Here is a 113,134-nt window from a genome sequence, read left to right on the forward strand (position 1 = left end):
GAACCGATCAGCAATACCTCCGCCGTCCGGGGAAAAAGCGCACGCTGGCGATCCACTTCACTACCGATCATGACACCCGAGAGGAAACTGCCGACCTGTTCGTCGGCCAGCCCCGCGTAGAGGTTTCGGCTACGCGCCTCGAACAGCGCATGCAACAGACCGGCAGGATGCCGTGCTGCCCGGAGCCCCTGCTCGAACCCCTCGGCATCGAAGGCGTCCGAGGCACGGGCAGGCTCACCGGGCAGGGTATGAAAACGCACTGCATGGTAGAGCTCGCCGGTCATCATGGTGGTGAAATCCACCAGGTACCCGGCCTCCAGGCTGGCCCACTTGCTGTGGGTGCCCGGCAGGCAACAGAGCGCCGTGTCGCTCTCGGCGGCGGCGAGCGCGCCGAAGGCCTGGATCTCCTCGCCGCGCATCACATCCACCCGGGCGGGTTCGACCACCTTGACGCCGGGGACGAGCCAGGCATTGTCGAGGCCCGGCGCCGCCACGACATGGCGCGCCAGATCGCTCGCGGCCACCGGAAGATCGAGCTGGGGTGCCTCGCTCCAGCCCCGCGCCGAACCGACCATGCCGGCCAGATAGACGGGCACCCGGCCGCCATCACGCCACTCGTTCACCTGAGCGGCGCAGTAATGGGGAAACTCGTCACCGCGCAACGCCCGCAGTCCGGCGTCGGAGCGACGGCTGTCCAGGCACTCGCCACTGTCGGCATCGACGAGGAAGGCGCGAAAGTTGCTGGTGCCCCAATCGATGGCGACCAGGTGACGCGGCGCCTGGCTCATGCATCCGCCTCACGCTCGAAGTACTCCGCCTGGATCAGGCTCTCCTTGACCCGTCGCCACTCGGCGATCAGTTCCCGAGCATGTTGCGCCACCTCGTCGGCGGACCAGCCAGGACGGTAGAGGCTGCCGCCGAGCCCGAAACCATCGATACCGGCGCTCATCCAGTCGCCGATATTGCTCTTGTCGATGCCACCCACGGCAAAGACTGGAACAGCGTCGGGAAGCACGGCCTTCACATCCTTGAAGTAACCGATGCCCAGACGCGCTGCCGGGAAGAGCTTGAGCGTGGTGGCGCCGGCCGCGACCGCCGCCAGGGCCTCCGAAGGCGTCATGCAGCCGATCATCGGCACCAGCCCCTGGGCCACCGCCTCGCCGATCACCGCGCTGTCGGTATTGGGGGTGATGACCAGGGGGGCGTCCAGGTCGGCCAGCCGCGTGCACGCCTGGGGGTCGAGCACCGTGCCGGCGCCGATCACCACGTCATCGGGGCAACGTCGGGCCAGGCGTTCGAGGCTCTCCCAGGGGTGGGGCGAGTTGAGCGGGATCTCGATCAGCTTGAAGCCCGCACCGACCAGGGCATCGAAGATCGCATCCACCTCCTCGGGCCTGACCCCGCGCAGGATGGCGACCAGTGGCAGCTTCTCCATGGCCGCATCCAGCGCAGCCCGACGTGTCTCGTTCATGACAAGCTCCTGCAAAAAATACCTTTGGCACACCCAGAAAACCGTTCGCGAGCGAAGATGAGACAAGGCGAAATTCACTGAATAAACGCAGTTCACTTAACGTAAATGCGTCCTATGAAGTCAATTTCAGCGATGTATCATCAAGTGTAGTAGCTCGTGTGCAGATTTTTTTAGACCAGCCACATTGCCAGGTTAGGCCATACCAGCAGGGCGAACAGCACGCACAACTGGATCGCGATGAACGGCAACAGCGACACGAAGATGTCCTTGAGGCTGATGTTGGGTGGTGCCACGCCCTTCAGGTAGAAGGCGGCCGGACCGAACGGCGGCGACAGGAACGATACCTGCATGTTCACCGCGAACAATATTCCGAACCAGATCGGGCTATAGCCCAGCTGCTCGACGATGGGCACGAAGATCGGCAGGGTCAGCATCGCCACACCGATCCAGTCGAGGAACATGCCCAGCACCAGCAGGATGCCCATCATCACCAGGATGATCATGATCGGCTCGACGTTAAGCCCCAGGATCATCTGCGAGATGAAGCGATTGCCCCCCATCAGGTTGTAGACCCCGACCAGGGCTGCCGCGCCAATGCCGATCCAGATGATCATGCCGCAGGTGATCATGGTCTGGCCCAGGCTCTCGTGCAGGGTCTTGAGGGAGAACTCGCCGCGCAGGAGCACCGCCAGCAGCACACCGAACACCCCCATGGCGGCCGCCTCGGTGACCGAGGCCACCCCACCGTAGATCGACCCCAGCACCATGAAGGCGATCAGTCCCGGCACGATGATCGCCTTGAGCGCCTGACCACGATTGGCGAAGGTGCTCCGTCGATCGGCCTCGGTCATGGGCGGGCCGAGCTGGGGATTCCTCAGACAGCGCACCAGGATATAGGCGATGTAGCTTCCCATCAGGATCACCGCCGGGGTGATCGCCGCGGTGAACAGGTCGGCGATGGACTCGCTGGCGATCAGACCATAGATGATCAGGACGATGGAGGGCGGCATCATGGTGCCCAGTGAGCCGCCGGCGCATACCACGCCGATGGAGAGGTGCTTGTCGTAGCCCAGGCGCAGCATCTGCGGCAGGGCGAGAATCCCCAGCAGCACGATCTCGCCACCGATGATGCCCGACAGCGCCGCCAGGAAGAAGGCCACCACCACGGTCTGGATGGCCACCCCGCCGGGCAGGCGACCGGCGAAGACCCGCATGGCATTGAACAGGTCCTTGGCGATGCCCGATCGGTCCAGCAGCGAGGCCATCAGCACGAACATCGGCACCGCCACCAGGGAGTATTCGGTCACGAAGCCGTAGACACGGCTGGTCACCAGCGGCAAGGCATTGGTCCCGAACCAGCCGAAGGTGAAGGCCAGGGCCACCAGGCCGGTCACGAAGGCCAAGGGCAGGCCGGTGACCAGCAGCGCGAAGATCGCCCCGACCAGCAGCAGTGTTCCGTCTGCAATATCCATCAATGCGCCCCCCCTGCATCTTCGGCACGATCATCGGCCCGCGCCCGCAACGATTGAATGAGATGGATCGCGGCCTGAATGGTCATGATGATCAGCGCCAGCATGATCATGCCCTTGACCAGGGCCGGAAAGGGTGGATTCCAGGACGTGCCCGAACGCTCCAGCTGCCATTCCCCGAGCGGGTTGTGGGAGGCGTCCCAGAACATGACAAAGGCGGCATAGCTCATCCCCAGGCAGAAGCTCAATGTCACCAGGTCATTGAAGCGGTCGAGCCACAGCTTGAGGCGTGGGCCGGCACTGTCGTAGAGCACCCGCACCCGGATATGGCGGTTGCTGGCCAGGGCAGCTGGACCGCCAAGGGCAAAGCTCACCGCCACCAGCATGACCACCGACTCGTGGACCCAGGAAGTGGGCGAATCGAAGCCGTAGCGCATGATCACCTCGAAGACACTGATCGCCATGGCGATGAACACCAGCCAGGCGGCACCACGCCCGCACCACACCACACCACGGTCGAAGCCATTTCTCACCGGGTCGGGCTGGGTGGTGGTCTCGCCCGCGGTGGGAGCGGCAAGCTCGTCTTCGTGAGGCTCCTGGGTATCGTCGCTGCGACGAGAGTCTGGAGACATGACCTTTCCTCTGATTAAAAGAACGGAAGGAATCCCGACGGATTCCTTCCGTGAATGACGGCGAACCCTCTACGAGCCTGGGATGCCGAGGTGCTGCCATCGAGCAGGTCCCGGCATCCAGTGGCTTACATCAGGTTGTTTTCCTTCAGGTACGCCACTGCGGCATCGTAGACCTTCTGGGTCATCTCGTTCTTCTCGGCCCAGATGGCCCACTCCTCCTTGGCGATGTTACGGAACTTGGCACGCTCCTCATCGGACATGTCGATGATTTCGATGTCCGGGTCCTGGCGCACCTCCTCCACCGCCTCCTGATCGAGCTCCTTGAGCTTGGCGACCATCTCGTCGGCCATGTCATCGACGGTGCTCTCGAGCATGCTCTTCAGGTCGTCCGGAAGGCTGTCCCAGATATCCTTGTTGAGGGACACCGCGACCATCGGCAGCGAGTGGAAGCCCGGATAGTTGGGGTACGGGGCGAATTCGTAGAGGCCCTGTTCGTAGTTGGTGGCAAAGACCGTGTAGTCCGCGGCATCGATGACGCCTTTCTCGAGAGCGGTATAGACCTCGGAGCCCGGCAGGTTCACCGGCGTGGCACCGGCCTTCTCGAAGATGTTGTAGACCATGCCCTCCGGAGCACGCAGCTTCAGTCCCTTGAGATCATCGACGGTACGGATGGGTCGCTTGGACGGCAGGGCCTCCAGGCCGGTGGCCGCGGCACCGATCAGGTGCAGGCCATAGGGCTCGACGAGCTCGTTGTAGAGCTCCTCGCCGCCGCCCTCTCTCATGAAGCCGAGAAATTCGTTGGGGTCGCCCCAGGCGCCGACCAGGTTACCCAGCATGCCGAACGCCGGGTTCTGCCCGGTGAAGTAGCTCGGATCCGTCAGATGCCCCTGCAGAATGCCCGACCTGACGGCCTGGAGCGTCTGGTTGGCCTGCACCACCGCGTTGACCGGCAGGATCTCGATCTGGATGCGGCCATCGGACTTTTCCTCGACCTCGTCGGCCCAGGCCTTCTTGATCTCGAACTGCGGCTCACCGGAGGTTTCCGAGGTCTGGAAGGTCCACTCGTATTCGGCGGCCTGGGCGTTGAGCGCCATGGCGCCGAGGACGGCAGCGGTAAGCGTCTTGAGAGCAATGCGTGACATAGTTAGCGTTTCCTTATCCATGTGTTGTTTGGACTTCGAGGTGTGGCTCCTGGGCGTCGAGGGTCGGCAGAATCCGGGTAAGACCTTCGAGCCCCAGGTCCTGGCCGGTACGATCCAGAACCGCCAGGGCCGCCTGAGCGGCCTTGTCGGGCTGACGCAGGCGAATGGCTTCCATGACGCGGCGATGGCGTTCCATGCTGTCGTGGAGTTCATCGGCACTCTGGTTGGATTTCTCCACGAGCAGTGCGATGGCGGGCTTCAGTACATGACTGATCTGTGCCCAGACAAGATTGTGCGAAGCCGTGAAGATCGCCTCATGGAAGGCGACATCGTATTCGTTGTGAGAACGTCCTTCCCAGCGTAGATCATCCTGCTCCAGGGCAAGGATCATCCCTTGATAGGCGGTTTCGATCTCGAGCAGGTCGGCAGCGGTGGCATGTTCGGCCGCCAGGCGTGCGACGAAGGGCTCGACGGCAACGCGAAAGGCGAAGATCTCGCGCTGGATACCGGGATTGGGTTGGGCGAAGCGTGCCAGCCAGCCGCTCACTCGCGGATCGAGCAGATGCCAGTCGGCCAGCGCGCGCACCCGGGTACCCTGACCGGAGATGCGCGTCAGCAGCCCGGCACCCACCAGCAGTTGCACGGCGCTGCGCACCGTGCTGCGACTGACGCCGAACTGTTCGCAGAGGTCCACCTCCCGGGGCACGTAATCGCCCGGCCCGTAACGGCCACTGAAGATGGCCTCGGCCAGGTACTCGGCGATGTCGGGGCGCGCCGGGCGGCCCGAGGAGTTGGCGTGACGCATGTCAGAATATTGCTCGATCTTGTAGGACAAGAAGTTGTCTATGTCCGACATAGCTTCGACCAATAACGATCTTCATGCCTTTAAACTTTAGTCCAACAAAGGCATCGAAAAGGTGCGAGGAGAGTGAAAGCCTAGCCGTCGTCGAAGCGCACTAGCCCCACCTTGACGCCCTCGCCCGCCGCCTCGCGTACCGCACTCAACCCTTTCTCGCCGAAGCCCGAACTGAGCTCGATCGATGTCACGCCCTGGGAAGAGAGTTCCCGGGCAAGGCGCTGGGCGGCCTCGATGCTGCCCAGGGTGGCAAGGCTCAGGGTATGGCCATTGCTGCTCTGGCTGCTCAGGGAGGTGTTACCGGGCTCGGGGACGAGAATGAAGAATGCCAGGTGCTTTGAAGAGGCCATGGTGAAACTCCAGCGACGCGGTGGGGAAGGATTCATCATCCGTAACAGAATGAATCCTAGCGCGTCGCCGGAGATACCGAAATACGAATCTCAGGCCATTCCGTAGGCGGCCAGATCGTTGTCGGTTTGGACACCCAGGACAGGTGCCTCGGCGGGCATGACAGCCGACTCGGAAGCGGCGTGATCCTCGCTTGCCCACTGCAGGCTATCACGCTGGTCGGTGGCGTAGATCTCCTCGAAGGGAATGCGCTCGCCACGTTCGGCGATCATCAACGCGTCCTCGGGATCGAGCTCGGAAAAGCTGCCATCGGCCATGGATTCGATGACGCCGAGCATGCTCAGCAGCCCCTCGGTGGCAATGGCGCTGGCCAGGGCACTGTAGTCGGTGTCGAGCCCCTGGGCGACCTGGTCCATCTCCTGCAGGCCGCGCTGCTCGACCAGCAGCGTCGGCGTGCCTTCCAGGGCCAACCCGTTGCGGGCGATGGCCGGGTTGTCGCTCCCCGGGAAAAGGGAGAGCTCGGCATGATCGAAATCTTCGAGCTGATTGGCGATCGCCACGGCGGCCCGCTGGCCGGTCTCGGAAACCTGGGGCGCCACCTCGGGGTTGGTCGCCCACTGGATCGACATGGTGTCCAGCTCGCCGTCCTCGCCGAGGTAATTGTTCTGGTGGTGATAGTCGAGGAACAGATCCGGCTCGTACTCGTCGACCACGTCGAGCACCGCCAGCGCCTCGGGAATGGTCTCCGGGTCGGGGCGATTGTCGGCGTCATAGCTGCGGTTGAGGTCCATGTTCGCGGAGTTGCGCCGCGGGTCGAGCACGTCCTGCTCGCCGGCGACCTGCTGCTCCCAGCGCGCGAACCCGTCCGGATTGACCCGAGGCATCGCCACCACGGTCACCTCCTCGCGCAGGGCCCGCGCATACTCGGTGTCCGCGCTGAGCGTATCGAGCAGCGTCACCAGCGCCTCGGTGCCCAGGGGCTCGTCGCCGTGCTGCTGGGACACGATCATGAGGGTCTTGTCACCCTCGCCCACCTCGGCGCGATAGAGCGGCCGCCCCTCCAGGGATTCGCCGACCACCTCCAGGTCGAGGGTGTCGTACTCATCGTCGAGGGCTTCCAGATCGGCGTAGAGCTCCTCGTTGGAGCGCAGATCGTCCAGGGTCAGTTGCTGGTCCTTGTCGAACTCCCGTTGGGAAACGTTGCTGGCGTAGTAATCGGCGACGGAGAACTTGGCGAAGCTCGCCTCCTGATCGGTGGGCCTGGCGCCTTGCAGCATGGCCGGCACGACCTCGCCACGCCTGAGCTCGCCGCTGTCGAGCTGAGCGGTCCAGAACGCCACTTCGTCGTCCTCGGGCTTGCGCTCGAACAGCGCGTCGTAGAAGTTCGTGATCAGCTCATCGTCGTCGAGCTTCCTGGACGTGGACCTGAATTCGCGCGAGTAGGCGAAGAACGGCGCGACATCGTCGATGTCGGCATCGAACCTGTCCAGTGCGAAGGACCAGAAACGCTGGCCGAAGGGATCGGCCGGTCGACCCAGATAGGCCTCGTAGAGGGCTTGCACCTGCTGCTCGGTATACTTCTCTTCCATGTCACCAACGCTCCTGTCGTATCGTTGCGCAGGCCATTGGCACAGTGCCGGGGCCCGCTTCCAGATTAGCCCAGTAAAGCGTAAGCGTCATGCCCGTACGAGCATTTTATGTTAGATAAGTAGTAATAAATCTATCTTCCGTAGGCATCCTCGAAACGCAGGATGTCGTCCTCGCTTAGATAGCTGCCGGTCTGCACCTCGATCAGCCGCAACGGGATGAGCCCGGGGTTCTCGAGCCGGTGCACGGTACCGCGCGAAATGTAGGTGGACTCCTCCTCGGAGAGCAGGAAGCTGTCCAGTGCCTGAGCCTCGCCCCTGCGCTCTCCTCGGGTGACCCGGGCGGTCCCCTGGACCACCACCCAATGTTCCGCGCGATGATGATGCATCTGCAGCGACAAGGCGTGGCCGGACTTGACGACGATCTCCTTGACCTGAAAGCCAGCGCTCTCGACAAGGGTGCGGTAATGCCCCCAGGGCCGATAGACGCTTCGGTGGGACAGGTACTCGCTACGCGCCTCGTCTTGTAGCCTCGCGACGATGTTCCTGATGGCCTGGGCATGGCCGCGGTCGGCGACGAGCACCGCGTCCTCGGTCTCGACGACGATCAGGTTGTCGACCCCCACCGTCGCCACGAGACGCGATTCGCTGCGCACGAGGCTTCCTCGGGTACCCTCGAGAAGCACATCGCCCTGGACGACATTGCCCCGTTCGTCGGACTCGCCCGCCTTGAGGTCGAAAAGGGCATCCCAGCTGCCGATGTCGCTCCATCCCGGGTCCATGGGAATCACGGCGGCGTCTCGGGTATTTTCCAGGATGGCGTAGTCGATGGAGTCGCTGCGGCATCCCAGGAAGGCGTCGCGACCGACCCGCAGGAAGTCGAGGTCCTCCTGTCGTTCGCGGTAGGCAGCTTCGCAGCAGTCGAGAATGTCTCCGGCCTGCTGGCGCAGTTCATCGAGATACTGGCGCGCCCGAAACAGGAAGATGCCGCTGTTCCACAGGTGGTCGCCACTCGCCAAGTACTGGCGAGCACGCTCGGGATCCGGCTTCTCGACGAAGTCGTCGACGCGATGCCCAGCGCCTTCCGCGGGACCTACCCGGATGTAGCCGTACCCGGTATGGGGTGAATGGGGGACGATGCCGAAGGTGACCAGTCGGCCTGCCTCGACCAGGGCCAGGCCTTGTTCAACGGCGGCAACAAACAGATCGGTGTGGCGAATGGCATGATCCGCGGGCATGACCAGCAGGCAGGGATCCTCGTCGAGTTCCAGGCTCGCCAGCGCCGCCAATGCCAGGGCGGGGGCGGTATTGCGTCCGGCGGGTTCCAGCAGGATGCGCGACGCCGACATGCTCATGCCTCGCAACTGCTCGGCGACCAGGAAGCGATGCTGTTCGTGACAGACCAGGAGGGGCGCCAGACACCCCGGGAGCCCCTCGACGCGTCGCAGCGTTTCCTGCAACAGGGTCAACGAGCCGGAATTGAGCACGAGAAACTGCTTGGGATAGGACTCCCGGGATACCGGCCACAGACGCGAACCGGTACCGCCGGAAAGGATGACAGGCAGGATCATGAGGCCCCCGGTTCCTGGCATGACGTGTTCGATCGGTCATGCCAGTATCCTGCGATCGCGCCTTGGTGACCAGCACCGCCGATAGACCAGGTTTTGCCTGGAAAGTCGGCGAGCGCAGTCAGCTTTCTGGCAACACCTAGCCCGATATACGCGCCAGCAGCGCATTTACCTCGGCCAGGTCCTCGGTGCCCAGGTCCCCCACCGCCGCCTCGAGGCTCAGCGTGTCGAGCAGGTACTGACGCACGACCTCGACGAACTGGATGCGCAGGTCGTAAAGCTCGGCGCGAGCATCGAGCACGTCCACCAGGTCCCGCAGGCCCAGCTGCTCGCCCTTCTCCGCTGCTTCCAGGAAGAGCTGGCTGGACTCGATGGAGCGCTTGAGGGCCTCGATCTGTCGCGCGTCCCCTCTCAGACTGCGCAGACGCTTGCGCACTTCCTGACGGGCCAGGTTGAGACTGTTCGTGTAGGCCGCCTCGCTGGCCAGCACGTTCAGCTCGCCCTGGCGAACGCTGGCGGTCGTGAAACCACCGCGATAGATGGGGACGTTGAGCTCCAGGTTCGCCGAGGCGCTCTCGCTGTCCCGAAAGGGGTCGTTGGACTCGCGATCCACGTAGCCCAGGTTGAGGTTCACTTCCGGGTAGTGGCCGGCACGCCGCACCCCGGTATCCTCCCGGGCGACCCGCTGCTGCTGCCTGGCCAGCCGCACCTCGACATTGCCCGGGGTGCGCTCGAGCCAGGCCTCCACCTCGCCCCAGTCGCTCTCGATGTCGAGCGACTCCAGGTCTTTCAGGGCCACCCCCGAGAACTCGGGCAGCCGACCGGTGAGACGCTGCAGATCGCTGAGGGCGTTCTCGAGTTCGTTCTCGGCACGCACCTGATCGGCGACGGCTTGGTCACGCCGGGACTCGGACTCCAGCAGGTTGATGCGATCGCCGATGCCCAGATCGAACGCGCGCTGCGCCTGGTTGACCTGCAGGGCCAGCGCTTCGCGCTTGGAGTCGAGCAGACCGAGCTTGCGCGAGGCGAGATAGGCGTCCAGATAGGCCTCCGACACCATCAGGGCCAGATCGCGCTCGGCCACCGCCACCTGGAGCTCGGCGGCATCGCGCTGCGCCTCGGCCTTGTCGACCTGGCGCCAGCGTTCGAGGCTGAACAACGGCTGGGTCAGCTGCACCTGCCAGGTGGTGTCCTGGCTTTGCCCTTCGAAGCGCGTCTCGTTGTCGAGGTCGATGAATTCGTTGCCGGGATCGAAATCGGGGTTACCGGTGTAGTAGTTGTCCGTGTCCTGGTAGAGATAGCCTGCGCTGGCATCGATCTGGGGACGCAGCCCGGCCCGGGCCTGGGGGACCTGCTGGGCGGTAGCCTGCATGTCGTAGCGCTGGCGGGCGAGCTCGGCGTCGTGTTCCAGCGCCTGGCCGAACAGGGCGGGCAGCGACGGTAGCGTGGCATCGACCTCGCCCCCGCCGAAGGCGTCAGCGCCCGAGGTGGTGGCCGAGCCTGGGACACCCTCTCCGGACTGCGCAACCGCCAGCGGTGACAACAGAAGCCCCAGCACAAGACCGGGGCGGGTTAGCGAAGCTCTCATCTTGCGTACTGACACGTCTTGTCACTCCTCACGCATGGCCCGTGCCAGCATGTCGGTGATGGGTTTGGCCACGTAGCTGGCAAAGGTGCGCTCGTCGGTGCGGATCATGACTTCCGCAGGCATGCCGGCCAGCAGCTGCATGTTCTCGGTCATCTTCTGCATGCCCCGCTCGGTGACCTTGATGCGCGCCTTGTAATAATGGGTGCCGGTGGCCTCGTCCTTGAAGGTATCGGCACTCACGTGAATGACTTTACCCTCGACCACGTTGCTCAGGCGCTGATTGAAGGCACTGAAGCGTATCTCGGCCTCCTGGCCTCGGAAGACGTTGTCGACATCCCGGTCGGGAATGCGTGCCTCGACGACGAAGCCATCATTGGAGGGCACCACTTCCAATAGCGGATCGCCCGGCTGGACCACCGCCCCGAGGGTGTGCACCTGGAGCCCGACCACGGTGCCCGAGACCGGGGCCATGACGGTGGTACGCTCGACCTGGTCGCTCAAGGCCGTCACGCGCTCCTCGGCATCGGCGACGCTGGCCTGGGTCTCGCGCAGCTGTTCTCCGATCTCCTGCTGATACTCCTGGCGCTTGAGCTGCTTCTGGACCGCGTTTTCGCTGATCCGGGACTTGAGCCGGGCGATTTCGGAACGATGCTGGGCAATCTCGCCCTCGTACTGCAGAATCTCGCGCTCGAGCTCGCGCAGGCGCTGGTTGTTGCCGAGCCCTTCCTTGAACAGCGAACGATAGTCAGCGGCCTCGTCCTGCAACGACCTCATGCGCGAGCGACTGTTGCGGATCATTGCCTCTAACCCCTCGATCTGCTCGCGCATCTGCACGACCTGCTCGTCGAGGGCCTCCAGAGTTCCTTGCAGGGCATCCCGACGTGCCGTAAACAGCGCGCGCTGCACCGCCAGCACCTCGTTGACCCGAGACGAGTCGCTCTCGAGCAGTGCCTCGGGAAAGCTCAGGGACTCGGCGCCCTTCTGCTCGGCCAGCAGACGCACCTCGGCGGCGCGGTTGATCAGGTACTGGGAGCGGGCAATCTGCAACTGGGAGAGCGCCTGGGTGTCGCTCAGCACGATCAGCGGATCCCCGGCCTCCACATGATCGCCATCCTCGACGAGGATCTTCTTGACGATACCGCCCTCCAGGTGCTGCACCGTTTTCTTGAAGGATTCGACGGACACCGATCCCGGCGCCACCACGGCCACCGCCAGGTCGGCGGTGACCGCCCAGCCACCGAAGCCGCCGAAGGCGAGCATCAGGATCCCGAAACCCAGGCGGCGATAGCGCCGGTCGCCGGTCGGCAGCCTGCTGGCCTGGGACGTGGGGGAGGCAGCGGTCACCGTCTGACCGGGCATGGCATCGGGGCCGTGTCGATCGTGATCGTTTGCCATCGGTCTACTCCTCGGATTGCGGACCTGGGTTGGTCTGGCCGCCGCGAATGGCCGCCAGGCGAGTGTTCTTGCCCCCCGCAGCCTGGCTCTTGTCCTTGGCGAGTCCCTGCCGAGCGAACTGGGCCAGGACCTGGTCGCGGGGGCCGTACAGGCTGACCTGCCCATCCTTGAGGACCAGCAGGTTGTCCATGCTCTTCAGGATGCTGGTGCGATGGCTGATCACGAAGAGCGTGACGCCTTCCGCCTTGAGGGTGCGCAAGGCCGCGGCCAGGGCGCGCTCGCCGCGGTCGTCGAGATTGGAGTTGGGCTCGTCCAGCACCACCAGTACCGGATTGCCGTAGAGGGCCCGAGCGAGCCCGACGCGCTGACGCTGGCCGCCGGAAAGCGCCCCGCTCGAGGCGCGAATGTGGGTGTCGTAACCGTTGGGAAGCTGCAGGATCATCTCGTGCACGCCGGCCTTCCTGGCCGCCTCGACGACCTTCTGGGCATCGACCTCCCCGAAGCGGGCGATGTTCTCGCTGATGGTGCCATCGAACAGCTCGATGTCCTGGGGCAGATAACCGATGTGAGGTCCCAGTTCGTCGCGATTCCACTGGGTGATGTCGGCGCCGTCCAGGCGCACCGTGCCCACCTGGGGAGGCCAGACGCCCAGCAGCACGCGGGCCAGGGTCGTCTTGCCCGCGGCGCTGGGCCCGATGATGCCGACGTGCTCCCCCCGGGATACGTTGAAGTTGACGCCACGCAGGGTCGCCATGCGCACCCCGGGCGGCGCCGCGGCCACGGATTCGATGGCCACGTCGCCCCTGGGCGCCGGCAGCGACATGCGTCGATCGTCCTGGGGAATCTGCTCGAGCAGTTCGTTCAGGCGATGATAGGCGCTACGCGATCCGACGAACCCCTTCCAGCTGCCGATCATCTGGTCGATGGGCGCCAGGGCCCGGCCCATCAGGATCGAACCGGCGATCATCATGCCCGGCGTCATGCTGCCCTGCAGCACCAGAAAGGCCCCCAATCCCAGGATCAGGGACTGGAACAGGATACGCAGCACCTTGGAGGCGTTGGTCAGGGCGCTGGCCCGATCGCTGGCCTGGGACTGCTTGGCGAGAAACTCGTGGTGCCTGCCCGCCCAGCGCCCCATGATGCCTGGCAGCATGCCCATGGCATGCAGCACCTCGGAATTGCGCAGGTTGCTGTTGGCCAGGTCCTGGGCCTGGATCTGCTCGCTGTTGGCCTCGGCCAGCAAGGTCTTGGTGGCCTTCTCGTTGGCGACGGCCAAGGCCAGCAGGATGACGCCCGCGGCCGTGGCGAACAGGCCGAGCCACGGGTGAAAGAGAAACAGCACCGCCAGGTAGACCGGTACCCAGGGGGCATCGAAGAAGGCGAACAGGCCATTGCCGGTCAGGAACTGGCGCAGGTTGGTCAGGTCGCTCAACGGTTGCGCCGATTGCTGCCCCTGGACCAGCACGCTACGCCGGAACATCGCCGTGTAGAGGCGTCGGTTGATCGTCGTGTCGAGTCGATTGCCGACCCGGATGAGGATTCGCGAACGTACTAGCTCCAGGCCACCCATGACGATGAGCAGAAAGACCGCCACCAGGGTGAGCATGAACAGGGTTTCTTCGCTGCGGGTCGTGATGACGCGATCATACACCTGCAGCATATAAAGAGGCGGCACCAGCATGAGCAGATTGATGAACATGCTGAAGAACCCCACCGTCATGAAGGAGCCCTTGCAGGCTTTCAGGGCACGTTGCAGGTCGGTGGCTTCTTTGCGGGTAGCCATGGGCGCTGCTCGCTGTTAACGGATAAATAGGAGTGTTCGGCTTCGTCTGATAAGTCAGCGATTGAAGCCCAGGGCGTAGCGCTTCCTTGCCCGGCCCAGCGGGCCCAAAGGGTACCAGATTCCTTGCGCGAAAATGAGACAAGAAAGAGACTGCAAGGCGCTAGAATTAATCTAAACGCCTTACAGACCTGATCTTGGTAGCGAGAGAAGGGTTGAACCGGATTGCCCGCCAGGACCCTCTCAGCGATAGACCGGATAGCGGGCGCAGATGGCCTCGACCTGGCTTTTCACCTCGCCTTCCGCGGCGCTGGAGTCGCCCTTGGCCAGGGCATCGAGAATATCGCAGATCCAGCCGGTCAGTTCCTTGCACTCATCCTCGCCGAACCCCCGGGTCGTCACGGCAGGGGTACCGATGCGCAGGCCGGAGGTGACGAAGGGGCTCTGGGGATCGCCCGGCACGGCGTTCTTGTTGACCGTGATGTGAGCGCGCCCCAGGGCGGCATCCGCGTCCTTGCCGGTGATGCCCTGCCTGATCAGCGACACCAGGAAGAGGTGATCCTCGGTGCCACCGGAAACGATGTCGTAGCCGCGATCGATGAACACGCCGGCCATGGCCTGGGCATTCTTGACCACCTGCTGCTGGTAGCTCTTGAACGCCGGCTCCATGGCCTCCTTGAAGCACACCGCCTTGGCGGCAATGACATGCATCAGGGGGCCGCCCTGGCTGCCGGGGAAGACCGCCGACTGCAGCTTCTTCTCCACGCCCGCATCGCCCTCGGAGGAGAGGATCAGGCCACCCCGGGGGCCGCGCAGGGTCTTGTGGGTAGTGGTGGTGACCACATGGGCATGAGGCAGCGGGCTCGGGTAGACGCCGGCGGCGACCAGGCCGGCGATATGCGCCATGTCGACCAGCAGGTAGGCACCCACCTCGTCGGCGATCTCGCGGAAGCGTTGCCAGTCGATGATCTGGGAGTAGGCCGAGAAGCCGGCGATGATCATCTTCGGCTGGTGTTCCCGGGCCAGGGTCGCCACCTGGTCGTAGTCGATGCGGCCGCTGTCGTCGAGACCGTACTGGATGGCGTGGTAGTGCTTGCCGGAGAAGTTCGGCCTGGCACCGTGGGTCAGGTGGCCGCCGGCATCCAGGCTCATGCCGAGGATGGTGTCGCCGGGCTTGATCAGGGCCTGAAAGACGGCACTGTTGGCCTGGGACCCGGAATGCGGCTGCACGTTGGCGTAGGTGGCATCGAACAGCTGCTTGGCATAGTCGATGGCCAACTGTTCGACCACATCGACATGTTCGCAGCCGCCGTAGTAACGCTTGCCGGGATAACCCTCTGCATACTTGTTGGTCAGTTGCGTGCCCTGGGCCTGCATGACCCGAGGGCTGGCGTAGTTCTCGGAGGCGATCAGCTCGATGTGGGCTTCCTGACGCGCGACCTCCTTCTCCATCGCATCGAACAGGGCATCATCGAAACCGGCAATCTGCATGTCACGGGTGAACATCGGCGAGCATCCTCGAGTCGGAAAAACCAGGGGCCAACATGATACCCCAGCTCCTGCGCCCTTTCATATGAAAGGGCCTCGAGGCTACCCCGAGAAATTCTAAACCCCAGTTAACCTTCCCAGCACCCGAAATGTTCACAAAAGCGCATGCGCACTTTCTCGAAAACACTCTTCTGCAAACTACCGAATCGTCCGACCATGATGGATTCATTGAGCGTGTAAATCTTCCCATACCTGACCCAGCTCGGCTTGGGGAGCTTGCCATCGATGAAGCTCTCCTCATGCAGAGGCACCGATTGCTGGTGCTGAGGACTGGAGGTGACAGCCAGACATGCCACGTCGCCATGGTGGTCGGCGCAGTGAAGCACCAGCACGGGCCTCTTCTTCACTGTTTCCAGATCGGAAAACGGAAAGGGTACCAGAACGACATCACCGGGTTGGTACATCGTTCCATACCTCGTCATCCTCGTTGTTCCACTCATTATCGAGACTCGATTCCTGGGCATGGGCCAGGCCCTCAAGCTCGCTCCTTTCGGCTTGCTGCGATCTTGTCTTCAGAAAGTGAGCAAAATCCAGCACTTCACGCTGAAGCGCTTCTGGTAGCTGACTGATCTCGTCGGCAATCTGCTCTGGGGTGCTCATGCTCTACTCCTCTGGCCGGCCGGAGTATGGTTGGGCCTCGATGGCAAGATAACAGACCGCATGGCAAGATTCCTCACCACTTGAAACCCTGCAATAAACTCACGCCTCGCCCAGCAAGCCCAGGCTGGCCATCGGCGTCTGGCGACGTACGCCCCGGGACAGCGCATGACCGATGAGCCCGATGAGCAGCGCCCCGCCGAGCGGCAGGACCAGCCACATCGGCCAGTGGATGCGGGGCGCCAGGTCCAGCCAGCCGATATAGACGCCGGCGGCGGCCAGTTCGGCCAGCAATGCGCCCATCAGGCCGCTGGTGAAGCCCAGCAGCGCGAATTCAACGCCCTGGATGCGCGATATCAGTCGACCGCCGGCGCCGAAGACTCGCAGCAGGCCGCTCTCGTGGGTGCGCAGGGTGTGGCTGGCGGTCAGCGCGGCGTAGAGCACGCTCACCCCGGCCAGCAGGACGAAGGCCAGCACGAATTCCACCGCCCGGGTGACCTGGGACAGCAGTTCGCGCACCCGGCCCAGGATCGCCTCGACGTTGATCAGCGACACGCCGGGATAGGCCGACACCAGCTTGCCCGGCACATCGCTGCCATCCTCGACGTGGAAGGCGGTGATGTAGCTGTGGCCGAAACGCTCGAGCACCTCGGGTGGAAAGACGATATAGAAGTTGGGCCGGAAGCTGTCCCAATCGAGATTTCGCAGGCTGGTGATCTCGCCGGTGATGTCCGCGCCGCCGATGGAAAACGTCAGGGTATCGCCGAGATCGACCCCGAAGCGCTCGGCCAGGCCATCTTCCATCGAGATCGGCACGGTGCCGTCCGCGGGCGATGCGGCGGCATCCGAGGCGAACCAGCTGCCCTTCACCACCCGGTTGCCGGTGGGCACCTCTTCCTTCCAGGTCAGGTTGAGTTCGCGACGCAAGGCGTTGTCGCCACGGCTCTCCGGCGGCACGACGTCTTCCGGCGACTGATCGTTGATCGCCACGATGCGCCCGCGCACCATGGGATACAGGGCGCTGCGACTGGCATCGCCGGCGTTGAGGATGTCCGTGAAGCCGTCGCGCTCGTCGGGCTGGATGTTGATGGCAAAGTAGTTGGGGGTGTCCTCGGGCAACTGCGCCTGCCAGGTGGTCAGCAGGTCGCCGCGCACCAGGGTGATGATCGCCATGGCAGCGAAGGTCACCGCGAAGGCCAGCAGCTGGCCGAGGCTCGCCTGGCGCCGCCGCGCCAGCTGCCGCGCTCCCAGCCTGAGGGCCTGGGCAGCGCCACCCGCGCCGTTGCCGAATCGTCCCGCCAGACGCAGCACCGCCCCCAGCAGCAGCCAGCCCAGTGTCCACAGCACCACCAGCGCCGCCAACCCTCCCAGCAGCAGGCCAAGGGAGAGCATGAAATCGCCGGAATAGAGCCACAGCAGCCCGCCGAACACCAGGCTCGCCACGCCCACCACCAGCCAGGCCGAGGCCGGCAGCGGATCGAGTTCGCGACGCAGCACCTTGAGCGCGCTGACCTGCTTGAGACGCAGTAGGGTCGGACCGGCAAAGCCCACCAGCACCGCCAGGGCGGTCAATATGCCCAGCAGCAGCGGCAGGATGCCCGGAGGCGGCAACTCCAGCGGCAGAAAGCGCGTCAGCAGTGCCAGCAGCCCCGCCTGTCCCGCCAGACCGAGCAGCGCGCCGATAATCGAGGCGGAGAGCGCCAGCCACAAGAGCTGCAATGCGAACAGCTGGGTCAATTGACGCTGGGATGCCCCGAAACAGCGCAGCAAGGCGGCGGTATCCAGATGACGGTCGACGTAGCGTCGGGTCGCCATGGCCACCGCGACACCGGCGAGCAGCACCGCCGCGAGCCCCGCCAGGCTGAGATATTTCTCGGCCCGCTCCAGGGCGTTGCCGAGCTGGGGGCGGTCCTCGCGCACGTCCTCGATCTCGACCCCTTGCCGTTCGAGCCGGGCCAGCAGATCCTCGACCCGGGCCACCGCCTGGGGCGGCCCCTTGGCCAGCAGTTCGTATTCGACCCGGGAGCCGGGGCGCACCAGCCCGGTGGCCTCGAGATCGTCGAGGTGCATCATCAGGCGGGGATTGAAGCTGCCGAAGCCGGCGGACTGGTCGGGTTCGCGCTCGATCAGCCCGGACACCGGGAACCGGGATTGACCGACCTGAACGCTCTCGCCGATCCCGACATCGAGCAATTGGGCCAGACGCGGCGCGATCCAGATGCTGCCGGGCGACGGCCCGTGAGCCACCTCCTCGATACCGCCGCCCAGGTCGACGCGCACCTTGCCATAGAGCGGATAGGCCCCGTCGACCACCTTGAGGCTCGCCGGCTGGAACGAAGCGTCACGACTGGCCATGGAGACCAAGTCGACCTGATCGGCCAGGGTCAGCCCCGCCTCCTCGAGCTGCCGACGCAGGTCGGAATCGAAGGGCTTGCCCTGTTCCAGCTTGATGTCGCCACCCACCAGCTGGCCGGCCTGGCGCGTCAGGCCGCGGTCGAGACGATCCAGGAAGAAACCGATCATCGTCGAGGCCGCCACCGCCAGGGCCAGGGCCACGAACAGGGCGCGCACGTCGCTGGCCCGCAGGTCGCGGCGCAACCCCTTCAGGGACAGCCGAAGCAGGCCGCCCCCGCCTCTTGCACCATGACTCATGCTTCCACCTCGTCCCGGTCGAGAGCCGCCAGGCGCCCGGCGTCGAGCCCGAGGCAGCGGTCACAGCGCCGTGCCAGATGATGATCGTGAGTGACCAGCACCAGGGTGGTGCCCGCCTCGCGGTTGAGCTCGAACAGCAGATCGATGACCTTTCCGCCGGTGCCGCGATCGAGATTGCCGGTGGGTTCGTCGGCGAACACCAGCTCGGGGCGCGTGACGAACGCCCGCGCCACCGCCACGCGCTGCTGTTCGCCGCCGGAGAGCTGCTTGGGCAGATGGTTCATGCGCTCTCCCAGCCCCACCCGGGTCAGCCACTCCCGGGCCTTCGCCTGATGATCGTCGCCCGGCAGCAGTTCCAGGGGCAGCAGCGTATTCTCCAGGGCGGTCAGGGTGGGCAGCAGTTGAAAGTTCTGGAACACGAAACCGACCCGCCCGGCCCGCAGCCCGGCACGCCCATCCTCGTCGAGAGAGGGCAGCGACTGGCCGAACAAGGTGAGTTCTCCCCGGGTCGGCGTGTCGAGGCCGGCCAGCAGCCCCAGCAGGGTCGACTTGCCGGCGCCGGAACTCCCCAGGATCGCCACGCTCTCACCGGGAAACACCTCGAGGTCGAGATTGCTTAGAATATCCAGACGGCGTTCGCCGCTGACGACCTGCTTGCCCAGCCCCCGGGCATGTAGAATCGGGCTCATTTCACGCGCTTGGGAGTTGGACATGGTGCACGCTTTCCCTGTGGTTGTACGGTTCCTGAAAAAAGGCTGGCTGGTGGCGCTGCTGCTAGTCTGGGCCAGCGCGGCGAATGCCGCCTCCACGACGCTGCTGGTCCTGGGCGACAGCCTGAGTGCCGCCTACGGAATCGAGCGCGAGGCCGGCTGGGTCAATCTACTACGCCAGCGCCTCGGCGACGACGTCAAGGTCGTCAATGCCAGCATCAGCGGCGAAACCACCGCCGGTGGCGAGACACGCCTGCCGGAATTACTCCGACAGCACGCGCCGGACATCGTTCTGATCGAGCTGGGCGGCAACGACGGCCTGCGGGGCCTGTCGCCCCAGCAGATGCGCGGCAATCTCTCGAGCATGATCGAGGCCAGCCAACGGGCCGAGGCCAAGGTGCTGCTGGTGGGCATCGAGATACCGCCCAACTACGGTCAGGCCTACACCCGGGCCTTCAGGTCAGTCTACCGTGGCCTGGCCGAGAAGTACGGGGTGCCGCTGGTGCCCTTTCTGCTCGACGGTATCGCCCTCGATGACGGTCTGATGCAGGACGACGGCATCCACCCCACCGCCGAGGCCCAGCCACGCATGCTCGAGAATGTCTGGCCCAAGCTCGAACCCCTGCTGCCGAAGCAGGCACGAGAACGGGTGGCGAGTCATTGAGCGGTTCGCCAATGGTCCATTCATGGTCCATAATCGAACCAATCGGCAAAGGAGCTCACCCATGCGTACCGAAACCATCAGTTACCTGAAGCAGAACGCCGCCACCCTCGACGTCCAGGAGCCCTTGGTCATCACCCAGAACGGCAAGCCCACCTACGTGGTGGAATCCTATGCCGCTCACGAACGCCGGGAACAGGCCATCGCCCTGCTCAAGCTGCTGAGCCTGGGCGAACGCAGCCGCGAGGCCGGCATGACCATGAGCGCCGAGGAGTTCATGGCAAAGCTCAAGGCCGACCACGCAGCCGAGCGAGGTGAGCCCACCTGATGCCTTCAAGCGCGGTCACTTTCGAAGATACGGCACTGCAATCCCTTCGTCATTGTCGGCATTTTCTTATCGATAATCTTGAAATGCCGATAGACCAGGCTCATGCCTATACCTGGGGCTTGGCCGATAAGGCGGCTGCCCGCCTAGCGGATCACGCCGCCACCTATGCGATCTGCCGCCAGACGACAACCCTTGGCGTCAATCATTACCGCGAACTGCCGATCGACCACTATCGCGTCGTCTATCGCCTGTGGCCGGAAACCCGGACCGTTTCCATCTATCTCTTTGCCCACCAGCGCCAGGATTTCAAGCAGCTGCTGTTCCACTACCAGCTATTCAGGTGACGCCATCGCTCGCTGAAGCGAGCTCCCACGGGGGATCGGAGCCATCAGGATGACCGGGCGATGGCCATGACCTTCACGCCCGGGCCGGCGCCGGCGTCTTCTGCAACTGCTGCAATCCCAGGCCGCCCAGGATCAATACCAGGCCGATCAGCGTCGAGGCGAGGATCGGCTCGCCGACGACCAGGTGCAACAGCAACAGCGACACCGGTGGCGACAGGAAGATCAGGTTGGAGACCTTGGCGGTACGCGAGATCTGCTGGACCGCCATCTGCCAGAGCACGAAGGCGATGCCCATCTCGAACAGCCCCACGTAGACCCCCGCCCCCAGGCTGCCCCAGCCATGCCAGGTGAAGCCGGGACCGAAGGCAACGATGACGGTCAACACCGGCAGGCCGACGCTGAAATTCTGCCACTGGGCGACCAGCGGCTCCCGAGGGTCCTTGGCATTGAGCAGCCAGTAGAGCGCCCAGAGCAGCGTCGAGGCCAGGGCAAGGCCAACCCCCACGGGATCGGCAAAGGCCACATCGAACACCGCGCCCCGGGTGGCAATGACCCACACCCCCGCATAGGCGACCAGCCCCGCGAACACATCCATGCGGGTCAGGCGCTGCCCCAGGATCGGCACGGCGAGAAAGGCCATGGCCAGGGCCCAGGTGTAGTTGAGGGCCATGGCCTCCTGGCCCGGCAACCGATCATAGGCGGCGAACAGCACCAGGTAGTAGGCCACGGGATTCATCATTCCCGCCCACAGTGCCGTACGCCAGCCGCTGCGCAACGCTCGGCCGAGCTGGCCGCGCCGGATCACCAGAGCGCCGATCAGAAACCAGGAGACCAGTGCGGCGATCCAGATCAGCTCGACCGGCGTCATGCTCGCCAGCGCCAGCTTGAAGGCCGTGGCCACGGTGGACCATAGCGCCACCGCGCCGACGCCGCAGAGCATCGCTCGACGATCCTGGGTCATGCCCGCTCCCTGTCTGTTCCGTGTTTACGCTAAAGTAGCCAGCCTAAGGAATCACTGCATGAATGCCTACACGAACGAATTGCTGCGTTGCACTTCATTTCGTTCGGCGATTTATTCGGCAATTCCCTAACCACCTTGCCTCTCCCAAGGCGAGGATGGCGATCACCTGACACTGGCTTTGAGGAATGCTTTCATGGCGGCATCCAGCGATACCCTGCCGATGGCGGCGCCCGATACGCCGCCCGCCCGGACCAGCGCCTTCGTCACCGCCTACTGCCTGGACGGCACCGGCGGCGGAACCCTGCTCGATGCCGATCAGCTCCACCGGCTCTGGAACAGCAATGAGCCTTCCCTGTGGCTGCATCTGGATTTTCGCCACGACGACGTCATGACCTACCTGCACTCCCTGGCGGGCCTCGACGAGGCGGTCATCGAGGCCTTGCTCGAAGAGGACACTCGCCCTCGGGTCGCCCGCTTCGGGCGTGGTGTCGTCACCACCTTGCGCGGCATCAACTTCAACCCTGGCGCGGCTCGGGACGACCTGATCTCGCTGCGGGTATGGATGACACCCAAGCGGCTGATCACGCTGCGCCGCCACCCCCTGCACGCGGTCAGCGTGGTCAGGGAGCGCATCGACGGCGGCGATGGCGCCCTCACGATACCGGACCTGGTGGCCTGGCTGACCGAAACCCTGGTCGACCAGGTAGGGGATGTCACCCACCAGCTCGACGAGAATCTGGCCAGGATGGAGGAAGCCCAGCTGACCGATCAGGCGGAGATCGACGCCGACGACCTGGCCAGGATACGCCGCCCCCTGATCAACTTGCGCCGCTTCATGGGGCCGCAGCGCGATTGTTTGTCACAGCTGGCCCAGGGCCCACTGTGGCTCGACGAGGAGACCAAGGTGTCGCTTCGCGAGAGCGCCAACCAGCTCTCGCGCTATGTCGAGGACTTCAATGCCATGCAGGAACGGGCGCTGATCCTTCAGGAGCAGCTCTGGAGCGAGCACAACGAACGGCTCAATCAGCGCATGTACATGCTGGCCATCATCACCACGGTCTTCCTGCCGCTGAGCTTTCTCACCGGGTTGCTGGGCATCAACGTCGGCGGCATCCCCGGCGCCGAGAGCCCCTACGGCTTCACGGTGTTCATCGGCATCACCCTGGTGATCGGCGTACTGGTGATGCTGCTGCTCAAGCGCAAACACTGGTGGTAAGGCATTCATTCGGTGCTTCTTCAGAGCCTTTAAGGCTCTCAGCGATCGATATGCCCCAGATCGCGCCCCGGATCAAGCCGGTCGCGCACCCGACGCTTGAGCTCCTTGATGTCGGGAAACCCGCCGTCGCGCTTGCGCTCCCAGATCACCTCCTCGTCGCACAGTACCTCGAAGTGGCCCCCATGACTGGGCGCCAGCGCGACCTGTTCGAGATCCTCGCCGAAGGTGGAAAGCAATTCCTGGGCATACCACCCGGCCCTGAGAAGCCACTGGCATTGCGTGCAATAATGGATGCGTATTCGAGCCATCGTCGTTCTCTTCAAAGCGTGTCGATGGCTCATCATAACAAGGCGCTGGCGCTTTCAAGAGCCCATCAAGGAGGATACTCATGGCCGATACTCCCATAAGCCAGTCGCGTCTCTACGAGTGGCTGACCGGCGATGAAGACAGCCGCATGTGCAAGGACATCTCCGACGAGGCGTGCCATGAGCAACCCGGCAATTTCTTTCGTCACCTGCTCGCCTCGCTGGGCAACAAGCTGGCCGACGAACTCTCCAGCGCACGCCTGGTGCTGCCCTGGTTGCTGGGGGCGATCGGCGCCCCGGTGTGGATGGTGGGCCTGCTGGTGCCGATCCGCGAGGCCGGGGCCCTGCTGCCCCAGGTCTTCATCGCCGGCTTCATACGCCATATGCCGCAACGCAAGTGGGTGTGGGTCGTTGGCGGTGTCCTGCAGTCATTGTGCGCCGCGCTACTGGCTGTGCTGGCATTGGCGAGCAGCGGTGGGCTAGGCGGCGCCCTGGTGCTGGCCGTGCTCGTCGCCTTGTCCCTCGCAAGGGGGCTCTCTTCCATTGCCACCAAGGACGTGCTGGGCAAGACCATCGCCAAGCAGCGTCGCGGCAACCTGATGGGCTGGAGCGGTAGCGTGGCCGGAGGCATCACCCTTCTCGCCGGCGCGGTGCTCATGCTGTTCGAGGATCGGCCTGGCGAGATCGCCCTGGCGATACTACTGGCCATCGCTGCACTGGGCTGGGCGATCAATGCAGCCTGTGCCGCCGCCATCCGAGAGGATCGCGGTGCCGAGGAAGGCGGCGAGAATGCCTGGAACAGCGTTCGACGCGGCCTGCATCTCATGCGCGAGGATCGAACCTTCCTGCATTTCAATGTATCCCGCGCCCTGCTGCTCTCCAGCGCGCTCGCGCTGCCCTACATCGCCCTGCTCGGCCAGCAGCAGAGTGGCGAGGATCTCGGCGGTCTCGGCGTGCTCATCGTGGTCTCCGGGCTGGCTGGCATGCTGGCAAGCCCGGTGTGGGGCAAGCGCGCCGACACCTCCAGCCGCCGCGTCATGCGCGATGCGGGCCTGATCGCGGCACTGTGCTGCCTGGCGGCGGCGGGAGTCGCCTGGGCGCCCGGCGGCTGGAGCGAGACGGTATGGCCCTATGCCGTCGTCTATGGTGTGCTGGTCATCGCCCATGCCGGAGTGCGCCTGGGACGCAAGACCTACATCGTGGACATGGCCACCCGCGACCAGCGCGCCCTCTACGTCGCCTTGTCGAACACGCTGACCGGCATTCTGATGTTGATCGTCGGTGGCATCATCGGGGCGCTGGCGCAGTGGCTGGGCAGCGACGGCCTGCTGCTGGTGCTGGCCCTGTGTGCCCTGGCGGCGGCGGCCACCGCCCAACGCCTCCCCGAGGTCGAATAGGGGCGACAAAGCGTTGAAAACCCTGCCCAGTCTGGCCATGATAGGCATAATGGGTTGCGCTTAGGGCGATCGCGCCAACGACCTGTCACAGGACTGCGAGACGTATGAAAAGACCCACCATGATCGACGCGGAGTTGCTGGAGCGTATCGTCGATGCCTCGGCGGATGGCATCGTCGTGGCCGAGCAGGAAGGCGACGACACCATCCTGATCTACGTTAATCAGGGATTCGAGCGCCTGACCGGCTACAGCACCGACGAAATCCTCTATCGCGACTGCCGTTTCCTGCAGAAGAACGATCGCGACCAGCCTGGGCTGGACAACATACGTCAGGCGATCGCCGAGCAACGCCCCTGTCGTGAGGTGCTGCGCAACTACCGCAAGGATGGCAGCCTGTTCTGGAACGAACTGTCGATCACGCCGGTGTTCGACGAGCAGGATCAGCTCACTTACTTCATCGGTGTGCAGAAGGATGTCACCGACCGCGTCGAGGCGCTTCAGGAGCTCGAGGCGCTCAAGGCCAAGCACGGCGCTTGATTCCCCACGTTTTTTCCGCAAAAACGCTTGTCCTCGATCACGACCGGCGCTATATAGCGAGCATGGCACCTGGATTCGCCCGAAAGCCTTGGAAGCACGGGTCGATGAGGCTGCCATGTCGCCAACATAGGGTCATCGGAGGGTCGAGCATGAGCCATGACACGCTTAGTGACGAACAACTCGACGAGCAGGATGTCTTCGAAACCGACAGTGACAGCGATACGCAATACCATCGCTCCCGAAGCAGTCGTGCCGACACCTTGCGGCTGCGCCGCCAGGTCGAGGCGCTGCTGGAGGAGCGCAGGCTGAAGCGGGCGATAGAAGACGACTGGGCGCTGGAAGAAGAAGAATAATGCCGAGTCGCGAGCAGGGCTGACCATTCACCCATCCCAGCCTGCATGCCGCGGGCCGGCTCTGGCCACGGACTGGCCTTTCCTCGGTGCGACCACTATCATCTAGGCCACCGCAACCCCCAACACGAATGGATTTCCATGGCGCAATACGTCTACACCATGAACCGGGTGGGCAAGGTCGTGCCCCCGAAGCGCGAGATATTGAAGGACATCTCGCTCTCATTCTTCCCTGGCGCCAAGATCGGCGTGCTGGGACTCAACGGCGCCGGCAAGTCGACCCTGCTGCGCATCATGGCCGGCGTCGATACCGAGTACAACGGCGAGGCCCGCCCCATGCCGGGCCTCAACATCGGTTACCTGCCCCAGGAGCCGGAACTCGACGACAGCAAGAGCGTGCGCGAGACCGTCGAGGAAGCCGTCGGCGAGATCAAGAAGGCCCAGGAGCAGCTCGACGCCGTCTACGCCGCCTACGCCGAACCCGATGCAGATTTCGACGCCCTGGCCGCCGAGCAGGCGCGTCTGGAGAACCTGATCGAGGCTTCCGACGCGCACAACCTGGAGCGCAAGCTGGAGGTGGCCGCCGAGGCGCTGCGCCTGCCCGCCTGGGAAGCCAACGTCGGCGTGCTCTCCGGCGGCGAACGCCGCCGCGTGGCGCTGTGCCGGCTGCTGCTCTCCAACCCGGACATGCTGCTGCTCGACGAACCCACCAACCACCTGGACGCGGAATCCGTGGCCTGGCTCGAGCGCTTCCTGCACGATTACTCGGGTACCGTGGTGGCCATCACCCACGACCGCTACTTCCTGGACAACGTCGCCGGCTGGATCCTCGAACTCGACCGCGGCCAGGGCATTCCCTTCGAGGGCAACTACTCCGACTGGCTCGAAGCCAAGGAGAAGCGACTGGCTCAGGAAGCCAAGCAGGAGGCCTCGCGCCAGAAGGCCATCAAGGAAGAACTGGACTGGGTCCGGCAGAATCCCAAGGGCCGCCAGGCCAAGAGCAAGGCGCGCCTCAACCGCTTCGAGGAGATGCAGTCCGGCGACTTCCAGAAGCGCAACGAGACCAACGAGATCTACATTCCGCCCGGCCCGCGCCTGGGCGACAAGGTGATCGAGCTGCACGACGTCAGCAAGCGCTACGGCGACAAGCTGCTCTTCGAGCATCTGTCGTTCCAGGTGCCCAAGGGGGCCATCGTCGGCATCATCGGTGGCAACGGCGCCGGCAAGTCGTCGCTGTTCCGCATGATCAACGGCACCGAACAGCCCGACGAAGGCGAAATCGTCATCGGTGAAACCGTCGAGATCGCCTACGTCGAGCAGCTGCGCGATGCCCTCGACAACAAGCAGACCGTCTGGGAGGCCGTCTCCGAAGGCCAGGACATCCTCAACATCAACGGCTACGAGGTGTCGTCCCGGGCCTATGTGGGGCGTTTCAACTTCAAGGGCAACGACCAGCAGAAACGGCTCTCGGAACTCTCCGGCGGCGAGCGCGGACGCCTGCAACTGGCCCAGACCCTGAAGCAGGGCGCCAACGTGCTGCTGCTCGACGAGCCCTCCAACGACCTGGATATCGAGACCCTGCGCGCCCTGGAAGAGGCCCTGCTGGCCTTCCCCGGCTGCGTCCTGGTGATCTCTCACGACCGCTGGTTCCTCGATCGCATCGCCACGCACATCCTCGCCTACGAAGGGGATTCCCAGGTGGTGTTCTTCGAGGGCAACTACACCGATTACGAAGCGGATCACAAGAAGCGCGTCGGCAACGACACGCCGCACCGCATGAAGTACAAGCGTATCGATGCCTGACCGTTGCTAGCGCATGAGCGTTGCGACCAAGGGCTTCTTCCCGACCGGGAAGGAGCCCTTTTCGTGTGGTGACATGACGGTGGCCACGACCATGGGCGACACCGTCGCGAGGACCCTCGGATGAGCTCCGTATTGACCTGGCCCTTTCGGGCAGTGAAGACGTTTCGCCACAGCATCGCCTTTCTGCCCAGCCAGCTGGCCCTGGCCTATCTGCTGCTGGGCCTGGCGGTGGTGGTGCCCTCCCTGGACGCCGCCACGCTGCCGGACTTCCTCGGCTGGCTGAAGTTCAAGGATCAGGATACCGCCCGCACCCTGCTCGCGACCTTGATCGCCGCCATGATCTCGCTGATGGTGTTCAGCTTCTCGATGGTCATGACGGTGCTCTCCCAGGCCGGGGGCAACTTCTCGCACAAGCTGGTGTTCGGCCTGATCACCGAACGCCACCACCAGTGGGTGCTGGGCCACTATCTAGGCACCATTCTCTTCATTCTCATCCTGCTGATCGTGCCATTGAATGGCGAGGCACCAAGCCTGTGGCGCTCGATGGGCATCTACCTGGGTGTCGTCATGGTGATTCACTGCCTGGGCCTGTTCGTGTACTTCATCCACAACGCTTCTCAATCGGTACAGATCAATGCCATCACCGCGGGGCTGCACCGCGAGACCCGCCTGGCTCTCGAACGCCTGGAATCCCAGCAGCGCGATGCGCGCTGGCGCCATCGGGAAACACCCCCGGAGCCCGGCGGGACCTGGCACACGATCCACTCCCGACGCAGCGGTTATATCCAGAACGTGAAGCTCGAGGCCCTGGCCGACCTGGCGGAATCCATCGATGCGGTGATCCACCTCAACTTCAGCCTCGGCGACTTCACCGTCGAGGAGTTTCCGCTGTTCAAGGTCGAGGCCTCCCGGCCGCCCGAGGAAAGCTGGTGCCGGGATGTGCTGGCGCAACTGGCCTACGTCCAGGGCGAGACCGTCGAGGACCTCTACATCAACGGCCTCACCCAGCTCATGGAAATCGCCGTCAAGGCCCTGTCGCCGGGCATCAACGACCCGGGTACCGCACGCCTGTGCATCCACCAGCTCACCGAGCTGCTGATCCGGCGACTCAAGCTCGTGCCCAGCAACGCCCTGACCGACGAGCAGGGCCACATCCGCGTGACCTGGCCGATACGCCCCTTCGAAACCCTGCTCTATCGCCTTTTCATCCCCATACTCCACTATGGCAAGGACGACGTGAGTATCGACCTGGCGCTGCTCAAGGCGCTCAAGACGCTTTCGCTCTATGCCAAGCATCGGGAACTCGAGGTGATTCAGGCCCACGCGGATCGGGTCATCGCGACACTGCGCCAGCTCGCTCGGGACGGCCTGGACCATCGGTTCATCGATGAACGCCTGAACAGCGGCGAACATCGCCTGCAACTGCCCGGGACCCTGGCCGCCACGCCGCCCCCTTGAAAAGCCGCCCTCCCGGCCGCATATCGAGAAGATTAACGAAAAGCAGCGACGCATGGAGGCATGCATGAGCAACGAGCAGAACGACAGGATTCAAGGCAAGGTCGTCGTCATCACCGGTGCGAGCAGCGGTCTCGGGGCCGAGACGGCCCGTCATCTCGCCCGGCGCGGCGCCAGGCTGGTGCTCGCGGCACGGCGCCAGGAGCGTCTCGACGAACTGGCCAGGGAGCTCAAGGACCTCGGCGCCGAGGCAACGGTCAAGGCCACCGACGTGACTGACCGAGGCCAGGTCGAGGCGTTGGTGAAGCATGCCACGGACACCTACGGGCGTCTCGACGTGATGGTCAACAACGCCGGCCTGATGCCGCTGTCACCCCTGGCCGAAGGCCGGGTCGACGAGTGGGAGCAGATGATCGACGTCAACGTGAAGGGCGTGATGTATGGCATCCACGCCGCCCTGCCGGTGATGAACCAGCAACAGAGCGGCCACTTCATCAATCTCTCCTCCGTGGCCGGTCACGTGGTCTTCCCGGGCAGTGCCGTCTACAGTGCCTCGAAGTTCGCCGTCTGGGCCCTCTCGGAAGGCCTGCGCAAGGAGGCCGGACCCAACATCCGCACCACCACCCTGTCGCCCGGGGCCGTGCAAAGCGAGCTGCCCCAGAGCGTGGGCCACGACGAGACCGCCAAGCAGGTCAACGACCTCTACGAGATGGCGATTCCCGCCGACAGTGTGGCGCGAGCCATCGTCTACGCCATCGAGCAGCCGGCGGACGTGGACATCAACGAGATCATCCTGCGCCCCACCGCTCAGGAAATGTAAGGGGCCAGTTCAAGCTTGGATCATTGGCAGGAGCTCGCTTAAGCGAGCGATGGTGGTCTTGAAATCGCCCGGTAAACCGGGCTCCCACCAACCCTTTCAACCGATGACTACCCTTGCCTCGTTCCGAGGCAAGGGTTTTTCATGAATCCCTCGTGTCTCGCCGCGACATGCAGCGCAGGCGTCAATAGACGCCTGGCTCACCCGACGGGCGGGTCTTGAAGCGTCGGTGCAGCCACAGGTACTGCTCGGGATGACGGCGGATCGCCGCCTCGATCACCGCATTGATCCGGGCGGCATCGCTTACCTCGTCGCCACTGGGAAAATGCTCCAGGGCGGGCAGGTATTCCAGCGTATAGGTACGATCGTCGGAATTGCGGTGGAAGATCAAAGGCATGACCGGGGCCCCGGTCATGCGGGCGATCTTGGCGGTGAGCTTGATGGTGGCCGCTTCCACGCCGAAGAACGGTGCAAAGACACTGGCCTCGCGTCCGAAATCCTGATCCGGCGAATACCAGACCGCATGGCCGGCCTTGATGCGCCGCACGACACCGCGCAGATCGTAACGGTCGATGGCCTGGCCGAAGATGCGCGAACGCGCGCGGGTCATGAAGCGCTCGAACAGCGGGTTGTCGTGGGGGCGATAGACCACATCGGCCGGAAAGAACAGCGAGTGCAGCGCGCCTCCCAGATCCAGGGTCGAGAAATGGATACCGATGATCAAGGCGCCCTTGCCCTGGGCCATGGCACGCTGCATGTGCTGTTCGCCCTTGAAGGTCACGCGATGGCGCAGGTGCTCGGGGTCGCGGCACCAGCCGGTGGCCGTTTCCAGGATGCCGATGCCGTTGGCGATGAAGGTATCGCGCACCAGTTGCGCTTGCCGCTCCTCGTCGAGCTCGGGAAAGACCAGGCGCAGGTTGGTTTCGGTGATATGTCGCCGGCGCCTGGCGAAACGCCAGGCCAGCAGGCCGATCGCCTTGCCGACCCCCAGCTTGAGCCGCCAGGGCAGCCAGGCACCGAGGCGCATCAGGGCGATGGCCAGCCAGGTCGGCCAGAAGCGCGGGTGTAGAAAAGCGGTCTTTGAAGCCGTGTCTGCCATGCGCCGGTTCACTTGTCCTCGAAGCCTGTCCGGAAGCCGACCATTGTAGCCGGCACCGCGGGAGTCGTCAGGTATCAGCTCATACTACCGTGGTAACGACGCGGTACTCGCGGCAGTATGCCGGTCAGCAGCGTGTAGCTGATGGTGTCGCAATGACGGGCCACCTCGTCCACCGACAGCACCTCCCCACCCGGGTCCCGCCCCCACAGCGTGACGCGACTGCCGATAGCCGCCTCGGGAAGGTCGGTGATATCGACGGTCAGCATGTCCATGGAGACCTTGCCGGCGAGCACCGTGCGCCGGCCGTCGACCAGGACCGGCGTGCCGTCGACGGCGTGGCGATCGTAACCGTCGCCATAGCCTGCCGCGACGACACCGATACGCGAAGGGCGCGGCGCGATCCATCGCCCGCCGTAGCCTACCGGTTCGCCGGCATCGAGCTCCTGCACGGCGATGATCTCGGAGTGCAAGGTCATCACCGGCCTGAGTGCGCGACTGGCGTCGTTGGCCCCTTCCAGGGGATCACTGCCGTAGAGCATCACACCGGGACGGTTCCAGGCACCATGGGCTTGGGGCCAGGCCAGGGTCGCCGGCGAGTTGGCCAGGCAGGTGGGCGCGTCCAGGCGTGTCGCCAGTTCGTTCAGCAAGGCCAGCTGGCGGCGGAAGTAGCGCGTCTCGAGGGCATCCGCGGTGGCGAAATGGCTCATCAGATGCAGATCGCAAGCGTACCCTGGTGCGCCGGCCAGGCGCTGCCATATCTCGGGCAGGCGCTCCGGGGAAAACCCCAGGCGATGCATCCCCGAGTCGACCTTGACCCACACCGGGATCGGATGCCGAGGCCGGTAGTCCAGCAGGGCATCGACCTGCCATTCGCTGTGCACCGCCATCCATAGCCCCAGCGACTCGACGCGCGGGAGTTCGTCGCCGTGGAAGATGCCCTCCAGCAGCACGATCGGCTTGTCGATGCCGCCGTCGCGCAGCGCCTGGGCCTCCTCGATGCAGGCCACGGCAAAGGCCGGCGCCAGGTCATCCAACGCCCGGGCGCAGGCGAGGGCGCCGTGGCCATAGGCGTCGGCCTTGAGGACCGCCAGCGCCTGACTGTGGGGAGCAAGCTCGCGGGCCAGGCAGTAGTTGTGGCGAAGGGCGTCGAGATCGATCTCGGCGATGAGGGGACGACCCATGAAACATGGCTCCTGACGGCAGGTCTATCGGGACTGGGGCGGTGTCGGCGGCTCGCCGATGTCCATGACGGCATCGTAGTTCTCGTCTTCGGGAAGCTCGAGATGCACTTCGCTCTCCTCCCTGAGCCACTCATTGAGAGCACGGATGTCCCGAACATCCAGGATGCCCGACTCGCGACGCAATGCCAGGATGTCGATGACGTAGGTGTATCTCGCCTCGGCGTAATCTGCCAAGGCATTGTAGAGGCTCTGCTCGGCGTCGAGCACGTCGACGATGTTGCGCGTGCCCACCTCGTAGCCGGAACGGGTCGCCTCCAGGGCGCTGCGATTGGAGACGATGGCCTGCCGGCGCGCCTCGACGGCGGCCACGTCGTTCTTGACCTGGGTCAGCAGCGAGCGCACCTGGCGCACGGTTTCACGACGCTGGGATTCGAAGTCGTACTGGCTGGACTCGAGGAGATAGGTTGCCTGATCGACCTGGGCACTGGTCCTGCCGCCGGTGAAGAGAGGCCAGTTGGCCGTCAGCCCGACCTGGCTCGCAGAGTTGTTGCCATCCAGATAATCGACATCGGAATAATCGTAGCGAGCGAAGGCGTCGAGGGTGGGCAGATGGCCCGACTGGGCGATGTCCACGTCGCGGTTCGCCACGTCGATGGCCGCCTGGGTGGCCAGCAGGGTCGGGTTGTTCTCCATGGCCAGGGAGACCCAGGCACTGCGCGAGCTGGGTATGGGCGACTCGATGGGAAGCTCGTCGGCGAGACCCTCGATGCTCTCGTAGCGCTTGCCGGTCAGCCTTTCCAGCGCCTCGAAACTGACCTGGAGATCGCTCTGGGCGGCGATGCGCTCGGCCCGGGCCAGATCCGCGGCGGCTCTGGCCTCCTGCACGTCGGTGATGGCGATCAGCCCTACCTCGAACTGCTCGCGGGCCTGCTCGAGCTGGCGCCCGATGGCACGCTCCTGGGCGATACGAGCCTCCAGCACGTCGTAAGCGCGCAGTATCTCGAAATAGGCCTCGGAAACATCGAACAGCAGTTGCTGCCGGGTGGCTTCCAGGGAGAAGGCCTGTTGGTCGATCTCCTCCTCGGCACGCTGCAGCTCGAACCAGTTGGTGGCATCGAAGAGGGCCTGGGTGGCCTCCAACCCCACGCTGGTCGTGTTGTAGTTGTCCTCGCCGACCCCTGCGGAGGTCGACCCTCCCCCGCTGGTGCTCTGAACCGAACTCTCGGTGCCGATGTCCCCCGCAAAGGTGCTTTGCTCGTAGGTGCGATTGTGGGCAAGGCTGGCCGTGGCACCGACCTGCGGCAGCAGATCGCCCCGCTGCACGTTGCGTCCTTCCTCGACGCTGGCGAAGACCGAGCGTGACGAGGCCAGCTCGGCACTGTTGTCGAGGGCATCCCGGGTAATGGTCAAAAGATCGGCTGCCTGGACCGGGGCGGCCAGCGCTGCCGCCACCAGCAGTGGTAGCAGCTTGCGATCCCATGCACCGGGTACGGGCCGAGGGCGCGAGGAAGAACCTTGTGACGGCATCGACGTTATCCTTTTTTCGACGTGCGCTTCGAAGCGCGCACAATTTTACATACGATGACGCATGTTTGCTTGTCAGGCAATGCGCCAGCGCACTCTCGAGCGACTCGAGAAAGGTCCGGGACCATAACGACGAACGCGAGCCGGGGCTCGCGTTCGTCGACTGCTCGCTTGTCGCCTTGCCCGCTACTCGAAGATGGCTTCCAGGGAAAGGTTCTGTTTTTCCAGCACCCGACGCAGCTTCTTGAGCGCCTCGACCTGAATCTGGCGCACCCGCTCCCGGGTCAGCCCGATCTCCTCACCCACTTCTTCCAGGGTCGAGGCCTCATGGCCATGCAGACCGAAGCGGCGTACCACGACCTCCATCTGCTTGTCGGTCAGTTCGACCAACCAGGCATCCACGTGCTGCTTGACATCGACACTGACCAGGGACGATTCCGGACCGCTCTCGTTCTCGTCGGCCAGCGTCTCGATCAATGGCTTGTCGCTCTCGCCACCCAGCGGATAGTCCACCGAGGAGATCCGCTCGTTGAGCCCGAGCATCTTCTTGACCGTGCCCACCGGCTTGTCGAGGAACTCGGCGATCTCCTCGGCCGTCGCCTCGTGATCGAGCTTCTGGGTCAGTTCCCGGGCGGCGCGCAGGTAGATGTTGAGTTCCTTGACCACATGGATGGGCAGACGGATGGTACGGGTCTGATTCATCAGGGCCCGCTCGATGGTCTGGCGAATCCACCAGGTGGCGTAGGTCGAAAAACGAAAGCCGCGTTCCGGGTCGAATTTCTCCACGGCGCGGATCAGGCCGAGATTGCCTTCCTCGATGAGATCGAGCAACGACAGCCCGCGGTTGAGATAGCGTCTGGCGATCTTGACCACCAGGCGCAGGTTGGATTCGATCATGCGTTGCCGCCCAGCCGGGTCACCGCTCTGGGCCAGGCGCCCGAAATGAACCTCCTCCTCGGGGGTCAGCAGGGGGGAAAAACCAATTTCGTTGAGATAGATCTGAGTAGCATCAAGACTCTGATGGTAGTTGTTTTCCTCGCGGCTCAGCGCCTTTTCGAACGCAGCCTCTTCCTTGGCATCCACTTCATCGACGATGACCTCGACTTCGTCATCGACATCATTGAGATCGACTTCCTGAAGATTCCTTTCAAGCATGCTCATGTCGCTACCCCGTTGTCTGCGTGGAAAAGCAGTCATTGACCGGCTCTGTTGTTCTTATGACCCGTCCTGGTGCGATTGCCGAACTTCGGGGCCCGGCAACCGTCCTTTTCCTGCGATGAGACCTCCCCTCTAGCGTTGCGGCAAAAACTCGAGGGGGTCTCGAGGCTGGCCATCCTGGCGCACCTCGAAATGCAGCTTGACGCTCTCGGCATCGGTATCACCCATGGTGGCGATTACCTCGCCGGCGTCGACAACGTCGTTTTCTCGAACCCTGAGGCTATCATTATGTGCGTAAGCGCTCAGATAGCTGTCGTTGTGCTTGAGAAGAATCAGGTTGCCGTAGCCCCTCACGCCGTCGCCTGCGTAGACCACGATTCCGGGGCCCGCTGCCTTGACAGGTTGCCCCTTTTGTCCGGCGATATCAATGCCGGCGGTGATACTTGAGCCGTCGCCGAAACGCCCCACCAGCTGCCCCTCGGCAGGCCATTGCCAGGGCACCTCTTCGACGGGCGTGTAGCTGCGCTGCTGCGCCGACGGCGCATCCGCCCCGCCGGCGACCGCCGTGCCGGCGTCGGCAGCACTGCTGCCCGTATTACCCTGAGGAGACGTGTTGGTCGCTGCGGTATTGCGGTTCTGACTGGCCGCCTGATCGCTCTGCTGCGAAGCGGACGCTTGGGTGCGCTGCTGACTGGCCGCCTGATTGCTCTGCTGCGAAGCGGACGCTTGGGTGCGCTGCTGATTGGTCGCCTGATCGCTCTGCTGCGAAGCGGACGCTTGAGTATTGCTTGCGCCAGGGGCCTGCGGTGGGCCTTGCGATGCGCGTTGCGCCTCCGCCTGTTCTGCTGCCGCCCGCTGGCGCGCGAGCTCTTCGCGTTCGGCACGATCCTGGGCACTCAGTTGCCCATCGGCCCCGGGGCTGTCGTAGTTGTAGATCGGCCCCTGACCGCTCGCCCCTCCCGCCTGGCCGGCGGCAGCCATCGCCTGATCGTTCGGCCGGGTGGAAGACGGGGAAGCCGAAGGGGTCGAGGAGGAAGACGCAGCCGGCGAGGATTCCAGTGGGCGGCTGGTCAGACGCCGATTGCGCTCGATGGCCTCGGTATCCGGCGCCAGCCAATCCGGGGCCTGGGTGCCGGACACCCCGGCAGCCCCGGCGGCACCCGCCGTCATGTCGTCCTGGCCACCGGCATTGCCGGCCTGCGCCGCTGATGCCCGGCCGTCTTGACTCAGACGCAGCGTCTGGCCAGGTTGCAGTCGGTAAGGCGGGCTGATGTCGTTGATCTGGGCCAATGTCCGGAAATCCATGTTCTGCCGCCAGGCGATCCCGTAGAGGGTGTCGCCTTCCTCGACGGTCACGCTCCCGTTGCCCCGGGAGTCACGTGCCATGGAAAGATCACGAACGTCGGGGCCGGGGCTGCTGCTGGGAGCGGCACAGCCGGCAGCACCGAGCGCCAGTGCGGTTACAAGGAGAGCCTTGCGCATAGGGGATCAATCCTCTTCAGGAGATAACGAATGTCGTTCGCCCACGGCGAGTACCAGCAGCAGCCCCGCGGCCATCAGTACGAGCACCGGCAGCAACTGGGCGGAATCACCCGTGAGCCGAGCGTAATCGCTGGGCAGCAGATAGCGATAGTCCAGGGGGATCATCTGCTGATCCGGCCCGAGACGATAACTGACCATCTCGCGCCAGGGCCAGAGCAGCGGCAGTGAACCGATGATGAAACCGATCAGCAACTGGAGCGTGGCGGCGTGACAGTGGCGAAACAGCCAGGAGAGCAGGCGCGAAAAGAAGAACAGGCCAATGGCGCAGCCCAGGCCGAACTGCAGGATCAGACCGACATCGACACTCTTGATGCCTTCCATGACCGTGCCGTAAAGCCCCATGGTCAGCAGCAGAAAGCTGCCCGAGACCCCCGGCAGCAGCATGGCACTGATGGCGATGGCACCGCCGGCGATCAGGATCAGATCGCCGAAGCCGGCCATCATCGGCATCAGCCCCGGCAATACCTTGGCCAGCAGCAGTCCGACAACCAGGGGGACCAGATACCACCATCGCCAGCCCGGGACCTCGCGCCTGACCACCAGCGCGGAGGCCGCCACCAGCCCGAAGAAGAAGGCATTGAGCAATATCGGCTGGGTCTCCAGCAGGTAGGTGACCAGATGGGCCACGCTGACCAGGCTGGCCAGGATGCCCGCCACCAGGGGCAGCAGAAACGCCAGGTTGAGATGTTCGATCAATCCGGCCAGGCCATGACGGCGCCAGGCGCCGAAGGCCTCGGGGCCGAAGCGGCGGATGGTGTGGATCAGCTCTTCGTAGATGCCGGTGACGAAGGCGATGGTCCCCCCGGAGACACCGGGCACGGCGTCGGCGGCGCCCATCCCGGCCCCTCTGAGAAACAGCGCGAGGGCTCGTTTCAACGTATGACTCCTTCCAGAAGCGGTACGAAGCGTACCTGTTCGAGCCGCTGATGCTCGTAGCCGTTACCGCGACGCTGCACCCGGGTCAGCCACTGTGTGCCGTCGCTGTCCTCCAGCGGCGTGATCAAGGTACCCGTGTCACTCAATTGAGCCAGGAGCGCCGCAGGAAGTTCACTGGCGCAGGCAGTCAGCAGGATCACATCGAAGGGCGCGGCTTCGGGCCAGCCATGGGCGCCGTCCGTCAGGCGCAGACGCACGTTATAGGCCCCCAGCCTCGCCAGCCGGGTCCGCGCACGAGCGTGATGGGCCCGTATGCGTTCCAGCGACCAGACCTTGTCGACCAGCCGCGAGAGAATCAATGTCTGGTAGCCGGACCCGGTGCCGATCTCCAGCACGCTCGCCGGCTGTTCCGCCAGCACCAGCTCGCTCATGCGTGCCACCATCCACGGCTGCGACAGGGTCTGGCCGTGCCCGATGGGCAGCGAGGTATCCTCGTAGGCACGATGGGACAAGGCTTCGTCGAGGAACAGGTGGCGCGGTTCCCGAGCCATGACATCCCTCACTCGCTGATCCCGGATGCCGGCATCGGCCAGGCGCATCACCATGCGATCCCGGGTACGCTGCGAGGTCATGCCAATGCCGCTGAGCTCACCGGGTCCGCAACGCATCCAGCCATCCTTGCACGTCTTCCAGCGCCGTATGCCGGGTCAGGTCGGTGTGTAGCGGCGTGATCGACACATAGCCGGCGTCGATGGCGGCGAAGTCGGTGTCCGGGCCGTCGTCGGCATTCTCGCCGGCGGCGGCGATCCAGTAACGCATGCGACCGCGGGGGTCGCGGACCTCCAGGGGCTGAGTCGCCGGCCCTCGATAGCCCATGCGGGTGACGCGAAATCCCTGAAGCTCGTCCCAGGGTACGTCCGGCACGTTGACGTTGAGCAGGCTACGCGGCGGCAACGACAATGAATCCGCCGCGCCCACCAGACTCGCGGCGACTCGGCCCGCCGTGTCGAAGTGACGCGACCCGACCAGGGACATGGCAATGGCCGGCATGCCCAGATTGCGGCCCTCCATGGCGGCGGCGACGGTACCCGAATAGAGCACGTCATCGCCCAGGTTGCTGCCGTGATTGATTCCCGAGATCACCAGGTCGGGCTTCTCGTCCCAGACACCGTTCACCCCCAGGTAGACGCAGTCCGCCGGCGTGCCGTCGACGCTGTAGAACCCGTTATCCAGCGCCGTCAGGGCGAGAGGCCGGGACAGGGTCAGCGAGTTGCTGGCGCCGCTCTTGTCGCGGTCCGGGGCGACCACCCGTAGCCGCGCGTGAGCATCCAGCGCCTCGTAAAGGGCGCGTAGCCCCGGGGCATGCACCCCGTCGTCATTGGACAGCAACAGCTTGCGCATCGCTCCTCCTTCGCTTGCCGCGGCCACCTGCCGCCGCAATGGTTTTCGTCGAATTCAATTCAATGTCGGGTGTGCGATCAGCTCACGCAGCACCGCGGTGGCAAAGGCACCCCGCGGCAGTTCGAACCGCAGTGTCAGCCCCTGTTCGTCTCGGGTTAATGCCGGCACGCCCAGCACCACCCGCAACGCACGCCGTGCCAGACGCACCCCGGCTCGTTCGAGCCCTTCGCACAAGGCCGCCTGCTCGTCCTCGAGACGCTGCTCGTAACGCGCGGCTTCCCCCCGGGCCAGGGAGCGCCCCGTGCCCCACAGTACCCCGGTGGGGTGCAGATCGAGTCGCCCGGCACGCTCGACGAGCGTCTCGTCGCGCTGATCCGCGACGAACTGGCTGGCACTGCCCTCCAGCATCAGGACATCGCCCTCCAGCGGCGTCGCCCAGTCCCCGGCGGCGAGGCGCATGGCCAGCAGCTCGTTGAACAGATAGCTGCGCGCGGCGGAGAGCATCATGCCTTCCCGATCGTCGCGCTTGCGCCAGCCACGCGCCAGCATGTCACGTGCGCGCAGCAGGTTGCGCCCGTCCGGGCCGAAGCGCTGTGGTCCGAAATAGTTGGGTACGCCGCGCTCGCAGAGTATCTGCCAGCGCTGGTCGAAGTCGGAATGATCGACGATCGCGCCTCTCAAGCGAAGCACGAAACGATTGGCCCGGTGCACCCCGCGCTTGAGCTTGCGCGGGTGACGATGCCGCTCGAGCAGCCGCACCGGCGTGTCGCCCAGACGCGCGACGATGTCCTCCGGGGCCTCGCGGCCGGGAAGATGCACCGACAGCCACTGACGTGTCACCGCCACGCGATCCTTCATTCCCGAGAACCCCACTTCCCGGTGGGTCACGCCACACACCCTGGCCAATCGGCGGGCCAGCTCCAGGGTGGTCAGGTCGCGCTTCTCGATCCACAGCCAGAGATGCTCGCCATGGCCTTCCGGGGCGAAGTCGAGACGCTCCTCGACGACGAACTCCTCCGGCGTCGCCCGGTATTCGCCGGCCGCCAGCGGCCCGCCATGGGCACACGGCCAGCGGGGCGGCCAGGGAGCATCAATCGCCTTGTCCACTGGCCCTCCCCCTGGTCCCGGCGTCTCGATCCTGCGCGAGGAGCACGACGACGGCTTGGGCCGCGATGCCTTCGCCACGGCCGGTGAACCCCAGTCGCTCGCTGGTGGTTGCCTTCACGTTCACGGTGTCAAGAGATGCCTCGAGATCCGCGGCCAGGGTCGCGTTCATGGCACCGACATGCGGCGCCAGCCTGGGCGCCTGGGCGATGATGGTGGCATCCAGGTTGCCCAGCCGATAGCCGGCATCGCCGATCAGGCCCGACACATGGCGCAGCAGGACGCGGCTGTCGGCACCGGCCCAATGCGGGTCGGTATCGGGAAAATGCCGGCCGATATCGCCCAGGGCGCAGGCCCCCAGCAATGCGTCGCATACCGCATGCAGCAGCACATCGCCATCGGAGTGGGCGATGAACCCCCGCTCGTAGGGAATGCGCACCCCGCCGATCATCAGGTGATCGCCCTCACCAAAGGCATGCACGTCGAACCCGTGGCCGATACGTATCATGGTATTGTCTCCGCCCCCGGGACCTTGCCCTCCTCGGCCTGGACCGCGAAGATGCGCGCCGCCAGGGACAGGTCCTCGGGGTGAGTGATCTTGAGATTGTCACGCCGTGCCGGCACCAGGCGCGGCGCCAGTCCCAGGGCCTCGATCGCCGACGCCTCGTCGGTCACCCGGACCCCGCGCTCGCGAGCACCATGCAGGGCATCGCGCAGCAAGCCATAGCGGAAGGCCTGGGGCGTCAGTGCATGCCATAGCCCCTCGCGAGACTCGGTGGCCGTTACCCGGCCCCGCGCATCGGCACGCTTCATGGTGTCCGCCACCGGCATCGCCAGAAGCCCCCCGACCGGTTCCTCGGCAAGCACCTCGAGAAGGCGCTGCAGATCGTCGGGGTGCACGCAGGGACGCGCCACGTCGTGCACCAGCACCCAATCATCGGCAGCGGCCCGGTTGGCCAGCTCCTCGAGGGCATTGAGCACCGAGTCGGCACGCTCGCTGCCACCAGCAATACGCTGCCAGCGCTCGAACGGCACCCAGGCCGGATCGAACCAGGGATCGTCGGGCGCCAGGCACAGTCGCAGTGACGCCCGCGGATAGGCACGATGCAGGCGCTCCAGGGTATGGACGAGAACAGGCCGCCCCGCCAGGGACAGATACTGCTTGGGGCGATCGCCCCCCATGCGCCGGCCCTGCCCTGCCGCGGGCACGATCAGCCACAGCGCTTCGGGAATCACCGGGCACCTCCCGACGACGCTTCCGGGACGTCCACATCCGGCACCCAGAAGAACTGCTCGTCCTCGCGCACCATGCCGATGTCGCTGCGCGCCCGCTCCTCGATGGCATCGAGCCCGTTCTTGAGATCGACGACCTCGGCGGCGAGACGCTGGTTATTGGCTCGGGATGCCGCGTTCTCGGCCGCCAGCGCATCGGCCCGGGCGCGAATGTGCGCCAATTCCCGCAGGCCGCCCTCGCCGAACCACAGGCTGTACTGCAGCAAGGCGAACAGGCCGATCAGCACGATAGCGAGCCACTTGAGCATCTAAGTATCCTGTTCTTTCGGAGTCGTATCCCGTTCATTGCGAAAGTGAGTCGTCGTCGATGGTTTGCCTGAAATATCGGCGGCCATTATGCCATCATCGCTGAAGCCGCGCAGGCCAATCAGCCATCGGAAACGATCGCAATTCCCTCTCGCAGGGTGCCATAAACGACTGGAGTCACTCTCATGTACAAACTGGCCTTCTTCGTCCCCCTCGATGCTGCCGAAGCCGTCAAGGAAGCGGTCTTCGCCAGTGGCGCCGGGCGCATCGGCGATTATGAAGCCTGCTGCTTCCAGACCCGGGGCACCGGGCAATTTCGGCCACTCGAGGGGGCCGACCCGCATATCGGCAACGTTGGCGAACTGGAGCATGTGGAGGAACTCAAGGTGGAACTGGTGTGCAGCGACACCCTGATCCACGAGGCGGTCGCCAGGCTCAAGGCTGCCCATCCCTATGAAGAACCCGCCTATGAGGTGTGGAAGCTGGAAGACGTCTAGTCATTTCATGAGAACCGCCTCCCGAAGGAGGCGGCAAGACAACGGCAATGAAACCGGGATGACGGACTATTCGGGCATCAGCACGCCGTCGATGACATGGATGACCCCGTTACTCGCTTCGATATCCGCCTGGACCACCGTGGCGTCGTTTATCATCACCGAATCGCCTTCCGTGGAGATATTCAGATCCTGGCCCTGGACGGTCGTCGCGGAGGCGGCCTGCATGGCATCCGCCGCCATGATCTTTCCAGATACCACATGATAGGTGAGTATCGACTGAAGCTGCTCCTTGTTCTCGGGCTTGAGAAGTTCATCCACCGTGCCTTCCGGTAGTGCGGCGAAGGCCTCGTCGGTGGGTGCAAACACGGTGAAAGGCCCTTCACCCTTGAGTGTCTCGACGAGTTCGGCCGCCTTGACCGCCGCGACCAGCGTCTCGAATTGCCCCGCCTCCACCGCCGTATCGACGATATCCTTCTGACCGCCACCATGGTTATCGGCCATTGTCGCGCCGGAGAGCATCAATCCTGCCAAACCTGCACCAAGCCACCGGGTTGCCACACGCACATGAGCATTCATTTTCGGTTCTCCTCGAGAGTCGAAACCTCGACATTGCGCGATGAAGGGTTCATCCGCGCTGCGCTGCGTTGTGCAGCTCTTGTACAATATAGTCTACTTGTACAAATACAGCACAGCTTTTAAGCGCCACTCGGTGAATCCGTCGCCCCGTTTCAGGCACTGCCGAAGTAGCGCTCGCGATCGTCGCGACCGATATCGCTGATATGCAACGGAAAGATCGCCTCGTGGCGATCGCCGAAGTAGTGATGCAGGGTACGCTCGATGGTGGGAAAGGCCAGTTCGTCCCAGGGAATCTCATCCTCGGCGAACATCGCCACCTCCAGGCTCTCGGGGCCCGGAGCGAAATCGCCGATCAGATCGGCGCGAAAGATCATGTAGACCTGATTGATGTGGGGCAGATTGATCAGAGTATAGAGATCGTGAATCCTAACCTCTGCACAGGCCTCTTCCAGGGTCTCGCGCTCCGCGGCCTCGAGGGTGGTCTCGGCGTTCTCCATGTAACCCGCCGGTAGCGTCCAGTAGCCCTTGCGCGGGGCGATGGCCCGCCGACACAGCAGCACGCAACCATCGCGGATCGGCAACGTCCCGGCAACGATGCGCGGATTCTGGTAGTGAATGGCACCGCAGGCGTCGCACAGATAGCGCGGTCGATCATCGCCTTCGGGAATGGCGAAACGGACACCTTGCCCGCAGTGACTGCAGAAGTTCATGAATACCTCATGCGCATGCTTGACGCTGTCCGGAGGGCTGGGTACAAGTAATGAAACCCGATGGAAGCTCCATGTTAGAGAAACTCCACGAGCGCCTGCAAGCGCACGCGCCACGTCGACTGGGTTTGTCCCTGCCCCAGGCTGCCGTCCTGATCCCCATCGTGGCCCGCCCCGAACCGACGCTGCTGTTCACCCGGCGCGCCGCGCACCTGAAGCAGCATGGCGGTCAGGTGGCGTTCCCCGGGGGCAAGCGGGAGCCCGACGACCCCGACCTGCTGACCACCGCCCTGCGCGAGGCCCAGGAGGAGATCGCCCTGCCCCCACGGCGGGTGCGCCTGCTCGGCCGGCTGGGCGATCTGATCTCGCTGCACGGCATCCGGGTGACGCCCTTCGTCGGACTGATCCCCGCGGACCTGCCGCTTCGCCCCGAACTCGGCGAGCTGGACAGCATCTTCGAGGTGCCTCTCACGGTGTTTCTCGACGACCAGCGCAGCCACACCGACGTGATCACCGTGAACGGACGCCCCCTCTACGTGCCCAGCTATCAGGCTGGCGAGCATGTGATATGGGGACTCTCCTCGATGATGCTGGTGGAGCTGCTGGCCGTCGGTTTCGAGCGTCCCATCAGCCTCGATCGTGCACCGGACGACAGCCGCCTGCATTATCGCCCCGAAGCCCGTCAGCCCGTGTTCGACGACTCTTCGGATGCCTGACATGCCGCACCACCGCCCCGCCACGCCACCGGCACTGAATGAGGATGCCCTGACCCGTCTCGTCGACGCTCTCGTCGAGAAGGGTTGGTTCGTGGGCGAGCGCTTCATCGACGCGGAACTCTGCCAGGCATTGCGGGATGAGTTGTGGACGCTCTCGGCCAACCAGGCGCTGACCGAGGCCGGCATCGGTCGCGGCGCACGGTATCGATTGCGGCGCGACGTTCGCGGCGATGCCATTCACTGGCTGGACCGGGAAAGCCAGGCCCAGCGCCGCTACCTGGCAGTGATGGAGACCCTGCAACAGCAGATCAATCGGGCGCTCTATCTCGGCCTGTTCGAGTTCGAGGCCCACTTCGCCCACTACCCGCCGGGAGCCTTCTACAAGACGCATCTCGACAGCTTCCAGGGTCGTGCCAACCGAATCGTCTCCACGGTGCTCTATCTCAATCCCGACTGGCCGGCGGACGGCGGGGGCGAAATGGCCATCTACGCCAGCGACGACGCGGATCGCGAACTGGCCCGGGTGCTGCCCGAAGCCGGCACCTTCGTCTGCTTCCTTTCCGACCGCGTGCCCCATGCGGTGCTGCCGACCCGCCACCCCCGCGCCAGCATCGCCGGCTGGTTTCGGCGCAATGCCTCGCTCGCCGGGCTAGTTGATCCGGCTCGCTAAGGAAGCGCTGAATAAAACGGCGAGCGCTCTCAAGCACAAGGCGCACGGAGCGCAGGAACCGCAGCATATGGGGGATATGTGAGGATTGCGAGCACCGCGCAACGCAGTGATTGGAGTGCGCAGACATTTATTCAGTGTTTCCCTAACCCCGTGGCGCGTCGGGCAGATACGCGCCGGTGACCCGAGTATAGGCCGCAGAAGTGCGCCCGCCGGGCACGCCGTCCACCTTGAGGAAGATGCCCGGGTAGGTGTTGAGCCAGCGCTGCAACTCCTTCACCCGAGCTTCCAGGTGTTTGTCGTGCGGTCGTTGCCTGGCATACCTTGGCACCAGGGGCGAGTCCTCCTCGGCCGGCGGAGGCCGATCGGCAAAGGCAACGAGGCCATTTTCCGCCATGCGCCTCAGCAGCACCGCCGCGCCGCATTGCCGCGAAACCGCCGAGTCCGACCAGGTGCCGTCCGCCACGTACTTGCCGCTGGTGTAATGGGTCGAGAAGCTCCACAGGTAGGGCGACAGCACCTCGGGGTGGTAGAGGCGATAGCCCCAGCCGTTGTAGCGCTCGAGCTGGTAGAGGGTGCCGGCGAGACTCCAGTCGGTCCTGGTGCCCAGGCGCTTCATGGCCAGCGCGTCCTGGGCACTCTCCTCCCAGCGGAAGGGCGGCGACCCGCTGCGCGGCCGGCCCGCGGGCACCTGCACGGTGCGAGCATCCAGCGGGTCGCCGTTGTGCAGATGCCGCGAGAAGTCGGCGCTCGCTTCCATGTTGTGGATCACCGCCAGGAACCCCCAGGGTACCCCTTGCGCCTCGCCGACCTGCTGGTAACGCGAACGATTTTCCTGCATGCCCTCGATCAGCCGATCGACGGCCTGCCTGCGCGCCGGGCGAATGACACAGTCTTCGAAGAGCCGTTCGTATTCGCGGCGCAGGGGTTGGGTCAACGAGACGCTGGGCATGTTCTCTCCTCGGACTGACGGTTCTCAACTCCAGGGGCGGGCCTCGATGCACAGGCGCCCATGCAGGCCGGGGCGGGCCGTCTGCTCGATGGGAATGTCGAAGGCCAGGCCCCGGGCCTCGCCCTCGATGCCGCGGGTCTGGGCCAATATGCCCGGTTTTCCCGGGTTCATCTCCTGGAAGCCATACTTGATGCGACACCCCGCCTGGGAGTTCGCGTCTGGAAACACCTCGATCAGGATCAGTCGACGCAGGATGAACCCCCCTTCGAAGTGTCGCTTCAGGAACATGACCCCATCCACCTCGTAGTCGGGCACCAGCACCTTGAGGTCGACGGCAAAGCTCACCGATTTGGAGGATCGCCGCTTGAGACTCTTGTCCCAGTCGAGAAACACGGAAAAAAGATGCGGGCGCCGCGAATGTCCGGTGGTGACACCGGAGCCTGCCCGTCCCGGAAACAGATCCGCGAAGGTGCGAAAGATTGCCGAATTCTCGCGAACCTCGCGTCGCGTCATCTGCCACTGGCAGCCGCGCACACTGGCCGAGACCTCGAACTGGTAGGAGGCGCGGATCGGCTTGCCCGCCTCCTTGGCCTTCTGCACTTCCAGGGGCAGGGTGATGTCGTCGATATCCAGCATGCCATCCACCCGCAGTTCGCCGAACAGGAAGCGGGTCAGGTTCTGATAGCCTTCTTCCGAGTTGACGATACCGTAGTGGCCGGAATGGCTGCGGTGCACGAAGGCCCGGGGCGAGGTCACCTCCTTGCCCTGGCTGTCCGGCCCGTGGGTCGTGGCGTTCCTGATGCACACCAGCCCGTCGCTGGCCTCCCCCACGGCCCAGGAGGACAACCCGCCGGCCGCGGTGTAATCCCGCGGGTTGGTGCCCACCAGGTTGAAGATGCGCTCTGCCGGGAACCCCTTCACCACCGAGACATCGTCGCCCCGGGGCACATCGAGGTACTCCGCCATCCGCTCGCGATTGAAGTTGTTGATGTCACCGAAGGAGAGCCAGCCGGGCACGTTTCGCACGACACGCATGTCGATGCCGTTGTGGGGCGTGGCGTAGGTGAACAGCTTGTCGACCGCCCGGCGCGCCTCGTCCGAACCGAGCCTGGGATTCTGCAGGAAGGCGCGACACACCAGCCCGCCCATGGAGTGGGCTACCAGGTGCACGCGGCACGCCTCGGGGTCGATGTCGTTGGCCTTGTTCGCACAGACCTTGTCCCGCAGACGCAGGATCAGGTTGCCGAGTCCCTTGGCAAAATGTTCGATGGGGGGCGTCTCGCCATCGCCGAAATCGTTCGAGGCTTCATCGTAGTAGCGATAGATGACGATACAGCGATAGGGAACGGGCCGGTCGTGGTGCTCGGCGGCCACCAGGTCGTCGCCCTCCACGAAGACGTCCTTGTAGCCATGATCGCTCATCAACCGCACCAGCGGCGACTCGAAGAAGAAGCGCCGCACATCACCGGTCCAGGCGACCCGCGTCTTGGTCGAGCCGATGTTGAAGCCCATGTAGGGATCGGCCACCGTGTCTTCTATCTCACCCTGGGTGGCGGCGAATCCACGCACGTAGATGATCGGATGGTAGGGATGCAGTGCGCTGCGCATCGCGAGCTCTCCGAATGACGTTCTTGGCCAGCCGACCGCTCGGGTCAGCCCGAGGTGACGTCGAGGTATTCCCAGCGCGCCTCGAAGGAGGCCATCGCCTTGTAGTCGCAGGCGGTCACCCCGATCGCGGTTGCCGCCCCCGGGTCGTTCAGGTTCGCCAGTACCGCTGCGGGCAACGACTCGGCGCTGGCGGTGACGAATCCCGGTGTCGTGGTGGCGCGCAGGCCACCGATGACGGCATCACTGCCATCGAGCAGGGTCACCTCCGGCGTGACGACGCCCGACGCCTTGTCGATCACCAGGGCCATTTCCACTGCCGCGACGTCGTTCAGCCCCAGGCCCGCACTGGAGAATAGCGTATCGAGTGGGTAGATCGTGTCGATGCCGCCGCCGTCTGGATTCGACCAGAGTTGCACGGCGTTGCCGTTGTTGCCGCCGAATACCAGCTTGACCAACTCGTTCTTGCCCTGGGTACCGAGGCCGAAGAGGATGCCCTGCTGGGCGTAGTTGGGAACGGTTCCTGCCGTCAGCCCCTGGGCGGTCAAGGCGGCCGGGAAGGGATTGGGAATGCGGGTGGCGATGCGGATCGTGCTCAATGCCGGGTCGCTGAGATCCGCGTGCTTGATGAAGTCGTTGGCACTCTGGCCCTTCGAGATATCGCCGTCCGAGGTGTCGATCACCAGGGCGCCCCCGGTCACCGTGGCGGCTTTCGTGCCGTCGACGATCCCGCCCAGGGTGTCGTCGAAACCGCCCTCGACCAGCGGTGTACCGTCGGTCGCGAAGTCCAGGGAGAAGAGCCCGCCGGTCGTCACGGCGAGGCTGAACGGCGCCTCGAATGCCGCTACCCCGTTGCCGGCGTTGTCCAGGTAGCTGTCGGCCGCGACACCGATGGTAAAGGTGCCACTCGGCCAGGCGTTGGTCGCCGCCGGCGGCGTCAACTGGTAGGTGATGGCCACGCTCTTGCCACCATTGCTGGTCACGATGGCGCCGCCTCCCGATGCCAAGGACGCCGTGGCCGGAGCGATGCCGGTGAAGATCAGCTCGTCCCCGGTGATGGAGGCCAGGTCGACGCCGAGATTGTCCGTCACCACCACGGTGGCGTGTATCGGGCTGTCGTTGTCGGTCGGCGTTTCCACCGTGATCGACTCGACCACCGGCGCCTCGCTGTCCGGCGGCGGTCCGATCTCGACGATCTCGATGGCGTTGACCTTGGGGTTCTCGTCGATATGGTTGAAGGCCAGGTTCAGGGTGCTATCGGCGGCAATCAGCGTATGGCTGCGCGACAGCGCGACACCCAAGAGCGCGTCCTGACTGGCCCCGGGGCCGAGCAGGTCGCTGGCTTCCTGGAGCGGATTGATGCCGGCGAACACCGTGGGCACGCTGCCCTCGACCTCCACGTCGAAGAGGCGATCGCCGCTGTAACCGAAGATGCCGTCCCAGTTCTCGGTGTAGTAGAGCGTGACGCGATAGGTCTTGCCCGCCGTCACGGGGAAGCCGTATTCGAGCTTGGGCGCCGCCGCACTGCCGTCATAGCGTTCGCTGGCGAACAGCTGCCAGGGCACCGGCGCGCCAGGGAGATGGGACAGATCGATTTCACTTTCCTGATTGGTCGCACTGCCGCTGAAGGTATCGGCGGTATTGCCGAACAGATAAGGGAAGCCTGGATCGGTATCGCCCAGCCAATCCGGACCGCTATCGATGGCGGCGATGGTGCCGCCCCCGGCATTGACCCGGTAGACCACGGTTTCGACGGCATTCGGATCGCCCAGGGCCTCGATTTCCAGGAAATGAAAGTCGATGGCGGAGAGCCCGTCCGCAATCGCCGCATCCGCCGGCGTGGTTTCGGCGAGGAAGCCGAAGGCCGCTCCGGAGGGCAGCGTGGTAGCGCCATCACTGATGGTATGCGCACCGGTCAGCACGTCCTGAAGGACGCCGCTGGGCAGGCCATAGCCACCCAGATCGAGTTCGACGAAGTCGGCGGCGTTGCTCAGCTTGTAGGCGGCCTTGACGGCGAAACTCGCCGCGATGTCGATTTCCAGGCGCAAGTCCAGGGTCGTCACGGCAACGTCGGCGAGGGCGGGTACCGCCACCTGGGCCAGGGGCGTGTAGTTGGTGTCTCCGATCTCGACGCCCACCTCGAACCCGGCGCTCGTCGAGCCGCCATCGGGCACGGCGCCGAACATCAGACGCAGGAAGTTGAACTGGGTGCCGTCACCGAACATCAGCCCGGTGAGTTGCCCTGTCTTGAGGCCGCCGACCACGGAGGGGATCCAGTTCTTGACCCGTGTGGTCGCCACCAGCGTCTGCACACTGACTCCCGGTCGTACCCCCACGTGCATGGCGTCCCGGGCGGTGTTGGCACTGCCCACCACGGTGCCGCCGGCCACCTTCTTGATCTGGAAGATCGGCGCATTGCCGCCGGGGATCACGTTGCCGCCCAGATCATAGAGCCCATCGCGCTGCTGATCCGGGGCAAAGCCTTCCTCGGCGGTTCGAGCGTCCTGGTTGGGGGTGACGCCGTCCAGCGCCGCCCCCATCAGGCCGGTATCGAGAATCGTGCCCGGATAGGGGCTCTGGGTGGGATCGAATTCCAGCAGAATCTGACCGCCGGCCTCGATCGGGAACCCGTTCTCGGCGCTGAACTCGAAGGGGTCGTGGAGGTAGTCGATGCCGTCCAGGTCCTGATCCGTGGGGTCCGTCACCTCGCTGCCGGCCAGGGGCACCGTACCGTTGTTCGGCTGATAGATCTCGATGAAAGGCCCGTTCTGCTTGAAGATCGCCGCCCACACCGAGCCCTGGAACGCCGTCTGACCGCCGAAGGCGCTGATGTCATCGCCGATGGCCGCCAACCCCAGGGGGGCGCCGCCGGCAGACAGGGTGGTGCGATCCGCCGCCAGGGTCTGGCCGCTGGTGCCGGGGGTGGTCTGCACGATACCGTCGGCGTCGCGACCGATCACGATCAGCGTGCCCTGGTTGAGACTGGCGGCGAACAGTGCCCCGGACATCTTCACGCCGCTGCCGGTATCGTCGAGCAGGGTCGAGGTATATTCCGCCAGGCCATTGATGGAGCCCTTGCCGGCATCCACCGCGCCATCGGTGTAGCCGCCTTCGAGATAATTGCCCTCGACGGGCACGAGCTCGGCCACGACATCGTCGATATCCGCCGGCAAGCCGCATTGGCCGAGCACGGTCTCACCCGACGGCGACCCGCCGCTCACCGGAAAGGCCCCGCCGGCCTGGGTGATGAAGTAGAGCTCTCCCGGGGTGACCCCGATCACCCGGCTGGTCAAATCCCCCGGCCCGACCGAGGCGTAATCCGCCTCGACGTCGGCAAGGAATGCCGTCACCGCATCGAAGTCGCTGCTGCCGGGGCCGCTCTCCTCGACGTCGGAGACCAGCAGGAAGGCATCCTCCACCCCATTCTTGGGGGTATAGAGAATGCCCGAGCGGGCGCCGCTGGCCCGAGTCGGATTGGGGTGCCCGCCATAGACCAGGGTCAGGAGCTGGCTGGTTTGCGGATCTTGCCACTGGTAGGTCGTCGCGCCCCCCTGCCCCGCGGACAGCGAGCGTCCGGCGAGATCGTCGGAACGGGTGATCTCGTGCAGATGGTCGAAGTTCTTCGGATTCCAGCTCTCCAGGTTGATGGTATCGCCGCTGTTGCCATCGCCGTTGTTGAGGTTGGTGGCGATATAGCCGGTCGGCAGCGGGTTGTCCACGCTGCCTCCATCGTCACCCGGCTCGCCGATGGGCCGACCGCCCCAGCTGTTGTTGGCGCCGTTGTCGTAGGTCCAGACCCGGCCGTCTTCGGTCACCTTGACGTCGTAGGCGTTACGATAGCCCGGCGAATAGAGGCGTACCGGTCCATTGGCCACGAGCTTGCCGCCGTTGAAGGCGTCGTTGCCCCCGAACGGATCGTTGCTGTCGGGATTGCCGACGCGGGTCGGGTCGTTCAAGGTGGGAATATCGTAGATATAGGCGCGCCCCGAGTTCCCGTCGACCTGCACCGGCATCGTCTTGAGCTGATCGAGATCGACCTCGAGAATCGCTCCGCTGTAGGCGGTTTCCTGCTGGCCGGCGAAGTTGTTGGAAGGTGCGCCGCAATTGGTGTTACCCCCATTGGCCACGATCATCCGCTCGCGGGTCAGCAAACCGCCGACATCGACACTCTGGATGATTTCCAGGCCATTGAGGGAGTGATTCTCCTCGGAGCGCGCCAGCCCACGCACCAGATCGATGGCCGTCCAGCCGGTGGCGGTCTGGTCGATGCGAGTGATGATCCCGGAATTGGTGTCCAGGCCGATGTCGCTGCCGTCGCCCCCGGCGCCGATGCGGCTATCGCTGGAGGTCACGTAGACGCTCACCGCCGGCTTGCCGTCGATGCTCAGTGCATTGCCGGCGCCGTCGAACTGCTGCACCGCGGTAATGCCGGTGACCTGGCGTTCGAGCCCGGCGGCGGGGGTACCGTCGTCGTTGAAGTTGGGAATGGTCTTGACGTGATCGAGGGTCTCGGCGGCGGTGACGTAGAAGACGCTGGTGGCATCGCCGTCGTCCGGTGTCGGATCGCCGAAGTCCACCGTCAATACCTTGACGCTGCCGCTGACCTCGGTAACGTAGAGTCGCCCGTCCGGCCCCCAGTCCAGTGCCGTGGGCTGACTCAGCGTCACCAGGCCGTTGAGGTCGAGACTGCTGCTGGCGAAATTGTTGGTGACCATGCTCAGCCCCCGCCAGGCTGTAGGAAACATAACCCCGGTTAATTTCAGCCTAGCCGCTTTACAGCTTCTTACAAGCAAAAAACGTTATGTTAACACCAGGAATTTGCCTCTTACTGGCTCGTCGGAACTCTCATGGACAGTGATATCGCAATCGCCCTGGCGGTTTCCGCCGCCGCCGGCCTGATGCGAGGCTTCGCCGGCGTCGGCTCGGGGATGCTCATGGCGCCGTTCTTCATTCGGCTCTTCGGCCCGATAGAAACGGTGGCCATCATCATCATGATGGAAAGCGTCGTCACGGCGCAGCTGATCCGCGACGTTTATCGCCACATCAACTGGCGGGTGATTCTGCCCATGGGAATCGCTGCCATCCTGACGATGCCGATCGGCAATCATCTGCTGGTGTCACTGGACGCCGAGACGATCGGACGCGGCGTGGCATTGCTGGTCATGCTGTTCGCCCTGGTGCTCATGACCGGATGGCGCTACACGGGTCATAAGCCCTGGCCGGCAACCCTTGGCGTCGGGGGCCTGTCGGGGGTGCTGATGGCCCTGACCAGCCTCGGCAACCCGCCGGTCATGCTGTATCTGCTGTCCAGCCGGGACTCGGCGGCCACCAACCGGGCAAACTTCACCGGTTACTTCGCCATCACTCTTGCCGCGCTGCTGGGGGTCATGCTCTACCAGGGGCAGATCGGCCAAGGCGCCCTGGTCAAGACTGGCCTGCTGCTGCCCGTTTTCATGCTGTCTGCCTGGGTGGGGTCTCGCCTGTTTCGTCAGGCGAACGAGGGTCTGTATCGTCGAATCGCGTTCGGCATCCTGTTCTGCGCGGGTCTTTATGGTTTGCTTGCCTAGATACCATCCCCTCGGGCCTAGCCTCCCAGGGTACGATCCTGTTGCTTGAACCAGGTCAGGGCCTGGTCGAGATGTTCCGGTCTGAAGTCCGGCCAGTAGTCGTCGACGACATAGAAATCGGCATACACCGATTGCACCGGCAGGAAGCCGCTCAGCCGCCTTCCGCCCCCCCAACGCACGATCAGATCCAATTGCGACACCTCCCGAGAACGAATCTCGCCCTCGGCGAGTCCGGCCAAGTCCCACTCCCAATGATAGTTCGCCAGGAAGTTCACCTTGATGCCCTCTCCCTGGCGCGTCTGGAAGGCCCGCAACTCGTCGGGCAACTGGGAGGAGCCGTACTTGCCGACCACCAGCAGGGCCGCGCCGCGGCGGGCAATTTCCAGGGCGAACTCCACGCAGGCGGCGCGAAACGCTTGAATCTGCGGTGAGGCCCGCTTGGTGTTGTCCTGGGTGAAGCCGTACACGGAGACTTCGGGAATCCCCAGTTTCTTGCAGAGCTCGAACAGGGCAAGTCCCGGCTCGATGCCGAACCGATACCCTTCCTCCTTGGGCAGCCCCCGATGGGCGGCCCAGCGTCGATTGCCATCCGGGATGAACCCTATGTGCTGGGGCAAGGCGCGTCTTGTCATTATTCTCGATCCATCAAGCGTTACGTTGCACGAAAGCCTCTCGCGAGGAGGCCGGCCTTGCCCGGATGGGGAACGCCCGCCTCAGAAGTTCGGCTTGCGCTTCTCGACGAAGGCGCCCATGCCTTCGCGTTGCTCTTCGCTGGCGAATTCCTGGGCGAACAGGCTGGTTTCCAGCGCCAGGGCGCTGTCCAGGTCCTGTTTCATGCCGTCGTGGATGGCGCGCTTGGCATCACGGATGGCCTGGCGGCCATTCATGACGAACTGCTGGGTGAGTTCCGCGGCGGCGACTTCTAGCTTGCCGACCGGTACCACACGATTGACCAGGCCGATGCGCAGGGCCTCGGCGGCATCGATCTTGCGTCCGGTGATGATCAGGTCCAGGGCCATGGCCGGGCCGACCCGGCGCGGCAGGCGCTGGGTGCCACCGAAACCGGGGATCACCCCCAGGTTCACTTCCGGCTGACCAAAAATGGCGTTGTCGCTGGCAATGGCCCAATCGCAGGCGAGCGCCAGCTCGCAACCGCCGCCCAGGCAGTAGCCATTGACCATCGCCACCACCGGTACCGGAAGCTGTTCGAGTCGCTTGACCGTGGCCAGCGCCTGACCGGCGAAGGCGCGGGCTTCATCCGGGGTCTTGTCGCGCATCTCGCTGATGTCGGCCCCGGCGACGAAGGACTTCTTGCCGGCGCCGGTGATCAGCACGGCGCGCAGGTTCTTGCGGCCCTCGAGGTCGATGAGCACCTCGTTGAGCTCCTTGAGCAGCGCGGAGTTCAGCGCATTGAGCGCCTCGGGCCGATTCAGGGTCAGGCGAACCACCCCCGTATTTTCGGTCACTTGGACAAGCTTGTCGCTCATAACGATTCTTCCTATTGATAGACGTGAAAACCGCGACCGCTCTTGCGGCCAAGGTAACCCGCAGCCACCATGCGCCTGAGCAGGGGGCACGGGCGGTACTTGGGATCGCCGAAGCCTTCCTGAAGCACTTCCATGATGGAGAGGCAAACGTCCAGGCCAATCAGGTCGGCCAGCGCCAGGGGGCCCATGGGATGAGCGGCGCCCAGCTTCATGGCCTGATCGATGGCTTCCGGCGTCGCGGCATTCTCCTGCACCAGGAAAGCGGCTTCGTTGATCATCGGCACCAGCAGGCGATTGACGGCAAAGCCCGGCGAATCGGCAATGGGCACCGCGGTCTTGCCCATTTGCTCGGCAAGCTGCTCGACCTTCCCGACGGTCTCGTCGCTGGTCTGCTCGGCACGAATCACCTCGACCAGCTTGAGCACCGGCACCGGGTTGAAGAAGTGCATGCCCACCACCCGCTCGGGGCGCTCGCAGACCGAGGCCAATCGGGTCAACGACAGCGAGGAGGTATTGGAAGCCAGAATGGCATCCCGGCTCAGTTGACCGAGGTCACGGAACAACCGTTCCTTGATTTCCGCACTCTCCGGGGCCGCCTCGATGATGATGTCGCAGTCGCCCAGGGCCTCGAACTTCGAGGTGGTGTCGAGTCGCTCCAGGGCCTCGTCGCGCTCGCCTCCCGAGAGACGCTCCTTGGCCACCAGCTTGTCCAGCCCCTGGCCGATGTGCTCCCGGGCCCGGGAGAGCTGACCGTCGGCCACGTCGTAGAGTCGAACTTCGAGGCCACTGGTGGCCACTACCTGGGCGATTCCCTGCCCCATGGTACCGGCGCCGACGACACCGATTCGGGAATGACTCATCCATGCATCTCCTCTGGATCTGGAAGTATCACTGCTTGCGCGCTTCATCGCGCAGCACGAATTTCTGGATCTTGCCGGTGGAGGTCTTGGGCAACTCGCTGAAGATCACGTAACGCGGCACCTTGAAATGGGCCAGATGCTCCCGGCAATGGGCAATGATCTCCTCGGCGGTGGTCTCTTCACGGCCCGGCTTGAGCTTGACGAAGGCGCAGGGCGTCTCGCCCCATTTCTCGTCCGGCCGCGCCACCACGGCGGCCTCTTCCACCGCCGGGTGGGTGTAGATGGCGTCTTCCACCTCGATGGTGGAGATGTTCTCGCCGCCGGAGATGATGATGTCCTTCAAGCGATCCTTGATCTCGATGTAGCCGTCCGGATGCCACACGGCGAGATCACCGGTATGGTACCAGCCGCCGGCGAGCGCCGCCTGGGTCGCCTGCTCATCCTTCAGGTAGCCTTTCATGACGTTGTTGCCGCGCATCAGGATCTCGCCGATGGTCCGACCGTCTCTGGGAACCGGCTCGAGGGTCTCGGCATCGACCACGCACAGCGCCTCGAGCATGTGGCCGCGCACCCCCTGGCGCGCCTTGATCCTGGCCCGTTCTTCCAAGGGTAGTTCGTCCCAGGCCTCGCGCCAGGCGCATACGGTGACCGGACCGTAGACCTCGGTCAAACCGTAGACGTGGGTCACCTCGATGCCCAGGGTCTCGATGCCGGCGATCACCGAGGCCGGGGGTGCGGCGCCGGCCACGGTGACCTTGACCGGGTGTTCCAGGGTACGCTTGTCCGGGTCGGGCAGGTTGACCAGGCCGTTCAGCACGATCGGCGCCCCGCTGAAGTGGGTGACCCGCTCGTCGACCAGCAGTGTCATGACCTTCTGCGCCTCGACCTTGCGCAGGCAGACGCTGGTCCCCGCTGCCGCCGCGATGGTCCAGGGAAAGCACCAGCCGTTGCAGTGAAACATCGGCAGGGTCCAAAGATAGACCGGATGGTGAGGCATGGCCCACTCGAGGATGTTGCTGACCGCGTTCAGGTGCGCGCCGCGGTGATGATAGACCACGCCCTTGGGCTTGCCGGTGGTACCGGAGGTGTAGTTCAGCGAGATGGCCTGCCACTCGTCCTCGGGCAGCCGATACGGCGCATCCGGGTCGCCCTCCGCCAGCAGCTCCTCGTACTCGATATCGCCGATTCGTCGGGCCTCCCCCTCGAACAGCGCATCCATCACGTCGATGATCAACGGCTTGCGATCGAGTCTGGCCACCGCCGCCTCGATCACCGTAGCGAACTCCGGATCGACCAGGACCGCCTTGGCCTCGCCGTGAGCCAGCATGTAGGCGATGGCCTCGGCGTCCAGGCGAATGTTCAGGGTATTGAGCACGGCGCCCGCCAGGGGCACGCCGAAATGGGCCTCGAACATCGCCGGCACGTTGGGCAGCATGGCGGCCACGGTCTCGCCCGGCCGGATACCGCGAGCCTCGAGGGCCGAGGCCAGGCGACGGCAGCGCTGCCAGGTGGTGAGCCAGTCGCGGCGCAGTTCGCCGTACACTATTGCCGGATAGTCCGGATAGATCTGTGCGGTACGTTCGATGAAGGTCAGGGGCGACAACGCCACGTGGTTGGCCGGTGTCCGGGGCAGGCCCTGCTCGAAGATGCTTGACATGCGGATGTCTCCTCTCAATGGCCGGTCGGCGTGAAGTCGAGCAGCGTCGTAGTACCTGCCTCGATCACGGCCCGCTGGGCGCGGCCCACCGGCAGCCAGTGGCGCAGGGCAAAATCGGCACCGGCCAGCTTGGCGCGATAGAAGGCTGCGTCGCCCTGGCCCGCCTCGAGGGCTGCTTGCGCCACCAGGGCGGCCCGTCCCATCTGCCAGGCGCACAGCACGTGCCCGGCCAGGGACAAGAACGGCGTGGCATAGGCCTGGACGGCGTCCGGTCCGGTGTCCGCGTCGCCGCCCTCCTCCAGCACGATCGCCATGGCGGCGCGCAGGTCCGTCGCGCCTGCCGCCAGATTGTCGCCCAGCACGTTCAACGACGCATCGTCGGATAATGCCGCGGCCGTCGCCTCGACTTCGTCGATCAGGGCGCACAGGGCCGCGCCGCCATCGCGCTGCAGCTTGCGCCCCGCCAGGTCGAGCGCCTGGATGCCGTTGGTGCCCTCGTAGATGGGGGCGATGCGCGCATCGCGCAGCAACTGGGCGGCACCGGTCTCCTCGATGAACCCCATGCCCCCATGCACCTGGATGCCCAGGGAGGCGATATCCACGGCCTGATCGGTGGAGAAGGCCTTGACCACCGGAATCAGTATATCCACCCGCCCCTGGGCCCGGCGGCGCGTCTCGTCGTCGGCGGCATGACGCGCCTGATCCATCTGGGCGGCACAGAACAGCGCCAGTGTCCGCAGGGCGTCGGTGCGCGCACGCATGGAGAGCAGCATGCGACGCACGTCGAGATGATCCGCGATGGTGCAGGCGTCACCACCTCGCGCCTTCGAGCTGCGCCCCTGGACCCGCTCCCGGGCATAGGCCAGCGCCTGCTGGCAGGCGCGCTCGGCCACGCCGATACCCTCCACGCCCACCTTGTGACGCGCCTCGTTCATCATCGTGAACATGTGATTCAGGCCGCGACCGAGTTCGCCGACCAGGTAGCCGATGGCGCCTTCCTTCTCGCCGAAGCTCAGGGTGCAGGTAGGCGAGGCATGGATGCCCAGCTTGTGTTCGATGGAGGCGCAGACCACGTCGTTGCGCTCGCCGAGGCTGCCATCGTCGTTGACCAGGAACTTGGGCACCAGGAACAGCGAAATGCCCTTGTTGCCCTGGGGCGCGTCCGGGGTGCGGGCCAGCACGAAGTGCACGATGTTCTCGGCCATGTCGTGCTCGCCCCAGGTGATGTAGATCTTCTGGCCGGTGAGACGATAGTAATCGCCTTCGGACGCCTCGCAGGGGACCGCGCGGGTGCGCACCTGGGACAGATCCGAGCCCGCCTGGGGTTCGGTCAGGTTCATGGTGCCGGTCCATTCGCCACTCACCAGCCGGGCCAGGTAGAGCGCCTTGAGCTTGTCGCAGCCGTGCTGGGACAACGCCTCGATGGCCCCGGCGGTCAGCATCGGACACAGGCCGAGGGCCATGTTGGCGCCGTGCAGCATCTCCTGCACGGCGCTGGCCACCACTTCGGGCAAGCCCTGACCGCCCCATTCTTCGGAAACCCCGATGCCGTTCCAGCCCCCTTCGGTATAGGCATGATAGGCCTCGACGAACCCCGCCGGCGTAGTCACCCGGCCCGCCTGCAGTGTCACCCCCTCCCGATCGCCGGAGTGATTGAGGGGCGCCCAGACCTCGCCGGCCAGGCGGGCTGCCTCTTCCAGTATCGCCTCGATCAGCTCGGGGCCGATCTCGTCGAAACAGGGAAGAGTCAGGGAGCCATGGTCGAGCAGTTCCTCGAGGACGAAGCGAAAATCACGAACGGGGGGAGCATACGGGGTCATGAAAGGCACCTGGGGTTGAAGAATATCGCCGATGGTAGATTCCCTGTCGTCCATTAGCCATTAACCAAACGCCTTACCCCAGGATGAAGGCGAGGGAACGCAAGGCACCCGGCGAGTCGGTTCCGCACGCCGGGTGTCTCGTTGCCGTCACCATCGACGATCAGGAAGGTGTCCGATCATGGCGTTCGGCCCCGGGCATCGCGCCCGCCTCGGCATCGACATCGAAGTAGGTGATCGGGGCATCCTCTTCCCGGGGCGGCCCGACCAGCGGCTCGGCGACCTCGACCTCGGGCACGACCCGGGAAAGATCCTCGTGATGCTCGTGCTCGATGGCACCCTGGAGCAGTTCCTCGGTGACGTTGAGCTCGGCGCCGATCACCGTCATCGGTGCATTGGCGGTAAACGGTGCCGCCGGGATCGGTGCCGGGCGCACGCTGCGTCGCCAGATAAAGAACAGCACCAGGAAGACCCCCAGGCCGCCCAGGGACCAGAACAGCCCTTCGTCGCCGAGCACGCTCATCACCGGCGTGATCAGCGGCGGGCTGATCGCCGAGCCCAGGGCGTTGATCAGGAGCAGCCCCTGACTCATGCGCACCAGGGCGCCGGCCGGCGCGCGGTCCGCGGCGTGACTGACCGCCACGGGGTAGAGGGCAAAGACGCCCCCGCCCAGCAGGAACAGCAGTCCGGCCAGCAACCACTGCCCGCTCGGCAGCAGGAGCATGCCTAGGGAGATCAGCGCAAAGAAGGCGCCGATGAGGATCAGCACCAGCTGGCGATCGTGACGATCCGACCAGCGACCGATGGGGTACTGCAGCAGCATGGCACCCAGCACCATCACCGCCATCATCTGGCCGATTTGCTGCACCGTCAGGCCGAGGCTATGCAGATAGAGCGGCAACAACGCGTAGACCGCCGCCACGGCCAACCCCGAACCGAAACTCGCCATCACCCCGGTCGGGGTCATGGTGATCAGCCGATGCGGCGGCAAGGGTTCGGCGTGTTCGATCAGCGGCGACACCCGCGGGATCATCGCCATGGGCAACACCGACAGCGAGGCCAGCATGCCTACCAGCATGAACGGCGCCGTGGGGCTCATGGCATCGGTCACTCCCAGCAGCAACTGACCGATGACGCCAGCCGCGTACAGCGAGATCATATACAGTGCCAGCAGACGCCCGCGTACCTTCTGGTCCCCGGAGGTCAGCAGCCAGCTTTCGATGACCAGATAGACCCCCACGGTCGCCCAGCCCCCCACCAGGCGCAGCACGAACCAGGCCTGGGGGTTCAGCCACAGGCCTTGCAGCAGTACGGTCACCGCCACCAGGGAGGCGAAGCTGCCGTAGGCACGGATATGACCGATACGCAGCAGCATGCGATCGTTGAACACCGCCCCAAAGGCCAGGCCGATGAAGTAGGCCGAGGAGATCCAGCCGATCGTCACGGCGGATTCGCCGGCAGCATCGAGCCTCAGGGTGATCAGCGTGGCGAGAAATCCGTTGCCGATCGCCAGAATGAACAGGCCCAGCAACGGGGCAAGCGCCATGGCCAACAGCTGCCGCGACATGGATAGGAAGACCTCGGGATCAGTGCATCTGGAATACGTGCCCTCGCCGGTTCGACGCTGGCGGGTTGGCGTGTCGCGCGGGAATATACGCCGGCTCACAGGGTTTTACAAAGCTTTTGAGGGGGCCATTGTAATGCCCCCGCTCAGGCGATGGATGGCGCGAATAGCGTAGCAAAACCCGCGCTATTGTTTTTGCATCAGCACGACATCCGCGGCGGGAAACACGACTCGCATGTCGAGACATGTCGCCAGCCAGCGGAAGCTTGCCTCGCTGAAGAAACTGACATGGGTCGGATCGAGAATGTAATGCCAATCGGCGAAGGCCTCCCGGGAGGCCACTCGCTTGGTCATCAGTCCCAACCAGCCGCCGGGAGAGAGCCGCCCCGCCAGATCCTCGATCACCTGTCCCGGCGCGGCCAGATGCTCGACCACTTCGGTGGCGGTGATGAAGTCGTAGCGCCCCTCGAGCACACGACGGTCCGGTGCATAGAAGATGTCGTAGAGGGCCATCGGGTGTCCGGCTTCCTCCAGCATCACCGAGAGTGTCGGGCCCGGGCCGCAACCGAAATCCAGGCCACGAGCGCCTGGCGGCAAGTGTTCGAGCAGGGGCACGGTCAGACGCGACAGGAAGCGCCGGTAGCCCGTATCTCGAGGCGAGTTCCGGTGGCAGTCGTAGACCGCCTTTTCGGCATCGGCCGCGAGGTGCTGGTGACGGGCCACGAAGACCAGCGTGCAACGGTGGCACTGCCAATAGTCGCGGCGCCGATCCCGATGGTAATGGCTGACACCCTGGCCCCCGCACAGAGGGCACGACAGCGGCGTGGTCGACATCGTATCCTTCCGGTAAACGACAACGGAGCACATCATGTTAACCGGCTTGGACCATCTGGTCGTCACCGTTACCGACATTCCCCGTGCAGTAGACTTCTATACTCGCGTGCTGGGGCTCGAAACCCGCTATCGAGACCCCGAACGAGTCGATCTCATGCTTGGGGACATGGCCCTGCGACTGCACCAGACCGACACGCCGGCCAGCTTGAAGGCTGACCGTCCGACGCCGGGCAGCCTCGACCTGTGTGTCAGGAGCGTCCTGCCCCTGGAGCAAGTGCAGGCTCATCTCGATACCCTGGGCGTCCCCCTCGAGGCGGGCCCTACCCCGCGTCAAGGCGCCAACGGCCTCATCACCTCGCTCTATCTCCGCGATCCCGACGGCAACCTGATTGAAATCTGCCGGCCTCATCGTGGATGATGGCCACTTTTACCGATCACCCGATTTCATGAGCAAGAAGACGCCCGTCTCCAGATTCCGTGCCAAGGCCATTGCCCTGCTCTGGCGGGTGCTGGCCGGGCGCTCGCCGAGCACATTGTGGCGCCTGGCACGGCTGCTCGGCCCCCTGGTCTATCGGTTCAGCCGCCGCGAGCGCCACGTGACCGACGTCAATCTGCGCGATGTCTTTCCCGATCTCGACCGGGGTCAGCTGCATGCTCGCGGACGATCGAGCCTGGTTCACTCCACCGCCACCATGCTGGAACTGGGCTTCGCCTGGATGGCCGAGCCGCGCCGGGTCGAGGCGTCGATTCTTGCGGTTCACGGGCGCGAGCTTCTCGACGAAGCGAGGGCCGAAGGGCGTGGCGTGATCGTGCTGGCCCCCCATTTCGGCAACTGGGAAGTGCTCAACTTCTGGCTCTCCGGCCATTTCCCCTTCACCGCCATGTACGACCCCCCCAAGATCGCCGAACTGGAACCGATCATTCGCCACGGGCGCGAACGCATGGGCGCGACGCTGGTGCCCACCAACTCCCGCGGCGTGGCCTCTCTGCTCAAGACGCTCAAGCGTTCCGAGGCGGTGGGCATCCTGCCGGATCAAGTGCCCAGCTGGGGGAGCGGGGTTTTCGCCGATTTCTATCACCGTCCCGCTTATACCGCCACCCTGCTGCCCAAGCTGGTCGCCCGCACCCAGGCCCGGGTCGTCACCGGCGTGGCCAGGCGTATCGAAGGGCGCGGCTTCGAGATCCATTTCCTCGCCGCCGACGAGCGCGTCTACGCCAGCGATGAAGCCATTTCAGCGCGCGGCGTCAATGCCAGTGTCGAAGCGGCCATCGCCCTCGCCCCGGCGCAATACCAGTGGGAATACAAGCGCTATCGCAAGACGCCGGAACAGGAGCAGAACCATCCCGAGCATCGGAAATTTCGCCTTTACAGGAAACTGTAGCGACTCTTCAGTGCCCCGCCTGTCTACACTGGGGACACGGATTCAAGGAGTCGAAACCATGCGTATTTCCTTTCATTCTGTACAAGACCCGGTCCTGGTGGCACTCGCAATGTCGATCCTGGCGCTGGCCCTCTCCTCCACTGCTCGTGCTCAACCGGGCGAGGAGCTGAATCGGGTCGACGTCGCCGGTACCAGCCACCAGCTGAGCGCCCCGCCGGGGGCGACCGTCACCAAGCTCGTCGACCTGGAGGCGCCGCGCCTGATCACTCTGGGGCGAAACGGCGAGATGTTCATCGGCAGCGATGCGGACAAGGTCTATCGACTGACCCCGCCCTATCAGGATGCCCAGGTTCTGGTCAGGCTCGAGGACTACCCCCACAGCGTGGCCCAGCGCGACGACAAGCTTTATGTCGCCACCACCGATGCCTTGCTGGTGGCCGATTATCAGCCCGGCGGCACACTCGCCTCTGGCGATTTCGAGAGCCTCGCCCGTATTCCCGGCGGCGGCGGGCACAACTCCCGCACTCTGGTGGTGGGGCCCGATGACCGGCTGTATCTCTCCCTGGGCATCCAGGGCAACTGCTCGGATCAGTATATCGGCGAGGACTATCGCTTCGAGAACCGGCGCGGAGGCATCATGGTGCTTGACGAAAGCGGCGAGACGCCCCGGTGGCAGCCCTACGCGACCGGCTTGCGCAACCCGATCGGACTGGCCTGGGACCATCAGGGCACGCTGTACGCCACCAACAACGGGCCGGACCACTGGGGCTACGAAGAGCCGCGCGAGGTACTGGTGCGGGCCGAACAAGGAAGTTTCTTCGGCATGCCCTGGTTCCAATGGGTGGATGGCCAATACCGGCAGGACGACTGCATCGCCGGTGAATCACCCCGTCCGGCAAGCGAGATCAACACACCGGTGGCCACCTTCCCTGCGCGTAGCGCCCCCATGGGGCTGGATTTCGTGCCCGAAGGGAGCGAATTGGGTCTAGACGCGGCCGCCGCGGTGCATGGCAGCTGGGCCACGAAGCCGCGGGGCGGCGCCTCGGGAGACCCGGCGACACGCCGCGAGCCCCTGATCGCCGGCATCACCCTGACGGGCCCGGACAGCGGGCGAATCCAGACGCTGCTGACCGGCTTCCAGGATGCCCAGGGCAATCGCTGGGCGCGCCCGGTCGGCATCGTCTTCACGGAAGACGGTGTGCTCTACTTCACCTCGGACACCGGCGAGACGGGCCTTTACCGGGTAACCTTCGAGGAGGGCGAGATGCCGATGGGGGCACTGCTCAGCAAGCCGGACGACAAGCGTGGAGAATGACCCTCGAACCGAAGGCGATAGAATGGGAAACTGTGCCCAGCTATTGCCTTCGGAGTTCGCGATGTCAACGTCCCCGGTCGTTTCGAAAGACGAGATCACTGTCCCCCAGATCATCTATGTGCTGTATCTGGCGGGTCTGCTTACCGCCAATGTCACCCTGCTGATCGGCGTGATCATGGCCTATGTCTACCAAGGCGATGCCGCCCCCTGGCTGCGCGAGCACTATCGCTACCAGGTTCGCACCTTCTGGATCGGCGTGCTCTACTCGCTCATCGCCTTCGTGCTCAGCCTGATCGTGGTCGGCATACTGATCTGGCCACTCTTGATGATATGGCTGATCGTGCGTTGCGTCATCGGCCTGCGCGACCTGCGCCGCGGCCAGCCGCCGGCCAATCCAGGAAGCTGGCTTTGGTAGCGCCACGGCGCCAGTCGATTCCCACGGTACCCCTTGTTCGCTCCCGTCCTGGAGACCCCATGAGTTATCGCTTCGACGACCTGAAGCACGCCTGTCACGGTGACTGGCGTGCCTATATCGAGCACGACTTCGTGCGCCAGCTGGGGGCCGGCACCCTCGAGGCGGCCGCGTTTCGCCACTACCTGCAACAGGACTACCTGTTCCTGATCCACTTCGCCCGGGCCTATGCGCTCGCCGTGTACAAGAGCCGCAACCTGGCCGAGCTGCGTCATGGCTTTTCGGGGCTCAAGACCATCCTCGACGTGGAACTCGACCTGCATGTGGACTACTGCAGGCAATGGGACATCACCGAGGATGACCTGGCACGCTTGCCGGAGGCCAGGGCCACCCTGGCCTATACCCGCTACGTGCTCGACACCGGCCTGCGCGGTGACCTGCTGGACATGCACGTGGCGCTGGCCCCGTGCCTGATCGGCTACGGCGAGATCGCCGGCTGGCTCGAGGCGCAACCCTTCACCCAGCGGGACGGCAACCCCTATGGCGACTGGATCGCCATGTACGCAAGCACGGCGTTCCAGCAGGCCATGCGCGACGAGGTCGCCTGGCTGGATGCACGACTGGCGACGGTTACCGAGGCACGTTTCGAGGAACTCGCCACCATCTTCCGCGATGCCACGCGCCTGGAAATCGACTTCTGGCAGATGGGACTGGATCGCTCGCTGTGACGTGAGTTCACCGGCATTGGACCCGACCGGCCGAGTAGTTTACTTTACACGCCCCCGGACATCGTTCCTCACCAACAGCCAACAGGACAGGTCACGACAGATGCGCGCAGCACGACAGGTAACGGGAATCTGGATGGCCCTTGTCATGCTGGCGATGCCTCGCCTGCTGGTGGCCCAGGACGACTTGCCCCAGGGGCATCATCCGCTCCCCGAGGAGGGCGACATCGTCGGCCAGATCAAGACGGTCACGGCCACCCAGGGAGACACCCTGATCGATCTCGGGCTGAGCCATGGCCTGGGCTACAACGCGGTCACCGAGGCCAACCCGGAGACGCGCATCTGGTTGCCCGGCGAAGGCACCCAGGTGTTGCTGCCCACGCGCTTCATTCTCCCTCCCGGGCCTCGAGAGGGCATCGTCATCAATCTCGCCGAGCTGAGACTCTATTACTACCGGCCCGCCAGCCCCGGGGCGCCGCCCAGGGTCGAAACCTACCCGATCGGCATCGGTCGCATGGACTGGAAAACACCGCTCGGCACGACCAAGATCACGGCCAAGCTGGAAAACCCCACCTGGTATCCTCCGGCAAGCATCATTGCCGAACACGCCGAAAGGGGCGAAGAACTCGACCGGGTCGTGCCTCCCGGGCCCGACAACCCGCTGGGCGAGTACGCGATGATACTGGACATCCCCGGCTATCTGATTCATGGCACCAACAAGCCGGACGGTGTCGGCATGCGTGTCTCCCATGGCTGCATTCGCATGCTCTCCGGTGATATCGAAGACCTGATTTACCGGGTGCCGAAGGGCACCGAGGTCCGATTGATCAATCAACCGGTCAAGTTCGGCTGGACGCCCCGGGGCCTCCTCGAGATGCAGGCCTACCCCGTGCCGGAGGAGTCACCGGAGAAGATGGCCTCACGCATCGCCGACGCCTTCGATACCGCGACCCAGGAGGCCAATGCGAGAGGCTTGCTGGTCGACTACGCACGCCTGAAAGCCGAACTGCAAGGCCCCACCGGCGTCGCTCGCTCCCTGCTGCTGGCCAGCGCCCCGATCACCGTGAAGAGAACCTTCTACGATCGGCTGACGTTGCATCATGCCCTCTACAGCCAGCTCGCGGCCACGGTCGATGCCACGGAGAAGGACGCGGCAGCGAACGTCAATGGCGTGCCCGTCGAAGAGCGCTAGATGCCGGCTGGTTACCGGCCAGGATTACGCTTATCCTGGCGCTAGCGTTCCATTCATTCGGAGGAGAAAAAATGCCCGGCTTGCTGCCCGATGTCGATCCCGACGGCCTGCTCGAATATTCGGTGGTCTATACCGACCGCTCCTTGAATCACATGTCCCAGGCCTTCCAGGGCGTCATGCGGGACATCTCGAGCACCCTCAAGCAGGTCTACAATGCCGAGACCGCGGTCATCGTGCCCGGCAGCGGCACCTTCGGCATGGAGGCGGTGGCGCGTCAGCTCGCTCAGGGCAAGCACTGCCTGGTGATTCGCAACGGCTGGTTCAGCTATCGCTGGACCCAGATCTTCGAGATGGGCGACATCCCTGCCAGCGCCACGGTGATGAAGGCACGCCGGCTCGCCCAGGAGAGCCAGGCGCCTTTCGCCCCTGCCCCCATCGAGGAGGTCGTGGCCACTATCCGGGAGCAGAAGCCGGATCTGGTGTTCGCTCCGCATGTCGAGACCGCGGCGGGGATGATCCTGCCCGAGGATTATCTCGGCCAGGTGGCGCAAGCGGTCCACGAGGTGGGTGGACTGTTCGTGCTGGATTGCATCGCCTCGGGCACGCTATGGGTGGACATGCAGGCCACCGGTGTCGATGTATTGATCAGTGCGCCCCAGAAGGGCTGGAGCGGTTCGCCCTGCTGCGCCATGGTGATGCTCAGCGAACGCGCCCGGGAACGGGTCGAGACCACCCGCAGCAGCAGCTTCGCCGCCGACCTGCGCAAGTGGCACGAGATCATGCAGGCCTACGAGAACGGCGGCCATGCCTACCATGCCACCCTGCCGACGGACGGCCTGACCCGTCTGCGCGACGTGATGCAGGAGACCGAGGCCTACGGATTCGACAAGGTGCGCGACGAGCAGTGGGAACTGGGCGACCGGGTGCGGGCCATGCTGGCCGATCACGGCATCAGGAGCGTGGCGGCGCAGGGCTTCCAGGCCCCGGGCGTGGTGGTGAGCTATACCGATGACCCGGGCATTGCCGGCAAGTTCGCCCGGCACGGGCTCCAGGTCGCCGCCGGGGTGCCGCTGATGTGCGACGAGGGCGATGACTTCAGAACCTTTCGCATCGGACTCTTCGGTCTCGACAAGCTGCATAATGTCGAGCGCACGGTGGAGAAGCTGGAGCAGGCCCTTGGCCAGATCGAACGTTGAGGAATCACTGCATAAATGCCTACACGAACGAATTGCCGCGACACGCCATCGCGGCGCTACTTCCTGCGCTCCAGGGTCAGATCCACCACCACCTCCACCGGATAGGCGACGGTATCGTCGTCGGCCCACTCCCCCTGACCGATATCGAAATGCCGGCGATTCAGGGTCACGCGCCCCTGCATGAAGGCACGATCGCCTTCGGTTCGCCATTCGAACGGCAAGGTGATCTCCCGCTCGACACCGCGCAAGGTCAAGGTGCCCACGGCCTCGAACGGGGCATCGTCACCCTCGCGAATCGTGGAAGTGACATAGGTCGCCCTGGGAAAACGCTCGAAGAAGAACCACTCCTCGTCGGGCAGCAGGTCGTTGCGCTGAGAGTTGCCGGCATCGATGCTGGTCACGTCGACGGTGACGTCGAAGCGGCTCTCGTCCAGGGCATCTTTCGAGAAGCGCATCTCGGCATCGAACTCGGCGAACTCGCCCTCGAACGCTTCGCCTTCCTGAGTGGCGATGAAGCCCAGCCGGCTCTCGTCGTGCTGGATGGCCCAGGCACCGGGTGCCGCCTGGACCGCGGCGAACGCTAGCGCCAGATAGAGACCACCTGCACCCACCACCCATCTGTAACCCATGGCATCCGACCCCTTTCCTGCAACGAGTTTCAACTAGACGCTTTTGCTACCCGGAAGTTCGCAGCAGCGCGAGAGCCCGGTAGGAAGCATCGGCCAGCTGGTCATCGGCGAAGGACAGGCCGAAATCGACCACCATCATCAGGCTCAGGACCATGACCATCACGATGGAAAAGGCGAACTGCCGCCTCGCCCAGGCCTCGTCGTCGTCCCGGCGATAGCCGGACAGGGCGAGATGGAGCCAGTAAAGGCTCGTTCCCCCGGCCACCACCAGATAGCCATGTCCCGCGTGCCCCGTCAGCGACAGCAGCACTGTCGCCGCCGCGAAGGCGACGATGTAGCGCACGATGGCGCGCTTGGCCGCCTCGATCCCCTTCTCGACGGGCAGCACCGGTATCGAGGCTGCCTTGTAGTCCTCGAGGCGAAAGATGGCGATGGCATAGGAGTGCGGCATCTGCCACAGGCTGAAGATCACGAGCAGGATGGCGGCGCCGAGATCGAACCGATCGGCGGCGGCGCAGTAGCCGATCACCGGCGGCATCGCCCCGGAGAGGCTGCCGATCAGGGTGCCATGCACCGAATGTCGCTTGAACCAGAGGGTGTAGAGGCCGACATAGACGACGATGCCCAGGATGGCGAAGAACGCCGCCAGCGGATTCGCCAGCAGGTAGAGCAGTAGTACCCCGGTGGTGCCGAGCAGCGTGGCATAGACCAGTGCCATCGGCACGGAGATCAGCCCCTGCACGAGAGCCCTGTCCCGGGTGCGGCGCATCCTGGCGTCGATATCCCGGTCGATGACGTTGTTGAACACGCAGCCGGAAGCGATCACCAGGGCCACGCCGAGCAGCGTGGCCAGGAAACGCACCGGCGAGACCGTCGCCTGAGCCGCCAGGAAGAATCCGCCGGTCACCGAGATCAGGTTGCCGAGGATGATGCCCGGCTTGGTGAGGGACAGGAGCGTCCTGAATACCGCGGGATGCGCCGCTAGTTGATCATCGTGTTCAGATGCAGATGATGCATGATCCACAACGAACCTCCCACCACCAGAGCCAATATCGTCACCGTGAAGACGAAGGACATGACGTTCCATCCCTCGTCCGACTTGGTGTTCATGTGCATGAACATGATCAATTGCACGAGAATCTGCAGCACCGCCGTGCCCACGATGATCAATACCGTCACCGGGGTGCTCAGGGCGCCGGTCATCACCGCGGCGAACGGAATCACGGTCAGCACGATGGACAGGATCAGCCCGATCACGTAGGACCGGATGCTGCCATGGCTTGCGCCACCCGGCGCCGTGCGCGAGTCGCTCATATCACAGGGCTCCCATCAGGTAGACGAAGGAGAAGACGCAGATCCAGACGATGTCGAGGAAGTGCCAGAACAGGCTCAGGCACATGATCCGCGGCCGGGTCATGTCGTTCAGTCCCTTGGTGGACAACTGAGCCAGCATCACCAGTATCCAGATCAGGCCGAAGGTCACGTGCAGGCCGTGGGTGCCCACCAGGGTGAAGAATGCCGAAAGGAAGGCACTGCGATCCGGTCCGTAGCCCTCGTGGATCAAGTGCTGGAACTCGTAGACCTCCATGCCCACGAACGCCGCACCCAGCAGGAAGGTGATGCCCAGCCACAGCTTGACCTGCCGAAGCTTGTCCTCGTTCATCGCCAGCACGGCGATGCCATAGGTGAAACTCGAGAACAGCAGCAGAAAGGTCTCGACCAGGATAAAGGGCAGACTGAAGATTTCCTGGGGCGTCGGCCCGCCTGCCGTGCCCCGCAGGAGCACGGCATAGGTGGCGAAGAGCGACCCGAAGATGACCAGGTCGCTCATCAGGTAGACCCAGAAGCCGAAGACCTTCGTGCCCCCGGCATCGTGGTGCTCATGCGCCTCGGCAGACGCCTGGTCATTGCTCATTGTCCGTGTCGTCATGGTTACGCCTGCACCCCCAGCCGTTGTTGGTGTTCACGCTCGATGCGCTCGACTTCCGCGGCGGGCACGTGGTAGTCGATGTCGTCGTTGAAGACACGCAGCAGGAACGTCACGAACAGGCCCACGGCGCTGACGCCTGCCAGCCACCAGATGTGCCATACCAGGGCAAAGCCGAAGACGACGCTCAGCGCCCCCAGGACCGGGCCCGCCACGGTATTCCTGGGCATGTGGATATCCTCGTAGGGCGGCTCGCTCAGATGGGAGTTGGGGCCATTGCGCCGCTTGTCTTCCCAGAAATTGTCGATGCTCGTGACATCCGGGAGATGCGCGAAGTTGTAGAACGGCGCAGGCGACGACGTGGCCCACTCCAGGGTGCGGGCATCCCAGGGGTCGCCGGTCACGTCCGCGTTCTTCCTGCGATCGCGAATGCTGACCACGATCTGGATGATCGTGCAGGCGATTCCTGCCAGGATGACCAGGGCGCCGACCCAGGCCAGCAACAACCATGGCTGCCATTCCGCCTGATCGTAGGACTGCATGCGGCGCACGGCACCGAAGAAGCTCAGCACGTAGAGCGGCATGAAGGCCAGGTAGAAGCCGGTGATCCAGCACCAGAACGAGCGCTTGCCCCACTTCTCGTCGAGGGTGAAGCCGAAGGCCTTGGGGAACCAGTAGGTCATGCCGGCCATCATGCCGAAGACCACACCGCCGATGATCACGTTGTGGAAGTGGGCGATCACGAACAGGCTGTTGTGCAGCACGAAGTTGGCCGCCGGCACGGCCAGCATGACCCCGGTCATGCCACCCAGGGTGAAGGTGATGATGAAGCCCAGGGTCCACAGCACCGGCGAGGTGAACTGCAGGCGCCCGCGGAACATCGTGAACAACCAGTTGAAGATCTTCACCCCGGTGGGAATCGCGATGATCATCGTCATGATGCCGAAGAAGGCATTGACGTTGGCCCCCGCGCCCATGGTGAAGAAGTGGTGCAACCAGACGACGAAGGACAGCAACGTGATGGCGACCGTTGCCCACACCAGCGAGGTGTAGCCGAACAGGCGCTTCCTGGAGAAGGTCGCAATGACCTCGGAGAACACGCCGAACGCCGGCAGGATCAGGATATACACCTCGGGGTGGCCCCAGGCCCAGATGAGATTGACGTACATCATCACGTTGCCGCCAAAATCATTGGTGAAGAAGTGCATGCCCAGGTAGCGATCCAGGGTCAGCATCGCGATCGTCGCCGTCAGGATCGGGAACGAGGCGATGATCAGCACGTTGGCGCAAAGCGATGTCCAGGTGAAGATCGGCATGCGAAACAGGGTCATGCCCTTGGTGCGCATCTTCAGGATCGTGACGAAGAAGTTGATGCCGGTCAGGGTCGTGCCTATCCCGGATATCTGTAACGCCCATATCCAGTAATCCACCCCGACCCCGGGACTGTACTCGATCCCCGAGAGGGGCGCGTAGGCGAGCCAGCCGGTCTTGGCGAACTCCCCCACCACCAGCGACACGTTGACCAACACCACGCCCGCGGCGAACAGCCAGAAGCTCAGGTTGTTCAGAAACGGGAAGGCGACGTCCCGGGCCCCGATCTGCAGCGGCACCACCAGGTTCATCAGGCCGATGACCATGGGCATGGCGACGAAGAAGATCATGATCACGCCGTGAGCGGTGAAGATCTGGTCGTAGTGCTCGGGCGGTAGGTAGCCCGCCGCGCCCCCGGCGGCCATCGCCTGCTGGGTGCGCATCATGATGGCGTCGGCGAAGCCGCGTATCAGCATGACCAGCGCCACCACGAAATACATGATGCCGAGCTTCTTGTGATCGACGGAAGTGATCCACTCCTTCCACAGGTAGGTCCATTTCCTGAAATACGTCAGCGCGCCGACGACGATGAGCCCGCCGATCGCGATGGCGACGGCCACGATCATGATGATCGGGTCGTGATAAGGAATCGCCTCCAGGCCAAGTTTTCCGAACATGATATTACTCCGCTGCCTCTGCGCTCATTCGGGTGTTCTCTTGTCCGCCGTCCTGTTCCCCCGGGTCGCCTCTGCCGGGCTTGCCACCGTGAAAGCTCTGCAGGATCTGCGTGTAGAGCCTGGGGGACACCTCGGAGAAGTACTCGACTGGATGACTCCTGGTGGGTTCCGCCAGCGCCTTGTACTCCTCCGGGAAGAACAGCGTCTTGGACGACTGACGCACCTCCTCGACCCAGGCGTCGAACGCCTCCTCGGAGGTCGCGATGGCGTCGAAGGTCATGCCCGAGAAGCCTGCCCCACTGTAATTGGTGGATCTGCCGTAGTAGGTGCCCGCCTCGTCGGCGATCAGGTTGACGTCATTGTCCATGCCGGCCATGGCATAGATCTGGCTGCCCAGGCTGGGGATGAAGAACGCGTTCATCACCGAACCGGAACTCACCTGGAAATGCACCGGCACATCGGTCGGGAAGGCGACCTCGTTGACGGTGGCGATGCCCTGCTCCGGATAGATGAACAACCATTTCCAGTCCAGCGAAACCGCCTGGATCCTGAGTGGCTCGGCCTCGCTCCTGAGCGGCTTGGCGGGGTCGAGGCTGTGCGACGTGATCCAGGTAAGCCATGCCAGGAAAGCGATGATGACCAGGGGGATGAACCAGACGACCGCCTCGATGGCGGTGGAATGCGCCCAGTCAGGCGTGTAGGTCGCCTGCCTGCTGTGGCGATAGCGCCAGGCAAAGAGCGCCGTCATCACGAACACCGGAATGACCACGATCATCATCAGGCCGAAGGCCGTCAGGATCAGGGTCCGTTGCTCTTCCCCGACTTGTCCCTTGGGGTCCATCAATGCGGCTTCGCACCCGCTGAGCATCAACACCAGCAGAAGCAAGCCAATGAAAGCAAGGTACTTCTTTTTCATTACGCGACCTCTTTCAATCTCGGGGAGCGCCATTCGTATAACAGGATATTTTTTAGCAGGCTAAAAATAAACAAACACCCAATATCGGGTGATCTGTTTCACGAAAGCCTGTTTGGGGTCTGGCTGAAGTTTGAAGCGGCACGGAACGCGCCGGAGACAAGGTCCGAGTATCGGCGATCGCCGATGACCTGCTTGATGAAGACGACCATTGTCATTCCTTGATCAGGCGTCATGAAGAGACGTTTTGCCGCAGCTCCCTCGCCACGAGGATAAAGTGTCGGGTCAGGAGGAAGTAAATACCACCAACCAATCGTTTCACTCTGTGACAAAACGCAAGCCACTGGCAAAGAAGGGGAGGACTTAATCCTTTTCCTGCTTGTCCTGTTGGCCTACTGTAGTAGGACAGGTCTGCCTCAAGGAACAGCACGAATGGAATTCAACAAGCACACAACAAGACGCCCCCTGCCTTCCCTCTCGCAAAACAAGCAATTCTTTTTGTTCGCCAAGAACTTCATCAAGCATCCCAGGATGCTGGGGTCGATCATTCCCAGTTCCCCTTTCCTGGTCAGACGAATGCTGTCGCACATCGACTGGCAGCGGGCACGGGTACTGGTCGAGTATGGACCGGGAGTGGGCACCTTCACCCGGGAGATCCTGCGGCAGATGCATCCCGAGGCGGTATTGCTGGTACTCGAGACCAACGAGGATTTCGTGGCGTTTCTCGAGCAGACCTGCCCGGACCCACGCCTTCAGGTGATCCACGGTTCCGCGGAGGACATTCAGGAAATTCTGGCCGAAAAGGGGCTCGGTGCGGCCGATTACGTGATCGCAGGGATCCCCCTGAGCACCTTGCCAGCCACTACCAAGGACGACATCCTGCGCTCGACCCAGCAGGTCATCGCACCCAGCGGCGCCTTCCTGCTCTACCAGTTCTCGCCGAGCATTCTTCCACACCTGCACAAGACGTTCTCGAGCGTTCAGCGCAACTTCATCCCCCTGAACTTCCTGCCAGCGCATTTCTACCGCTGCAGCCCTTGACGTCGCTTCGGGGCGCTCTGCCGATCCACCGGCTGCAGGCGCAGCATTACAAGCAAGAAGGGGCCGAGGCCCCTTCTGAACGATCAGCGAACCACCTCGTCATCGAGGAGGATTGTTCGTGCTGTCGGCGTCGTGGTTCGAGTCGACGGCATCCTTGAGATTGCCCTTGGCCTGCTTGGCATCACCCTTTGCCGTCTGGGCCTTGCCCTTGGCCTCGGTATCCTTGTCGTCGGTCGCCTTGCCGAGGGCTTCCTTGACCTTGCCCGCCGCCTTGTCGATCAGGCCTTCGGACTTGTCCGTCTTGGAATCTTTCATTGCCTACCTCCTAGTGGTTGCGCCTGGGCTTGCTTGACCGTCGGCAGCGGTGCCGCGACGATCGAAATGGAGCGCTTTTCGCGATTTCCATTCGCTCAGATTCAGCGTAGCAGTATTTCCTGAAAGCAAGAAACACCTCGCCACTTTGCTCCTTCCAACAAGCGTCAGGCGACAGCCGAGGCAGCCTCATGCCGAAGCGTTTACTGGTGTTGATTTTTTTGATATGAGCGCTGCCGACAACCGTGCAACGTATTGGCTATAATCGCCTTCCTAAAGCGATATCACGACGCACAAGCTCACCGTGAAGATCGGTCGGAGTCAGGCATGGCCTCAACACGCTTCTCGCCGTTCGAATTGCTGCTACTGAAAAGCAGGAATCAGACGGACACCGCCGCGCTCTTGCTGCTGGCCTGGGTAGCCGTCAGCAAGGGTAGCCTGTCCCCGGCAGACCGCCAGCGGCTGGGCGATATGGCGGGCAGCCTGCGTCATGGCCACGACCATCGCCTGGTTCTGGATGTTGCCGAAGAGCAGGATCTGCAAGCCATCCAGTTGGCGGCGGAGGTACTCCAGCGTGATCGCTGGGGTGAACGGGCGCTGCCCTTCCTGAGCCAGGCCATCGAACTGACCGTCCAGGATGGCAACCTCGCTGCGGCAAGCTACCACGTGCTCGGCTTCCTGGCCGACCTGCTCGGCGTTGCCCCCCAGCGCTTGAAACAGCTGTTCCTGGAGGTGACCGGCACGCAGTTTGCGTGTTCCGAGGACCCCAGCCGCGCCAGTTACTGGCAGGCTCGAGAGCGCACCTGGCGACAACGCGAGCAGGAACGCCAGCGCGAGCAGCGAGACACGCACCAACAGGAGCGCGCGTCACGGCAAAAGCGACAGGCACCGCCCTTCGGCGACAAGACCCTGCGTGCCCTGACCATCCTCGAGCTCGATGCCAGTGCCACCCGCAGCGAGATCAAGCGAGCCTACCGACGGCTGGCCCAGGCGCATCACCCGGATCGTTTCTTCTCCCGGGGCGAGGGCGATGTGGCGACGGCATCGGTGCGTTTTCAGAAGATCAAGAAAGCCTACGAGTATTTGATGAAAGATGCGCGATTTGTATAAACGCCTGAACATCGGGCCATTCGCTTCCGACGAGGAAGTCGCCACCGCCGTGGAGGCCTGCCAGCACACGGCCCTGAAGAGCGAAGCCCTCGCGGTGCTCAACGTCAAGGCACGTCGCGAGGAGTACGACCGTCTGCATGGTCTGCTGTGCGACATCGGCAGGTTACGTGCCAGGCTGGGACTCACCCACGGGGCGAACTGGCAGGGCGATGTCGCCAACGATTTTTCCCTGAAACCGGATGTCGAACGATCGCGCCACGATCACCTGATGGAAAAGCTGAGCCAGGCGGCGGCGCTGTATGACACCTATCAGCGCTGGCGGCGACACTGCCCCTGGATCGTCGCGGGGGGATTCGCCACCATCACCCTGCTCACCCTGGGCATCGGCTTCCTCTCCCCCTGAGCGCGACCCGAGAGGCGCGCTCACCCCCCTTGAGGGGTGGCCTCGCCCTCCGAGGGGCCACCATGGCCGACCCCCTGCGAGGAAGCGAACGAGCCGCCGGAATGCTGCTCCTCGTCCTGGGGCCTGGAGGCATTCTGCATCACCACGCTCATGCGCGGCATGGCCAGGTCCTGGCCATCCATCTCGAGACGCTGCTTGAGGCGCAGGTTGAAGGCGCGTGCCACGTCCCACTGCATGACGGGGCCGGTACGCAGGCGCACTCGCAGGATCGCCGCCCCCTGATCGAAGCTCTCGATCCCTTGAAGCTCCAGGGGTGACCAGATGTGATGGCGCATCATGGGATCATGACGCAGTTCCTCGGCCACGTCCCGGGCCAGGGCAATGGCATCGTCGATCATCATGTCGTGCGGGACGCGAATGCGGATCAAGGCGATGCCGAACTCCCGGGAGAAGTTCTGGATGCCCTTGATCTGGCTGAAGGGAATGATGTGCACGATGCCATCCAGATCGCGCAGGCGCACGGTGCGCAGGCTGAGTCGCTCCACGGTACCCATGTGGCCGCCCACGTTGACGAAGTCGTCGATCGACAGGGAATCCTCGATCAGGATGAACAGGCCGGTGATCAGGTCCTGAACCAGAGTCTGGGCACCGAAGCCGATGGCCAGACCGATGACACCGGCACCCGCCAGCAGTGGCGTGACGTTCACCCCCAGGTTGGCGAGCCCGACGATGGCGGCGATGACCACGATGGTCACGAAGACCACGTTGCGGATCATCGGCGTGATGGTCTGGGCCCGGGTGTTGTAGGCGCGCCGGCCCCGGATGCGAGCCGAGGTGTTCAGCGCGCGCTGGATGCCCGTGTCGGCGACGATCCAGATCAGCCAGGCGAGCATGATGGTCAGCCCGATGCCCAGCAGGGCGCGGCCGATGCGTGCGCTGATCGCCCCATCCGCGCCGATGCCCAGCAGCGAGAAGCCCCATACCCGCAGCGACAGTTCGGCGAAGACCACCCAGATCACCAGATGTCCCAGCGCATGCCCGAAACGCTCGATTCGGCGACGATACTGGGAAAGGCGCCGGCGATGGACGGCCTTCTCGCCATAGCGGCGCAGCACGCCGGTAAACACCAGCGCCAGCACCAGCAGGGCGGCATTGATAATTGCCCTGGTGAAGGCCCCGTCGGCTTCGCCGCCGGTCACGAAGATGGCCACCAGGGAGGCACCGATCAGCAGCAGCGCCGGCACATGCCAGAGCCGCGCGAGGATGTTGGTCAGGTCGCGCAGGGTGCTCTTGTCGCGGCGCAACGAATAGGGGCGATTGCGAATCAGATGCTCGACGGGCCGCTTGATGCGCAGCACCAGTCTGCCACTGATCAACCCGGCTAGCACGTTGGCAGACGCCGACAGCCAACCGGACAGATCGTTGCCCAGCAGGGTGACCAACCGCTCGCTGTTTGCCGCGTCTCCCAGGGCCGCCAGGGCACCGATGACGAAGAGTCGCTTGAGTGCCTGCTGGCGCAGGATTGCCACCGCCACCCGACGGTGCCCCCGGGTGAAGACCGAGATCACCACCTCGAAGACCGTCGCCAGAAGACGGCCGCACAAGGTGATATAGGCAAGCACCAAGACCGCCGCTCGGGATGGCGCCGGCGCGTTCAACCAGCGCAGGCTGACCAGCATCACCGCGAAGGCCAGGCCCCAGGGCAATGCCTTGCGAAGGAAGTGGCTCGCCAGCAAGCCCGCCCGGGGTTCCGGCGGAAGCACCCGCGGCCAATCGTTGCGCCGGGCAAGGTAGCGCCCCACGCCCATCAGCAGTGTCAGCAGTCCCAGCCAGACCCCCAGCAGCACCGCGGTCTCGACCAGCGCACGAACCAGCTCCGTGCGACTGGTCGAGGCCAGCAACGATTCCACCTCCTGGCCCGCGCGTCTCGAGCGCTGGGCCCAGATATCCAGTGGCGCTCGCCCGGCTTCGGCCTGTTCACCGTAATCGGTGATCGAGTCGGCCAGCGCCCCGAGCAGGCCGGTGCGCTCCTCGCCTTTGTCGGGAGAGACCGATTCGGTGGCCTGACGCAGTTCCTTGAGCCTGGCCAGCAGTTCGCCTCGCTGGGCGTCGTTTTCCAGGGTAGCGATGACCTGATCCAGGGAGTCGCGCAGCGCCCGGGGGTCCTGTTTGGCCTGCTCCTCGCCCTGATTGCCATTGCTCAGCCCGGGGATCGACAACCCCTGGGCCTGAGCGGCGACGGGAAGCGTCATCACCACTGTCAGCATCAAGGCAGTGACGAACGCCCTGCGCCAATTACCGAAAAACGACATGCCAACTCCTGAGGCATCGGAAGAGTCCATCGGATACAGTGCCCATTTAAAGCGATGAAGCCAAGACCCGAGGCCTTGGCTTTGCAGGATGCATCGAGGCACGTCGCTCGCTATGCGTCGGCCGTTCGAGTCGAATCGTCGCCTTCCCGTCTTCCCCGCTTGCGATTCAGCCGCTCGGAAAGCGTCGCGATCATGGTGTAGAACGACGGCACGAAGAAGCTCGCGAGTATCGCCACGGAAACCATGCCCACCGCCACGGTAGTACCGATATGATGACTGCTGGCCTCGCTGGCGCCGCTGGCGATGGCCAGAGGCAAGGTGCCGAAGATGAACGCCAGGGACGTCATGACGATGGGACGAAAGCGCATCTCGGCGGCATGGATGGCCGACTCGCGTATCGACATGGCCTGTTCCTTGCGCTGCAGCTCCGCGAATTCGACGATCAGGATGGCATTCTTGGCCGCCAGGCCGACCACCACCAGCATCCCTACCTGGACGTAGACACTGACGTCCAGGCCACGCAGGGCGATGCCGCCGATGGCACCGAGAAAGGCAAACGGCGTTGCGGTCACCACCGCGAGGGGCAACGACCAGCTCTCGTACTGAGCCGCCAGGATCAAGAACACCATCAGCAGGCCGAAGCCGATGGCCAGGGTCGCCGCGTCACCGGTATTGATCTCCTGATAGGCGGTACCGGTCCACCCCATGCTCCAGCCGTCGCCCAGGGTCTCGTCGACCACCTGCTGCATGGCGTCGATGGCCTGGCCGGAACTGTAGCCCGGCGCGGGACCGCCCTGGAACTGAGCCGCCGTATAGACGTTGTAGCGACTCATCACCGCCGGCGCGGCGACACGCTCCAGGGTGACGAATTCCGCCAGGGGGATGCGCTCCCCGCTACCGCCGCGCACGAAGATGTTGCCGAGATCCTTGCGGGAACGCCGATAGTCGTCCTCGTTCTGGAGATAGACCTGGAAGTTGCGGTTCTGATAGGAGAAGTAGTTGACGAAGCCGTTGCCCAGGGTATTCGACAGCGTGGTATTGAGGGCCTGAATCGACACCCCGTAGCTCAGCGCCTTCTGCTCGTTGATATGGGCGCGGTAGGAGGGCACGTTGGGATTGAAGGTGGTGAACACCCGGGCCAGTTCCTCGCGCTGGTTGGCCGCCTGCATGACCTTGTTGGCCGCCTCGCCCAGCTCTTCCGGGGTGGCGCCCTCCAGGGCCTGCAGGTAACCGGTGAAACCGCCGGTGGTGGAAAGCCCTGGGATGGGCGGCAGGTTGAATGCCCGTATCGAGCCCCCTGTCAGTTCGGCGCCGATCCGGTTCATGCGACCGATGATCTGGGTCGCGGTCAGCTCGCGTTCCGCCCAGGGCACCATGTTGACGAACATCGTCCCCCGGGCGGTATTGACCGAATTCGTCAGCAGGTCGAAACCGGCGATGGCCGAAACGTACTTGACGCCAGGGATATTCTCGACCTCGGCGGCTACCGCCTCGATGTAGTCGGTAGTGCGCGCCACCGAGGCCGCGTCCGGCAGGTTGACCGAGGCCAGGGCGACGGCCTGATCCTCCGGGGGCACCAGGGTCGAGGGGGTACGCTCGTACAGCCAGAAAGAGAAGGCCACCACCGCCACGCTCAGCGCCAGGGCCAGTACCCAGAACCTGACCAGGAAACGCGTCACGGCCATGTAGCCCCGGGTGACCCAGGCAAAGCCCTTGTTGAACCAGCGCCCCGGCGCATGGAGGATGCGCATCGCCCTGGACTCTTCCCGAGGCTTGTGTCTGAGGAAGATGGCCGACAAGGCCGGCGTCAGGGTCAGGGCCACCACCGCGGAAATGGCCACTGAAATGGCGATGGTCAGGGCGAACTGCTGATAGATCTGCCCGGTGAAACCGCCCAGGAATGCCACCGGCACGAAGACCGCCGCCATGATGAAGGAGGTGGCGATGACCGGCCCGCCGACCTCGCGCATGCCTTCGCTGACCGCCTTGCGTATCGAGATCGCTTCATCCTCCTCGAGCAGCCGCTCGACGTTCTCGACCACCAGGATGGCGTCGTCCACGACGATACCGATGGCCAGGATCATCGCGAACAGCGACAGCAGGTTGATGGAAAAGCCCAGGGCGAAGAGCCCGGCGAAGGTACCCACCACGGAAACCGGCACCACGGTCATGGCGATCAGGGTCGAGCGCCAGTTCTGCAGGAACAGGAAGACGATCACCGCGACGATGGCAAAGGCTTCGAAGAAGGTCGCGGTGACCGTCTCGATGGAAGCGTCGATGAACAGGGTGGTGTCGTAGGGGATGACGTATTCCAGCCCCGCCGGGAAGCGCTCGGAGAGTTGCTGCATCGACGCCCTGACCCGCTGGGCGGTTTCCAGCGCGTTGGCTTCCGGCTGCTGGTTGATGATGATCGGCGCCATGGTGGCACCATTGAGCTGGGAATTCACCGCATAGGAGGACGCGCCCAGCTCGATACTCGCCACATCCTTGAGGCGCAGCGACGAACCGTCGGGGTTGGTGCGCAGATAGATCTCGCGAAACTCGTCGGCGCTGGCCAGGCGGCCGCCCGCGGAGATGGTGTAGGTGTAGGCGCGGGGATCGCTCTGAGGCTCCGCGGCAAGGCTGCCCGCGGGCACCTCGGTGTTCTGGGAGCGAATGGCCTCGGCCACCTCCGCGGGGGTCAGGTCGTATTGGGCCAGCTTGTCCGGATCGAGCCAGATGCGCATGGCGAACTGGGCACCGCCCAGCGCCTCGGCGCTGCCCACCCCGGGGAGCCGACGCAGCTCGTCGAGGATGTTGAGCACGGCGTAGTTCTGCATGTAGGTCTTGCTGTACTCGCCATCTGGCGAGCGCAAGGCAATCAGCATGAGGATATTGCTCGAACTCAGCTCGACGTTGACGCCCTGGGCCTGTACCGACTCGGGCAGCTGCGACAGCGCCGACTGCACCCGGTTGTTGACGTTGATGGTGTTGATGTCGCCGTTGGAACCGATCTCGAAGACGACGTTCATGCGCATCATGCCGTTATCGGAGCTGGTCGAGGTCATGTAGATCATGTCCTCGACGCCGTTGATCGCCTCCGCCAGAGGCGCCGCCACGGTCTGGGAAACGGTTTCCGCGTTGGCCCCCGGAAAGGTCGCCTGCACCGTCACCGTGGGCGGCACCACGCTGGGATACTGCTGAATCGGCAAGACGCGCAGGGCCATCGCCCCGACCAGCAGGATGATGATGGACAGGACGGTGGCAAAGATCGGTCGCTTGATGAAGAAGTCGGAGAAATTCATTCGTTGTTTTCCTGCCCCTCGCTGGAACCCGAGGCAGCCTGCCGGTCATTGCCCCGGCCTGGCTTCGAGGGGTGTTCCTTCTGCGCGGAGAGCTCCGCCGGGTCGCCGGAATAGGGCTGCGGGTCGATCCGGGCGCCCGCCTGGAGGCCGCCCGGATCGCTGACGATGACCCGGTCACCGGGTTCCAGACCATCGGCGATGATCTGCAGCGGCCCCGCCGACTCTCCCAGGGTCACGTTGCGCGCACGCGCTTCGTCATCCTCGTCGAGCACGAACACCTGGGGCCCCATCAGGCCCTGGGTCACGGCGATCTCCGGCACCGCCATGACGTCGTAGCGCTTCATGTTCTCGAGTACCACCCGGACGAACTGGCCCGGCATCAACAGCTCATCCGGATTGTCGAACATGGCGCGGGCCTGCACCGTGCTGGTGTCGTCATCGACCCGGGAGCCGAGGAAATCGAGCTCGCCCTCCAGGGTCTCCAGCTCGCCGTTCCGGATGCCGGGAAAGTCGAGGGTTGCGGTGATCTCGCCCCCCTGCCGGCGCTGACGCCGCAGGTCGAAGGCATCCTCCTGAGGCAGGCTGAAACGCACCTCGACGGGATCCAGGGGCGTGATGGTCGCCAGCTCCGTGCCGACGTCCACCACATTGCCCACGTTGACGTCGCTCAGACTGATCATGCCGGACACCGGCGCTTCCACGTCCGTGTAATTCAGATCCACCTGAGCACTCTCCAGGGCGGCTTCGGCCTGGGCGACATTGGCTCGGGCCATCTGCAGTTCCGCCACCGCCTGATCGCGATCCTGTTCGCTGACCGAATTCTGCTGGAACAGGCGCCGGAATCGCTCGGCTTCGCGTTGCGCGAGGTTGGCTTCGGCCTGGGCGCTTTGCAGGTCGGCCTCGCGCTGGTTGACGGTGGCCCGATAGATATCCGGCTCGATGGTGTAAAGGGGCTCCCCCTCGTCGACCAGCTCCCCAGGCGTGAAATGCCTCTCCTCGAGCAAGCCACGCACCCGGGCGATCACGACGGCCTCCTGCTCGCTGCGCAGCTTGGCGGAATAGGTACGGTCGTAGCCGATGTCGCGACGCTGCATCTCCATGACCTGGGCCTTCCGGGGGGCGGATTGCCGTTCTTGCTGCTGGTCGTTGCCCTGGCCCTCGTCGCCAGCACCGCATCCCGCCAGAATCGTCAGCATCAACAGCACGCCGCTCCCCACCCTGAGTCCGGTTCGCGATGGGAGCATGGGCAACTTTCCTTTAGTTGGCTAAAGAGACAGGCAGCCTAGCACACATACAGGTCTGTATGTAAACGTGGAGCGTTACGTTATGATGTCGCAAAACCGCCATTGCGTGAGGTAGCGTGATCCCATGGCCAGACGTACCAAAGCCGAGGCGGAAGCCACTCGGGAAGCCCTGCTCGACGCCGCCGAGGATCTCTTCTTCGAGCACGGGGTGGCGCGCACGTCCCTCGAGCAGATCGCGCGCCACACCGGCGTGACCCGTGGGGCCATCTACTGGCACTTCAAGAACAAGGCGGATCTTTTCCATGCCTTGCTCGAGCGCGTGCGCATGCCCTTCGAGGAACTCCTCGACGAGGTCGACGAACCCGCCTTGCAGGATGCTCCCCTGGAAGCGTTGCGCCTGGCCTGCCATCAGGGGCTGCGGCGTCTCGAACAGCCCCAGGTGCGCCGGGTGCACGCCATCCTGCTGCACCGCTGCGAATTCTTCAGCGACATCGACCCCCTGGAGATGCAGAACCGCCTGGCCGACGAATGTCGCGGCGAGATGTGCGTGCAGTTCCACAAGGCCCATGAGCTTGACTTGCTGAACCCCGCCCTGACGCCGGAGAAGGCGACGCGCCTGCTGCAATCGACTCTCGGGGGGCTGTTTCACGACTGGTTGCGCGAGCCCGAGCGCTACTCGTTGAGCCACGAAGGCGGCGCCCTGGTCGACACCCTATTCCAGCTCATGAGCCACTCCCCCCAACATAGTTCACATCCGTGATGCTGCACAGCAGCATTGTGTCTACACTGGCAAGACTTGCAGCCAACACGGACGACAACCCATGGACACGCTCGAACTGGTCACGGTGCGGGAACTGGAAATCGCCGTCCGGATATGGCACCCCCGGGCCGAGAAGACGCTGATCGCCTGGCACGGCCTGGCCCGCCACGGCGGCGATTTCGCCGCCCTGGCACGGGAACTGGGGCCAACATGGCGCGTCATCGCCCCGGATACGCTCGGTCGGGGCCTGTCGAGCTGGTCGCTGTTTCCGGCTCACGATTATCTCTACAGCCGCTATGTGCAGACCGCCCTGGCGCTGCTGGACCATTTCCAGCTCTCCCGAGTCGCCTGGCTGGGCACCTCGATGGGCGGGCTGATCGGGTTGCTGCTGGCCGCCTCGGAGGAGGGCCGCGACCGCATCGAGCGACTGATCGTCAACGACATCGGCCCGGAAATCGAAGCCGAGGGGCTTGCCGAGCTGGCCAGTTATTTCGCCATGCCCCGTCGGTTCGGCACCTTCGGTGCACTGCTCGAGGAACTCAAGAGCCACTACGCCGCCTTCGGCATCGACGAGGAACAGGCCTGGCGACGCCTGGCCCTCGATAGCGCCAGACGCCTGCCCGACGGAGGCTGGACCTTTCACTACGATCCGCGTATCGCCGAGCAGTTCGTCCACGACACCCCCCGGGACCTCTGGGTGGACTGGCGAGCCCTGACCTGCCCCGTCATGGTGGTGCGGGGGGCGCAATCGGCCTTGCTGAGCCCGGCGACCGTCGAGCGGATGCGCGAGACTCATCCCCGGCTCGAGGTGCTGACGGTCCCCGGCTGCGGTCATGCGCCGATGCTCGACCGACCGAGCCAGGTGCGGCCCATCCGTGCCTTCCTGAAACGCAGGTTTCCCGCTGCACCGAAGGCACTGGCCGGGAAGTCGACGCCGGCCTGGTGGCATCGCCTGCTGCACTGGTGGCGAGCCAGGCAGTGACGAGCATCAACGCAGGTCGTCGATCGCCCGTTCCACGGCGCCGCGGTAGCCGCCACCGAACAGCAGCAGGTGATTGAGCAGCGGGTAGAGCTGGAAGAGTGTCCGGCGTCGCGGCCAGTCCTCCGGTGAATCGCCGTCCCAGTAGGCCTCGAAGAACGCCGCGGAGGGTGAACCGAACAGCGTCAGCATGGCCAGGTCCACCTCCGGGTAGTGGCGATAGACCGCCGGATCGATGATCGCCGGTCCCCGGGCGGTATGCAGCACGTTGCCCGACCACAGATCGCCATGCACCAGGCTCGGCCTGACGTTCGGCAGCCAGGTCTCGAGCTCCTCGGCGACCCGGGTCAACGCCTCCAGGGTGGCGGTGTCCAGCAGCCCTTTCTCGGCGCAGGCGCGCCCCAGGGGCAGCAGGCGTCGCTCGCGCTGGAAGACGCGGCCATCGTCGCAAGGGGTGTTGTCCTGGGGCGTCGGCCCGCAGGCATTGTCGACTTCCCAGCCGTGAGTCTCGCCCCTCGCCTCGTGGAGCTGGCGCAGCCCTTCGCCCAGCTTCCGATCGGCCTGGCGTCCGCCCGATACGGGTTCCAGTGCCTGCATGACAAGCAGGTCGTCGTCGATGCCCAGCACCTCGGGCACGATCAGCGACGACGCGGCAGCCTGCAACGCCCGCAGCCCCTCGGCTTCGCCGGCCAGCCGGCTCGCGTCGTCCCGCTTGACGACCACGCGGCCCCGATCCGTGTCCAGGGCCCAGACCGCGGCAATATCGCCTCCGGAAAGGGGCATCGGGTCGCCGCGAGGCGAAATGCCCAGCGCCTGAAGACGCCGGGACCAGTTCCTGGGTGCCATCTTCTCCTCCTTTCATGGTTTCCCAGCGGGTTATGGAGCCTGGCGAAAGGGCAAGCGCTCCCGCGCATGACGGTGATACGCCTCGACATGACGGCGCTCTTCTTCGCAGAATCGCCCCACGGCACGCCGGAAGTCCGGATCGGCGATGAAGTGCAAGGAGCGCAGACGACGTGGCGTGAATCCTCGGGTCAGCTTGTGCTCGCCCTGGGTGCCGGGGTCGAACAGGGTCAGCCCGTTGGCCAGGCAGTGCTCGATTCCCTGGTAGTAGCAGGTCTCGAAGTGCAGGCAGTCGGCCTCCACCTCGCTTCCCCAGTAGCGCCCGTAGAGTGTCGTATCGCCCTGCAGGCAGAGCGCCGCCGCAACCGACCGATCACCTGCCCGGGCCTGGATCAATACCAGGGTGCCGGGCATCGTGCGGTGCAGACGCTGGAAGAACTCGAACGGCAGGTAAGGACGCTGGCCGCGCTCCAGATAGGTCATCTGGTAACAGCGATAGAAATGCGCCAGGGCCGGCGCGTCGATCTCGGCACCGGTCAGGCGATGCAAGGAGATGCCCTGCTCGCTCACACGACGGCGCTCACGGCGAATCTCCTTGCGACGCCTGGAGTTCAGCGCCGCGAGGAAGCCCTCGAAGTCGCCGTACCCGTCATCCCGCCACTGGAACTGCACGGCATGGCGCTCGAGCAACCGCGGCGCCGCGCTTTCCCAGGCGCTGACCTCTTCCTCCTCGGCAAACAGCAGGTGCCAGCTCGACAGGCGCTCGTCACAGCAGTGTTCGGCCAGCGCGGCGAAGACCCCGGCCCGATCCTCGAGCTCGGGGCTCAGCGCGGTCCGGGTGCCCGGGACCGGAGTGTAGGGAATGGCGGTCAGTGCCTTGGGGTAGTAGTCGCCGCCGGCCCGTTCCCAGGCATCTGCCCAGGCCCAGTCGAACACGTACTCGCCGTAGGAGTGGGTCTTGTAGTAGCGGGGCATCGCCGCGACCAGGCTCTCTCCCTGCCACACCAGCAGATGGGCTGGTGTCCAGCCGCTGGCCGAGGTCACCGCGCCGGAGGCCTCGAGGGCGTGCAGGAACTCATGGCGCAGGAAAGGCTGGTCGGTGCCGATCAGGGCGTTCCAGCGGATTCCGGACACGGCCTCGATGGAGGCGATGGTCTGCACCTCGAAACGCATCTCGTCTCCCTGGCTGGACGTGCAGCCGTCAGGCCTCAGGAACGCTCAGTTGTCGTTCAGGGCCTTGTCCAGCGTCAACAGCGCCGCCTGCCAGGAAGCCGCATCGGCGGCAGCATTGTAGGCCAGGGGCAAGTCGTATTGCTCGGCCACCTGGTCGGCATGGGGGTTCGTGAAACTGTGCGTGGCCTCCGGGTAGTTGATCACCTCGACCTCGGCCCCCCGCGCCTTCAGGGCCTCGGCCATGGCCATCAGGGCGTCCCGCTTGACCAACGGGTCCTGGGCACCGTTGTGGATCTGCACCCTGCCCGAGAAGTCCTGAGGATTGGAGACCGCCTGGGCGGGGCTGCCGTGGAAGCTGATGGCCGCCTCGATGGGCATGCCCGAGAGCGCCATGTTCATGACCACCCCACCCCCGAAGCAGTAACCGATGGCCGCCATTCCCTTGTCGGCAGCCACCCAGGGGTTCTTTCTCAACTCCGTCATGGCCGCCTCCAGCCGAGCCCGGGCCGCCGGCCAGTCCTGCATCACCTGCCGCGAGAACGTCCCTGCCTCGTCCGGGTGCGAGGCCACCTCGCCACCGCCATACATGTCCACCGCCAAGGCCACGAAACCCAAGGCGGCCAACTGATCGGCCCGGGCGCGGGCGTAATCGTTGAGCCCCCACCATTCGTGAACCACGAGCACCGCGGGTCGGGGCTCGTCATCGCTGGTGTTGCGCGCCAGGTAGCCCTCGTAGGTCTCGCCGCCGGTGGCGTAGGTGAACACCTGGCCTTCGACCTGCGGCCCCATCTCGATGCCGGCCTGAATGTCCATGTCGACCGGGGATGTCTGGGTCTGGGCCATGATCGAACTCGCCATCAACGCCGGGAGCAGGCAGATGAATCCCAAGAACGTCCGCATGTCGGATTCTCCTTATTTATCATTGTTCTCAAGATAGCACGGCTATTGCCCATGCTCACTGGGATTTGGTCGTCGGCCCCCGGGGCTTCTCACGTGTCCTTGCACAGCGCCTGATTGACACGATTGCGGCCCTGGTGCTTGGCGGCGTACAGGCCCATGTCCGCCCGGTGCATCAACGCCTCGAGGCTCTCCTGCTCCTGGCGCTCGGCAATCCCGAAGCTGACCGTGAAGTTGAGCCACTGCCCGTAGAACTCGACCCGCACGTTCTCGAACTTCTGGCGCAGGCGCTCCGCCAGCTTGGCGGCTTCGTTGAGCGATTGCCCGCCCAGCACCAGCGCGAACTCCTCGCCCCCGATGCGTCCGAATATATCGTGGGCACGCAGGGTGCTGCGGCAGATATCCCCCAGGCTCGCCAGCACCAGATCACCGGCGGCATGCCCCCAGGTATCGTTGATCTTCTTGAAGTTGTCGATATCGAAGATCACCAGCGACAGCCGGGAAGGCATGGCATCGGAGGCATCGATCTCCGTCTTGACGCACTCCAGAAACGCCCCGCGGTTGAGCGCACCGGTCAGACTGTCGGTGGTCGACATCTCGTGCAGCTTCATCTCGCGCAATTTTCGGGTGGTTACATCGCGCATCACGCCGAGTATCCACTCGTAGCGGTTGGTCAGCGGACTGATGTAGGGCGAGCAACTGATTTCCAGCCAGATGTAATGCCCGTGGCAATGGCGGGCGCGTAGCTCCAGCTGGAGGTTCTTGCCCTGGCGGGAGGCCTCGTGCAGGCGTCGCTGCACCCGCGGCGCGTCGTCGGGTGGCAGCAGCTCGATCAGGGAGCGGCCATACAGGTCGTCCGGTACGTAGCCAAGCACTTCCTGCACCGAGGGAGAGGCAAAGCGGCAGGCCCCCTCGTCATCGAACAGCATGATCAGGTCGCTGACATGCTCGATGATGAAGCGATAGCGGCGTTCGCTTTCGGTGAGGGCCAGCTGGGCCTGCTTGCGCAGCGTGATGTCCTCGCAGAAGCCATGCCAGAGGATGCTCCCGTCCTCCTCGCGCTGGGGCGTGGCATGGCCGGACACCCAGAGCTGATGCCCGCGTGGATGGCGGTAGCGGAACTCGCAGCGCCACACGTTCAGGCGCGTGGCGCTGCGATGGATGTTGCGCCAGAGGGTGTCGGCGTCATCGGGGTGGACACGCCCGATGGCCTCTTGGGGGTCCTCGACGATCCTCGTCGGCGACATGCCGAACAGGCGCTGCACGCCGGCGCTCACCAACGGAAAGGACAGTTGGCCGTCCGGGGTCAGGCGACACTGATAGAGCGTTCCAGGAAGCTGGTCGCTGAGATCCTCGAAGCGCTCGAGCAGGGACTGACGCTTGGTGACATCGGTCAAGGAGCCTACCAGCTCGACGATCTCGCCATGCTGGTTGCGGTGGATGACGATGTCGTCCTGGAAGTGACGCAGGGCGCCATCCCCCTTCTGCAGGGTATAGTCGAGCGAGAGGCGGTCGCTGTTATCGTCGATGGCTCGCGCCAGCCGTGTCAGGGCCGATTGCCGCGATCCCGGGGTCAGGAGTTCCAGCCAGCTCTCGGGCCTGGCGTAGAGTGCCTCGCGATCGAGACCGGTCAGGGTCTCGATTTCGAGACAGATGTAGTGCAGCCGCCCTCGCCACCAGGCAGCATCCGTGGCATAGATCACCGCAGGAGAGGCCTGGAGCAGTTCATCCAGTTGGTGTGTCGACTGCTGCAACATCGAGGACGGCATGGTCATTCGGTTCCTGGTCGTTGATTTGCCGACGACTTCACGTGGCGGATACATTCCCTGAACGAGAAATCGGGATGACAAGCGTGCATGGTCGGCCCGAGCCGATGGTACCGATCCGCCGCGGGGCTCGTGTATTACCTGGGTAAACCAGGCCGTGGGATGTCATGCCACTTCAACGGTTGCGATGTCTATCAGGGTACGAAACATTAATTATAATTAGCCATTCTTGGCCCCTCAGACCCGATTCGGATTGGGATGGTCACCATAAAGAGCGATCCGAGTCCTCAGCTTAGCCTTTCACCTCCCACGAGGGAATGCGCTGTAAAGGAATTAATAAATCACCACGCGCAGAAAAAGGGTACCCGAAGGTACCCCGAAAGCTCTACCCGCGAAAATTCTCGCCTATCTGGCCACTTGCATGGCCAGTGCCGTGTCCAGCATGCGATTGGAAAAGCCCCACTCGTTGTCGTACCAGGCCATGACCTTGACCAGACGACCATTGACGCGCGTGTGGTTGGCGTCGAAGACCGAAGAGTGGGCATCGTGATTGAAGTCGATGGAGACCAAGGGCTGGGCATTGACCGTGAGCACCGACGATTCCGCCGCCGCCTTGTCGATGATCGCGTTGATCTCTTCCCGGGTGGTATCTCGGCTGGCGGTGAACACCAGGTCCACCAGCGACACATTGATCACCGGCACGCGCACCGCCAGCCCGTCGAACTTGCCCTCAAGCGCCGGCAGAACGCGACCGACCGCCGCCGCCGCACCGGTCTTGGTGGGGATCATCGACTGGGTAGCGCTGCGCGAGCGGTAGGGATCCTTGTGATAGCTGTCGGACAGGGTCTGGTCGTTGGTGTAGGCGTGGACCGTGGTCATCAGGCCATTCTCGATGCCGACCACGTCGTGAAGCGCCTTGGCCACGGGAGCCAGGCAATTGGTCGTGCAGGAAGCGTTGGAGACCACCCGATGCTCGGCGCTGAGCACGTGCTCATTGACACCGTAGACGATCATGGCATCCGCGTCGGGGCTGGGCGCCGAGATCAGCACTCGCTTCGCTCCGGCGGCCAGATGCCTGGCTGCATCGTCGCGCTTCTTGAACAACCCGGTGCACTCCATGACCAGATCGACCTCGAGCTCGTCCCAGGGGAGGCGGCCAGGATCGCGTTCAGCGTAGGCATTGATGCGATCGCCGGCCACGGTGAGCGCTTCCTCGTCGTGCTCGACCGAGTGGCCGAAACGACCGTGTACGCTATCGTACTTGAGGAGGCGTGCGTTCATCTCCGGTGCCCCCAGATCGTTGATGGCAACGACCTGGATGCGATCGCGATAGTCATTTTCGTAGAGCGCGCGCAGCACGGTACGTCCGATACGTCCGAAACCATTGATCGCCACACGTAGTGTCATGATGGCCTCCTGCAAGGTGACTTGAATCGATAGCTGATGACACCGTACGCCGCCGCCACCCGCGGCCATGGGCAGTCACGGTGAAACACTCCTACGCTTTAGTCCATAATTTGACCTATTGATTCGGGACGTTCAAGGCATTTTTTGGTAAATTTACGTACATCGCACTCATGGCCATTGAAGAGGGTTCCTATGACCGTCCATCGCACCGTCGCCAACGTGACTCGCCGCATCCGCGAACGCTCCAGTGAACGCCGCGCGCTCTACGAGCGTCACATGCAGGATCAGCATCGCCAGGGGGTTCACCGGGGGGAGTTGTCCTGCGGCAACCTGGCCCACGGCTTCGCGGCCTGTGGTACCGAGGACAAGAACCGGCTGAAGCTGATGAACAGCGCCAACCTGGGCATAGTTTCGTCATATAACGACATGCTTTCTGCCCACCAGCCCTTGGCCCCCTTCCCCGAGATGATCAAGGAAGCCGCACGGGCGATGGGGTCCACCGCTCAGTTCGCCGGCGGCGTGCCTGCCATGTGCGACGGCGTCACCCAAGGCCAGCCGGGCATGGAGTTGTCGCTCTTCTCCCGGGACAACATTGCCATGGCCACCGGCGTGGCACTGTCGCACAACATGTTCGATGCTGCGCTGTACCTCGGTATCTGTGACAAGATCGTACCCGGTCTGTTCATAGGTGCCGCGCGCTTCGGCCACCTTCCGGCGATCTTCGTACCCGGCGGGCCGATGACCAGCGGGCTGCCCAACAGCGAGAAGGCGCGGGTCCGCCAGCTCTACACCGAAGGCAAGGTCGGTCGCGAGGAACTGCTCGAGGCGGAATCCCAGTCCTACCACAGCCCCGGCACCTGCACCTTCTACGGCACCGCCAATTCCAATCAGCTGATGATGGAGATCATGGGGCTGCATCTGCCCGGCGCCTCCTTCGTCAATCCCGGGACCCCACTGCGCGAGGCGCTGACGCGTCATGCCGCCGAGCAGGCGATCCGCAACAGCGAACCCGGCGGCAACTATCGCCCCTTCTGGCAACAGATCGACGAAAAGGCGATCGTCAACGCCGTGGTCGGCCTGCTCGCCTCCGGCGGCTCGACCAATCACACCCTGCACCTGGTCGCCATGGCCGGCGCGGCCGGCCTCACCCTGACCTGGGACGACTTCACCGAACTGTCCGCCGTGACCCCCAGCCTGACCCGCATCTACCCCAACGGTCAGGCCGACGTGAACCACTTCCAGGCCGCCGGCGGCATGAGCTTCCTGATCCGGGAACTGCTCGAGGCCGGTCTGATTCACGCCGATATCCCCTGCGTGTTCGGCGGCGACCTATCCGACTATACCAAGGAGCCGTTCCTGGAAGACGGCCAGCTGGTGTGGCGCGAGGGCCCGACCCAGAGCATGGATCTCGACGTGCTGCGGCCGGTGGCCGAACCGTTCTCGCCGACAGGAGGCCTGACCGTGCTCGACGGCAACCTGGGTCGCGGTGTGATCAAGGTATCCGCGGTCAAGCCTGAGCACCGCGTGGTCGAGGCGCCGGTTCGCCTGTTCAGCGACCAGAACGAACTCAAGGCCGCTTTCGATGGCGGCGAGCTCGAGCGCGACGTGGTGGTGGTGGTGCGCTTCCAGGGGCCCCGAGCCAACGGCATGCCCGAACTGCACAAGCTCACCCCCTACCTGGGCGTGCTCCAGGATCGCGGCTACAAGGTGGCGCTGGTGACAGACGGCCGCATGTCCGGCGCCTCGGGCAAGGTGCCCGCCGCCATTCACCTCACTCCCGAGGCCGTCGATGGCGGCCCGCTGGCCAAGCTTCGGGAAGGCGATGTGGTGCGCCTGGATGCCGACAAGGGGGAACTGCGGGCAGTGGTGGACGACGACGAATGGCAGGCCCGGGACGCGGCGGCCATCGACCTCGACACCTACCGCTACGGCATGGGTCGCGAGCTGTTTGCCGGCTTTCGCCATCTGGTCAGCGGCGCCGAGGAAGGAGCGGCGACCTTCGGCGGCTTCGAGGCCCAGGAGCTGCCGCCCCAGGGGGACGATCGCGCATGAGCGAGGCGGCACTGATCGGCGATATCGGCGGCACCAATGCCCGTTTCGCGCTGGTGACGCCCGGCTCCTTCGATCTGCACGACATCCAGACCCTGCCCTGCGCCGACTACCCTGCGCTGGAGGACGCCATCCGCGACTACCTGGCCCGGGTAGGTGCCATCGGCGACCGGGCCCCGCGCGAGGCTTGCCTGGCCTTCGCCTGCCCGGTTCATGACGACGAGGTGCGCATGACCAACAACGCCTGGCGCTTTTCCAAGCACCAGGTACGGGAGTCGCTGGGTCTGCAACTGTTCAAGGTGATCAACGACTTCACCGCCCAGGCGCTGGGCGTGCCCCATGTGCACGCCGACGAGCTGATCACCCTGAACACGGGCACGACCGAGCCGTACCGGGCCCGCCTGGTCATCGGTCCCGGTACCGGGCTGGGAGTCGCCGGGCTGTTCCCCGGCCAGCACGCCTGGATACCGCTGTCCACCGAGGGCGGCCATGTGACCTTCGCCCCCACCGACGAACGCGAACGCGCGCTTGTGCGCTATTTCCATGACCGCTACGGGCGTGTCTCGGTAGAACGGCTGCTCTGTGGCCAGGGGCTGCTCGACCTGTATCGCGCCCATGCCTCCCTCGCCGGGGCGCCCCCGCATTACAACACGCCCGCGGAAGTCACCGGTGCCGCCCGGGCCGGGGACGCCCTGGCCGAGGAAACGCTGCTGCGCTTTCTGAAGATTCTCGGTGATGTCTGCGGCGACGCGGCCTTGATGATGGGCGCCCGAGGAGGCATCTACCTGTGTGGCGGCATCCTGCCCCGGCTGATCGACTGGTTGCAGCGCAGCCGTTTTATCGAGGCATTCACCGACAAGGGACGCATGAGCGCTTACAATGACTGCATTCCCGTCTGGGTGGTCAACGCCCCCTGGACCGGCTTGCTGGGTGCCGCAGAAGCTCTGCACAACGAGGAGGTCGCATGATACCGACAACCCTGCGCCAGCTGCTCGACGCCACCCGGGGCCAACGCCTGGCCGAATGGCAGGGCCGAGAGGTCTGGCTGGCCCGGGAGCCCTGGGGTGAACTCGCCGTATCGCTGCAGGGTGCCCAGGTGCTGCACTTTCTACCCGCCCCCGACGCCGGGCGAAAGGCGACTGATTCCATCGCCGAAGCCGAGCAGGAAACGGCTGATCCCGCCGCCGAGGCGGCGACGCTGGTACCGGGGGGCTGGCTCTGGGTCACGCCGACGCCTCAGCCCCTGCCCGGCGCGATTCGCGGCGGCATCCCGCTCTGCTGGCCCTGGTTTGCCGACGAATCGCCGGATGGCCAGGGCCCCATGCACGGTCCGGCTCGCAAGGCCGCTTGGCGACTCGACGCGGCGGACGAGCACGAGGAGGGCGTGGAACTTCACCTCTCGCCGCAGGATCGCCTGCATGAACAGCTCGTGCCGCGCGCCGTGATACAGGCCAACGCGCGACGTCTGCACGTCGAACTGATCACCGAACATCGCGGCACGACACCGGTCAAGTACACCGGGGCCCTGCACAGCTATTTCGGCGTGCGGCACACGCATCGCTGCAAGGTCGAGGGCCTGGCCGGTGCACGCTATCTCGACAAGCTCAAGAACTTTGCGGAAGACGTGCAACAGGGCGAGCCGGGCATTCGCGGCGCCATCGACCGTATCTACCAGTCCAATCGAGAGGTGGTGCTCGACGACGGCGAGCGCCGGCTGCGTATCGCCAAGCAGGGCAGTGATTCGACGGTGGTGTGGCACCCGGACAGCGAACTGCCGCAAGACACCCCGCCGGAAGCCGGGCATCGCTTCGTGTGTGTCGAAGCGGCCTGCACGCGACTCGATCCGGTCTGGCTGGTCCCCGGGGCCCAACACCTGCTGGCTACCACCATCAGCTGCGAGGAAAACCGATGAGCGACAGTTCGCTGACCTTCGATGTACCCTTCGTTCTGGGGATGATGCGCCTGAGCGAATCCTACGAGCTGAGCGACCCCGACCGTCTGGCCAATTGGATCGAGGCGCGTCTCGACGAGGGCCTGCACTGGTTCGACCACGCCGATATCTATGGCAATCGCAGCTGCGAGACGCTGTTCGGCCTGGCCCTCAGGCGACGCCCGGCCCTCCGCTCTCGGGTAAGGGTCGTGACCAAGGCCGATATCGTGCTGCCGACGCTGGACACGTCATGCTTCGGGGTGAAGCATTACGACACCTCCGCCGGGTATCTCGAATCCGCCATCGAGGCCGCCTTGAAGCGCCTGGGTGTCGAGCGGCTGGACCATTTCCTGCTGCATCGTCCCGACCCATTGATGGATGTGGAGTCCACCGCCCGTGCCCTGGACGCGGCCATCGACGCCGGCAAGATCGGCGCGGTGGGTGTTTCCAACTTCCTGCCCGAACAGTGGCGACGTCTGCAGCGTGCGATGGAGCATCGCCTCGACGCCCATCAGCTGCAGCTGTCCCTGGCGCGGCCCGCTCCCCTGCTCGACGGACTCTACGATGCCCTGCTCAACGATGGCCAGCAGCCCCTGGCCTGGTCGCCCCTGGGGGGCGGCCTGGTGTTCGAGGATATCCTGGGCTCGGCACTGGAAAAACTGGCCAAAGACCTCGACGTCAGCCGCGCCGGCTTGGCCTTGGCCTGGTTGCGCCGCATTCCCGGTCAGCCGCTGCCGGTCGTCGGCACTCTCAAGGACCAGCGTCTGCAAACCCTGGCCAAGGAGGGGCACCTGAGCATCGACCGTGCCACCTGGTTCGCCCTGCTCGAGGAGGCCCGCAGCCAGCGGGTGGCGTGATGCCGGGCATCAGGCTCCCCACCAGAGACTCAGATCGAGAAGGAGCAGGCTCGCCAGCACCACCGCCACCTGGGCCGTCATCACCGGCAACAGGCGGGTGCGGTCGCTCCCGAAATCGCCGCATCGCAGCCGCAACAGGCCGATCGCCAACCCCGCGACGGGCACCAGCAGCAGCAGGACCGGCCACGTGGTGGCCGGCAGCCACCCCAGCGCCAGGACGCTCCCCAGCGCAAGGTAGGCCGACAGGTTCAGCACCGCAGCCAGTCGTGCCGCCTTGACAGGCCCCAGCACGATGGCCAGGTGACGACGCCCGGCCCGTCGGTCCGCTTCGATGTCCGGCAATTGATTGACCAGCAGCAAGGCACTGACCAGCAGCAACGGCATCGGGGTGACGGCCAGGGCCAGGTGATTCAACTCGCCCCCTACCGCCCAATGGCTGCCGAGCACCATGACCGGGCCGAAGCCGAGGCCCGGCGCCAGCAGGCAGATCAATGGGTGGCGTACGATCCAGCCCGTGTAAAAGACCACCAGTACCAGCCCCGCACCGCCGAACCACAGCATCTCAGGCCCCTGCCGATGCAGGAAGTAGGCGCCGATCGCCACGGTAGCCCCGATGCAGGCCCTGCCGGCCAGCCTGACCCAGGGCGCTGCCCCGGGGCAGGCCGGCAGCGCGCCGCTGCCTCCGGAAAAGGGCGTGGGTCGCGTCGCCCCATCGAGGCCGCTGCCATAGTCGTGGTGTTCGTTGAGCAGATTGACCGCGGCGTGGGCGAGAAGGCTGCCGATCACCACCAGTGCCACGTCCCGGGGCGCCACCTCGATGCCCGCCACCAGCGCGGCGATGACGCCCAGCATCGCACATAGCGGTGCCAACACCAGGAAGGGGGGGCGCGCCGCCTGCAGACAGGCCTGGAGGCGAGAAAGTGACGAGGCTTCCACGGAGCCCGTGGTCACGAACCGCCCCGGACGGCAGGAGAGCGGCGAGGCGACATGTCGAGCATCAGGCCTGGCTCAGGCGCCGGGCCAGCCAATGCGCGATGTCGTTGATCTGCTCGGGGCACAGGGCATGGGCCATGTCGTAGGTGCGGTAACTGGTCGGCAGTCCCAGGGCCTTGGCCCGCTCGGCCCCCTGGCGCCCTAGGGCTTCCGGCACCACGGGGTCGAAGGTGCCGTGGTGCACCTCGATCACCAGCTGGCGGTTGGCCTCGGCCACCTCGAGGGTGTCACCGGTGCCGAAATAGGTCGACATGGCCAGCAGGCCGGCCAGCGGTTCAGGGTAGGTCAGTGCCGCCTCGTAGGCGACCGCCCCGCCCTGGGAAAACCCCGCGACGACGATGCGCCGGCTGTCGATTCCCGCCTCTCGCTGTGCGTCGATCAGCGCCTGAACCTCCCTGGCCGAGGCCTTGAGCTCATCCTCGTCGATGCGCCGGCCGAGGTTCATGTCGAGAATGTCGTACCAGGCCGGCATTCGCATGCCGCCGTTGATCGTGACCGGCCGCTGGCGGGCATGGGGCAGCACGAAACGCACCGCAAGATCGGCCGGCAGGTGCAGCGCCGGTACCAGCGGCGCGAAGTCGTGACCGTCGGCCCCCAGACCGTGCAGGATGATGACGGCGGCCTCGGCCTGGCGTCCGTTGGAGGGTTCGATGATCAATGGGGCTCTGTCGGGCATGACGACCAGTCCTTGCAGGAACGATGGATTTACTCCGGCGCCTTGGCGCCGCCCAGCCCGAAAGGGGCACTCAGCGACTGGATCGGCATCTTCTGGCGATGCTCTTCCCGGGGGAGCAATCGTTCGGCATCCAGCGCCGAATCGGCCAGCCCGCCCGCTTCCTCGAGACCCGCCAGGCGTCTGAGCACCCGGGGCTCCTGCACCTCGGCAGGAATGCACATCAGGCCATGGCGCCTGAGCCACTCCCCCGCCCGGATGCTGCTGGTGAAGCGTACCAGCAGCACGGAGGCCACCATGCCCAGCAACACCGGCGACAACCACCAGAAGAACAGCGGGGCATAATAATAGCTGAGCGCCCCCCAGGCCACCCCCAGCAGGGTCATCGACCAGGTACGCCGCCACGCCTCCCCCCAGGGGATCAGACGCCCGCCCCGGGACTGGGAACTCCAGGAGACGGTGCGGCCCGCCAGGATACTGACCACGAACCAGGCATGAAAGGCCATCATCAGCGGGGCGAGCAGAATCGAGTAGACGATCTCCAGCAGGGCACTGACGGTCAGCTTGAGGCCGCCACCGAACTCCTTGCGCCGGTGCATCAGCGCCACCGTCAGCCCCAGCAGCTTGGGCACGACCAGCATGATCACCGTGATGACCAGCAGGGAAGCGATCATCGCCACCCGGGACTCCGGCCATTCGGGGAACAGCTGATAGTTCTGGGTGAAGAACTGGACCTTGGACACGGCGAGCAGCACCGCATCGACGGAGCTCAGCAGCAGCATGACGATCCACAGCAGCGAGGCCATGAAGGCCAGGGCCCCGAACAGGAAGTGCAGCCGGTTGACCCAGTGCAGTCCCCGGGAAAACAGCAGGCGCAGATGCTGCATGTTGCCCTGGCACCAGCGTCGATCGCGCTTGGCATAGTCGATGATATTGCCGGGAAGCTCCTCGAAGCTCTCCTCCACCCCGGCGTGCAGACGCACCTCCCAGCCGGCGCGCCGCAACAGCGCCGCCTCGACGAAGTCGTGACTGAGTATCTCGCCTCCCATCGGCGCCTTGCCCGGCAGCGGCGGCAGGCCGCAGCTCTCGACGAAGGCGGAGATGCGCAGGATGGCGTTGTGGCCCCAGTAGTTGGCCGTGTCGCCCTGCCAGACGCTCTGCCCGGCGGCCAGCATCGGGCTGTGCAGGGTCGAGGCGAACTGCAGGAAGCGACTGAAGAGCGTATTCGAGCGCACCGGCAGCGGCACGGTCTGCAAAAGCCCCAGGCGGGGGTTGGCCTGCATGGCGGCAGCCATGCCGACCAGGGTACGGCCGCCCATGACGCTGTCGGCGTCGATGACGATCATGCTTTCGTAGAGATGTCCCCAGCGGCAGCAGAAATCCGACAGGTTGCCGACCTTGCGGCCGACGTTGTTCTCGCGGCGACGGTAATAGAGCGTCAGGTCCGGCGCCAGGCGGCGACGCAGCATCGTTGCCGCACGGAGCTCGTCGGCGGCGATGGCCTCGTCGGTGGTATCGCTGAGCAGATAGACGTCGAAGGCGGCTGCCTTGCCGGTCTCGATCAGCGAACGACAGGTGGCTTCGAGCCCGGCAATGACCCGCTCGGCATCCTCGTTGTAGACCGGCATGACCAGTGCGGTACGCCGCTCGAGGTCCAGGGATTGGTCGAGGGGCCGGGCAGGTCCCAGGCTGACCGGGTCGCGCCTGAAGGCCACCACGAGAAAGCCGGCAATGCCCATCCAGAAGGAGACCGACAGCCAGATGAACATGACGACGAACAGCGACCAGATGGTCAGCTCGAGCAGGGTCAGGCCATTCGCGCGCAGGATGTCGAGCATCATGTACGCGCCCTGCAGGGCGGTCAGCCCGGCCAGGGTAAAGAACACCAGACGACGCAGGGCCAGGAACGGAATGCGCTGCCGCGACGCCTCGTCCGCCCCGGGCTGGCGCGGGAAAGCGTTCTCCTCCGGCACGCCGGCCAGACCGGCCTTCTGGTCGTCGACACGGCTGCGCTTGTGAGCATCATTCCAGGACATTGGGGTTCCAGATGTAGCTCCAGGTCTCGGTCAGGAGCCTGCCACGCAACATCAGCTGCAACTGCATGTCGGCAGACTCCTCTCCCTTGGGCGCCAGCTTGAAGGTGGCCCGCCAGGTCTCGCCGTCGGGCAGCTGCTTCACCCGAAGCTCGCTGATCTCGCCTCGGGCCACGGTGAGCTTGGCCTCCACCGGCTGGGAACCCGCCAGGCTGGAGAGGGCCTCCCCACCACGGAAGTCGACGATGAAACGTCGCAGGCTGTGCTCCGGGGGGTCCGGCTCCCCGGGCACCGCTCCCCAGCCCTGCCGGGTCCGCACGACGCGGCCGAGTCGGTGTTCGGGCACGCCATCGCCATGGCTGGTCACTCGGTACTGATAGCGACGAGCGTCACCGGCACGGAACGCGCTGTCCGGCACCCAGTAGGCGACGATGTTGTCATGGACCTCGGATTCGACGGGTATCTCCACCAGCTCGAGCCCGCCTTCGTTCCAGTCGCCCTCACGAGGCTCGATCCACAGACTGGGCCGGTGCTGGTAGTCGGCCTCCATGTCCAGGTAGCTGTCGAAATCGCGATCGCGCTGCATCAGCCCGAACCCCCGCGGCGAGGTATCCCGCAACTGGGTCACGTTGAGGGTCTCGGGGTTGGAAAGCGGGCGCCAGATCCATTGGCCGCCGGAGGTGTGCATCAGCATGCCGTCCGAGTCGTGCACCTCGGGGCGAAAATCGTCGTGGCGGTCGACACTGTTCTCGCCGTGAAGGAACATGCTGGTCAACGGCGCGACACCGAGCTTGGCCACCTCGCTGCGGGCGAAAAGATGCGCATCCACGTCGATCACGGTGTTGTTGGCGGCCTCGACGTCGAAGCGGTAGGCCCCGGTCACCGAGGGACTGTCGAGCAACGCGAAGAGCGTGATCGTCGAGGCCTCGGGATCCGGCTGTACCAGCCAGAAGGCACGAAAGGCGGGGAACTCCTCGCCACCCTGGGTCGCGGTATTCACCGCCAGCCCCCGGGCGGAAATACCGTAACCCTGGCCACGTCCGGCAATACGGAAATAGGAAGCGCCCAGAAACACCAGGAACTCATCCTTGTAATGGGGCGTATTCAACGGGTAGTGCAAGCGGAAGCCGGCAAACCCGAGCTTCTGCCGATCGAGCCTGGCAACCTCCTCACGCAGCGGGGCGGCATCCTTCTCGTAATTGAACATCGACATGTCGAAGTCCAGCGTCTCGACCCGGCCCTCCTTGAGCACGTGCGTCTCGACAGGCGCGTCGTAGAGAAAGCCGGGATGGAAGAACTGCACCTCGAACAGACGCTCGTCGCGCCACAGCGCGGACTCCTGGCGGAAGCGAATGTCGCGATAGTCGTTGTAGCTCATGTTGGCCAGTGAATCCGGCAGGGGGGATGATGGCGCCTGGTACTCGCCCCCCGCCATCTGTCGAGCACGCTCGATCACCTGCTCGAAAAGCGCCTCCGGCGTCATCGGCGGGGCCTTCTCGAGCCGGATATCGGCGGCTTCCGCCACACTGGAGCCGGTCGTCTCCTCGGCGGTCACGTCGGACCGGGAGCTCTCCTGCTGCCCAGACGACTCCTGCGCCTGAGCCATCGACAGACCGCAGGCCAAGACGGCGGTCGCCAAGCAATGCCACACCTTCATGCCATTTCCTCGATGTCCCTATTCCCAGTGCGACCCTGTTCCCTGCCCGCGATAATGATTACGTTATGGTGGTACGCCATGCGTGGCGAGCGGGTGTCTTTTCCCTACTCGGCGCCGGCTCACTCGCGGAGGACTTCGTTGTACCATATTCTTGCGCTCGTTTTCGCCCTCGATGCCCTGTTCCTGGGCCTTCATTTCCTCGTCGAAGGGGGCCTCGGGACGCTCTGGCTTTCTCTCGAAGCGATCTGGGTGGTGCTGTTTCTGGCCATCCTGCCGGGACGCTGGCGACACCGCATAGTGGCACTCCTCGCCGTCTGCCTGACCCTACTCATCTTCCTTGCCCTGATCGATGCCCTCACCCGGCTCGCCTTCGGTCGACTCTTCAACCCCCTGCTGGATATCGGCCTTGCCGACTCCGCCTGGCACCAGCTCACCCAGAACCTCGGTACGCCTCTCGCCCTGGTGGTCGTGTCAGGCATCCTGGCCGTTCTCGGGTTCTGCACCTGGGCCATCGCCTGGTGCCTGAACAGGCCGCCCTGGCCGACCTTGCCGAGACGTCTTCGCCTCGCCCTGGGCCTGGTGCTGATCGCCTTTCTGCTCCCGGGCTTGCCCGGCCCCTCGATGCTCTCGCCGCATCTGGGAACCCCCGGGCTCAACCTGGTCGCCACCCATTGGCAGCAGGTGGGTGAAACCCGCCAGGCCTACGCCGACTTCGAGCAGCGACTGGCACGCAAGGGACCCCTGGCAGCTCGCGCCCTGCCTGCACTTGCCGGGCACGACGTCATTCTCGGGTTCATCGAATCCTATGGCCTCTCGGCGCTCTTCGACCCTCGCTACGCGCGACACATCGAGCCGCGCCTGAGCGCCCTGGAGCGACGTCTGGGCAACGCGGGCATCCATGTCGCGACCGGCAAGCTGATCTCCCCGGTGCAGGGCGGCCAGTCCTGGCTTGCCCACGCCACGCTGCTCAGCGGCCTGTGGCTCGAGACCCAACGTCACTATGAATTGCTGCTCGCCCAGCGACAATCCACCCTGATCGATGATTTTCTTAACACCGGTCACCGCAGCCTGGCGATCATGCCGGCCCTCACCCAGCCCTGGCCGGAGGGGCGGCGCCTGGGCTACGAGAGGATATTCTCCGCCAGGGACATCCCCTATCAGGGGCCGGCCCTGAACTGGGTCACCATGCCCGACCAATTCACCTGGCACTTCTTCGAGACATTGCGCCGCCAGCAGAATCAGCCGGTATTCGCCGAGTTGGCACTGATCAGCAGCCACGCTCCCTGGACGCCGATCCTGCCGATCGTCGATGACTGGGAAAGCTTGGATGATGGAAGGCTGTTCGAACGCTGGGCTGGCAGCGGGGAGACCCCGGAGCAGCTCTGGCGGGATATGGACAGGGTGCGCGATCATTACGCGAAGGCCCTGGACTACGCGCTGGCCGCGGCCTTCGGCTATGCCGATCGCTATCTGCCGGAGAAGGCGCTGCTCATCCTGGTGGGGGACCATCAACCGGCGCCCTTGATCGTCGGCGACCAGGCCAGCCGGGCCGTTCCCGTTCATGTACTCAGCCGCGACATCCGCCTGACGAGACCGTTCCTGGAGGCCGGTTTCACCGCGGGCATTCTGCCGGGCCGGCAAGCGCCGACGCGCCCCATGGACGACTTTCGCCCGCTGCTGCATCGGCTGTTCGGCGACTGAGCCTCTTGCGTGCCCGATCGCGAGGGGCACAGGGACATACTAAAAAGAGGCTCCGTTCCCGAGGAATCGGAGCCCCACCAGGCAAGAAGAGGGGACATCAAAGCGGCAAGAAATCAGGTCCCGTGGCAGTCAGGCCGGTACCCTGCCGATGCGCCTTACCTACCAGGACACAGTTCATCCATGATCACGTGCCTCACTACACTTGCAACCCTCTTGGTCACTGCTTACCGCTGACTATGAGATTAGCCATACTTATTTGCCTAGGCAAAAATTGTACAATATTTTACACAAGTCATTCTTAAGTTTTCTTGATCTATAAAACGCGACACAGAGCCCCCGCCTCAGACCAACCGCTCTTCCCGGGGCGTCATACCGAAATGGTTACGGTAGGCCGTGGAGAAGTGCGCCGCGGAGGAGAACCCGGTGAGCAGGGCGATGTCACCCACCGCCTTGTCGGTGCCACGCAACAGGCGGCGCGCCTGCTGCAAACGCAGGTCCAGGTAGTAGCGACTGGGTACGGCCTGAAGGTATTTCTTGAAGAGTCTTTCCAACTGGCGCCGGGAAACGCCCAGGTGCGCGGCGAGTTCGTGCGTCGTCAGCGGCTCCTCGATGTTCGACTCCATCAGCGCCACCGCATCCAGCAGGCTTTGGGGCGCGTGGCCCAGACGCGAGCCGAGCGGCATGTGCTGGAGTTCGTCGCCCATGCGGATACGTTCGCAGACGAAATGCTCGGAAACGCGCTCGGCCAGGCGCTGGCCATGCTGCTGGGCGATCAGCGTCATCATCATGTCCATGGCGGCGGTACCGCCCCCACAGGTGAGTCGACCGCGATCGATCTCGAACAACTGGCGGCTCACCCGCACCTCGGGATAGGCATGCGAGAAGGCGTCGACCCTCTGCCAGGCCAGGGCGGCCCGGTAACCATCGAGCACGCCGGCCCGGGCGAGCACCTGGGCTCCCCCGGCGATGCCGCCGAGCACGACACCGCGCCCGGCCAGGCGCACCAGCCACTCGCAGAGCGCTGGATAGTCGCCGTCCGTCGAGGTCGCCGCGCAGACGAACAGCAGGTCGAGTTCGCTCGCCTCGCTTCCCACCACCCAGCGAGGCGTCAAGTCCAGCTCAGCGGCACTTTTCACCGCCCGCGCCTCCAGGCCGAAGGTCAGCGGCGTGTAGAGGCGCTCTCCGCTGAGCTGGTTGGCGACATGCAGGGGTTCCAGGGCACAGGCCTGCGCGAGCAGGGAAAACCCCGGCAGCAGCACGAATCCCACCTGTCTCGTAACAGCGGGACGGCGTTCGTCATGACCCATCTTGGCGGTTGAGTTCGGCAATGAAGGCATCGGAGCGGGCAATGGCCGCCTGCATGCGCTCACGCAGCGCTGCCACGTCGCGCTCGAGCCCGTCGACCTCGCCACGCAGGGCGCCGATCGCCCGTGCATTGAGGTTGTGCTTGAGGAACAACACGTTGTCGCGCAGGCTCAGCAGCACCGGCTGCATGCTGTCCGCGGCATCCTGCATCGCCGCCAGCATCTCGCCGTAGCGGGCACGGGTCTCGCGCAGCTGCCGCTCCGAAAGTCGCCGGTACTCGGCGCTCTGATAGAGCGCGAGCTCTTCTTCCCATTCATCGAAGAGCGCCTCGGCCACGTGTTCGATTGCCTCGATGCGCCCCTCGACGCGCCTGGCGGCCTCCTCGCTCTCTTCATACTCGTCGTTCAGACGATCGTAGGTTCGAGAGAGTTCGCTCTCGGGCACCCGCACCACCGCTCGGAACTGCTCCAGGGCCGATGAGAACTGCTCCTCGGCGGCCTGCTGGGCATCGCGCCCCTCCTCGACGCGATCGACCAGCACCTCGCGCTTGTGGATACCGACCTGCTCCAGGGCACCGTAGTAGGCGCTCTGGCAGCCCGCGATCCCGAGCAGCGCCGACAGCACCACCCAGGCGCCCCAGCGCAGGCGTACCGCCCCGCCCATCGCCCGTCTCGTCATGGATATCGCCTCACCAGGACCATCGTCGCGCGACTCAGAGTTGAACGACATCGAAATTGGCTACCGGATCGACCTCGGCATCGTAGTCGACATCGTCACGCTCGAAGCCGAACAGCTTGAGGAATTCGTGCTTGTAGCCGGCGTAGTCGGTGATGTCGAACAGGTTGTCGCTGGTGACCTGAGGCCACAGGTCCTTGCAGGCCTGCTGCACGTCGTCGCGCAGTTCCCAGTCGTCGAGACGCAAGCGCCCTTCGCCGTCGGTCTCCGGCGTGCCGTCGTCATACAGGCGGTCCCGGAACAGGCGGTTGAGCTGGTCGATGGTGCCCTCGTGCAGCCCCTGCTCCTTCATCACCTTGTAGACCATGGCGATGTACAGCGGCATGACCGGGATCGCCGCGCTGGCCTGGGTGACCACCGACTTGAGTACCGCGACGTTGGCACTGCCGCCCTGCTTGGCCAGGCGCTCGTCGATCTCGGCGGCGGCACGATCGAGATCCTCCTTGGCCTTGCCCAGGGCGCCGTGCCAGTAGATGGGCCAGGTGATCTCGGTACCGATGTAGCTGAAGGCCACCGACTTGGCTCCCGGCGCCAGAACCCCGGCCTTGTCGAGGGCATCGATCCACAGTTCCCAGTCCTCGCCGCCCATGACCTGGACGGTGTCGGCGACCTCCTGCTCGGTGGCCGGCTCGACCTCGGTCTCGATGATGGTGTCCTTGTTGGTGTCGATGGCGGTGGCGCGATAGGTCTCGCCGATCGGCTTGAGCACCGAACGCTTGAGCTCGCCGCTATCGGGCAGCTTGCGCACCGGCGAGGCCAGGGAGTAGACGACCAGATCGACCTCCTCCAGGTCCTGCTTGATCAATTCGATGGCCTTCTCCCGGGTCTCGTGGGCGAAGGCGTCGCCGTTGATCGCCTTGCTGTAGAGCCCCTCTTCCTTGGCATAGCGATCGAAGGCAGCGGCGTTGTACCAGCCGGCTGTCCCTGGCTTCTTCTCGGTGCCGGGCTTTTCGAAGAAGACGCCGAGGGTGCTGGCGCCATAACCGAAGGCGGCGGTGACCCGGGCTGCCAGGCCATAGCCGCTGGAGGCACCGATCACCAGGACCTTCCTGGGCCCGGTGTTGGCGGCGTCGCCGATGGCGGCGCGCGTCGCCTCGATCTGGTCGCGCACGTTCATCGCGCAACCGGTGGGATGAGTGGTGGTACAGATGAAACCGCGGACCTTGGGCTTGATGATCACGTCAGACCTCGACCTCTATTGACAGGCTTGTGCATAGGCATGCCCCTCGGTCGGCCCGAGGAGTGTGTTGCGGCTATTCTAGCGACTCCACACAGAACTGTCCGCCCCCACGCGACGCCGTGGCTTGTCGTGGGGACGGCATTGCTTGAAGATGCGTCACCGAGCGAGGAGGATAGCGAGAATGAGCGAGGAAGAGATCGAAGCGCTGATCGCCGAACGCGGGGAACTCTGGCTCGCGCTGGCCCCCCTGTGGCTGGAGCGCGAGCCCCGGGAAGCCGATTATGCCCATATGGTCCGGGTCATCGAACGCCACGCCCTGACCCCGGAACAGCTGGAGTGGATCTTTCGCCTGGAACTCGCCCCGGTGCTTTCCCGCCATCAGCTCTCGGTCGCCGGCGAATGGCGCGCCTTCGACGAGGACCGCCTGCTGACCCAGCTGGTCGTCCATCATCGCCGCCTCTACGGTTGGCGCAAGGGTTTCTGGACGCTGTTCTCGGGCCTCACCACGATGATGACCCGTCATCGCTGGAACCTGCTGATGGCGCGCCTGGCAAGGACCCGAGAGGAAGTGTCCGACGCCTGAAGGCGCACCGCGCAGTCCCTCAGGCCGAAAAGGGGGTGTCCAGCGCCTTTTCCAGCCGTGGGACGATGTGCTTCCCGGTGTCGCGCGGCCCGAAGCGACAGATGACCTGCCCGTCGCGCCCGACCAGGAACTTGGTGAAGTTCCACTTGATCTGGGTGCTGCCCAGGACCCCCGGGGCCTGGCGACGCAACAGCACGAACAGCGGGTGCGCCCGGCGACCGTTGACGCGCACCTTCTCCATGACCGGAAAGGTGACCCCGTAGTTGCGTTCGCAGAACACCGCAAAGCCTTGGGCAGACTCCGGTGACTGGCGGGCAAACTGATCGCAGGGAAAGGCCAGCACGGTGAACCCCTGGTCGCGATAATACCGGTAGAGCTTCTCGAGCTCGGCGAGCTGAGGCGTATAGCCACACCGGCTGGCGACGTTCGTCAACAGCAGCACCTGGCCGCGCAGGGCCCGGAGATTGAAGGGTTCGCCGCTGTGGGTGCGGCAATCCTGTGTGTAGATATGCATATTACATCTTTGAGCTCGGAGCACGGTGGCAATATGCCACCGCCTGCATCGACATGAACATGGATCGCCTTTCGTCCCCAGGCATGATGCAAGGACGGTTCCACCCTCTAGCATAGCCCGGACACCCACCTGGGCCATACCCGAGCTAGGCGCTGTCTGAAAAGTCGGTGAGCGAAGTCCAGACAAGGCAAAAATTGGTGAAAGAACGGAGTTTACGTATTGTAAATGAGTATCTTGAGACAATTTTTAACGCCGTATGGGCAAGCGCAGACACTTTTCAGACAATGCCTAGCCAAGCCAGTGTCGCGCGCACATCAGGGTCAGCGCCCGATGGGTATCGGGCGTGGCCCGCCTGAGGTCGAGTGCCTCGGCGACCGATAACCAGTTGGCACTCGCCACCTCCTCGGCCTGCAACCGCAGGGGGCCATCGTAATCGACGAGAAAGACGCTGCCGAAGACATGATGACCCTGCTCGGCGAAACGGAACTCGAAACAGGGGGTCAGGCGCACGGATTCGATCCCCAGTTCCTCGGCGAGCTCGCGCCGTGCGGCGATGGCCACCGCCTCCCCGGCCCCCACCACACCGCCGGTCGCCAGGTCGTAATCCCCGGGAAAGACCTCCTTGGTCAGTGTGCGTTCCTGCACGCACAGTTCGCCTAGCCGGTTGCGCACGAACACGTAGGTGGCCCGATGCCAGAGTCGATAGCGCCGCATCATCCTTCGCGAGGCACTGCCACAGGGGCGGTTGACGGCATCGACGAGCTGCACGCGCTCGTCCTTGATCTGCCCTGTCGCAAGCGACATCGCGTCTCGTGGCATGTCCCTTACCCCGGTTGAGAAATCGAAGGACGAGCATGCCAGAGTGTGTCTATGGCGTCATGTCGCGACCTGTAAACTTTCAAACGTTTGACCACGCTCCGGATCGGCACCATCCTCAAGAAAATGAGGAGAACCGCCATGACCGATCACGCACCACGTCATGACCTTGCCACCCACGAGGTGCTCAACCAGCCTGCACCACCTCGTGATCTCGACTTGCTGGCACTCGACAGGCCGTTGCGCGAGGCCCTGGCACGCGAGGCCCCCGCCTGGGTCGCCCCTCGGATCGAATCGCTGGCACGTGCCGTGGGCAGCGTCGCCGTGCAAACACTCGGCGAGGAGGCCAACCGCCATCCACCCCAGCCGCGCCTGTTCGATCGCCATGGCCGCCGCCTCGACGAGGTAACCTACCACCCCGCCTACCATGCCCTGATGCACCTGGCCTGCGATAATGGCTGGCACGCCGTGGCCTGGGAGCAGGAGCACCAGGGCGGCCACCAGGCCCATATCGCGGCGCTCTACCTGCTCACCCAGGCAGAACCGGGATTCTGCTGCCCGATCACCATGACCCATGCCGCCATACCGGCACTACGCCGGGAACCGGAACTCCATGCGCAGTGGCGCTCGCGGGTGCTGGCCTGGGATTACGATCCGCGTGCCGTGCCGGCCTGGGAGAAGAGCGCCGTGACCCTGGGCATGGCGATGACCGAGAAACAGGGCGGCAGTGACGTCCGCGCCAACACCACCCGGGCGGTGCAGGAAGGCGATGGCTATCGGCTCACGGGCCACAAGTGGTTCTGCAGCGCCCCGATGTCCGATGCCTTTCTGACCCTGGCCCGGACCGAGGCCGGCCTGGGATGCTTCCTGGTGCCGCGCTTCACTCCCGAGGGCGAGCGCAACGCCATCGAACTGCAGCGGCTCAAGGACAAGTGCGGCAATCGCGCCAACGCCTCGGCGGAGATCGAGTATCGCGGTGCCTGGGCCCAGGCGGTCGGCGACCCCGGCCGAGGCATCGCCACCATCCTCGAGATGGTTCAGCAGACCCGGCTCGATGCGGCGACCGCTCCGGCAGGCATGATGCGTCAGGCGCTTCTGGAAGCCTGGCGACATGTCCGCGAACGCCACGCCTTCGGCCGGCGTCTCGGTGAACAACCCCTGATGCGCCGGGTGATCGCCGACCTGGCCCTGGAGGTCGAAGCGAGCCTGATGCTGTCGATGCGTGCCGCCCGCGCCTTCGACACCCCCGGAGACGAGCGCGAACACGCCCTGACGCGCCTGCTGCCCGCCCTGGGCAAGTACTGGCACAACAAGCGCGGACCGGGCTTCATGGCCGAAGCCATGGAGTGCCTGGGCGGCATCGGCTACGTGGAAGAGACGCCCCTGGCGCGGCTCTATCGGGAAGCCCCGGTGAACTCGATCTGGGAAGGTTCCGGCAACGTCATCTGTCTGGATGTGCTGCGCGTGATGGCGCGTCATCCCGAAAGCATCGAAGCCCTGCGCGCCGAACTCCTTCTGGCCCAGGGGGCTTGTCGGCAGTTCGACGCCGCCGTGACCGAACTGGAAGACCTGATTCATCGGCCCGCCGAAGCACTGGAAGCCAACGCTCGCTGGCTGACCCAGCGCATGGCCCAGTGCCTGCAGGCATCGCTGTTGCTACGGCACGCTCCCACGGAGATTGCCGAGACATTCTGTCGCAGCCGCCTGGGTGATGGCGTCAGTCCGGTCTACGGTGTGCTGCCCGATGATGCGCCGCTGGACGCGATCCTCGCACGTATTGCCGACTGAGCGGTGCTACCCATGCCTGAAACATCGGGTTACCCTCGGATCTGCCCCCGCATCGAGGAAATGTCATGCCACGTTCTCCCAGTCTGCGCCTTTCCGTCCTGCCCCTGCTTGTCAGCTGTCTAGTCGCCTCGGGGGCGCTTGCCCGGGAAGCCGGCGACACCGGGCTGCGCCTGCTCCACCCCTTTGCCACTCCGACACCGCCGGGCGCGCCCAATGGCGCGGCCTACATCGATATCACCGCCGGGGAAGAAGACGTTTCGCTGGTCGGCGCCAGTTCATCGGTCAGCGAGGTGGTGGAGATTCACGACATGAGCATGGAAGATGGTGTGATGCGCATGCGCCGACTGGAGCGTCTCGACGTGGCAGCCGGCGAGACGCTCATGATGCGTCCCGGCGGTGGCGAACACCTCATGCTGATCGGCCTCGAGCAGTCGCTGCAGGTAGGGGATCGTTTTCCGATCACCCTGGAGTTCGCCGAACGGGACAGCGTTACCCTCGAGGTACAGGTCCGGGAAGCTGGTGAAGAAGGCCAAGCAGCGGGCCAGCACGGCCATTGATCAGCCCAGCAGCACCCGCAAGGCCAGGGCAATCAGCAGCAGGCCGGTAATGCGGTTGATCCAGTGCGCCCGAGCCTGAAGCCACGGCAGCACCCGTGAATGGGATAGCGCGACGGCCACCAGCACGTACCAGGCCGCATCGATGAGGGTCGCCGTGGCAACGATCACGACCTTCGCCAGGGCCCCCATGTCGGCACTGACGAACTGGCTGAGCAAGGCCACGAAGAACAGGATCAGCTTGGGATTGGCCAAGGCCACGAGCACCCCGTCCCGGGCCGCCAGGGCATGGCTGGTCGATACCGCCCCGGCTTCCAGGGCGCCGCCACGGCCGGCGCGCAGCGCCTTGACTCCCAGCCAGGCCAGGTAAGCAGCGCCCCCCCAGGTGATCAGCGTAAACAGCAGCGGCTGGTGCACGATCACCGCCCCCAGCCCCCAGACGGTCAGCAGGGCATAGAAACCGACACCCAGGGCATGACTGACCCCGGCAATCACGCCGGGGGCACGCCCGCCTCCCAGGGTGTGACGCAGCACCATGGCCAGGCTTGGTCCTGGCGACATCGCCCCCATGGCACAGATCGCGGCAAGCGACAACCACAGCGTGAATGGCATGGCCCGTCTCTTTATCGGTGATATTGCCTGGCCGCTTCGGGCTGCCACAGGATGGCATCGACGCGTAGCTGGATGCGTCTTCCGTTCGGCAATTCCCAGTCGATCGTCTCTCCCACCTTGAGCCCCCACAACGCCGCCCCCACGGGCGCCATGACCGAGAGCCCATCCGGGGTATCGGCCAGGGCATGAGGATAGACAAGCGTGCGCGTCAGCTCGGTCCCGCGGCCGAGTTCGGTGAAACGCACCTGGCTGTTCATGCTGACCACATCGGCGGGGATCTCCTCGGGCTCCACCACCTCGGCACGCTCGAGTTCCGCCTCCAGCGCCTCGGCCACGACATCCCTATGGGCGGCGGTATCGATCAAGCGTTGCAACCGTTCGGCATCCAGCCGGTTCACGACAAGCACGGGGCGCATCATCGTCAGCTCCTTTTCCCTCGGGGGGCATCCGCTAGCGGCAAGAAAAAACAGCCCTCCGCCCAAGGGGGCGAAGGACTGTCGGATAAAGCAATCATAAGCCCTAAATCGTCCGAAGGTAAGACACGCCCGAACAGGAGCGGTGAATAATGTGCATGGTCTTTGCCATACCGACATCTGCAGGTATTTCAGCCACTAGAATGAGGAATGTAAACCCCGGGGTCTGCTACGTTGAAAGGGTCAACACCCCGCTGGAGCACGCCATGGAAACGACAAGAAAACTGCTCAAGACCGTCCTCCTGACCCAGGTCGAGATTCTCGGGCGCCTGGACCGCTTGGAACAACTGAGTGCAAAGAACAGTGATTCGGAATGCATCGACCATGTCGACTCCTATGCAGGAGCCTACGACGCCCCCCGGGCCGATGCGCTCAATACACTCGTCGAATCCCTCGATCATGACGGACTCGACGACATTCTTCCTCTGCTAGAGAAACTGCAAGGGCAAGCCAACCGCTACAACTGACCCACTGGGGCCGACTGAAGAGGCCCTGTCATTGGCACAAAAAAGACCGGGCACCTTCCTCGGTGCCCGGTCAAGACAAACGCTGATACCACCCGCGCATTGTATGCCCTGCTTTTCCGAGGCAATGCTACGAAGAGACACAGAATATTAAGTTTTATTAACGTTTTCCCTAAGCTCCTGACTCTCCACGACTCTTTAAGCCGTGCAGGGAGATAGGCACTGCCGCTCAATACTCTCCCTCAGGCGACCTGGCCCCAGCGCAGGCTGCATCACTGCCAGGCTCGAAGCTCGGCCAGCTGCAGGACGGCTCGTCGCGGCCACGACGAGACACTACGATGACCAGTTAATCTTAAAAATTGCCACTCAAAGCCTAAAGGCCCCCTGCACATTCGCCGATAAGACCTATGTAGCGCGACAAGCGGCTTCTCTTCGAACTGCTAGAAGCGCTGCAACACATCCTTATCAACGGCTACTGAAAATGAGGTTTCGATATGAACAAGTCGAACGCCAGCATCGAAGTGTATCTCGCGTGGGGAGAACAGGCTTCCATTCAGGCAGAACTGAACCGGGCGCTGGAAGAATTGCTAAGTGTTGCCTAGGTACGCGACCTGATACGACGAGCATCGGCGCTCCCACAGGAACGCCGATGACCAAGGGAGGCCATGATTACTGCTGTTCAGGCTCTTCTTTCTCTTGCTTTGCTTGCTTCTCTTGCTGCTCCCCGGGGAAGAGTCGTACCCAGATGGGACGAAGCTGCTCTCTCGAGCGTAGGACTCCGTATACGGCCTGATGGGAGCAGCCCACTTTTGTCCTTGTCTTCAGGAAATGGCAATATCGCCCGCGTAAGTACTCTCCCTCAATGGATCTCCCGCTGCGCCACGCGCATGCCATCGCTCAGGCCGGAGGCGGGATACAGGATCACGCGATCGCCCGGCTCGAGGCCGTTGACGACCTGGGCCTGAATGCCGTTGTTGTGCCCGATGTCGACCTGCCGCCGCTGCGCGATGCCGTCCTCGACCAGGAAGACTGACCAGCTCCGCCCATCACGAAACAGCGCGCTCGACGGCACGACCAAGGCGTCATCGTCTTCCCAGACGATGATCCGTGCCTCGACGCGAAATCCGTGGCCCAGCCCCGCTTGGGCCGATTGAGAGTCCACGAAGCGGATGATGGCGTTGACGCGCTGCTCTTCGACACCAAGCGCGGAGAACTTGGTGAAGCCCCAAGGGTCCACCCGTTGCACCACGGCATTCAGCGTTCCCGAGCCGCCCCATTTCTCGATGAGGACGCGATCGCCCGGGGCCACTTGCACGGCATCCGTCGACAGGAGTTCGACGAGCACTTCGAGGTCGCTGTCGATGTTGCCGATTTCCATGATCGGCGTTCCGGCGGGAAGGGTGGTTTCGCTCTTCTGGATGAGGCGTAGCACGCGACCGCCACTCGGTGCTCGGATTGGGATCGGCACGCTCTGGCCGAATTCGCCGATAGCTGCGTCGAGCCCTGGTCGATCGTCGAACCCGATCAGCTGTGCCCGGGCGTTTTCCAGCTCGGCCTGGCGCATCTCGATGACGGCTTCGGCGGTATCATAGGCGGCCTGCGCCGCGAGCGCTTCGCGAATGGCGCGATCCAGCGCGGCCTCGCTGACCGTGCCGCTACGTCGGAGTGTGCGCGCGCGCTCCAGGTCGATGTCGGCCAGTTCCTTGTCTGCGATGGCCCGATTGAGTTCGGCGCGGGCAAGGCGCAGCGCCGCTTCGGCAGCGGCCACGGCGGACCGGGCCTGCTCACGGCTGCGCACGTCCAGTGCCGCCGGGTTGCTGGGAAGCATCTGCGCGACGACCGTCTTGTGCCGCTCTACCGCATCGCCGGGCTCAACGTCGACACGCATGAGGCGGCCCGCGACCGGCGTCGAGATCACATAGGCGTCATGCACGCGCGTGCGCCCTTCCTCGTCGATGGTCAAGATCATGCGGTCGATAGTGACCTCGCCGATGTCGACCATCGTCGGGCGGGGCCAGAAGGCGAAGGTCAGCACCGCTGCGAGGGCGATGACGGCGACGCCGGTGAGGAATGAGCGAGATCGTTTGCGTGCCATGCAGGCCTACTCCCGGGTTTTGAGGGCAGCGATCAAATCGGCCCGGTCGATATCCCGTTTCACCAGCCAGCCGGAGGCCACGGCGGCCGCAATGACCGCCAACGCCGCCGCGCCGTAGCTTTCTGGAGTGAAAACAGCGGGGATTTGATAAAGATCGGAACTGAATCCGGCGGCGATACCGAAAGAGAGGTAATAGCCGAGGAGCGCGCCTACCGGTAACGCGACCAGCGTGACGGCGGCGAGTTCACCGAGCAGGACGAAGGCCACTTCCCCCTTGGTGAAGCCGATCACCCGCAGGCTGGCGAGATCCCGAGCGCGTTCCGCGTAGGCAATCCGAGCGGCGTTGTAGACGATGCCGAAGGTGATGATGGCGGCAATCGCCGCCATGATGTAGCGCATCGCCCCGGCCCCGGTATCCATCAGCTTCTGAAACGCATCGCGCGCATCGGCCTTGAGGCTGACGCCGG

The 113,134-nt window shown here is 64.5% G+C and carries 106 protein-coding genes (2 of these 106 running past the window's edge); 35 read left to right on the plus strand and 71 right to left on the minus strand.

Annotated elements, in window-relative coordinates:
• From BUA41_RS01265 to BUA41_RS01345, 17 genes are all read right to left on the minus strand, one after another.
• Nucleotides 1-788, minus strand: the 5' portion of a protein-coding gene (locus tag BUA41_RS01265) for a 2-dehydro-3-deoxygalactonokinase (protein ID WP_072818897.1). 127 nt of this gene lie to the left of the window's left edge; only the first 788 of its 915 coding nucleotides appear in the window; it begins with the start codon at nt 786-788; its stop codon lies off the left edge, out of view.
• Nucleotides 785-1,471: a 2-dehydro-3-deoxy-6-phosphogalactonate aldolase gene (locus BUA41_RS01270; RefSeq protein ID WP_139249025.1), complete on the minus strand. Its 687-nt coding sequence runs from the start codon at nt 1,469-1,471 to the stop codon at nt 785-787. Before BUA41_RS01270 ends, BUA41_RS01265 begins: the two co-directional genes overlap by 4 nt.
• Nucleotides 1,472-1,641: 170 nt before the next feature.
• Complete coding sequence (locus BUA41_RS01275) at nt 1,642-2,943, minus strand: TRAP transporter large permease (protein ID WP_072818899.1); 1,302 nt, start codon at nt 2,941-2,943, stop codon at nt 1,642-1,644.
• On the minus strand, nt 2,943-3,572 hold the full coding sequence (locus BUA41_RS01280; protein ID WP_072818902.1) for a TRAP transporter small permease subunit: 630 nt from the start codon (nt 3,570-3,572) through the stop codon (nt 2,943-2,945). The genes BUA41_RS01275 and BUA41_RS01280 overlap by 1 nt, the downstream gene beginning before the upstream one ends.
• Before the next feature lie 125 nt (nt 3,573-3,697).
• Nucleotides 3,698-4,714 carry a TRAP transporter substrate-binding protein gene (locus tag BUA41_RS01285; protein ID WP_072818905.1) on the minus strand — a complete coding sequence of 339 codons (1,017 nt, stop codon included), beginning with the start codon at nt 4,712-4,714 and terminating at the stop codon, nt 3,698-3,700.
• 13 nt (nt 4,715-4,727) lie between these two features.
• On the minus strand, nt 4,728-5,519 hold the full coding sequence (locus BUA41_RS01290; protein WP_072819419.1) for a FadR/GntR family transcriptional regulator: 792 nt from the start codon (nt 5,517-5,519) through the stop codon (nt 4,728-4,730).
• Nucleotides 5,520-5,650: 131 nt separating this feature from the next.
• Nucleotides 5,651-5,920, minus strand: coding sequence for a DUF6506 family protein (locus BUA41_RS01295; protein ID WP_072818907.1), 270 nt, complete (start codon nt 5,918-5,920; stop codon nt 5,651-5,653).
• A 90-nt stretch (nt 5,921-6,010) separates the two neighbouring features.
• Nucleotides 6,011-7,507 (minus strand): M14 family zinc carboxypeptidase, encoded by a 1,497-nt coding sequence (locus BUA41_RS01300; RefSeq protein WP_072818909.1) that lies wholly within the window; start codon nt 7,505-7,507, stop codon nt 6,011-6,013.
• 131 nt (nt 7,508-7,638) lie between these two features.
• A complete protein-coding gene (locus BUA41_RS01305) occupies nt 7,639-9,075 on the minus strand; it encodes a mannose-1-phosphate guanylyltransferase/mannose-6-phosphate isomerase (RefSeq protein ID WP_072818911.1) in 1,437 nt (478 codons plus the stop codon).
• A 136-nt stretch (nt 9,076-9,211) separates the two neighbouring features.
• Nucleotides 9,212-10,675, minus strand: a complete 1,464-nt coding sequence (locus BUA41_RS01310) for a TolC family outer membrane protein (protein WP_245791823.1) — start codon at nt 10,673-10,675, stop codon at nt 9,212-9,214.
• A gap of 6 nt (nt 10,676-10,681) precedes the next feature.
• Nucleotides 10,682-12,055 carry an HlyD family type I secretion periplasmic adaptor subunit gene (locus BUA41_RS01315; RefSeq protein ID WP_084671022.1) on the minus strand — a complete coding sequence of 458 codons (1,374 nt, stop codon included), beginning with the start codon at nt 12,053-12,055 and terminating at the stop codon, nt 10,682-10,684.
• Nucleotides 12,056-12,059: 4 nt separating this feature from the next.
• Nucleotides 12,060-13,838 carry a type I secretion system permease/ATPase gene (locus BUA41_RS01320; protein ID WP_072818915.1) on the minus strand — a complete coding sequence of 593 codons (1,779 nt, stop codon included), beginning with the start codon at nt 13,836-13,838 and terminating at the stop codon, nt 12,060-12,062.
• Nucleotides 13,839-14,078: 240 nt separating this feature from the next.
• Nucleotides 14,079-15,341, minus strand: coding sequence for a serine hydroxymethyltransferase (glyA, locus tag BUA41_RS01325; protein ID WP_072818918.1), 1,263 nt, complete (start codon nt 15,339-15,341; stop codon nt 14,079-14,081).
• Nucleotides 15,342-15,451: 110 nt separating this feature from the next.
• Entirely contained in the window at nt 15,452-15,787 is a 336-nt protein-coding gene (locus tag BUA41_RS01330; protein WP_072818920.1) for a type II toxin-antitoxin system PemK/MazF family toxin, read from the minus strand.
• The gene (locus BUA41_RS01335; RefSeq protein WP_072818922.1) at nt 15,771-15,983 is read right to left on the minus strand and encodes a DUF2281 domain-containing protein; all 213 of its coding nucleotides are present in this window, start codon (nt 15,981-15,983) and stop codon (nt 15,771-15,773) included. Before BUA41_RS01335 ends, BUA41_RS01330 begins: the two co-directional genes overlap by 17 nt.
• Before the next feature lie 99 nt (nt 15,984-16,082).
• Complete coding sequence (locus BUA41_RS01340; protein ID WP_072818924.1) at nt 16,083-18,632, minus strand: ABC transporter permease; 2,550 nt, start codon at nt 18,630-18,632, stop codon at nt 16,083-16,085.
• The gene (locus tag BUA41_RS01345) at nt 18,629-19,345 is read right to left on the minus strand and encodes an ABC transporter ATP-binding protein (RefSeq protein ID WP_072818926.1); all 717 of its coding nucleotides are present in this window, start codon (nt 19,343-19,345) and stop codon (nt 18,629-18,631) included. Before BUA41_RS01345 ends, BUA41_RS01340 begins: the two co-directional genes overlap by 4 nt.
• Between BUA41_RS01345 and BUA41_RS01350 the strand changes: the two genes are divergently transcribed.
• From BUA41_RS01350 to BUA41_RS01360, 3 genes are all read left to right on the plus strand, one after another.
• Nucleotides 19,344-20,006 (plus strand): arylesterase, encoded by a 663-nt coding sequence (locus tag BUA41_RS01350; protein ID WP_072818928.1) that lies wholly within the window; start codon nt 19,344-19,346, stop codon nt 20,004-20,006. The genes BUA41_RS01345 and BUA41_RS01350 overlap by 2 nt on opposite strands.
• Nucleotides 20,007-20,067: 61 nt before the next feature.
• Nucleotides 20,068-20,331 carry a type II toxin-antitoxin system Phd/YefM family antitoxin gene (locus BUA41_RS01355; RefSeq protein WP_072818931.1) on the plus strand — a complete coding sequence of 88 codons (264 nt, stop codon included), beginning with the start codon at nt 20,068-20,070 and terminating at the stop codon, nt 20,329-20,331.
• Entirely contained in the window at nt 20,331-20,675 is a 345-nt protein-coding gene (locus BUA41_RS01360; RefSeq protein WP_072818933.1) for a type II toxin-antitoxin system RelE/ParE family toxin, read from the plus strand. The genes BUA41_RS01355 and BUA41_RS01360 overlap by 1 nt, the downstream gene beginning before the upstream one ends.
• A gap of 73 nt (nt 20,676-20,748) precedes the next feature.
• On the opposite strand, the gene BUA41_RS01365 is transcribed toward BUA41_RS01360, so the two are convergent.
• On the minus strand, nt 20,749-21,636 hold the full coding sequence (locus BUA41_RS01365) for a DMT family transporter (protein ID WP_072818935.1): 888 nt from the start codon (nt 21,634-21,636) through the stop codon (nt 20,749-20,751).
• Nucleotides 21,637-21,829: 193 nt separating this feature from the next.
• On the opposite strand from BUA41_RS01365, the gene BUA41_RS01370 reads away from it, so the two are divergent.
• Nucleotides 21,830-22,852 carry a zinc transporter ZntB gene (locus BUA41_RS01370; RefSeq protein WP_072818938.1) on the plus strand — a complete coding sequence of 341 codons (1,023 nt, stop codon included), beginning with the start codon at nt 21,830-21,832 and terminating at the stop codon, nt 22,850-22,852.
• A 38-nt stretch (nt 22,853-22,890) separates the two neighbouring features.
• Here the strand turns inward: BUA41_RS01370 and BUA41_RS01375 are convergent, their stop codons facing one another.
• A complete protein-coding gene (locus tag BUA41_RS01375; RefSeq protein ID WP_072818940.1) occupies nt 22,891-23,160 on the minus strand; it encodes an Rdx family protein in 270 nt (89 codons plus the stop codon).
• Between the two features lie 80 nt (nt 23,161-23,240).
• On the opposite strand from BUA41_RS01375, the gene BUA41_RS01380 reads away from it, so the two are divergent.
• The 6 genes from BUA41_RS01380 to BUA41_RS01405 all read left to right on the plus strand — a co-directional run bounded on the left by BUA41_RS01380 (nt 23,241) and on the right by BUA41_RS01405 (nt 29,518).
• Nucleotides 23,241-24,554 (plus strand): MFS transporter, encoded by a 1,314-nt coding sequence (locus tag BUA41_RS01380; RefSeq protein ID WP_072818943.1) that lies wholly within the window; start codon nt 23,241-23,243, stop codon nt 24,552-24,554.
• A 104-nt stretch (nt 24,555-24,658) separates the two neighbouring features.
• Complete coding sequence (locus tag BUA41_RS01385; protein WP_072818945.1) at nt 24,659-25,090, plus strand: PAS domain S-box protein; 432 nt, start codon at nt 24,659-24,661, stop codon at nt 25,088-25,090.
• 149 nt (nt 25,091-25,239) lie between these two features.
• Complete coding sequence (locus BUA41_RS01390) at nt 25,240-25,443, plus strand: PA3496 family putative envelope integrity protein (RefSeq protein WP_072818948.1); 204 nt, start codon at nt 25,240-25,242, stop codon at nt 25,441-25,443.
• Between the two features lie 138 nt (nt 25,444-25,581).
• On the plus strand, nt 25,582-27,243 hold the full coding sequence (ettA, locus tag BUA41_RS01395; RefSeq protein ID WP_072818950.1) for an energy-dependent translational throttle protein EttA: 1,662 nt from the start codon (nt 25,582-25,584) through the stop codon (nt 27,241-27,243).
• A gap of 120 nt (nt 27,244-27,363) precedes the next feature.
• A complete protein-coding gene (locus BUA41_RS01400; RefSeq protein ID WP_072818952.1) occupies nt 27,364-28,701 on the plus strand; it encodes a DUF2254 domain-containing protein in 1,338 nt (445 codons plus the stop codon).
• Nucleotides 28,702-28,765: 64 nt separating this feature from the next.
• On the plus strand, nt 28,766-29,518 hold the full coding sequence (locus BUA41_RS01405) for an SDR family oxidoreductase (RefSeq protein WP_072818955.1): 753 nt from the start codon (nt 28,766-28,768) through the stop codon (nt 29,516-29,518).
• A 181-nt stretch (nt 29,519-29,699) separates the two neighbouring features.
• On the opposite strand, the gene lpxL is transcribed toward BUA41_RS01405, so the two are convergent.
• From lpxL to BUA41_RS01465, 12 genes are all read right to left on the minus strand, one after another.
• Nucleotides 29,700-30,614, minus strand: coding sequence for an LpxL/LpxP family Kdo(2)-lipid IV(A) lauroyl/palmitoleoyl acyltransferase (lpxL, locus tag BUA41_RS01410; protein ID WP_072818958.1), 915 nt, complete (start codon nt 30,612-30,614; stop codon nt 29,700-29,702).
• Nucleotides 30,615-30,688: 74 nt separating this feature from the next.
• Nucleotides 30,689-31,795: an alanine racemase gene (gene alr, locus BUA41_RS01415; protein WP_072818960.1), complete on the minus strand. Its 1,107-nt coding sequence runs from the start codon at nt 31,793-31,795 to the stop codon at nt 30,689-30,691.
• 24 nt (nt 31,796-31,819) lie between these two features.
• Nucleotides 31,820-33,322 (minus strand): TolC family outer membrane protein, encoded by a 1,503-nt coding sequence (locus tag BUA41_RS01420; RefSeq protein WP_072818962.1) that lies wholly within the window; start codon nt 33,320-33,322, stop codon nt 31,820-31,822.
• Nucleotides 33,323-33,505: 183 nt separating this feature from the next.
• Nucleotides 33,506-34,480 carry an RNA polymerase sigma factor RpoS gene (gene rpoS / locus BUA41_RS01425; protein ID WP_072818964.1) on the minus strand — a complete coding sequence of 325 codons (975 nt, stop codon included), beginning with the start codon at nt 34,478-34,480 and terminating at the stop codon, nt 33,506-33,508.
• Between the two features lie 129 nt (nt 34,481-34,609).
• Nucleotides 34,610-35,959: a peptidoglycan DD-metalloendopeptidase family protein gene (locus BUA41_RS01430; RefSeq protein ID WP_072818966.1), complete on the minus strand. Its 1,350-nt coding sequence runs from the start codon at nt 35,957-35,959 to the stop codon at nt 34,610-34,612.
• Between the two features lie 6 nt (nt 35,960-35,965).
• On the minus strand, nt 35,966-36,895 hold the full coding sequence (locus BUA41_RS01435; RefSeq protein ID WP_072818969.1) for a DUF368 domain-containing protein: 930 nt from the start codon (nt 36,893-36,895) through the stop codon (nt 35,966-35,968).
• Nucleotides 36,892-37,563: a protein-L-isoaspartate(D-aspartate) O-methyltransferase gene (locus BUA41_RS01440; protein WP_072818971.1), complete on the minus strand. Its 672-nt coding sequence runs from the start codon at nt 37,561-37,563 to the stop codon at nt 36,892-36,894. The genes BUA41_RS01435 and BUA41_RS01440 overlap by 4 nt, the downstream gene beginning before the upstream one ends.
• On the minus strand, nt 37,544-38,296 hold the full coding sequence (surE, locus tag BUA41_RS01445; RefSeq protein WP_072818974.1) for a 5'/3'-nucleotidase SurE: 753 nt from the start codon (nt 38,294-38,296) through the stop codon (nt 37,544-37,546). Before surE ends, BUA41_RS01440 begins: the two co-directional genes overlap by 20 nt.
• Nucleotides 38,297-38,350: 54 nt before the next feature.
• Nucleotides 38,351-39,403: a tRNA pseudouridine(13) synthase TruD gene (gene truD / locus BUA41_RS01450; protein WP_371829234.1), complete on the minus strand. Its 1,053-nt coding sequence runs from the start codon at nt 39,401-39,403 to the stop codon at nt 38,351-38,353.
• Entirely contained in the window at nt 39,387-39,908 is a 522-nt protein-coding gene (gene ispF / locus BUA41_RS01455; RefSeq protein WP_175546913.1) for a 2-C-methyl-D-erythritol 2,4-cyclodiphosphate synthase, read from the minus strand. The genes truD and ispF overlap by 17 nt, the downstream gene beginning before the upstream one ends.
• On the minus strand, nt 39,905-40,633 hold the full coding sequence (ispD, locus tag BUA41_RS01460; RefSeq protein WP_072819428.1) for a 2-C-methyl-D-erythritol 4-phosphate cytidylyltransferase: 729 nt from the start codon (nt 40,631-40,633) through the stop codon (nt 39,905-39,907). The genes ispF and ispD overlap by 4 nt, the downstream gene beginning before the upstream one ends.
• Nucleotides 40,633-40,941 (minus strand): septum formation initiator family protein, encoded by a 309-nt coding sequence (locus tag BUA41_RS01465; protein ID WP_072818977.1) that lies wholly within the window; start codon nt 40,939-40,941, stop codon nt 40,633-40,635. Before BUA41_RS01465 ends, ispD begins: the two co-directional genes overlap by 1 nt.
• Nucleotides 40,942-41,124: 183 nt before the next feature.
• On the opposite strand from BUA41_RS01465, the gene BUA41_RS01470 reads away from it, so the two are divergent.
• The gene (locus BUA41_RS01470; RefSeq protein WP_072818979.1) at nt 41,125-41,436 is read left to right on the plus strand and encodes a YqfO family protein; all 312 of its coding nucleotides are present in this window, start codon (nt 41,125-41,127) and stop codon (nt 41,434-41,436) included.
• 66 nt (nt 41,437-41,502) lie between these two features.
• Here the strand turns inward: BUA41_RS01470 and BUA41_RS01475 are convergent, their stop codons facing one another.
• The gene (locus BUA41_RS01475) at nt 41,503-41,937 is read right to left on the minus strand and encodes a fasciclin domain-containing protein (RefSeq protein WP_245791824.1); all 435 of its coding nucleotides are present in this window, start codon (nt 41,935-41,937) and stop codon (nt 41,503-41,505) included.
• Nucleotides 41,938-42,164: 227 nt separating this feature from the next.
• Nucleotides 42,165-42,722, minus strand: coding sequence for an NUDIX hydrolase (locus tag BUA41_RS01480; protein ID WP_072818983.1), 558 nt, complete (start codon nt 42,720-42,722; stop codon nt 42,165-42,167).
• A 71-nt stretch (nt 42,723-42,793) separates the two neighbouring features.
• On the opposite strand from BUA41_RS01480, the gene BUA41_RS01485 reads away from it, so the two are divergent.
• Together BUA41_RS01485 and BUA41_RS01490 are read left to right on the plus strand one after the other, a co-directional pair.
• Nucleotides 42,794-43,435, plus strand: coding sequence for a CoA pyrophosphatase (locus BUA41_RS01485; RefSeq protein WP_072818985.1), 642 nt, complete (start codon nt 42,794-42,796; stop codon nt 43,433-43,435).
• 1 nt (nt 43,436) lies between these two features.
• Nucleotides 43,437-44,105 (plus strand): 2OG-Fe(II) oxygenase, encoded by a 669-nt coding sequence (locus tag BUA41_RS01490; RefSeq protein ID WP_072819431.1) that lies wholly within the window; start codon nt 43,437-43,439, stop codon nt 44,103-44,105.
• A 142-nt stretch (nt 44,106-44,247) separates the two neighbouring features.
• Here BUA41_RS01490 and BUA41_RS01495 read toward each other — a convergent pair whose 3' ends face one another.
• From BUA41_RS01495 to BUA41_RS01505, 3 genes are read right to left on the minus strand one after another with little or no spacing between them, the layout of a single operon-like run.
• Nucleotides 44,248-45,054 (minus strand): hypothetical protein, encoded by an 807-nt coding sequence (locus BUA41_RS01495; RefSeq protein ID WP_072818987.1) that lies wholly within the window; start codon nt 45,052-45,054, stop codon nt 44,248-44,250.
• A gap of 24 nt (nt 45,055-45,078) precedes the next feature.
• Nucleotides 45,079-46,662, minus strand: coding sequence for an esterase/lipase family protein (locus BUA41_RS01500; protein ID WP_072818989.1), 1,584 nt, complete (start codon nt 46,660-46,662; stop codon nt 45,079-45,081).
• 44 nt (nt 46,663-46,706) lie between these two features.
• Nucleotides 46,707-51,374, minus strand: coding sequence for a malectin domain-containing carbohydrate-binding protein (locus BUA41_RS01505; protein WP_072818992.1), 4,668 nt, complete (start codon nt 51,372-51,374; stop codon nt 46,707-46,709).
• Between the two features lie 132 nt (nt 51,375-51,506).
• Between BUA41_RS01505 and BUA41_RS01510 the strand changes: the two genes are divergently transcribed.
• Entirely contained in the window at nt 51,507-52,226 is a 720-nt protein-coding gene (locus BUA41_RS01510; RefSeq protein ID WP_072818994.1) for a sulfite exporter TauE/SafE family protein, read from the plus strand.
• Between the two features lie 17 nt (nt 52,227-52,243).
• Here BUA41_RS01510 and BUA41_RS01515 read toward each other — a convergent pair whose 3' ends face one another.
• From BUA41_RS01515 to BUA41_RS01545, 7 genes are all read right to left on the minus strand, one after another.
• A complete protein-coding gene (locus tag BUA41_RS01515; protein ID WP_072818997.1) occupies nt 52,244-52,858 on the minus strand; it encodes an undecaprenyl diphosphate synthase family protein in 615 nt (204 codons plus the stop codon).
• 81 nt (nt 52,859-52,939) lie between these two features.
• Nucleotides 52,940-53,713: an enoyl-CoA hydratase/isomerase family protein gene (locus tag BUA41_RS01520; protein WP_072818999.1), complete on the minus strand. Its 774-nt coding sequence runs from the start codon at nt 53,711-53,713 to the stop codon at nt 52,940-52,942.
• An 11-nt stretch (nt 53,714-53,724) separates the two neighbouring features.
• Complete coding sequence (locus BUA41_RS01525; RefSeq protein ID WP_072819001.1) at nt 53,725-54,573, minus strand: 3-hydroxyacyl-CoA dehydrogenase family protein; 849 nt, start codon at nt 54,571-54,573, stop codon at nt 53,725-53,727.
• Nucleotides 54,574-54,601: 28 nt separating this feature from the next.
• Nucleotides 54,602-56,230, minus strand: coding sequence for an acyl-CoA synthetase (locus BUA41_RS01530; protein ID WP_072819004.1), 1,629 nt, complete (start codon nt 56,228-56,230; stop codon nt 54,602-54,604).
• A 14-nt stretch (nt 56,231-56,244) separates the two neighbouring features.
• Nucleotides 56,245-58,050, minus strand: coding sequence for an acyl-CoA dehydrogenase (locus BUA41_RS01535; protein ID WP_072819434.1), 1,806 nt, complete (start codon nt 58,048-58,050; stop codon nt 56,245-56,247).
• Nucleotides 58,051-58,210: 160 nt separating this feature from the next.
• Entirely contained in the window at nt 58,211-59,614 is a 1,404-nt protein-coding gene (locus BUA41_RS01540) for an MFS transporter (protein ID WP_072819006.1), read from the minus strand.
• A 183-nt stretch (nt 59,615-59,797) separates the two neighbouring features.
• Nucleotides 59,798-60,445 (minus strand): class I SAM-dependent methyltransferase, encoded by a 648-nt coding sequence (locus BUA41_RS01545; RefSeq protein ID WP_139249026.1) that lies wholly within the window; start codon nt 60,443-60,445, stop codon nt 59,798-59,800.
• Between the two features lie 34 nt (nt 60,446-60,479).
• Here BUA41_RS01545 and BUA41_RS01550 point away from each other — a divergent pair, with 34 nt between their 5' ends.
• From BUA41_RS01550 to BUA41_RS01580, 7 genes are all read left to right on the plus strand, one after another.
• Nucleotides 60,480-60,863 (plus strand): VOC family protein, encoded by a 384-nt coding sequence (locus BUA41_RS01550; RefSeq protein ID WP_072819011.1) that lies wholly within the window; start codon nt 60,480-60,482, stop codon nt 60,861-60,863.
• A 28-nt stretch (nt 60,864-60,891) separates the two neighbouring features.
• Nucleotides 60,892-61,827, plus strand: coding sequence for a lysophospholipid acyltransferase family protein (locus BUA41_RS01555; protein ID WP_072819013.1), 936 nt, complete (start codon nt 60,892-60,894; stop codon nt 61,825-61,827).
• A gap of 58 nt (nt 61,828-61,885) precedes the next feature.
• Nucleotides 61,886-63,142 (plus strand): PQQ-dependent sugar dehydrogenase, encoded by a 1,257-nt coding sequence (locus BUA41_RS01560; protein ID WP_072819016.1) that lies wholly within the window; start codon nt 61,886-61,888, stop codon nt 63,140-63,142.
• Nucleotides 63,143-63,203: 61 nt separating this feature from the next.
• Nucleotides 63,204-63,557, plus strand: a complete 354-nt coding sequence (locus BUA41_RS01565; protein WP_072819436.1) for a DUF4870 family protein — start codon at nt 63,204-63,206, stop codon at nt 63,555-63,557.
• Between the two features lie 59 nt (nt 63,558-63,616).
• Complete coding sequence (gene tenA / locus BUA41_RS01570; RefSeq protein WP_072819018.1) at nt 63,617-64,282, plus strand: thiaminase II; 666 nt, start codon at nt 63,617-63,619, stop codon at nt 64,280-64,282.
• Between the two features lie 133 nt (nt 64,283-64,415).
• On the plus strand, nt 64,416-65,471 hold the full coding sequence (locus BUA41_RS01575) for a L,D-transpeptidase family protein (RefSeq protein ID WP_245791825.1): 1,056 nt from the start codon (nt 64,416-64,418) through the stop codon (nt 65,469-65,471).
• A 71-nt stretch (nt 65,472-65,542) separates the two neighbouring features.
• Nucleotides 65,543-66,667: an aminotransferase class V-fold PLP-dependent enzyme gene (locus tag BUA41_RS01580; RefSeq protein WP_072819022.1), complete on the plus strand. Its 1,125-nt coding sequence runs from the start codon at nt 65,543-65,545 to the stop codon at nt 66,665-66,667.
• A gap of 56 nt (nt 66,668-66,723) precedes the next feature.
• Here BUA41_RS01580 and BUA41_RS01585 read toward each other — a convergent pair whose 3' ends face one another.
• Genes BUA41_RS01585 through cyoA form a run of 6 tightly spaced genes read right to left on the minus strand, consistent with a single transcriptional unit; the run spans nt 66,724 to nt 72,127 of the window.
• Nucleotides 66,724-67,296: a YceI family protein gene (locus BUA41_RS01585; RefSeq protein WP_072819025.1), complete on the minus strand. Its 573-nt coding sequence runs from the start codon at nt 67,294-67,296 to the stop codon at nt 66,724-66,726.
• A gap of 46 nt (nt 67,297-67,342) precedes the next feature.
• Nucleotides 67,343-68,320, minus strand: coding sequence for a heme o synthase (gene cyoE, locus BUA41_RS01590; protein ID WP_072819027.1), 978 nt, complete (start codon nt 68,318-68,320; stop codon nt 67,343-67,345).
• Nucleotides 68,278-68,610, minus strand: coding sequence for a cytochrome o ubiquinol oxidase subunit IV (gene cyoD, locus BUA41_RS01595; RefSeq protein ID WP_072819029.1), 333 nt, complete (start codon nt 68,608-68,610; stop codon nt 68,278-68,280). Before cyoD ends, cyoE begins: the two co-directional genes overlap by 43 nt.
• A 1-nt stretch (nt 68,611) precedes the next feature.
• Entirely contained in the window at nt 68,612-69,226 is a 615-nt protein-coding gene (locus tag BUA41_RS01600) for a cytochrome o ubiquinol oxidase subunit III (RefSeq protein WP_072819031.1), read from the minus strand.
• 2 nt (nt 69,227-69,228) lie between these two features.
• Complete coding sequence (cyoB, locus tag BUA41_RS01605) at nt 69,229-71,211, minus strand: cytochrome o ubiquinol oxidase subunit I (protein WP_072819034.1); 1,983 nt, start codon at nt 71,209-71,211, stop codon at nt 69,229-69,231.
• A gap of 4 nt (nt 71,212-71,215) precedes the next feature.
• Complete coding sequence (gene cyoA, locus BUA41_RS01610; RefSeq protein WP_072819036.1) at nt 71,216-72,127, minus strand: ubiquinol oxidase subunit II; 912 nt, start codon at nt 72,125-72,127, stop codon at nt 71,216-71,218.
• A gap of 429 nt (nt 72,128-72,556) precedes the next feature.
• On the opposite strand from cyoA, the gene BUA41_RS01615 reads away from it, so the two are divergent.
• On the plus strand, nt 72,557-73,165 hold the full coding sequence (locus BUA41_RS01615) for a class I SAM-dependent methyltransferase (RefSeq protein ID WP_072819039.1): 609 nt from the start codon (nt 72,557-72,559) through the stop codon (nt 73,163-73,165).
• Between the two features lie 99 nt (nt 73,166-73,264).
• Here the strand turns inward: BUA41_RS01615 and BUA41_RS01620 are convergent, their stop codons facing one another.
• A complete protein-coding gene (locus BUA41_RS01620; protein WP_072819042.1) occupies nt 73,265-73,480 on the minus strand; it encodes a CsbD family protein in 216 nt (71 codons plus the stop codon).
• Between the two features lie 324 nt (nt 73,481-73,804).
• Between BUA41_RS01620 and BUA41_RS01625 the strand changes: the two genes are divergently transcribed.
• Complete coding sequence (locus BUA41_RS01625; RefSeq protein ID WP_072819045.1) at nt 73,805-74,587, plus strand: J domain-containing protein; 783 nt, start codon at nt 73,805-73,807, stop codon at nt 74,585-74,587.
• The gene (locus tag BUA41_RS01630) at nt 74,571-74,990 is read left to right on the plus strand and encodes a hypothetical protein (protein WP_072819048.1); all 420 of its coding nucleotides are present in this window, start codon (nt 74,571-74,573) and stop codon (nt 74,988-74,990) included. The genes BUA41_RS01625 and BUA41_RS01630 overlap by 17 nt, the downstream gene beginning before the upstream one ends.
• Before the next feature lie 20 nt (nt 74,991-75,010).
• Here the strand turns inward: BUA41_RS01630 and BUA41_RS01635 are convergent, their stop codons facing one another.
• The 3 genes from BUA41_RS01635 to BUA41_RS01645 all read right to left on the minus strand — a co-directional run bounded on the left by BUA41_RS01635 (nt 75,011) and on the right by BUA41_RS01645 (nt 81,830).
• Nucleotides 75,011-77,302, minus strand: a complete 2,292-nt coding sequence (locus tag BUA41_RS01635; RefSeq protein WP_084671028.1) for a mechanosensitive ion channel family protein — start codon at nt 77,300-77,302, stop codon at nt 75,011-75,013.
• Nucleotides 77,303-77,412: 110 nt separating this feature from the next.
• Nucleotides 77,413-80,586: an efflux RND transporter permease subunit gene (locus BUA41_RS01640; protein WP_072819050.1), complete on the minus strand. Its 3,174-nt coding sequence runs from the start codon at nt 80,584-80,586 to the stop codon at nt 77,413-77,415.
• A complete protein-coding gene (locus BUA41_RS01645) occupies nt 80,583-81,830 on the minus strand; it encodes an efflux RND transporter periplasmic adaptor subunit (RefSeq protein ID WP_072819053.1) in 1,248 nt (415 codons plus the stop codon). The genes BUA41_RS01640 and BUA41_RS01645 overlap by 4 nt, the downstream gene beginning before the upstream one ends.
• Before the next feature lie 124 nt (nt 81,831-81,954).
• Here BUA41_RS01645 and BUA41_RS01650 point away from each other — a divergent pair, with 124 nt between their 5' ends.
• Together BUA41_RS01650 and BUA41_RS01655 are read left to right on the plus strand one after the other, a co-directional pair.
• Nucleotides 81,955-82,590: a TetR family transcriptional regulator gene (locus tag BUA41_RS01650; RefSeq protein ID WP_072819056.1), complete on the plus strand. Its 636-nt coding sequence runs from the start codon at nt 81,955-81,957 to the stop codon at nt 82,588-82,590.
• Between the two features lie 61 nt (nt 82,591-82,651).
• Complete coding sequence (locus tag BUA41_RS01655; RefSeq protein WP_072819059.1) at nt 82,652-83,572, plus strand: alpha/beta fold hydrolase; 921 nt, start codon at nt 82,652-82,654, stop codon at nt 83,570-83,572.
• A 6-nt stretch (nt 83,573-83,578) separates the two neighbouring features.
• On the opposite strand, the gene BUA41_RS01660 is transcribed toward BUA41_RS01655, so the two are convergent.
• The 5 genes from BUA41_RS01660 to gap form a co-directional block, all read right to left on the minus strand.
• Complete coding sequence (locus BUA41_RS01660; RefSeq protein ID WP_072819061.1) at nt 83,579-84,415, minus strand: fructosamine kinase family protein; 837 nt, start codon at nt 84,413-84,415, stop codon at nt 83,579-83,581.
• A gap of 30 nt (nt 84,416-84,445) precedes the next feature.
• A complete protein-coding gene (locus tag BUA41_RS01665) occupies nt 84,446-85,585 on the minus strand; it encodes a GNAT family N-acetyltransferase (RefSeq protein ID WP_072819063.1) in 1,140 nt (379 codons plus the stop codon).
• Nucleotides 85,586-85,630: 45 nt separating this feature from the next.
• A complete protein-coding gene (locus BUA41_RS01670) occupies nt 85,631-86,485 on the minus strand; it encodes a dienelactone hydrolase family protein (RefSeq protein WP_072819065.1) in 855 nt (284 codons plus the stop codon).
• A gap of 89 nt (nt 86,486-86,574) precedes the next feature.
• Nucleotides 86,575-88,251: a sensor domain-containing diguanylate cyclase gene (locus tag BUA41_RS01675; RefSeq protein WP_175546915.1), complete on the minus strand. Its 1,677-nt coding sequence runs from the start codon at nt 88,249-88,251 to the stop codon at nt 86,575-86,577.
• Between the two features lie 402 nt (nt 88,252-88,653).
• A complete protein-coding gene (gene gap, locus BUA41_RS01680; RefSeq protein ID WP_072819070.1) occupies nt 88,654-89,655 on the minus strand; it encodes a type I glyceraldehyde-3-phosphate dehydrogenase in 1,002 nt (333 codons plus the stop codon).
• A 192-nt stretch (nt 89,656-89,847) separates the two neighbouring features.
• Between gap and edd the strand changes: the two genes are divergently transcribed.
• From edd to BUA41_RS01700, 4 genes are read left to right on the plus strand one after another with little or no spacing between them, the layout of a single operon-like run.
• Nucleotides 89,848-91,707: a phosphogluconate dehydratase gene (edd, locus tag BUA41_RS01685; protein ID WP_072819073.1), complete on the plus strand. Its 1,860-nt coding sequence runs from the start codon at nt 89,848-89,850 to the stop codon at nt 91,705-91,707.
• Nucleotides 91,704-92,672 (plus strand): glucokinase, encoded by a 969-nt coding sequence (gene glk, locus BUA41_RS01690; RefSeq protein ID WP_072819075.1) that lies wholly within the window; start codon nt 91,704-91,706, stop codon nt 92,670-92,672. Before edd ends, glk begins: the two co-directional genes overlap by 4 nt.
• Entirely contained in the window at nt 92,669-93,616 is a 948-nt protein-coding gene (locus BUA41_RS01695; RefSeq protein ID WP_072819077.1) for a D-hexose-6-phosphate mutarotase, read from the plus strand. The genes glk and BUA41_RS01695 overlap by 4 nt, the downstream gene beginning before the upstream one ends.
• On the plus strand, nt 93,613-94,491 hold the full coding sequence (locus BUA41_RS01700; RefSeq protein WP_072819080.1) for an aldo/keto reductase: 879 nt from the start codon (nt 93,613-93,615) through the stop codon (nt 94,489-94,491). The genes BUA41_RS01695 and BUA41_RS01700 overlap by 4 nt, the downstream gene beginning before the upstream one ends.
• A gap of 9 nt (nt 94,492-94,500) precedes the next feature.
• Here BUA41_RS01700 and BUA41_RS01705 read toward each other — a convergent pair whose 3' ends face one another.
• From BUA41_RS01705 to BUA41_RS01720, 4 genes are read right to left on the minus strand one after another with little or no spacing between them, the layout of a single operon-like run.
• The gene (locus tag BUA41_RS01705) at nt 94,501-95,442 is read right to left on the minus strand and encodes a prenyltransferase (RefSeq protein WP_245791826.1); all 942 of its coding nucleotides are present in this window, start codon (nt 95,440-95,442) and stop codon (nt 94,501-94,503) included.
• A gap of 46 nt (nt 95,443-95,488) precedes the next feature.
• Nucleotides 95,489-96,160 carry an alpha/beta hydrolase gene (locus BUA41_RS01710; RefSeq protein ID WP_072819082.1) on the minus strand — a complete coding sequence of 224 codons (672 nt, stop codon included), beginning with the start codon at nt 96,158-96,160 and terminating at the stop codon, nt 95,489-95,491.
• 29 nt (nt 96,161-96,189) lie between these two features.
• Nucleotides 96,190-98,193 carry a glucans biosynthesis glucosyltransferase MdoH gene (mdoH, locus tag BUA41_RS01715; RefSeq protein WP_084671041.1) on the minus strand — a complete coding sequence of 668 codons (2,004 nt, stop codon included), beginning with the start codon at nt 98,191-98,193 and terminating at the stop codon, nt 96,190-96,192.
• Nucleotides 98,180-99,829: an OpgD/OpgG family glucan biosynthesis protein gene (locus BUA41_RS01720; RefSeq protein WP_245791827.1), complete on the minus strand. Its 1,650-nt coding sequence runs from the start codon at nt 99,827-99,829 to the stop codon at nt 98,180-98,182. The genes mdoH and BUA41_RS01720 overlap by 14 nt, the downstream gene beginning before the upstream one ends.
• A gap of 156 nt (nt 99,830-99,985) precedes the next feature.
• Here BUA41_RS01720 and BUA41_RS01725 point away from each other — a divergent pair, with 156 nt between their 5' ends.
• Nucleotides 99,986-101,548, plus strand: a complete 1,563-nt coding sequence (locus BUA41_RS01725) for an alkaline phosphatase family protein (RefSeq protein WP_072819087.1) — start codon at nt 99,986-99,988, stop codon at nt 101,546-101,548.
• Nucleotides 101,549-101,889: 341 nt separating this feature from the next.
• Here BUA41_RS01725 and BUA41_RS01730 read toward each other — a convergent pair whose 3' ends face one another.
• The 3 genes from BUA41_RS01730 to fabV are packed head-to-tail and all read right to left on the minus strand — an operon-like array spanning nt 101,890 to nt 104,768.
• The gene (locus BUA41_RS01730) at nt 101,890-102,807 is read right to left on the minus strand and encodes a GlxA family transcriptional regulator (protein WP_072819089.1); all 918 of its coding nucleotides are present in this window, start codon (nt 102,805-102,807) and stop codon (nt 101,890-101,892) included.
• A 37-nt stretch (nt 102,808-102,844) separates the two neighbouring features.
• Complete coding sequence (locus BUA41_RS01735; RefSeq protein ID WP_245791828.1) at nt 102,845-103,531, minus strand: DUF2959 domain-containing protein; 687 nt, start codon at nt 103,529-103,531, stop codon at nt 102,845-102,847.
• Between the two features lie 34 nt (nt 103,532-103,565).
• The gene (gene fabV / locus BUA41_RS01740) at nt 103,566-104,768 is read right to left on the minus strand and encodes an enoyl-ACP reductase FabV (RefSeq protein ID WP_072819095.1); all 1,203 of its coding nucleotides are present in this window, start codon (nt 104,766-104,768) and stop codon (nt 103,566-103,568) included.
• A 181-nt stretch (nt 104,769-104,949) separates the two neighbouring features.
• On the opposite strand from fabV, the gene BUA41_RS01745 reads away from it, so the two are divergent.
• Entirely contained in the window at nt 104,950-105,351 is a 402-nt protein-coding gene (locus tag BUA41_RS01745; protein WP_072819098.1) for a DUF7079 family protein, read from the plus strand.
• Between the two features lie 19 nt (nt 105,352-105,370).
• Here the strand turns inward: BUA41_RS01745 and BUA41_RS01750 are convergent, their stop codons facing one another.
• Nucleotides 105,371-105,865, minus strand: coding sequence for a glutathione peroxidase (locus tag BUA41_RS01750; RefSeq protein ID WP_072819101.1), 495 nt, complete (start codon nt 105,863-105,865; stop codon nt 105,371-105,373).
• Nucleotides 105,866-106,153: 288 nt separating this feature from the next.
• On the minus strand, nt 106,154-106,669 hold the full coding sequence (locus BUA41_RS01755) for an NUDIX hydrolase (protein ID WP_245791829.1): 516 nt from the start codon (nt 106,667-106,669) through the stop codon (nt 106,154-106,156).
• A 153-nt stretch (nt 106,670-106,822) separates the two neighbouring features.
• On the opposite strand from BUA41_RS01755, the gene BUA41_RS01760 reads away from it, so the two are divergent.
• Complete coding sequence (locus BUA41_RS01760; RefSeq protein WP_072819107.1) at nt 106,823-108,469, plus strand: acyl-CoA dehydrogenase family protein; 1,647 nt, start codon at nt 106,823-106,825, stop codon at nt 108,467-108,469.
• 65 nt (nt 108,470-108,534) lie between these two features.
• A complete protein-coding gene (locus BUA41_RS01765; protein ID WP_072819110.1) occupies nt 108,535-109,026 on the plus strand; it encodes a copper chaperone PCu(A)C in 492 nt (163 codons plus the stop codon).
• Here the strand turns inward: BUA41_RS01765 and BUA41_RS01770 are convergent, their stop codons facing one another.
• Together BUA41_RS01770 and rnk are read right to left on the minus strand one after the other, a co-directional pair.
• On the minus strand, nt 109,027-109,635 hold the full coding sequence (locus BUA41_RS01770) for a LysE family translocator (protein ID WP_084671042.1): 609 nt from the start codon (nt 109,633-109,635) through the stop codon (nt 109,027-109,029).
• An 11-nt stretch (nt 109,636-109,646) separates the two neighbouring features.
• On the minus strand, nt 109,647-110,054 hold the full coding sequence (rnk, locus tag BUA41_RS01775; RefSeq protein ID WP_072819114.1) for a nucleoside diphosphate kinase regulator: 408 nt from the start codon (nt 110,052-110,054) through the stop codon (nt 109,647-109,649).
• Nucleotides 110,055-110,314: 260 nt separating this feature from the next.
• On the opposite strand from rnk, the gene BUA41_RS01780 reads away from it, so the two are divergent.
• Complete coding sequence (locus BUA41_RS01780; RefSeq protein ID WP_072819117.1) at nt 110,315-110,575, plus strand: hypothetical protein; 261 nt, start codon at nt 110,315-110,317, stop codon at nt 110,573-110,575.
• Nucleotides 110,576-111,431: 856 nt separating this feature from the next.
• Here the strand turns inward: BUA41_RS01780 and BUA41_RS01785 are convergent.
• A complete protein-coding gene (locus tag BUA41_RS01785; protein WP_072819119.1) occupies nt 111,432-112,667 on the minus strand; it encodes an efflux RND transporter periplasmic adaptor subunit in 1,236 nt (411 codons plus the stop codon).
• A gap of 6 nt (nt 112,668-112,673) precedes the next feature.
• A protein-coding gene (locus tag BUA41_RS01790) for an ABC transporter permease (protein WP_072819121.1) crosses the window boundary here: on the minus strand, nt 112,674-113,134 show its final stretch. 1,903 nt of this gene lie beyond the right edge of the window; only the last 461 of its 2,364 coding nucleotides appear in the window; the start codon falls outside the window, past its right edge — the gene reads right to left on this strand; it ends in the stop codon at nt 112,674-112,676.

It is taken from the genome of Modicisalibacter ilicicola DSM 19980 (genome assembly GCF_900128925.1).
GTDB classification, from domain to species: Bacteria; Pseudomonadota; Gammaproteobacteria; order Pseudomonadales; family Halomonadaceae; genus Modicisalibacter; species Modicisalibacter ilicicola.

Excerpts from the sequence above, each read along its gene's own strand:
- BUA41_RS01270 (WP_139249025.1), bottom strand. The coding sequence starts at position 1,471 with ATGAACGAGACACGTCGGGCTGCGCTGGATGCGGCCATGGAGAAGCTG.
- BUA41_RS01275 (WP_072818899.1), bottom strand. The coding sequence starts at position 2,943 with ATGGATATTGCAGACGGAACACTGCTGCTGGTCGGGGCGATCTTCGCG.
- BUA41_RS01280 (WP_072818902.1), bottom strand. The coding sequence starts at position 3,572 with ATGTCTCCAGACTCTCGTCGCAGCGACGATACCCAGGAGCCTCACGAA.
- BUA41_RS01285 (WP_072818905.1), bottom strand. The coding sequence starts at position 4,714 with ATGTCACGCATTGCTCTCAAGACGCTTACCGCTGCCGTCCTCGGCGCC.
- BUA41_RS01290 (WP_072819419.1), bottom strand. The coding sequence starts at position 5,519 with ATGCGTCACGCCAACTCCTCGGGCCGCCCGGCGCGCCCCGACATCGCC.
- BUA41_RS01295 (WP_072818907.1), bottom strand. The coding sequence starts at position 5,920 with ATGGCCTCTTCAAAGCACCTGGCATTCTTCATTCTCGTCCCCGAGCCC.
- BUA41_RS01300 (WP_072818909.1), bottom strand. The coding sequence starts at position 7,507 with ATGGAAGAGAAGTATACCGAGCAGCAGGTGCAAGCCCTCTACGAGGCC.
- BUA41_RS01305 (WP_072818911.1), bottom strand. The coding sequence starts at position 9,075 with ATGATCCTGCCTGTCATCCTTTCCGGCGGTACCGGTTCGCGTCTGTGG.
- BUA41_RS01315 (WP_084671022.1), bottom strand. The coding sequence starts at position 12,055 with ATGGCAAACGATCACGATCGACACGGCCCCGATGCCATGCCCGGTCAG.
- BUA41_RS01320 (WP_072818915.1), bottom strand. The coding sequence starts at position 13,838 with ATGGCTACCCGCAAAGAAGCCACCGACCTGCAACGTGCCCTGAAAGCC.
- glyA (WP_072818918.1), bottom strand. The coding sequence starts at position 15,341 with ATGTTCACCCGTGACATGCAGATTGCCGGTTTCGATGATGCCCTGTTC.
- BUA41_RS01330 (WP_072818920.1), bottom strand. The coding sequence starts at position 15,787 with ATGTACCAACCCGGTGATGTCGTTCTGGTACCCTTTCCGTTTTCCGAT.
- BUA41_RS01335 (WP_072818922.1), bottom strand. The coding sequence starts at position 15,983 with ATGAGCACCCCAGAGCAGATTGCCGACGAGATCAGTCAGCTACCAGAA.
- BUA41_RS01340 (WP_072818924.1), bottom strand. The coding sequence starts at position 18,632 with ATGAGTCATGGTGCAAGAGGCGGGGGCGGCCTGCTTCGGCTGTCCCTG.
- BUA41_RS01350 (WP_072818928.1), top strand. The coding sequence starts at position 19,344 with ATGGTGCACGCTTTCCCTGTGGTTGTACGGTTCCTGAAAAAAGGCTGG.
- BUA41_RS01345 (WP_072818926.1), bottom strand. The coding sequence starts at position 19,345 with ATGTCCAACTCCCAAGCGCGTGAAATGAGCCCGATTCTACATGCCCGG.
- BUA41_RS01355 (WP_072818931.1), top strand. The coding sequence starts at position 20,068 with ATGCGTACCGAAACCATCAGTTACCTGAAGCAGAACGCCGCCACCCTC.
- BUA41_RS01360 (WP_072818933.1), top strand. The coding sequence starts at position 20,331 with ATGCCTTCAAGCGCGGTCACTTTCGAAGATACGGCACTGCAATCCCTT.
- BUA41_RS01365 (WP_072818935.1), bottom strand. The coding sequence starts at position 21,636 with ATGACCCAGGATCGTCGAGCGATGCTCTGCGGCGTCGGCGCGGTGGCG.
- BUA41_RS01370 (WP_072818938.1), top strand. The coding sequence starts at position 21,830 with ATGGCGGCATCCAGCGATACCCTGCCGATGGCGGCGCCCGATACGCCG.
- BUA41_RS01375 (WP_072818940.1), bottom strand. The coding sequence starts at position 23,160 with ATGGCTCGAATACGCATCCATTATTGCACGCAATGCCAGTGGCTTCTC.
- BUA41_RS01380 (WP_072818943.1), top strand. The coding sequence starts at position 23,241 with ATGGCCGATACTCCCATAAGCCAGTCGCGTCTCTACGAGTGGCTGACC.
- BUA41_RS01385 (WP_072818945.1), top strand. The coding sequence starts at position 24,659 with ATGAAAAGACCCACCATGATCGACGCGGAGTTGCTGGAGCGTATCGTC.
- BUA41_RS01390 (WP_072818948.1), top strand. The coding sequence starts at position 25,240 with ATGAGCCATGACACGCTTAGTGACGAACAACTCGACGAGCAGGATGTC.
- ettA (WP_072818950.1), top strand. The coding sequence starts at position 25,582 with ATGGCGCAATACGTCTACACCATGAACCGGGTGGGCAAGGTCGTGCCC.
- BUA41_RS01400 (WP_072818952.1), top strand. The coding sequence starts at position 27,364 with ATGAGCTCCGTATTGACCTGGCCCTTTCGGGCAGTGAAGACGTTTCGC.
- BUA41_RS01405 (WP_072818955.1), top strand. The coding sequence starts at position 28,766 with ATGAGCAACGAGCAGAACGACAGGATTCAAGGCAAGGTCGTCGTCATC.
- lpxL (WP_072818958.1), bottom strand. The coding sequence starts at position 30,614 with ATGGCAGACACGGCTTCAAAGACCGCTTTTCTACACCCGCGCTTCTGG.
- alr (WP_072818960.1), bottom strand. The coding sequence starts at position 31,795 with ATGGGTCGTCCCCTCATCGCCGAGATCGATCTCGACGCCCTTCGCCAC.
- BUA41_RS01420 (WP_072818962.1), bottom strand. The coding sequence starts at position 33,322 with ATGCCGTCACAAGGTTCTTCCTCGCGCCCTCGGCCCGTACCCGGTGCA.
- rpoS (WP_072818964.1), bottom strand. The coding sequence starts at position 34,480 with ATGAGCATGCTTGAAAGGAATCTTCAGGAAGTCGATCTCAATGATGTC.
- BUA41_RS01430 (WP_072818966.1), bottom strand. The coding sequence starts at position 35,959 with ATGCGCAAGGCTCTCCTTGTAACCGCACTGGCGCTCGGTGCTGCCGGC.
- BUA41_RS01440 (WP_072818971.1), bottom strand. The coding sequence starts at position 37,563 with ATGCGTTGCGGACCCGGTGAGCTCAGCGGCATTGGCATGACCTCGCAG.
- surE (WP_072818974.1), bottom strand. The coding sequence starts at position 38,296 with ATGCGCAAGCTGTTGCTGTCCAATGACGACGGGGTGCATGCCCCGGGG.
- ispF (WP_175546913.1), bottom strand. The coding sequence starts at position 39,908 with ATGATACGTATCGGCCACGGGTTCGACGTGCATGCCTTTGGTGAGGGC.
- BUA41_RS01465 (WP_072818977.1), bottom strand. The coding sequence starts at position 40,941 with ATGCTCAAGTGGCTCGCTATCGTGCTGATCGGCCTGTTCGCCTTGCTG.
- BUA41_RS01470 (WP_072818979.1), top strand. The coding sequence starts at position 41,125 with ATGTACAAACTGGCCTTCTTCGTCCCCCTCGATGCTGCCGAAGCCGTC.
- BUA41_RS01475 (WP_245791824.1), bottom strand. The coding sequence starts at position 41,937 with ATGGCCGATAACCATGGTGGCGGTCAGAAGGATATCGTCGATACGGCG.
- BUA41_RS01480 (WP_072818983.1), bottom strand. The coding sequence starts at position 42,722 with ATGAACTTCTGCAGTCACTGCGGGCAAGGTGTCCGTTTCGCCATTCCC.
- BUA41_RS01485 (WP_072818985.1), top strand. The coding sequence starts at position 42,794 with ATGTTAGAGAAACTCCACGAGCGCCTGCAAGCGCACGCGCCACGTCGA.
- BUA41_RS01490 (WP_072819431.1), top strand. The coding sequence starts at position 43,437 with ATGCCGCACCACCGCCCCGCCACGCCACCGGCACTGAATGAGGATGCC.
- BUA41_RS01495 (WP_072818987.1), bottom strand. The coding sequence starts at position 45,054 with ATGCCCAGCGTCTCGTTGACCCAACCCCTGCGCCGCGAATACGAACGG.
- BUA41_RS01500 (WP_072818989.1), bottom strand. The coding sequence starts at position 46,662 with ATGCGCAGCGCACTGCATCCCTACCATCCGATCATCTACGTGCGTGGA.
- BUA41_RS01505 (WP_072818992.1), bottom strand. The coding sequence starts at position 51,374 with ATGGTCACCAACAATTTCGCCAGCAGCAGTCTCGACCTCAACGGCCTG.
- BUA41_RS01510 (WP_072818994.1), top strand. The coding sequence starts at position 51,507 with ATGGACAGTGATATCGCAATCGCCCTGGCGGTTTCCGCCGCCGCCGGC.
- BUA41_RS01515 (WP_072818997.1), bottom strand. The coding sequence starts at position 52,858 with ATGACAAGACGCGCCTTGCCCCAGCACATAGGGTTCATCCCGGATGGC.
- BUA41_RS01520 (WP_072818999.1), bottom strand. The coding sequence starts at position 53,713 with ATGAGCGACAAGCTTGTCCAAGTGACCGAAAATACGGGGGTGGTTCGC.
- BUA41_RS01525 (WP_072819001.1), bottom strand. The coding sequence starts at position 54,573 with ATGAGTCATTCCCGAATCGGTGTCGTCGGCGCCGGTACCATGGGGCAG.
- BUA41_RS01530 (WP_072819004.1), bottom strand. The coding sequence starts at position 56,230 with ATGTCAAGCATCTTCGAGCAGGGCCTGCCCCGGACACCGGCCAACCAC.
- BUA41_RS01535 (WP_072819434.1), bottom strand. The coding sequence starts at position 58,050 with ATGACCCCGTATGCTCCCCCCGTTCGTGATTTTCGCTTCGTCCTCGAG.
- BUA41_RS01540 (WP_072819006.1), bottom strand. The coding sequence starts at position 59,614 with ATGTCGCGGCAGCTGTTGGCCATGGCGCTTGCCCCGTTGCTGGGCCTG.
- BUA41_RS01545 (WP_139249026.1), bottom strand. The coding sequence starts at position 60,445 with ATGTCGACCACGCCGCTGTCGTGCCCTCTGTGCGGGGGCCAGGGTGTC.
- BUA41_RS01550 (WP_072819011.1), top strand. The coding sequence starts at position 60,480 with ATGTTAACCGGCTTGGACCATCTGGTCGTCACCGTTACCGACATTCCC.
- BUA41_RS01555 (WP_072819013.1), top strand. The coding sequence starts at position 60,892 with ATGAGCAAGAAGACGCCCGTCTCCAGATTCCGTGCCAAGGCCATTGCC.
- BUA41_RS01560 (WP_072819016.1), top strand. The coding sequence starts at position 61,886 with ATGCGTATTTCCTTTCATTCTGTACAAGACCCGGTCCTGGTGGCACTC.
- BUA41_RS01565 (WP_072819436.1), top strand. The coding sequence starts at position 63,204 with ATGTCAACGTCCCCGGTCGTTTCGAAAGACGAGATCACTGTCCCCCAG.
- tenA (WP_072819018.1), top strand. The coding sequence starts at position 63,617 with ATGAGTTATCGCTTCGACGACCTGAAGCACGCCTGTCACGGTGACTGG.
- BUA41_RS01575 (WP_245791825.1), top strand. The coding sequence starts at position 64,416 with ATGGCCCTTGTCATGCTGGCGATGCCTCGCCTGCTGGTGGCCCAGGAC.
- BUA41_RS01580 (WP_072819022.1), top strand. The coding sequence starts at position 65,543 with ATGCCCGGCTTGCTGCCCGATGTCGATCCCGACGGCCTGCTCGAATAT.
- BUA41_RS01585 (WP_072819025.1), bottom strand. The coding sequence starts at position 67,296 with ATGGGTTACAGATGGGTGGTGGGTGCAGGTGGTCTCTATCTGGCGCTA.
- cyoD (WP_072819029.1), bottom strand. The coding sequence starts at position 68,610 with ATGAGCGACTCGCGCACGGCGCCGGGTGGCGCAAGCCATGGCAGCATC.
- BUA41_RS01600 (WP_072819031.1), bottom strand. The coding sequence starts at position 69,226 with ATGACGACACGGACAATGAGCAATGACCAGGCGTCTGCCGAGGCGCAT.
- cyoB (WP_072819034.1), bottom strand. The coding sequence starts at position 71,211 with ATGTTCGGAAAACTTGGCCTGGAGGCGATTCCTTATCACGACCCGATC.
- cyoA (WP_072819036.1), bottom strand. The coding sequence starts at position 72,127 with ATGAAAAAGAAGTACCTTGCTTTCATTGGCTTGCTTCTGCTGGTGTTG.
- BUA41_RS01615 (WP_072819039.1), top strand. The coding sequence starts at position 72,557 with ATGGAATTCAACAAGCACACAACAAGACGCCCCCTGCCTTCCCTCTCG.
- BUA41_RS01620 (WP_072819042.1), bottom strand. The coding sequence starts at position 73,480 with ATGAAAGATTCCAAGACGGACAAGTCCGAAGGCCTGATCGACAAGGCG.
- BUA41_RS01625 (WP_072819045.1), top strand. The coding sequence starts at position 73,805 with ATGGCCTCAACACGCTTCTCGCCGTTCGAATTGCTGCTACTGAAAAGC.
- BUA41_RS01630 (WP_072819048.1), top strand. The coding sequence starts at position 74,571 with ATGCGCGATTTGTATAAACGCCTGAACATCGGGCCATTCGCTTCCGAC.
- BUA41_RS01635 (WP_084671028.1), bottom strand. The coding sequence starts at position 77,302 with ATGTCGTTTTTCGGTAATTGGCGCAGGGCGTTCGTCACTGCCTTGATG.
- BUA41_RS01640 (WP_072819050.1), bottom strand. The coding sequence starts at position 80,586 with ATGAATTTCTCCGACTTCTTCATCAAGCGACCGATCTTTGCCACCGTC.
- BUA41_RS01645 (WP_072819053.1), bottom strand. The coding sequence starts at position 81,830 with ATGCTCCCATCGCGAACCGGACTCAGGGTGGGGAGCGGCGTGCTGTTG.
- BUA41_RS01650 (WP_072819056.1), top strand. The coding sequence starts at position 81,955 with ATGGCCAGACGTACCAAAGCCGAGGCGGAAGCCACTCGGGAAGCCCTG.
- BUA41_RS01655 (WP_072819059.1), top strand. The coding sequence starts at position 82,652 with ATGGACACGCTCGAACTGGTCACGGTGCGGGAACTGGAAATCGCCGTC.
- BUA41_RS01660 (WP_072819061.1), bottom strand. The coding sequence starts at position 84,415 with ATGGCACCCAGGAACTGGTCCCGGCGTCTTCAGGCGCTGGGCATTTCG.
- BUA41_RS01665 (WP_072819063.1), bottom strand. The coding sequence starts at position 85,585 with ATGCGTTTCGAGGTGCAGACCATCGCCTCCATCGAGGCCGTGTCCGGA.
- BUA41_RS01670 (WP_072819065.1), bottom strand. The coding sequence starts at position 86,485 with ATGCGGACGTTCTTGGGATTCATCTGCCTGCTCCCGGCGTTGATGGCG.
- BUA41_RS01675 (WP_175546915.1), bottom strand. The coding sequence starts at position 88,251 with ATGCCGTCCTCGATGTTGCAGCAGTCGACACACCAACTGGATGAACTG.
- gap (WP_072819070.1), bottom strand. The coding sequence starts at position 89,655 with ATGACACTACGTGTGGCGATCAATGGTTTCGGACGTATCGGACGTACC.
- edd (WP_072819073.1), top strand. The coding sequence starts at position 89,848 with ATGACCGTCCATCGCACCGTCGCCAACGTGACTCGCCGCATCCGCGAA.
- glk (WP_072819075.1), top strand. The coding sequence starts at position 91,704 with ATGAGCGAGGCGGCACTGATCGGCGATATCGGCGGCACCAATGCCCGT.
- BUA41_RS01695 (WP_072819077.1), top strand. The coding sequence starts at position 92,669 with ATGATACCGACAACCCTGCGCCAGCTGCTCGACGCCACCCGGGGCCAA.
- BUA41_RS01700 (WP_072819080.1), top strand. The coding sequence starts at position 93,613 with ATGAGCGACAGTTCGCTGACCTTCGATGTACCCTTCGTTCTGGGGATG.
- BUA41_RS01710 (WP_072819082.1), bottom strand. The coding sequence starts at position 96,160 with ATGCCCGACAGAGCCCCATTGATCATCGAACCCTCCAACGGACGCCAG.
- mdoH (WP_084671041.1), bottom strand. The coding sequence starts at position 98,193 with ATGTCCTGGAATGATGCTCACAAGCGCAGCCGTGTCGACGACCAGAAG.
- BUA41_RS01735 (WP_245791828.1), bottom strand. The coding sequence starts at position 103,531 with ATGACGAGACGGGCGATGGGCGGGGCGGTACGCCTGCGCTGGGGCGCC.
- BUA41_RS01745 (WP_072819098.1), top strand. The coding sequence starts at position 104,950 with ATGAGCGAGGAAGAGATCGAAGCGCTGATCGCCGAACGCGGGGAACTC.
- BUA41_RS01750 (WP_072819101.1), bottom strand. The coding sequence starts at position 105,865 with ATGCATATCTACACACAGGATTGCCGCACCCACAGCGGCGAACCCTTC.
- BUA41_RS01755 (WP_245791829.1), bottom strand. The coding sequence starts at position 106,669 with ATGTCGCTTGCGACAGGGCAGATCAAGGACGAGCGCGTGCAGCTCGTC.
- BUA41_RS01760 (WP_072819107.1), top strand. The coding sequence starts at position 106,823 with ATGACCGATCACGCACCACGTCATGACCTTGCCACCCACGAGGTGCTC.
- BUA41_RS01765 (WP_072819110.1), top strand. The coding sequence starts at position 108,535 with ATGCCACGTTCTCCCAGTCTGCGCCTTTCCGTCCTGCCCCTGCTTGTC.
- BUA41_RS01770 (WP_084671042.1), bottom strand. The coding sequence starts at position 109,635 with ATGCCATTCACGCTGTGGTTGTCGCTTGCCGCGATCTGTGCCATGGGG.
- rnk (WP_072819114.1), bottom strand. The coding sequence starts at position 110,054 with ATGATGCGCCCCGTGCTTGTCGTGAACCGGCTGGATGCCGAACGGTTG.
- BUA41_RS01780 (WP_072819117.1), top strand. The coding sequence starts at position 110,315 with ATGGAAACGACAAGAAAACTGCTCAAGACCGTCCTCCTGACCCAGGTC.
- BUA41_RS01785 (WP_072819119.1), bottom strand. The coding sequence starts at position 112,667 with ATGGCACGCAAACGATCTCGCTCATTCCTCACCGGCGTCGCCGTCATC.